Source organism: Rickettsia endosymbiont of Ixodes scapularis, assembly GCF_000160735.1.
GTDB lineage: Bacteria > Pseudomonadota > Alphaproteobacteria > Rickettsiales > Rickettsiaceae > Rickettsia > Rickettsia tamurae.
In genome coordinates this window covers 570,276-685,618 of record NZ_CM000770.1, presented here as the reverse complement: position 1 = coordinate 685,618, position 115,343 = coordinate 570,276, and the positions used below count along the sequence as shown (strand labels likewise).

The window sequence follows — 115,343 nt, the reverse complement described above, 5'->3', positions numbered from 1 at the left end:
TTTGATTTAGAGGAGTTATTTAGCGATTTACTTGATCATGCTAAAAGTAAAATGCATAAGAATTTTCCGCAGCAACTAAAAAACCAGATGACTATAATGCAACAATAAAGGTTTAATAATAATCATACTGATTCAAATTTATCCTATTAAAATGATGAAGTGGCTGGTAAACATAACAAATAAATCATTACTAGCCATTACATTACTAGTAATTAATTTATTGTTATTAATCAATGATTGGTCAAATCATGCATTTGCTGGTACTATGGAGTTAGATAGTAGTAATAAAAATGAAATGATCAGGTTTAATGTAAATAATCACTTTTGGCAACAACCTCAAGGGTTTTGTGGTATAACGAGGATCATGCTTACAAGCCAGAAATATTAAAATTTTCTCAAGATAAAAAAAAGCAAGAGCCAGAACTTGAGCCTTATGATGAAAGGATAGACGCTTTAAAGAAGGAATTTAATAGAGCACAGCACAAAGCCTTAGATGATCCTACTCTTGAAAATGTTATTATTGCTCAAAGGTTACATAAACAAATTTTAGAAAAATCACATAAATTTGCTACCATGTGGTAACTAGCAACGATATTAGATTACAAGCTAGTAAACATGGATGAACCAGTAAATTCCTTACATAAAAAATTATATGAAGTAAGGCAAGAAGAAGAAAACAGCAAAAAACTAAGATTGTTAGCTAAGGATTGGGGATTAATTCTGCAAGTAAATCAAGGATATGAGTATTGTCATGCATTTACTCCCATTGTACTAGAATTTGCCAATAAATATAAATTTCAGCTGTTATTGGTCTCCAATGATGGAAAAAATTTTGAACATATAAAAACTACTAGGGATACTGGGTTGCTCAGTCGTCTTAATCCTACAAATCTTGTTCCGGTATTGTATTTAGTGGATAGCAGTGGCAAACAAATATATCCAGTTGCAAGAGGAATTATTAATGAAGATAAAATTGCTGAAAATATTTTATTGATAGTGCAGTACTATAATGGACTAAAGGTTAATGATTATGATCAGTAACAATAAGTTTAGAAAAGTGATCTACATAAAGCATGTGATGTATATTCTCATGATAGTTTTATTGTTACAAGCAATAACATCTTATGCTTGGGATTTACAGGATGTATTTCAAGGCATGAGCGTTAATGTCACTAAACCTGGTGCGTATCAGACTCAAGCTGCTGGCTATTATGCGGCAGGAGGGTTATCTATCAGAACTAATAAAACATCTTTCAATCCGATTTCTATTACTCCTCCCTCGTTAAACATGAGCTGTAGCGGTATTGATTCTTATCTTGGTAGTTTTTCAATTATCTCAGGAGATGAGCTAGTCCAGCTGATGAAAAATATAGGCTCGCAAGCAAAAGCTTATGCATTTTCATTGGGCCTTAAGACCTTTGCTCCACAAATAGAAAATGCCTTAAAAGATTTAAGAAATCTTGCTATGGAAATGAATCAATTTGCTAAGGGCGATTGTGAAATGACTAAAGCTATTTTCGCTTCCATTTTGCCTAAAGATTCAGCAGTGAGAGAATCAGTTTGCAAGGATTTACAATCCAGCTCTGGCTTTGATTATTTTGCTGCCGGTAAAAAATGTCGTAGTGATTTAGAGCAGAAACAAGCTTTAGCGAATATCCAAAATAAAGATCCAGAGCTAATGCTAGATAATTATAATATTTTTATCAAGGCAGCAGAAAAAGCAGGGATTCCTGAAAATATGAGAAATGCCATTATGTCAATGACAGGAACTATTATAGTTCGAGATAATAATGTCTATTTTCTTGCGTCACTTGCTCAAGATGAAAAGAGCTGGATTGCTCATTTAAAAGGCGGTGAATCTGCCTCAATTTATAATTGTGACAATATTCATTGTTTAAATCCAGCAATAAGACGCAATATTAGTATTGCTCCAGAGCAATCATATCAAGGCAAGGCTAAAACCAAGCTGGATGAATTAAAGAGTAAACTTGCTAGTAATAACGAGTTTAGTAATGCTGATATTAGTTTTTTATCATCTATCGGGGAAGCATTTCCAGTATATGACTATATTACTTTAGAAGCAATATCAGGAGTTACTATTTTAGATAGTTCTTCAGAATTAGTTGCTAGTTACAGTTTACTGCAGCATTTAAAGGAGGTAATCTTAGAAGTACGTAAAGCAGTTACCATGCTAAAACAAAAACGAGTAGCAGATCATCATTTAACTACCTACTTAAAAGCTTTAGATCGAGTACAACTTTTTGCTCAAGAGAAATGGCGTAATATGCTAACTAGTAGCGATCAGATTGATAGAAGAGCAAGATTAATAGAACAACATTTGATCGCTAAAGAGAGGACTTAAAAGTTAATTATAAATTAAAATTAGATAAGCAAGTAGATAAGTAGGTATAAAATAAGCAAAAAAGATAAAAAAATAAAAAGAATATGACAGATTACGTAATACATACATTTGGTGGAGGAGACATATTATGGCAAGTTTTTAATGGCATAGGAAGAGTCTTTGCCTCAAATAGTGAGTATTTTACTCCGGTAGGTCAGTTTGCTTTGACAATTGGTGGAATTTGGGCAGCAACAAGAGCTATTTTTAGAGGCAATATTGGTATTTTTGCTATGGAGTGGTTTTTTCCATCCTTATTTATTTTTATCTTTTTATTTGCTCCAAAAGCAAATGTATGGCTTAAGGATGAAATATCAATGCAGGCTCCTGTTAAAATTGATAATATTCCAGTAGGTGTTGCTTTTTTTGCTTCTATATCATCAAAAATAAGTTACTCTTTATCAGAGACGTTAGAAAAGCATTTACTTCCACCTGATGAAGGGTTATCAAGCAGGAAGAACGGTATTATGTTTGGGGCAAAAGCTATTGGTAAAATCAAGGATATTCAAATAGAAGATCCAGTAACTTTAACCAACGCAAAAGAATTCTTAAGGCAATGCTTTATGAAACCATACATTATTGGCAATATTTTAGGTAAAAAAGCAGAAGCACAAAGAGCAAGTGATGTAATTGCCTTTATTGAGCAGAATATGCCTAATAATTTTGGCATTTATTATAAAGATCCAGTGAGCTCTGCTATTTCTTTTAAAACCTGTAAGCAGGTAACGCCTTTAATTAAAGCAGCTATTAATAAAGAATTAAATGATGGGTTACTAACTAAATTTGCTCATAGCATAGGATTTCAGTCTAATAGGCAAGAAATATTAGCAACTAGATTAAAAGCCATGACTGCTGATACTTTAAAATATCTGCAAAAAGAGCAAACGGATATTCATCAGTGGATGAGGCAAGCAATGCTACTAAATGCTAATCGCGAGGCTTATGATGATTTAAGAGAGAAGTTTTCGCTATCTAGAATATATCCTCAATTAGTTAGTATGAACGCAACAAGAGGATTATTTCAACAATCTTTTTCTTATCTGGTTGCAGGAGAGATGGCAGCAAATATAATGCCTATCTTACAATCAGTATTTTTTGCCTTGGTGATTTGTCTCATTTTCGTAGTATTTCCAATGTCGTTGCTGCCAGGCGGTTATACTATCTTTAAGACCTGGATAACCTTGATTATCTGGGTAACTAGCTGGTCGGTATTTTTTACTGTGATTCACTGTTTAGGAATGATTAGCCTAGCCGGTAAAGGCGTGAGTCACCTTACTGGTTTAAATATCTTATCGCAGGGAAGTTTTTCAGAAATTCTGTTGCATTAGTTTGCAACATTTCAGATGTTAGCTGCCTCAGTTCCGATGTTATCTTGGGCAGTATTAAAGGCGTGTGCCCATGCAACTACTACTTTGGTCAATCAATTTTCTCCAGTACCAGTTGCAAGTAATATTGGTACTAATATTGCTGATAATAACCTCTCTATGGATAATTACAACATCGGTAATAGAACAATTACCCAGCAAAATCTTACCCCAACTTTGCAATTAGCAGGAGGAATTATTGATGATGGGGGAATGAGAGTGATCAGTACTGATAGTGGTAGACAAGTACTGACTCAAGCAGTTGACTCACTAGTTAATAATTATCGTTCTTCTAAATTATTACAGGATAGTTATCAATCTCAGTTTATGAGCTCACAAAGTTATCTTGACTCACTCAATGATCGATACAGTGACTTAACTACTACAGGAAATTCTATGGCAACTGAAATAGGCAAAAGGTTAAGCTACGAAGAAGCAAAATCCATAGGTATTACTGATAGTGAGTATTTGGCATTGCAACAGATAAATTCAGATAGCACCTCTACTACTGAGCATACGGGCAGTAGCAATAAGAAGGGTACTAGTACTAATTCTGAGGGCAGTATAGGATTGAACACTATTTTTGGTAGTGCAAGATCAAGCGTTATATCATCTAATGATCAAGGCAAAGAGCGAGGACAATCAGTAAATCAACAACAATCATATAATGAAGCATTGTCTAAGATTCAGAGTGCTACCAAAGATGGAAGATTAGGTCATACAAATAGCGATCTGCATTCACTTAGCAATAATTTAAATAATAATTTTTCTGAGCAACAATCTGTGGGACAAGAAATAGCAAAAACCAAACAAAATATGAAGCAATTAAGCTATAATATGAATTATATATCACAAAACTCTACTGCTATCGATCGCAATTTAAACGAGCCAGTATTGAATAGCATAATTGACAAAAATATTCCTGGAGTAAGCAGTAAAGAGCAAGCAGCTATGTGGGCAAGTACTCACAACAAGAAGCAGAACAAATCGCTTTAGATATAGCCAAAATTAATAATACTATACCACAAAACTTAAATTCTAAAAGTAGCTACTATATTCCAACTAAAGAAAATTTACGTTCAGATTTTGATAAAAATACTCAAATATTAAATGACCAAGCAACTGACATAAATTATAGAAATCATGATATTGATAATCAAAGTGTAGAACAAGTGCTAATGAATAATTCAGATAATCATACAGCAGAAAAAGTCAAGACTCTTGAGCAATTATCTGATAAAGTAAAAAATAAGAGGGAACAGCTTGAAGATGAATTTAATAAAACTCCTGAATCAACGATTGTAAGAACTGGTCAAAAAATAGCAGATAATCTTGGGATTAGCGATAAGGCAAGAAAAAAAAGAAACATTAAACTACAAGGCTATAAAAATGAAAATAATTAAGAAGAAATTTATACAAAATAAAAAAAATAGCATTCATATTTATCTTACCATTAATATTTTTTAGCAGTGCTTTTGCCACTAGTATTGTTAATGAAAAACCACAACCAATAGATCCACAAAGCAAGATTCAAGATCTAAACATTTTAGCAGAAGAATATTTTAATATTGGTAGTTCTCTTTATAAATTAGGTAAATATGAAGAAGCAATAAAAAACTATGACTTAGCTATTAAACATAACCCAAATTGTGCTAAGTGCTATAACAATAAAGGAATGGTTTTAGATGATTTAAAAAAATATCAAGAAGCAATAGAAAATTATAATTTAGCAATCAAATATGATTCTAGTTTTGCAGAAGCGTATAGTAATAAAGGAAATTCTTTAAAAAAATTAAGCAAATACCGAGTAGCAATAGAAAATTATGATCTAGCTCTAAAGTATAAGCCATATTTTGCAGCAGCTTATAATAATAAAGGCAGTGTATTAAATGACTTAGGAAAATATCAGGAAGCAATAGAAAATTTTAATCTTGCTCTAAAATATAACTCAAGATATCCAGAAGCTTATTATAATAAAGGGATATCTTTAATAAACTTAGGGCAGTATCAGGAAGCAATAGAAAACTGTGATTTAGCGATTAAGTATAAACCTGATTATGCAAACGCTTATTATAATAAAGCTACGTCTTTAATGCATTTAGGAAAATATCAAGAATCAATTGAAAGTTTTGACTTAGCTATCAAATATAAGCTTGATGATGAAGCAACATACAATTTGAAAGGCTATACATTAAGTATATTAGGTAAGCACCAAGAAGCTATTGAAAATTATGATTTAGCCATTAATCATAAACCAAATTATGCAGCGGCATATTGTAACAAAGGTACATCTTTGAGAAAATTAGGTAAACATAAAGATGCAATGAGCAATTATGACCTAGCTATTAAGCATCAAGCTGATTATGCTGAAAGTTATTTTGAAAAAGGTATTGTTTTAGTTAATTTAGGTAAACACAAAGAAGCTACAAAGAACTTTAACTTGGCTCTTAAATATAGACCTAATCTTATAGAGGAATATGAAAGAGCAATTAAAGGTCTAAGGAAATTAGGTAATGATCTGATGGCTAATGAGTTTGAGAAAAAATTAAAGATAATGCAAGATAATTTGTAATTCTATGCAACCACAAAATCAAAATAATTTTACTCGTGGTTCACAAATCTTTGCTCATCAGCTACGAATGTTTAGTCAAGGAAGTATCAATGCTTTAACAGTTGCTTTGGTATTTACCATAGTTTGGTTAATGTGGCGTACATATCAGAAATTATCCTTAGTAAGCTTATATTATTTTATTATAGAGAGATATGCGGAGTTAAAACTTGCTATAGGAGAACATTTTTATCCTATAGATCAAATAGGTATTAAATTCTATTATTTAGAGCAAAAAGCTTGGGTTTACCGTAATGCTGAAGAATTTGTTCATAAATTTTGGCATGTTACACCGCATTCACATAATATCAATCAATTTGGGCAATTTTTATTGCATTCAGCTTGGCAAGAAGGTATTATTACTTTTACTATTGGTCTGTTTACTGCTATCATCTTTTTTATGTATCGAGGTAAAAAAGCTGTTATCCAAGATAAGATTAGGGGAGCAGATTTTGTGGAAGCTAAAACTTTAGCAAAAATGCTTTATAAAAACAAACAAGCTGCTAACATTTGCTTTTCTGGATTACCATTAGTTAAAGATAGTGAAAGGAGACATATTCTTATTACCGGTACTACAGGTAGTGGTAAAACTAACATGTTAAATGAGCTGTTACCTCAGATTAGAAAAGAGTATGGTAAAGCAATTATTGTTGATTTAACAGGTAGCTTTACTGATCGATTTTTTGATCCAAAATGTGATAAGATACTTAATCCTTTGCAAGAGGGTACAGAGCATTGGTTACCGTGGAATGATTGTCATGAAATTTGGGATTATAATGATATAGCAAGTAGTTTTAGCAATTATAATCCAAAATTAGATGATTTTTTTGCTAAAAGTGCTGAGTTAGTATTAGCTGAAGGATTAAGATTATATCAGGATAGTAAAGACATCAAAAAGCTTGTAAATACTATTCTTTATGCAAATAATAAAGAATTTGTTAGGATCTTTAAAAACAGTGCAGTAGCCGGTATAATTAGCAGTAGTGCACCTGAGACTTCCTCAGGTATTCAAGCAACTATTAGTAAAAATATTGAAGTGTTGCAATATTTAAAGCCTAAAGGTAATTTTAGTATTAGAAAGTGGTTTATTGCGGACAAAGGTTGGTTATTTATAACTAGTACTCCTAACCAAAGAGTAATGCTACGACCACTTATTGCTGCATGGATTAGCATAGCAATAAAAGCATTAATGCATAGGAATATCAATAATACTCATAGTAATATGTGGTTTGTAATTGATGAGCTGCCAGCTTTACAAAAGATATCTTCACTCCCTACAGCTTTAGCTGAAAGCAGGAAATATGGTGGCTGCGTTGTTGCAGGCATGCAGAATATTAATCAATTAGAGGAGATATATGGCCATGCAGGAGCAGCTTCAATGCTTGATTTATTTGGCAGTAAATTTATTTTTCGAGTGAGTGATCAGCAGACAGCACATAAATCAGCTTTAATGCTTGGTGAGCAAGAAATTATTGAAACTCAAGAGAATCTCTCTTATGGTGCTAACTCCATGCGTGATGGAGTAAATATGCATAACTTAGAGAAAAGGAAATTATTAGTAATGCCATCTGAAATTATGAATCTACCAGATCTTACCTGTTTCTCCATTTGCCCAATTTTGTAAATTAGTATCACAAAGTATAGCAAATTGATTTAAAGCCATGGCCCAATTCTTAATAGGCATTGTCCATTTTTTAGAAGCATTTGTCAATGCTAAAAAGATTATTTTCTGAATCGATTTATCATCTGGAAATACCCCCTTATTTTTTATAATTTTACGAATTTGACGGTTAGTTGATTCAATAGCATTAGTAGTGTAAATCGCCTTTCTAATGTCTTCCGGAAAGCTAAAGAACGGAGCTATTCCAGACCAATTTCTCTGCCATATATCAAAAATAACTGGATATTTTTCATCCCATTTTTTAGCAAAATTTTGTAATTCTCTTAATCCCTCTGCTTCATTTATTGCAGAATAAACTGCCTTTAAATCAGCTGTTACCAATTTTAAATCTTTATATGATACGTATTTTACAGAGTTTCTTACCATATGAACAATACACAGTTGTACTGTGGTTTTTGGGAAAATGCTATTTATTGCTTCTGGAAAACCTTTAAGACCATCAACACACGCAACATATATTTGTTCTACACCACGATTCTTCAGTTCTGTTACTACTTGCATCCAAAATTTAGATCCTTCATTCTTGCCTATCCAAATACCTAATAGTTCCTTCTTGCCTTCTATATTCACGCCAATAGCTAGATAAACTGCTTTATTTATTATTATATGATTGTCTCTTGCCTTAACATGAATACAATCTACATTATAGGATATACACTATCAAGTGCTCTATTCTGCCACGCAGTAACTTCCTCTAAAATGCCATCAGTTACCTTTGATATTAACTCAGATGATACTTTGGTGGCATATAGTTCTTCTAAGTGCCCTTGTATTTCTCGAATAGTCATTCCCCTAGCATATAAAGATATTACTTTATCATCAAATCCTTCAAATCTCCTTACTCCTTTTGGAATTAGTTGAGGTTCAAATTCTCCTTCCCGATCCCTTGGCACTTCTACTATCAATTTACGACCCTCGGAATCTATTAGAGTCTTTTCATAATTGCCATTACGTCTATTATCTGACTCCTTGGTATTCTTAGAATGCTTCTCATAACCTATATGAGATTCCATTTCTTTTTCTAAAATCTTATTTACTATCTGCTTTTTAATTTCCTGAAATATTCCTTCTTTGCCAAATATCTCAGATGGATCACTTTGTGATAGTATTTCTGATACTACTTTTTCTATAGTCGGATTTGATACTTTACTCTTATTCTTCATATTAGCCTCATGTAAGTTGTTTTAATTAATTTTATTCTTAACTATTTTTATAACTTACACAAACTTTCTGACACCCCCGTAAAAAACTTTTTCACCATAACATCTTTCTCCTTTTGGGCTCCAGCCATGTTCTCGACACGCATTATCTTCTATTCCTGATTCATCCAAAAACACTAGTTTATCTTTGTCTATGGTGGTTATCTTTTCTATAAACTCATTTCTTAATTTATGATTTCTTTTGGGATGAAGAAAAGTTTTTTTATAGCTGTAACCAACTTTTCTAATCATGTTTATTATAGTTCTTGCTGACACTTTACTAGGATACAAGATGGCTAGCTCTCGACTGCTTTTATCTTTATTAGATTCCAAAAATTTTTTAAATCCTTCCATATCTGTTATTTTATGACTATGCCCTTTTTGATAGCCAGTTTTTAATTGAACATCTCCTGTTTCTTTCTTTAATTTCTTCCAATCATATATTACTTTACGGCTGATATTAAATACTTGACTTGCTTCTATTATTCTTTTCCCTGACTCAATATATTGAATCACTCCCTTTCTTAAATCATATGAATATGGACTTGGCATAACTATTTTCTAATTACTTTACCATATCCTTTTATTAATATCACTATCTTAATTGCCTATGCTATATATCAGCTATAACCTGTAACCATTTAGGTAAAAGCCCTAAATAATATGATTGATCTATAGAACGGCTTTTATAATCATATTATAGCCGTAATGCTGAACTCTATTTTAGTCCCGAAACAATTATTTGGTCATCAAAAAGACTAAGTTGACTCATAATTTAAATCCCCAAGTAGCAAATTTAGAATAGTTCTCAATTGCACTTTCATTTTAATTAGAGCTTTGTTGCATGGATTATTCAAGGTGTTTGATATCATTCCGTGCGTAAAGGTAAGAGAATAAAATACACTGATGGGGAAATAGGGGAAGTAAAAATAGTAAAAGATTTCTTACCACATCCTAGAGAACTGTTATTAAAAGATGATTCTGTAAAAGTAACCATTTCTTTAAGTAAAGAGAGCGTAGAATTTTTTAAATCAGAAGCAGCAACTGCACATGTTCCTTATCAAAAAATGATTAGGATTTTACTAGATAAATATACTAAGCACTATAAAGAAAATAAAAGGGCATAATACTATAAACTGAGCTGGCGGATAGGGTGGGATTCGAACCCACGGTACGGTTGCCCGTACGCCAGTTTTCAAGACTAGTGCCTTAAACCGCTCGGCCACCTATCCAAGAAGATTCATACCAAATAATCCTATATATTTCAAGGGAAATCTTGCAATATATAAATTTAAATTACAAATCCGAATTGTTCTTTCACTTCGTTAACCGTTTCAGAAGCTCTAATTCTTGCTTTTTCTGCTCCTTTGTGCAGTATTTTTAATAAATATTCTTTATCATTCATTAATTCTAAATATTTATCACGTATCGGTTGTAGATTTGTAATAATAATTTCTGCCAAATCTTCTTTAAATTTTGCAAAACCTTGGTTTTGATAATTATCGATTATTTTTTCTAAGCTTTCTTCGGATAAACTTCTATAAATATCTAATAAATTACTAATTTCCGGTCTTGTTTCTTTATCATAGCTAACAAAGCTTAAATGATCGGTTTTAGCTTTTTTTATTTTTTGATGAATAAGATCATTATCGTCTTTTAAATTGATACGGGAAAAATCCGAAATATCAGATTTACTCATTTTCTTTAATCCATCCCGTAAACTCATGATTCTTGTACCTGTTTCACTAATTAAAATATCCGGGACTTTTAGAATTTCTTTATCAAATCTCCTATTTATCACACCTGCAATATCTCTTGTTAGCTCTAAATGCTGCTTCTGATCCTCGCCTACAGGCACCATATCGGCTTTATATATTAAGATATCCGCTGCCATAAGTACCGGATAGGAAAATAGCCCAAGGCAAACCTTTTCTTGATCGCTACCTGCTTTATCTTTAAATTGCATCATTCGCTTTAACCATCCAAGTGGTGTAACACAATTTAGTAGCCAAGCAAGTTCAGTATGCTCTTTCACCATACTTTGGGCAAAAATCGTTACTTTGTCGGGGTTAAGCCCTGCTGCTAAATAAACAGCAAGACCCCCCATAATTGAATTATTAAGTTCTGATGGCTTAATATTAACAGTGATAGCATGCAAATCTGCTAAGAAGAAAAAACAATTATATTCTTCCTGTATTTTAACCCAGTTTCTAATTGAACCTAAATAGTTACCGAGATGTAAAGAACCGGTTGCTTGCACACCGGAAAGAACAGTTTTTTTCATTTAATACCTTTTTATTTTACTCATTGTAAAATTATGTTATAAATACCATTTTAATTAATATAATTATCTTAATAATTATGCTCTGGCGTTTAAGAATTTTATCATTTTACGGATTATTATCGTTATTTACATTTATTTTTTTTCTTATATGTTACATACCCGTAACATTTTTCAATGTCAACTATCAAATAAGATATAGAATTGCCATTATCTTTTCTTATGCTTTTGTATGGCTTGCAAAAATTTGTTGCGGTTTAAAATATGAAGTAGAGGGGCTTGAGAAATTACCGGAAACAATCTCAATAGTCGTATCTAATCACCAATCCTTTTGGGATCAAATGTTTATGCAGTTGATTATTCCTAAACATTCTTGGGTATTAAAGCGTGAATTATTTAATATACCCTTGCTTGGTTGGGGACTTCGGATGGTTAAACCTATTGCGGTTGACCGTGGTACTAATAGCTCGGTTGCTCAGATTTTAAGAGAAGGTCAGGAAAAAATAAAAGAAGGATTATGGTTAATAATATTTCCGGAATCAACTAAAGTTCCGCCTGATAGAACGGTGAAATTTAAGCCAAGTGCCGTAAAGCTTGCTTCAATTACTAAAGTTCCAATTGTAATGATGGCTCATAATGCCGGTTTATTTTGGCCTAGAGGGTTTTGGTTTAAGCAGCCTGGAACTATAAAGGTAAAGATTATAGGTGTAATAGAAAAAGAAGAAATAGAACAAACTGACGTACGTATACTTAATGACAAGGTTGAGCAAATTATTAACAGTGAAAAGCAAAAATTATTAAATTAATATTAGGTTTTAAAAATAATTAGTATTATCATAAAATTACAACTTAGTTCTTATGGAGGTATTTATGGTAAGTACAGCACCGTTAAAATTAATTGCGGTTATCGATAGTAAACAAATAATGCTTTATGACGCTCAAGGAGTTAAAATTACTACTAATAAACCTTTAAAATTATCTTTAGATTTAGAGGAACATCACCACCATAGAGAAAAAAGACAAAGCCCTTACCAAAATAAATCTACCCCAGGATCACTTTTTGAGCCGCATACTTCGCTAAAAGATATAGAACATAAAGAAGCAGCAAGGAGCGTTATTAAACATTTAGAGAAAGTAACTACTGCTGATCAAGCTAAATATAAGGAGTTGATTATTGTAGCAGAACCGCAAATGCTTGGATGTGTTAGACAAGAACTTAAAAACGGTCTAAAAAAGATGATTACTAAAGAAATTGCTAAGGATTTAGTGCAACATAGCGTAGATGCATAGTTCAAAAGAAAATTTTTCTTATGTCGAACGAGCAGTATTTTCTTAGATCATCTTTATATGTCATTCCCGCGAAAGCGGGAATCCAGCAAAACCTATAAAAAACTTGTTTTTTATAGGTTTATTTTGTCAATTGATGTGTAATTTTTGTACTAGTATTAAGGTTATTTTTTTGGATTCCCGCTTTCGCAGGAATGACATAGAAGTCGTACAACAAGGTTTTTAGTCGCTTGCAATGATGATACAAATTAGATACCTAACTTATTAAACATTTCTTTTATATTATTTGAGATAGTTAAACCAATTTGCTTATCTGTATCCTCAAAAGTTTTTATAGTCTTTTCATTAAGAATCTTAATATGTGGTTTAAAAGGCAAACTGCCGCTATTTATACATTGATTTAGGAATATCCTCTTAGGATATATGGCAGTATGCGTCAATACAATCATATTTTAATTAAGAATAGTTGCACTAATAAGAAAAAGTGGTAAAATATCATATCGAACAAATTAAATATTATGAATAATTATGCCGCAAATTTATTTTAACGGTCCGGAAGGACGAATTGAAGGAAGATATGCAAAAGCTACCTCACCTAATGCTCCTATTGCATTAGTTCTTCATCCTCATCCTTTATATGAGGGTAATATGAATAATAAAGTAGTTTATAATGCCTATAAGATTTTAGCAGATAACGGTTATACCGTCTTACGTATTAATTTTAGAGGAGTAGGGGGATCGCAAGGTAAATTTGATAACGGAGTCGGTGAAGTTGTTGATGCGGGGGCAGCTCTCGACTGGTTACAGCAGAATAACCCAAATGCTCAGTCTAATCTGATATTAGGATTTTCGTTCGGAGCATGGATAGCTATGCAACTTGTAATGCGACGTCCGGAAATAAATCATTTTATTGCTATTTCGCCACCGATTAATACAATTCATAAATATGATTTTTCATTCCTTTCACCTTGTCCTATCCCAGGATTTATATTACAGGGAGATAATGATAGTATAGTATCGGCAGATGATGTAAAAGACCTAGCAAATAGATTATCTAAGCAACAATCCCATATTAAAGTTGATTATAAAATTATCAATGGGGCTGACCATTTCTTTCGTTATAAAACTGAAGAATTTTCTAAAGCAATAAATGATTATTTAATAACAATCCAATCTAATTATCATCACCATAATAATAATGTAAATGAAGAAATTAGTAAGAGCCAAAAGAAACTATTTTTATATTAGTTTTTGTTGTGTGGTTCGGCTTATCTGTCATTGCGAGCAGCCGTAGGCTGCACGGCAATCTCATGAAATAATAACAAACTCCTGAGATTGTTTCATCAAAATTTTTAATATCCCCCTTCGGGGATAAGAAATCCCTCGCCTTCAGGCGAAGGGAAGATATAATGAAATTGCTTTAGCAATGAATTTATATCAAGAAACATGAGAAGTTATAGAAAGAATAGTCATAGTCAGTATGATTTAAAAGTACATCTTATATGGATACCAAAATATAGGAAGAGAGTATTGATAGGCAAAGTAGCGGAAAGGGCTAGAGATTTACTAAGGCAGATTTGTATGGAACATGAAGTATATATAATTTCAGGGAAAATATCATGTGATCACGTGCATATGTTTATCTCATATAAATCACAAATATCTCTTAGCAAGTTAGTACAGTATTTAAAAGGTAGTAGCTCAAGAATTTTATTGCAAGAATTTGCTCATTTAAGAAAACAATTTTGGGGCAATCATTTGTGGGCTAGGGGCTATATGGCAGTCAGTTCAGGTAATATAACTGATGAAATGATACAGCACTATATTGATGAACAGGAAGGCGAACCTGTGAATGATGATCGATTTCTAATCGATTCCACTTTATAACCCCTCAGCTTATAGCTGAGGGTTCTTTAGTTTTTCCTCGCAATGACGCTAAAACTGATCCATATCACAACGTCTACAATTCTAATTTTTTAGCATCTAACTCTTGAGTTAATTCTTCGTAAATTTGTCTATCTGATAGAGAAGTGAATTTTTTAAATAGCTGCACTAATTTTAAAGATGGGATAATACAAAAAGCATCTTTTAATATTTTGATCTTTTTATTAACATTAAGCTTATCATTTAAATTAAAGTAAAATTCTAGTAATTCGTCGTTATAAAAATTTAAATCTACAGCCGTTTCCAAATAATCTATAGCATTAGCCGTATTATTACCTTCTACTTCCTGCTTCGCTGCTAATAAATAATACTCAGCAATTTCCGGCATAGACTCATGTTTATGAAATTTTGCAAGCTTGTTCGTTATAAAAATAAATTTCGTCCATAGAGAAAGTTTAGCATAACAACGCATTAAAGTAATTAAATTGTCACTATCAAGTTCATTGAAATTATAAGCCTTTGTTGCGTAATTTTCTGCTTTCTCATACAAAGATTTATCATAATAAAGTTTTGCTAGGTTTTTGCTACCGTAAAAAACAAATTCTTTAGATGTAATAAGTTTTTGAAAATAGGAAATTTTTCTATCTACATCCTCTTCAGTTATGGCTAAGATTAAATTATGGAATTCTTGTGAATCTTTTAGATCTTCAGAAGATAAATTTTTGCGGACAATAGAAGCAGATTTAGCTTTATTATTCATAATATATTCGGCAAAAGCTAAAATTAAAGCATATCTATCATGATTAATTTTTCGTTTATTAAAAATATTATGTATTTTAGACGGTAAATCGATAATTAATATTAGAAATCTAATGATAATAAAACAAGAAATTAGTAATAATAATCCTAAAATAAGACTAAAGAACAAAGTAATCTCAATATTATAATCGTATAAACTAATAAAAACTTTTGAATCAAAGCTCTCTATTAAAGTAAACCCGAAATAAAGCAGTAAAAAAGTAGCACATATTAATAATAACCTAAACATCTTTATTTACAAACTCCTGCATAAATTTTTCTGAATAAAGAAAATCGATTAAATAGTTTAATTTCTCTAAAATTAGAGCTTTATCTTGTTCTTTTACCATCATAGCAGAAGGTTTTTTCTCAATTTTGATAAACTTCTCCAGCCACTTATGGTTGGTAGGAAAAATTACTTCCGTACTACTTGATTTAGAAAAAAGATAATTATTATTATATGCTTCTAAGTTATTTAAAATATTCCTTATATATTGAGGCAGCAGGCGGGATTTTACTAGTCTTAGTTCTTTACTATAATCCTTATCCTGCATGAAATTATATACTAATAGATTTACATTTAATAAGTAATTAATATAGTCAATTGATCCCCATCCGCCTACATCGTCACTCGTCGCTCTCCTATTAGTTATAGGCTTCGCTCCTTGTTCCTTGTATCCGAATGAAGCTGAATTGACTACAGTTTCTAATTTTGGTTCTACTAAATTAGTCGGTGCTTCAGGAAACTTTAAAGAACTTACGTAATTTAAAAGCGACTTGGTAGATAATAGAGGGGCTGCTTCCTTTTCTTCCAGGGTAGTATTTTCTTTATTTTCTACTGCTTGATCAGAAATTTGGCTTAAATCTTTATTTTCACTTTTAAACAGTTTTAAAATATCGGATCTATTATGATAAAGAGTAAAAGAAGATAAGATAAATATTACTATTGCTATAAAAAAGATATTTTTGTTTTTAAATAAACTATCGAATTTTTGCATTTTCGGATAATAACTTGATTACATCGTTAGGGTTCTGATCATCACAATAAACCACATTTTTTATAAAAGGTCTAACTATATTTGCGACTTTCAAACTTATAGCTACAACTAAACTATCTTGTAAGTATTCTAGTAAATTATTTTGAAGTAATAATCTTACAAAAGTCTTAGCACTATTCTGAGAATAAAGAAGTATAAAGTCAATATTGCTTTTAAATTCTTTTATAATAGATAAGGGCAGCTCATTCAAATATTCTACATTATAAATGATATGTCTAGCTATTTTATTAGGCAAATCTTTAGTAATTTCATTTGAAGATAAATATATAGTCTGCTCATATAAATCAGGAGGAAAATGCTTAATCAAATCTTCCACGTTTTTAGCAGTATAAATTACTTTCTTGCCTAATAATCGTTTTGACTTACTACCTACTACCCAAACATCTTGTTTTAAGTTATGACCGGCTAAGATATTTGCCGCATATTTACTAGTTATTATTATATTTGAGTAATTATCTAAAATATCGATATTAAAATCTAGAGTTTTATATTTAATTAAAGGACAATGAATATAACGTAAATCTAAATTAGATTTACTTATTTCCTTTATAGGTTCATTATTTTCTTCAATATTTCTAGTTAATAAAACCGATTTCATACAATATTTGTACTCCAATATAAAAAGCAACTGCCCCAATAATAATAGCAGCTATTTTATTAATTATGGTTAAAATCGTACTACTTTTATTTAGCTTTCTGATATTATAACCTGCAACTGCTAAAGAAAAAAACCATATCCAAGATATAAGTATGCAAGTTAAGGTAAATATAATTTTTGCAATACCGTTATACTTTAAAGCACTAGTACCTATTACTATAATCGTATCCATAATTGCATGCGGATTTAATATTGACACCGATATAGCAAATAAAATTTGTTTTTTAGCTGAAAAAGCCCCGGAATTCATTGTAAGATCAATAGGAGGCTGATTCCAAGTATTATATCCCATATAAATTAAGAAAATAAATCCAACAATAAATATAGATAATTTTAACCAAGAAATTTCAAGAATTAATAAAGATATCCCAAGAACTGCCATACATATAAGAATAGTATCACATATTGAGGCTGCAATTATGCTAGGTAAAGCCTTGCTAAATTTTGGCTGTTTTGCTCCTTGATTAAATATAAAAATATTCTGTACTCCAAGCGGCACTATTAAACCGAGAGCTAAAACGATGCCATGTAAAAAAGCACTTAATATATCATTCATTATTGTAATTTAGTTTTTATTTTTAATAATATTAATAAAGACGGGATAGTTATAATAGTAGTAACTAAAAAGAAATTTTGCCAACCAAAATTTACTACCATATAGCCTGAAATTATAGGAAAAATTGAGCGTGAAATTCCCATCATCGATGAAAGAAAAGAATATTGAGTAGCTCGAAATTTACCTTGACAGAGTGAAGAAATAAAAGCGATATAAGCAGTCATCGTCATACCACCGGTAATACTTTCTATTCCTATCGTAATAAATAATAATAAAGAATTTTTACCGTTTATTTCAAGAAAAATAAATAAAATATGTCCTAAAGCATGAATAATACCAAATAAAAATATACTATTTAATATATTTTTATGTTTCATAATAACACCGCCGACAAGTCCACCGATTATAGCTCCTACAACGCCCCAAAACTTTCCAACGCTTGCTATTTTAAAAGCATCATACTCAAGATGAAGCAAAAACGGATTAATCATAACATTAATTAAGTTATCCGGTAATCTATATAATACTAGGAAAATTAATATAAGAATAATGAAATAAACAGAACCTATAGGTTTTAACGCATTATATATAAAATTTATTATGTTTTTTTTATTTTGATTATTTTTTATATCATTCTTGATTATCTGTATATGTATATTCTCGTTTAAATAACAATACTTAATTCCTACTATCAATAAAATTAAATAAATAAATACTAAACCGGCAAAGATTTTATATATTTCATTAAATGTTAAATAAATAGATAAATAAATAGCTCCAGAACCGGCTAAAAGCATACCGGCTCGATAACCGAATATATATATTCCTGAAGTAAACCCAAGCGATTCTTTAGGTACTATTTCCGTTCTTAAAGCACTTAATATAGTATCTTGGGCGGCACTAAAAAAAGAAATAATTAAAGCCGTGAAAGCAAATAATAATAGATTAGTACTAGGATATAGAAAGCTGAAAATATATATAAAAAATATCAATGCACTACTAGTTAAGCAAATCCAAGATAATCTATGACCGAATATTTTGTTTAAATATTTAATTTGCACTGCATCAAAAATCGGTGCTAACAAGAAATTAATAGAGTAGGGAAGCGTTATAAATGATAATATACCGATTGTTTGCAATGCTATATCTTCTTTAGCAAGCCAATAATTTAAAGTATTACCGGTAATCATTAGATTAAAACCGCTAACAAGTCCAAACAACCAAATAATACATAAACGAGAGTTATTTAACATGAATTTATATACTTCGAGTAAATGAAGAATTGATAGACGAAGATCAACTTCAAAAAGAGCAAGGAGTCTATAAGGCGAGGAGCGGAGCGTATACTTAATACGTGAGCACCACAGAACTTATGAGGCGACTTAGCCAATTTTTGAAGTTGATCGAGTATATATGCCTTTAGCTCTAAGTTCCTATAGGCTTAATATGCAAAAATGTGAGTATTCTGTTTATTTGCGGCATGTAATGTAATTATGTTATTTTAATTTCTCAATATCTTTCTTATCTAATTTTGTTATTTTCATAATAGCTTCTAAAGAAAGTCCTTCTTTTTTCATTTCTTTAGCCATAGTAATTTTCTCTTTTTTTCTACCTTCTTCAATACCTTCTTGTTTCCAGCTATGAGCTAAGCTATTCATAAGTTTTCCTCCTAATTCAGGATTTAAATGCGATTTAAGCATTTTTTCTATTTCTATTTTATCATTTTCCTTAATCTTATTCAAGGTGTAGGACAAAATTAGCTCTATATAATCTATACTCAGGAGTGCTTTGGTTTTCCAAAAGTAATTACAGAATGCATAAAAATACAAGTTGTATTATGGATATTGGAACTTAAATATTACTGGCGATATAGAGAAATAACACCTTGGAGTAGTATAAATTAATTATTTTAATTGACTTTAGCACTTAAGAGATTTAAAAGTTAACTTTAATATGTAAGGTTACAATAAAAATGTTACCGCCTAAAATTTTCTTTGAAAAAGTTAAAGAAATAATTTGGCCTATAGAAAGGAAAGAATTAAAGCTATTTATACCTATGGCTTTAATGATGTCATGTATCCTTTTTAATTTTGGGGCTTTAAGATCTATCAAAGATAGTTTAGTAGTACCCTCTATGGGGGCTGAAATTATTAGTTTCTTAAAATTATGGTTAGTATTACCCTCGTGCGTAATTTTTACCGTACTTTATGTTAAGCTTAGTAATAAATTAAATTTTGAATATATTTTCTACATTATAGTCGGCAGCTTTTTACTATTTTTCTTATTATTTGCCTATATTATTTATCCAAATCAAGATATTTATCATCCTAATGATGAAATGATAAATAATTTAATTGCTTCATACCCTAATTTTAAATGGTTCATTAAAATAGGTAGTAAATGGAGTTATGCGCTGATGTATATTTTCTCAGAATTATGGAGTGCAGTAGTCATAAACTTAATGTTTTGGCAGTTTGCCAATCACATCTTTGATACTTCTAAAGCTAAAAGATTCTATCCAGTTCTTGGAATGGTCGGCAATATCGGTCTTATAATAGCAGGCAGCGTACTTGTCTTTTTCTCAAGCGGGCAGAACGTCATTGATTCAGAATTGTTACCGGATTCTTTTAATTCATCTGCCGGAAATGCTATAATGCTTCAGCCAATCATGTCAATTATTGTTACTGCAGGAATAATTGCTATGCTTCTATTTAGAATAATAAATAGATTTATTTTAACGGATTCCATAAATGTTTTAGATACAAAAAAAGTTACGGCTAAAACGAAAACAAAACTTTCGGTAATTGAAAGTATCAAATTAGTAATTCACTCAAAATATATAGGTCGTATTGCTTTACTAATAATTTGTTATGGATTATTAATAAATATAGTCGAAGGACCTTGGAAAGCAAAAATAAAAGAATTACATCCGAACACTATAGACTATGTTAACTTTATGGGCAGGTTTAATATTTGGATGGGAATATCATGCGTTACTTTCATGGTAATAGGCAGCAATATTCTTAGAAGACTCGGTTGGCTCATTTCTACATTATTAACTCCTATTATGTTGTCTATTACCAGCCTGGTGTTTTTTATCTTTATAATTTTTATTGAAGAAATAGGAGCATGTTTCGGTGATTTTAATCTTCTATATGCAGCGATTATTGTTGGAGCAATTCAGAACATACTTAGTAAATCGTCCAAATATTCATTATTCGATTCAACAAAAGAAATGGCGTATATTCCTTTATCTTTAGAACTTAGAACTAAGGGAAAAGCTGCCGTAGAGGTAATAGGTACTAAATTCGGTAAATCGCTTGGAGCATTTATACAGTCTTTGATATTTATTATTATTCCAACTGCTACCTTTGATTCTATTATAATATATTTATTAGTAATTTTTATAGTTATGATGAGTTTATGGATTTGGAACGTTATAAAATTGAATAAGGAATATATAGAGCTGTGTAAGTAGCTATAGAGCTGTGTAAGTAGCTAAAGTGTCATACCGTGGCTTGACACGGTATCTATAACAAATTAAAAAAACTGGATCCCGCGATCAAGTTGCGGGATGACACTGGAAAAACCGATCCACGCAACAAAGCCGATTTAAAGATGAAAAAAATTCTTAAAATAATATTATTTATAACTATCTTTATTATACTCGCATATAGTGGGCTGTGGTTTACCATTATGTTCTCTTTATCACATTCTATAAATCAAAAATATGCCGGTACCAACCTTAATATAGAAGAGGCTGATAATAATCCTAATCAGCAATATCTTATTAAATTTTCCAAAGTTCAGCCCTATGGTTTTCCTTTTAAATTAGGTATTTCGGTAATTAATTGGCAAGAAGAGAGTATTAATAGAGCAATTGAATTTACCACACCGATAAATATCGGTTATGATCTACTTAAGCAGAAATTATTTATAAATTTTTCCGGAGAAGCATTCGGGCAATTTAAGCCGGTTGAACGAGGGTTTGGAGTAAGGTTTTATAATGATAACTGCATATTATCAGCAAAGATACCGTTAAATTTTAAATTATTTGAAATAGTACGATCAAAAAAAGATTTATTTGAAGTTATAAATTTAATAGAAAATATTAAATTTACTTCCGGTAAAACAGAAATTTTTGACTTAGTCGATAATCAAAAATTATATGAAGAAGATCATACTATACTTACTATGTTATTTGACAAAAGTAAGTATTATACAAGTAAACAGGATTTCCTTGATAATATACCGCAAAAATTAGAAATTTATTATGAAACCGAAATAGTAAAAAGTGACCTTGAAGATAGAATAATACCTGCCGGCTTATTATTATATAGACCCGCTTGGAATAATAATTTCAAATTTTCTGGTAATCTCTTGATTAGTACTAGTAGTTTGCATTTTAAAGATATTGCTAAAGATTTAACAATTGAAGTTACTAATGCAAAAATAAATAGTAATAACTTTGAAAATAATATTAATTTATTATATAAAGGTAAGTTAAACGATTTCGGCAATAATAATATTGATCTTTTGGTAGATTCGCAATTTAAGCTAAAACCGGGTTTTATAATAGGTTCATTAGAATTTATAAAGAAATATTACGATATGCAAACCTATCTGTTTAAACATCTGTTTAAACTTTTCGATAATAAGCTATATAAAGATTTTAATAATGAACTAAGCTATATTTTAAATAATAATAATTTTAGTATTTTTGAAGATAGGCAATATAATTTTAATTTAAATATTAATTTAGTTACTGAATTAAATAAATTAACTAGAGCACAGATAAATGCTTTAAGTCTATATTCAAACGCATCGGGATTTAATATAACAAATGAAACTATAGTAAATGCTCTTAAAGATTCTTACAGTAAAGGTACGATAGTAATTAATGATTACTCTAGAATAATAGAGGTTTTAAGTCTATATGTATATGGGGTAGGGGATTTTAAAAACTTATCCAAAGAGAGCAAAGAAGTATACGGAGATGCTCTAAAATCATTTTTAAAAACCATTTCCGATCACCCGAATTCATCTAATTTAATTGACGTTAGTATTGAGTATGTATTTGATTTATCCGATTTAAACAAAGCTAAAATAGGTAATATAGATGATATAAATAAACTTATACCTTTATATTATTTATCTTTATATCAAGCAGCAGTAAAAAAAGTGAAACCGGGAGAAAACGTAAAAGAAAAAATTATGGAATTAATTCCTAATGTTAATCAAAAAATATTAGAGGAATGTATACTCGATGAACTTAGTTAATCGTCATTATTGCTTAGTCAAAATTTTCAATTTTTTCTCGCAATGACGGAAAAATTTATAAAAATACCATGAATATTATAGTAAAAATACAGCAAGATTTAGATGAAGTAACTAAGTTAAACGATTTAATCATTAGCTGTTTAAAAAGTGATGAAGAGTTAATAGAAAAGGTCGGTAAATATTTACTAGAGGCAGGCGGTAAAAGAATTCGTCCGCTTTTAACTATAATAACCGCTAAAATGTTTGATTATAAAGGCGATAATCATATAAAGCTCGCAAGTGCCGTTGAATTCATTCACACCGCCACATTGCTTCATGATGATGTGGTAGACGACAGCACTTTAAGAAGATTCAAACCTACGGCTAACATTATTTGGGGAAGTAAAACAAGTATTTTAGTGGGTGATTTCCTCTTTAGTCAGTCTTTTAAGTTAATGATAGCTTCCGGTTCTATTAAAGCTATGAATGTTCTAGCTAAAGCTTCAGCGATTATTTCCGAAGGGGAGGTAGTACAGCTAGTTAAGCTAAATGAGCGACGCATTATAACTATCGAAGAATATCAGCAAATAGTTAAATCTAAAACCGCCGAACTATTTGGAGCTTCTTGTGAAGTTGGAGCTATTATAGCAGAGCAGTTAGACCATGTTTCTAAAGATATGCAGGACTTTGGGAAATTACTCGGTACGATATTTCAGGTTATAGATGATCTACTTGATTATTGGGGTAATGATAAACAGGTAGGCAAAAATATCGGTGATGATTTCTTAGAAGGAAAAGTTACGTTACCGCTGATTTTTTTATATAATAAGCTAGAGCAAGACACACAGCTTTGGCTCGAAAATATAATTAAATGTGATAAGCGTACTAATGATGAGTTTATGCAAATACGTGACTTAATGGTAAAGCATGAAATCTACAATGAAACAATTAATTATTTGAGTAACTTAGAAAATGAAACAAATAAGTTATTAAATAAAATTCCGGTTCAGAATATTTATAAAGATTATTTGTTTTCGATTATTAGATTTATTTTGGATCGCTCTTATTAAATTAATATTAAATTAAGGCGATAAATCGTCTGCATTCGTAGCTCAGCTGGATAGAGCGTTGCCCTCCGAAGGCAAAGGTCATTGGTTCAAATCCAATCGAATGCACCAATCCAATCGAATGCACCAATCATTAGTTTATGCAAATAAAGATTATTTTAACTCTAAAGATTATTTTAACTCTAACTCCATTTTCCATAATATATATTATAGAATTCTTAATTCTTAATTCTTAATTGTAAAATGGCTGGGACGGGAGGATTCGAACCTCCGAATGACGATACCAAAAACCGTTGCCTTACCACTTGGCGACGTCCCAATAATGTACAGACTTTATACCAATAAATAACGGAAACGTCAATTACAATATCACTAAATGGCACTATTTTCCTGAAATCCACAAATAGCAGGAAAACTATCCGAAACATATCCCTCTTGTTTAGCTCGATACTCTGTAAGCCTTAAACCAAGGGTGTGTTCGGTTATAGTCTTTGTCATCCCGTGGCTTGACCACGGGAACCAGTTGGATTTTACCGGTCCACACAACAATGCCTCCTCGCAATGACGAATACTTCTATCCAAAACTGCATCTTTAAAATGATTTTATTTCATTATTAAGCCAATTCCTCGCTTGCGGAGATAATAAATCATAATAAATTTTAGCTCTAATTTTGTTATAATATTCCTTGATATAGTTTATTTCATCAATATTAAGTAGTTTCATATCAATCAATTTACTAGCATAAGGCACTAGACTTAAGGTCTCAAACTCAAGCCATCCATTATTTTCTTTTACATACATTAAATTTTCGATTCTAATTCCGTATTTTCCTGGAATATAAAATCCAGGCTCATTAGATAAGATCATACCTGCTTTAAGTATTGTTTTATTACGAAGATTTATGCTTTGCGGTCCTTCATGAACGCTTAAGAAGCTCCCTACCCCATGACCCGTACCGTGCGGATAATCTAGCATTTCTTGCCATAAATATTGCCGAGCTAGTATATCAAGATTAGCTCCTGTAACGATATTTTTAGGGAATTTGGTTTTAGCTAAAGCAATATGTCCTTTAAGTACTTGCGTATAACGCTTTTTCTGCTCATCATTCGGCGTACCTATCACTATTGTTCGAGTTATATCGGTAGTAGCACCTTGGTACTGACCCCCGGAATCTATTAGTAATATCCCCTGCCCTATAATTTTTTTAGCAGTTTTTTGATCAGCTCTATAATGAATAATGGCACTATTTTCCTGAAATCCACAAATAGCAGGAAAACTATCCGAAACATATCCCTCTTGTTTAGCTCGATACTCTGTAAGCCTTAAACCAAGGGTGTGTTCGGTTATAGTCTTTGTCATACCGTGGCTTGACCACGGGAACCAGTTGGATTTTACCGGTCCACACAACAATGCCTCCTCGCAATAACGAATACTTCTATCCAAATCAGCAAAAAACTCACATAAAGCTACTGCATCTTTAATATGAAAATCGATTGCATGCTCAATTTCTACATCGTTCTTACAAGCTTTAAGCATTAAGCACGGATCGGTAATTTTTTGTACTTTTTTATCAGCTACTAAGTCCATTATATGAACAGAGGCTATAGTATCATCAATAAAAATATTTTCGCTATCTCTTAAAACATTTTCAAATTCTTCTTCCGGTAAAATCGTTATTTCAGGACGAGCATTAATAATTTCGGCATCGATTCTTGTAGGATTTATAAACAAATATAATTGTGTAGAAGTGAGTATAACTTTTGCAAACATTAAAGGCGTATAACTAACGTCACTAGCCCGCAAATTTAGTAACCAACATATGGAGGAGCTATCGAGAATAACTAAGGCAGATTGCTCGGTGTCATCCCGCGGCTTGACCGCGGGATCCAAAAAACAATTATTTTTATTAGATCCCGCGGTCAAGCCGTGGGATGACAATGCAATTTCACGACATTTACTTATTTTATCAGTATGACTAACGCCCGCAAACTTAATATCATGCAAATAAACTTTAGAGTTTGGCTCTAGCAGCTGATTTTGCCAAATCTTATCAACTAAATTTCCGTTAATTTTCTGAAAGTTGAACTTTAAATTTGATATAGCGGAATAAGTAAATAATTCAGAATCGTATCCTATTTTTGCATCTTTACCAAACTTAGATATATCTTTTAAGTCAAAAATCTTAAAAAGCTCTAAATCCAGCTCTTTACTTGCTTGCTCTAAATAACGTCCGTCAGTAAAAAATAATGCTGTATCTTTATATATAATAGCTATACCGTTTGAACCAGTAAAACCTGTTATATATTCAAGTCTCTTTGCGTAGCTTGGAACATATTCACTCATATATTTATCGTTAGACGGAATTATATAACCGTCTATATCATATTCTGTGAATAAATTTCTAAGTAGATTAATACGGATTTTTGTCATGTTTATATCTCTTATGTCGTTCTCTTGCCCGCTTGGAGGCTGAGCCATCATAATGAAAAATTGGTAGACGAAGGTTAATTTCAAAAAGAGTAATCGGTCTGCAAGGCGAGGAACGGAAGTCGTTACTTAAGAGTACCGCAGAACTTGTTAGACGACAACGCCAATTTTTGAAATTCACCGAGTATACCATCCATAATATAAAGGAATACCGAGAATAGCAAAGGAGCTAGCTATAATTAGAGTTTTAACAGGTGTTTCATAGATAACCCAAGCACAAAAGATAACCGATATTATTGCTATAAGTAAATAATAATAAGAAAAATTTTCTTTTGAACTAAGAATTACTTTTAAAAATGCTAAGCTACAAATTAAATAGACGAATAAGAATGTTATTGCCGAGAAATCTATTATTTGTGTAATCTGTTTGGAAAAATTATCATTTGCCGTAAAGATTAATAACGGCACAATGCCAAGGCAGCTTACAATAATTCCATGAGTTGGAGCATTATTGCTATTTTTCTTAGCAAAAAATTTCGGTAATAACCCGTCTTCTGCAAGTCCTAGAGCAATTTGTCCGCTAGTTAGTACCCAAGCATTGAGTGTACCTATACATATAATCGAGGCTATAACCGTAATTACACTTGACCATTTACCCCCGAATAATAATGAAGCGGCATCGGTATAAGGAGCTTTAGAACTAATAAGTTCAGAAGCAGGGATTAATCCCATTATACCTACGCTATTGATAATATATAAAACTGCTACGCAGAAAGTTCCAACTATTATGGCTCTTGGAATGGTTTTTGCCGGATCTTTTACCACTCCTGCTGTAGTAGTTGCACATTCTACTCCGATAAATCCCCAAAAAGTAAGAAGTGCAACTCTTCCCATAATACTCGGAATGCTTAAACTTTCGACTTCTTCAGCTATAGTTATATTATCTATATTAAAATGAGATAATGCACATAAACCTACTACAAGCAGCGGAACAAATTTTAAGAGAGTCAAATAAAACTCTGCTTTTCCTGCTACTTCAGGACCTTTTAAATTTAAAACCGTAATAGCAGCTAATAATATTAGCTGTAATATTAAATCCAAAATCGCTTGTGATTTAAAAAAAGGTGTTAGATAACCTATTGCAGAGATAACAACTATACTTGTACTGACGAAGGATATAACCCAGTAAGTCCAGCCGGTGAAGAAAGCTATCTTATCCCCGAAACTTTCCCGCACATAAACGTGCGGACCGCCTGTTTTAGGAAATTTTGCACAAAGTGTAGAAAATACAAGTGCTATACTCATAGCACCGAATAATGAAAGTACCCAGCCCCAAATGCTGTATATACCGAATGGTGCTAAACTTAACGGCAATATAAAAACGCTAGTACCGATTTGACTGCCGGTTACTAAGGCAAAAACCGCCCAGAAACCTAATTTTTGTGACATATTAATCTAATTTAAAGAAACAGCTTTAAAATAGCTGAAATAATGATTTTTAGCAATAGTTAAAACTACTATAATTAATTGATAGCTTTTTTAAGCTATCAAAAATAATCTTAGAAGTTAATATGCCAAATCGTACCGCTAAAGTTTATACAGTGAAATCAGGAGACACTTTATCAAAAATTTTCTTACTACATGACAATTTTTAGAGATGTAAGGACTAAAGGATTGAATTTTGCTGATAATTCATGATGATAACGGGAAAAGAACTTGGTTTACATATGAAAGATCATTCCGCCCCTCTAGTCGAATTATTACAAAAACATATTTCGCTTAATTTATCAAGAGCAAAATGTTTAGGATTATTTATCATTTCAATGCTTAACAGCAGGACAGTAAACATGTCATTGTTATGCAATAGAATGCCGTCTGGGATTAAAGCAGCTTCATGGTATAGAAGGATGCAAAGATTTATCTCTGAAATCTCAATATCATGGAGAGTATTACCTGTTATGTTAGTCATGATGACTGGGTTTGAGCAGGAGCAAAAATGGGTATTGTGTTTAGATAGAACGAATTGGAAATTTGGTAAACGACATATAAATATTTTATATTTAGCTGTCAGTTTTCATGGTATAGCGATCCCCCTTTTTGGAATTTTCCAAGTGATAAAAAGTGTGGTAACTCTGATTATATTGAATTGATGCCAATATTGTCTATTGCATTTTGCCTAGCTTATCAAACTGGAGAGATTATAGTTTTAGATAAACCAATAGTTATTAAAAAACATGGTTATAGGCAAAATAGTATATTTCGTGTTGGATTAGATACATTGGTTAATATCTTGTATAATATTTCTACTCAATTAGTACGTTTAGTACGTTGGATACAGCTGTTGTCCTTGATATTCCAATATCCAAAGATGATAAAATGAAAAATTGTCATGTAGTAAGAAAAATTTCACAAAATTACGGTACTTCTGTTCAGGTTGTTTGGTCCATAATGCCAAAAAATTCTATAAGCAGCAGGAGTATTATTTTCAGCATAAGCTTCAAATATTTCTTCTCAGTTATGTCCTTTAACAGATTTATATTTATGGGTATTTAAACTAGGATGACGAGGATTTGCTTGTAAATATACTAATGTTTTTCTTACTGCTTTTAAGCGTTTTTCTAATCCTTTATTATTTTCGAGTTCTTCCAAATCTTTACTAGCTTGAATAGTAAAAAGAATTTTAAAAGTCATCATCTAAATATTTACTAAAATCTTCTATAAATTTAACTTGCCCTTTAGCGGAATCTTTAATACCGTTATTTAATTGCGTTTTTTACTATCAACAACAACGTGAAAGCTACTTACCCCTTTAGCTAATTTACCAAGTTTTATTCTTCCTTTCGTATCCGGTTTTAATATACATGCTTGAGTCATACAAATTACTTTTTATATCATAGCTTATAGAATAATACATAGTGGGTAATTAATCAAGTGGGATTTGTAATCTACCCCTATCATGAATCCATCAATTTACCTAATATATCCAGCTGATTACCTAAAAAACAATTACCATTAACCTCAATTCTGGATTAGATAATTTTTAGATATAGCTGGTTTGTTAGATTTCATACAGTAAGCAACAAGAGTAGATAAGATATGGACGAAGGCATTCCAAATTGATCTATGTCTTGTATGTTCAAGTTCAAAAGACCCCTTTAGTACACTAAAAACTGTTTCAATAATTGAGCGTTTGCGTAGTAAAAATTTTTCAATCAATGGTATAAGTTTATTCTTCTCAGAATGGCTTATCTTAGACTCTCTTGTAGGTTTTTTATTGCTAATTGGTAAAAAAGACCGACTAATCCAATATTCAGCAACTTTACAAAAATCATCGACAAAACAAAATAATGCGGTAATATCTTTCTTCAAGGGGATACTCTTGTTTTTTTGCTAAAAACTTATATAACGCGAGTTTCGTATTAAGATGCCTAAATTATGGTTAATGAATATGCTATAATCCTTATCCTTTCAAGGTTTGTAAGAGGTGTGACAAGTTTTACAATTTAATAGTTATAGTCAAAAAAGACAATTTACTAAAAATTTATGCAGTTTTAAGTACATTTTATAACAAAAACAATATTACTAATATCCTCGTAACCCAGTTACTATCAGCTATTCAGTTCCTCTATTAATACGAAACTCGCGTTATTTAGAATATCTTCTATCCCTTGTAAATACTTCCATTCCTACCTCTTTTAATCCAGAATTCGGGTCATTAGGGTTTTCATAGAATACAATTTCATTATCCTGAAACTTGTCTAAATGTCCGGTTGTGTTTGTATTATTAACATATTCATAATGCCCACTAGTATCTTTTCCTCCTACAATATGACTATTTTTCAAATCATATATTTTCATAGAAAAACAAAAGTATGAAAACATTTTTGCGAATATCTCTTGAAAAATATCCATACTCTTGCTCAATCTTTATCCCCTCTATATTATCAAGGTCCTGTACTTTATTACCTTGAATTATTTTGATTCCATGCTCATTTTTATTAAATAATATAAACCGTTCTTGGTGAAATTTGGACAAGATTAAAAACATCCACAGTACCGAATCAGAAGAAAAGAAGGACAAGAGAATATTTTATTATAAATCCAGTTAAATATATTTTAAAACCTTTATTGATTTTAAAGTGTTATACGCTAAAAGATTTGCCGCAGCCGCAATTAGCTTTTTCGTTGGGATTGGTGAAAGTGAATTGGGATTTGAATTTAGTCTCTACATAGTCCATTTCAGAACCTAGAATATACATTAATGCTTTAGGGTCGATTAGTATCCGTACGCCCTTTTCTTCAACTATTTCATCGAATTGATTTTTACTATCGGCATATTCAACGTAATAAGTCTGACCAGCACAACCGCCTGACTTAACCCCTACCCTAATACCAAAGGTAGGCTTGGCTCGTTTTTCTATTAGCAATTTTACTTGCTTTGCAGCAGAATCGGTTAATGAAATAACATTTTTCATGTTTTTTAAGAGTCTTTTTTCTGTTTGTAATTGGCTATAGCTGCCTTTATTGCATCTTCAGCAAGTAGTGAGCAATGTAATTTTACCGGTGGAAGTGACAATTCTTTTGCTATTTCGGTATTTTTAATAGTCTCAGCATCTTCTACCGATCTTCCTTTAACCCACTCCGTTACTAAAGAACTTGAAGCAATAGCTGAACCGCAGCCGAATGTTTTAAATTTAGCATCTGTAATAATCCCGTCATCATCAACTTCGATTTGTAACTTCATAACGTCACCGCAAGCAGGAGCTCCAACTAGTCCCGTCCCGACATTTTTATTTTCTTTATCAAGCGATCCAACATTACGAGGATTTTCATAATGATCTATCACTTTTTTACTATAAGCCATTGTTATTCTCTAAAATTTGGTTTTGTATGTTATACTTGCGTGAATACCCGAGCCGTCATTGCGAGGAGAAACTGCAAGTTTTGACGAAGCAATCTCAGGATATTTGACGAGATTGCCACGCAGCCTACGGCTGCTTGCAATGACGATATTCTCAATGTACAGCCCATTTAATCTTTTTCAAATCAATCCCCTCTTGTATCATTTCCCAAAGAGGGCTTAATTCCCTTAGTTTATCGATTTTTGAGCATATTAAATTTACTGCGTAGTCAACTTCCTGCTCGGTAGTAAATCTACCTATGCCGAACCTGATTGAAGTATGGGAAAGTTCTTCACCGATTCCCATGGAACGTAAAACATATGACGGCTCTAAAGAGGCAGAAGTACAAGCAGAACCGGAGGAAACCGCTAAATCTTTAATGGCAAGGATAATTGATTCTCCTTCAACTCCGGTAAAGCTTAAATTTAAATTACCTTTATATCTTTGATTTTTATCACCGTTTAAATAAACTTCTGAAATTCGGCTATGTATATTATTTAAAAATCTGTCGAATAAGTAATTTACATGCTTAGTATCTTTTTCCATTTCACTATACGCTATTTCAGCAGCCATGCCAAGCCCTACGATTAAAGGAGTCGGTAACGTACCCGAACGCATACCTCTCTCCTGCCCGCCACCGTTTATAAGCGGCGTAACACGCACACGAGGTTTTTTCCTTACATATAAGGCCCCTATTCCTTTCGGACCGTAAATTTTATGTCCTGAGATACTGGCAAGATCAATATTAAACTCGTTAACGTCAATTGGAATTTTACCAAAACCTTGAGCAATATCGGAATGAAAGAAAACGCCTCTTTCACGACAAATTTTCCCGATTTCCTTTAAAGGCTGAACAACACCTATTTCATTATTAACTGCCATAACTGAAACTAACATAGTCTGATCGGTAATAGCTTCTTTTAATATTTCTAAATCGATTATTCCATTTGGTTTAATCGGTAAGTATGTGATTTTTATACCTTCTTGCTCTAAATGCCTGCAAGCGTCAAGTACGCATTTATGTTCACTAACTATAGTAATAATGTGATTCTTTTTATTGCCGTAAAATTTTGCTATTCCCTTTATTGCAAGGTTATTAGATTCGGTTGCACCAGAGGTAAAAATAATTTCTTTAGTATCCGCTCCTATTAACCTTGCTACCCTACTTCTTGCCTCTTCAACGGCGTTTTCTGCTTCCCAGCCGAAAGAATGGCTACGTGAATGAGGATTCCCGAACTTGGTAGTAAAATAGGGCAACATTGCTTCCATTACCCTTGGATCTAGTGGCGTTGTTGCCTGATAATCCATATATATCGGTAAGGTTAAATCTAATTGTGGGTTCATATGGTTACATGTTAAATAGTTTGTTTTTCGTCACCCCGTGGCTTGACCACGGGGTTCAGTCTTTTTTTATTTTTTATGGATTCCCGCCTATGCGGGAATGACATCGTAAATCTCCCCAAAAGCTTCTATAAAAGTTTCTATATCACTTACCGTATTAGTATGACTTAAAGATATCCTAATCGAAGATTTTGCTTCTTCTTCATTCATACCCATATTGGTTAATACGTGTGATTTAGATATTTTTCCCGATGAACAAGCAGAGCCGGAACTTACGCAAATATTACGTAAATCAAACCCGATTAATTTCACTTGTGCATCCGTATTCGGTATAGTAATTAAGGTAGTATTAGGTAATCTCGCTACGCTATTACTAACAATATTTACGTTTGGATATTCTTTTAATTTTTTCTCTAAAACTTCCTGTAAGCTTTTGATTTTTATATATTTTTCTGAGATATCTTTTGTTGTTAATTCAGCTGCCAAACCAAGCCCTGCAATAGCTAAAACATTTTCAGTGCCTGAGCGTACTGATTTTTCCTGCCCTCCTCCTATAATCATTGGAGTAACTTGAAAGTTAGAGTTAGAGATTAAAGCAGCACCACCCTGCCCCCCTCCTATTTTATGCCCTGAAATCGTCACAAAATCTAAACCTAACTCCTTGATATTTATGGGTATTCTGCCAAAACTTTGCACTAAATCGCTATGAAATCTTGCATCATACTTTTTAGTTATTTCACTTATTTTGGTTATATCTTGCAAAACCCCACTTTCATTATTAGCCATCATTACGGAAACTAGTTTTTTACTAGTATTACTCTGAGATAACAACTCTTCTAGATGTTCTAAATCAACTAGCCCTTGCGTATTAACTCTTATAACTTTAATATTTGGAGCGTAGTTTATACGACTATAGATCGATAAATGTTCAATAGCTGAAATAAAAATATCGCCGTCATAAAAATTTTTCATTATTAAATTATTACTTTCAGTTCCCGATGACGTAAAGGTAATATCATATTTTCTAGATGATAAGGTTATACCAAGAGCCGCCGCTATTTGCGAACGTGCCGTTTCTATGATATTCTTAGCAAATCTACCTAAACTATGTGCTGATGAAGGGTTAAGCTCCTTGTCCATCAAACTTATTATGAATTCCTTAACTTTAGGGTCGATAGAAGTAGTAGCATTATGGTCTAAATATATCATATATTTAAATAATACTTAGCTCTAAAGCATCCTTAATGGATATATTTTCAAAATAATCTCTAAATATGCTTCCCAAGACCTTTCCATAATTTATGCGAATTACATTTTATTGTATYAGGTACGCAAGTTTTAACTGATTTCTTATAGCAGGTAGTCATTATAAAATTTTCGTTAACGGCGTCCATAATATCAGAAATTTTTATTTCTTCTAAGTTACCTATTAAAATATACCCACCTTTCAATCCTCTAATAGCCTTAACTAGATCAGCTTTTTTAAGTTTAGAAAATATCTGCTCTAAATAGTTAAGCGATATATTTTGTTTTACGGAAATTTTATTCAAACAAAGTGACCGGTTCAGCACTTGATTTTGAAGCCATTTCAAGTATTGCCATTACGGCATATCTTCCTTTCGTCGTCAGCATCATATAACCTTAAAACTTAAAATTGTTTTATATCTACAATACCCAAGTAATTTAGTCAAGTATATAATTATATTATTTAATAAAAAATTAGCTTGTTAACACGAGTTTCGAATTAATATAGCATAGGATTTAGCATATCAAGAGAGATGTAATAGAAGGTTTATTATCAGACATTTGATAATTTATCAGTGCTGCAACCATATGCACAAAGGCATTTGTAACTGATCTATGCCTTGAATGCTCAAACTTCCCCAATAGTTTAATTTTACTAAACACAGATTCTATTAATGCTTTTTTAAGCAATAATATTTTATCCAACATAGACATAAGTTTATTTTTCATATTTTTCTTTACCTTAGTTACCATAAAAATTCCTTGCTCTAAAAGTTGTAGAAATAATTGTTGCGAAATATAACCACGATCTCCGAATACTTTACCAAAAAGATTTTTGATCATCAGTTCCAGCTGTTTTCTATCATCCTTATTGCCAGGGCTAAAAGATGCTTTAACTATACCACCGGCTCTATTAATTATTAGATGTAGTTTAAGTCCATAGAACCAACCTTTTGTTGTCTTACTGCTTGCTGCTATGCCGGCGAACACTTTATTCATTGAAATACGGTATCTCTTACATACCTCTATACTACTTGAATCTACAAAAGAGAGTCCGTCACACTGATCCAAAATAGAATTGAATATTAGTACTAATAGTGGTAAATGTGGACCTATTATTTTTATAAATTGACTATAGCTTACTAATTGAAAATCTCTTTGATGATGAATTCATATTTGCTTCAGATAATAATTCTTAAAACAATCATAAGATGACTGCCAGTAGCCTATTATAATTGTTATTACCTCACTTCTGTTCAGTCGACTTTTAGGACCAGATTTGTTGTTATACGCGAGTTTCGTATTAATAGAGGAACTGAATAGCTGATAGTAACTGGGTTACGAGGATATTAGTAATATTGTTTTTGTTATTAAATGTACTTAAAACTGCATAAATTTTTAGTAAATTGTCTTTTTTGACTATAACTATTAAATTGTAAAACTTGTCACACCTCTTACAAACCTTGAAAGGATAAGCATTATAGCATATTCATTAACCATAATTTAGGCATCTTAATACGAAACTCGCGTTAATAAGTAATCATGGAATATAAAAAATTATCAATAAAGTAACAATAAATTTTATGCAAATTTTGAAACATTTACTGATTCTATAAGGTTATTTTTTGAGAATATTGAAAAATATAGAAATAAAATTTCTTCATTGGTAAATGACAATTTCCAAACTATTGTTCCTAATCACTTTAACAACTCTTCATGTTAAAGAAGTATATAATAACTCCTGAATCTCCTCGCTATCATCCAACAGTAATAAGTTTTACACCAGCAAGCGTAGTTATAACTTACTCTTTAAATGATTTACAAGAAGCTACAAACCTTGCTCAGCAATTTTGTAGCACAATAAATAAAGATGCACAATATACAGGACACAATATATAAAGATTGCTGAAGCTGGATTTTTTTCAAATGAGATTCAAGCTCGTCATGCTTTCTTTAATTGTGTAGGGTCTAGAGAAGTAGAAAAGATGATCAAAGCATCATAAATAATTTTAAATAAATTCTTCCTTATATATAACTCGACAGGCTCTTGTTAATTTGCCAAATAGCGACAAATACTAAACAAGTTGTAAACATTTGTAGTAGCTGTAATAATATGCTTAATTCCGGTATTAATATAATAATAACCGGTTGTAATATTATCAGGACTCCGCTTGAAAACATTACTAACCTTATAGAAGTTTGTATTGAAGTTTTAGTAGTAAGTAAATTAGCTAAGCTATATACTAACAAAACTATAATACTTCTCTCTAATAAGAATGTTACAAACCAAAATAATATAATAGCCGGCATACCGAAATAAATAAATAAATTTGGTGCATATAATAAATTATCAGCAAAATATTTTTTTATTATTTCAGGAGTTAAAATTACTTCATTTTGTTTGAATATCTCAGAATAGTTAACAGTACTTGGGAAATTTTTCTTAGTATTGGCTACAATTAAATTTATCTTCAGCTTATTCTCTTCAAGTACAAACGGTATTTTGCTTTTTTCTTTATTAGAAACTTGATTTTTTGTATCAATGACGACTATTTTATTGTTATTTTTACTATATAAATATATAGGCTCTACTTCTTCAACTGAAATTTTTGAATTATTATATTTAATTTCCGGTAATTGATTGATAATATATTCAATGTTGTCTGTAACTTTTGATGATTGTATTCCGTTAAAATAATCTTTTAAAGTTATTATGTAATTTAATATAAAAATACAATAAATTATTGACGAAATAAAAGACACGGTAAATAAATATCTTATTCCGTATCCTTGATAGTTTATATATACGTCTTTATAAAACTCTATAGAGCTAATTGATAAACGTAATTGACGGAGTAATGCATTTAATCCTCCTAATATAAATGATAATAAATACATGTATGAGTAATTTATTTAAGTTTCTCACCCTCTTCCTTCTTAATCCGGTTGAGGTAGCTATTAAGTCAGTTTTTTACCGGCTTTGATTAAATTTTTGGCTATATTAATTGTGATTTAAGTATTTTTTCTATTTCTATTATCATTTTGACCAAATTTGGTCAAAATGTAGAATAAAATTAACTCTATTTTGTATGCCATTATAAAACACTAAAGGATATATGAAAGGAAATTTTTTGTTTTTTATTACTTTCATATGATATTCATCAATATTTAACATATACCTAAATAACCAAAAAGCCATATAATAGTGTATGACACGAGGTTGTATCAAAGAGTTATTTCCGCTAGGCAGGAAACCATCTATGTCACTAGATGAATCTAAGGGTATGAAAAAGAGCTACCCTGACAATGTGACGAAATACTCTTAAGCATAGGGAAAATCTCGTGAAAGCAATTTCTTTCTAATAATCACAATCAGATAAGTTGCTAGATAGCCAATATGATAAAGATATCTGATCCTTAATGAAAGAAGCCCAAGAAGTTATCAAGATGAATATCACATCAACAACTTTTGCATTTATTGGGTGTCAAAAGAGATTAACATTAGACAATATTACTATTTTCACCCTTTTCATCCTACACGTAAAAATCGTTTTTTTCATTCAATATATCATCACGGTTTGTATATAAAGATTCGAAAATAAAATAGAGTCCTTTAAAGCTAGTTGCACGGCTATATTATCCTTATCATGTCTTTCTATAGCTTTAGGAAGCCCCAATTCTTTAACTACATTACCTAATTTTTTTATATTAGCTCGAAATTTAGTGGAATAAGAATTTGATACAGGTATTTTGGAGGGATTTATTATTTCCTCTCTACGTTCTTGTGTTTTAACATGATAATAGCTATTTTCTTTAAGTTATCGTATAAATCTTCCATTCCAATTGTATTGCGAATAATATCGTTTATACTAATTATTTTATTTTCCTATTTTCTCTTACGCCTTGCTTCGATTATGTTGTAAACCCCATCTAACTTTTTACAAATATTTTAATTATAGCTTCTTCCTCTATAGTATTATTTTTAAATATCTTAGCCTCAGCAATTTGAAAATCTAGTATAATAGTTCTTGTAGTACAATAGAAAGTGTAATAATAATTGTAAAATAAGATGTTTTCCTGTTTTAATTTTTCAATTTCTCTAAAGATTTCTGCTTTTTGTATTGTTCCACTATCTTTTAGTGTTTTATTGTGGCTATCTATCTTAATTTCATGGGTATCTAATCTTTTATTTGCTCCGACATCTAGTAATTTAAAATTACTGGTTTCCAACCTTATTTTCGCATCTTGAATTATTTCGGTTGCAAACTTCAGCTTACTACTATGTTTAAATATTTGTTTTTCTTCTTTAGGATTAAGCTTTTCATTCTTAATAAAGCAATCAAATTGTTCTTGGGATTCTAATTCGTTAAATATACTTCTTTAACATGAAGAGTTGTTAAAGTGATTAGGAACAATAGTTTGGAAATTGTCATTTACCAATGAAGAAATTTTATTTCTATATTTTTCAATATTCTCAAAAAATAACCTTATAGAATCAGTAAATGTTTCAAAATTTGCATAAAATTTATTGTTACTTATAATAGAATGCATAAATTTCCACAGTCGTTCAATGGGATTCAGATTGGGACTATACGGTGGCAAAAAGACTAGCTCTATTTTACTATTTTGTAGATATTCTCTAACCTTTTTTGACCTACGATATCCCGCATTATCACATATCAGATAAATCTTACTTTTATCTTGATTATTTTCTTCCAATTTCTTTAAAAATTCAATGATATAATCGCCATTAACCTTAGGATTATCAGTTGTTACTACATTTAGACTTTTTAGATTAATTGCACCTATAATATGCTTACGTTTCCATCCACTAAAGCTTGGTAATGTTTTTACTGCATTCTTTCTAATCCAACCAAATCGAGCCCTAGTTTGATATTGTGGATGAACACTATCCATAAAATAAATACACTCATCACTTGCTAAATTATTTCTTAACAAACTATATTGAAGCTTAAATTCCTCTTGTTTATCTAAATCTATTTTTCCAGGAATTAACTTAGGTTTTTTATAACTAAAACCTAATCTGTGTAATAACTTTATTACACCAGCTAATGTATAGATTACTCCATATTGATTTTCTATATACAAACCTATATCTCTAGCATACACATAATTATTAGTTTCAAGGTGCTCTATTAATTCTTCTTCTTGATTTCTAGTAAGTTTACTACAACTACCACCATTTTCCGGCTTCAGCTTCTGATCATTATGATAATCTATTAAATGGTTCCTTATCCCTTCATCACTCAGTATTAACACTTTTGATATCTCACCAATACTATAGCCATCATCATACATAAGAACAGCTTTGATCCTCTGATCCTACCGTCTCTCTCCTGCTTATGACGACTCTTTAATTCTTGCTTTTCTATTATTGATAATTTTTTATATTCCATGATTACTTATTAGCATATTATCTCACTATAAGCAATGTTTCATTTACTAGAGGTATATATATAACAAACGGTTTTTATAAAGAATTTTTAAATAAACTAGATAAAGAAGAAAAATTAGAGCAGGAACAGGTGAAGAGATTATTGTAGCTACAATCAATCGTCATTGCGAGGAGGCATTGTTACGTGGACCGGTAAAACCCACTGTGTCACCCCGTGGCTTGACCACGGGGTCCATAAAAACAATAAAAAATACTAATAATTTAGTATTTTTAACTGGATCCCATGGTGGTATGACAGAAGTGAAATTGATCCACGCAACAATGCCTTGCGAGGACGATTTATGCAACAATACTTATGCAAGGATAATATAATGAAAAATATGTAGACGAAGTTTAATTTGGAAAAGAGCAAGGACTTAATACGTGAGCACCGCAGTACTTATAGGACGACGTAGCCAATTTTTCGGGGGTGTCAGAAAGTTTGTGTAAGTTATAAAAATAGTTAAGAATAAAATTAACTAAAGAACCCTCAGCTATAAGCTGAGGGGTTATAAAGTGGAATCGATTAGAAATCGATCATCATTCACAGGTTCACCTTCCTGTTCATCAATATAGCGCTGTATCATTTCATCAGTTATATTACCTGAACTGACCGCCATATAGCCCCTAGCCCACAAATGATTGCCCCAAAATTGTTTTCTTAAATGAGCAAATTCTTGCAATAAAATTCTTGAGCTACTACCTTTTAAATACTATACTAACTTGCTAAGAGATATTTGTGATTTATATGAGATAAACATATGCACGTGATCACATGATATTTTCCCTGAAATTATATATACTTCATGTTCCATACAAATCTGCCTTAGTAAATCTCTAGCCCTTTCCGCTACTTTGCCTATCAATACTCTCTTCCTATATTTTGGTATCCATATAAGATGTACTTTTAAATCATACTGACTATGACTATTCTTTCTATAACTTCTCATGTTTCTTGATATAAATTCATTGCTAAAGCAATTTCATTATATCTTCCCTTCGCCTGAAGGCGAGGGATTTCTTATCCCCGAAGGGGGACATTAAAACAACTTACATGAGGCTAATATGAAGAATAAGAGTAAAGTATCAAATCCGACTATAGAAAAAGTAGTATCAGAAATACTATCACAAAGTGATCCATCTGAGATATTTGGCAAAGAAGGAATATTTCAGGAAATTAAAAAGCAGATAGTAAATAAGATTTTAGAAAAAGAAATGGAATCTCATATAGGTTATGAGAAGCATTCTAAGAATACCAAGGAGTCAGATAATAGACGTAATGGCAATTATGAAAAGACTCTAATAGATTCCGAGGGTCGTAAATTGATAGTAGAAGTGCCAAGGGATCGGGAAGGAGAATTTGAACCTCAACTAATTCCAAAAGGAGTAAGGAGATTTGAAGGATTTGATGATAAAGTAATATCTTTATATGCTAGGGGAATGACTATTCGAGAAATACAAGGGCACTTAGAAGAACTATATGCCACCAAAGTATCATCTGAGTTAATATCAAAGGTAACTGATGGCATTTTAGAGGAAGTTACTGCGTGGCAGAATAGAGCACTTGATAGTGTATATCCTATAATGTAGATTGTATTCATGTTAAGGCAAGAGACAATCATATAATAATAAATAAAGCAGTTTATCTAGATATTGGCGTGAATATAGAAGGCAAGAAGGAACTATTAGGTATTTGGATAGGCAAGAATGAAGGATCTAAATTTTGGATGCAAGTAGTAACAGAACTGAAGAATCGTGGTGTAGAACAAATATATGTTGCGTGTGTTGATGGTCTTAAAGGTTTTCCAGAAGCAATAAATAGCATTTTCCCAAAAACCACAGTACAACTGTGTATTGTTCATATGGTAAGAAACTCTGTAAAATACGTATCATATAAAGATTTAAAATTGGTAACAGCTGATTTAAAGGCAGTTTATTCTGCAATAAATGAAGCAGAGGGATTAAGAGAATTACAAAATTTTGCTAAAAAATGGGATGAAAAATATCCAGTTATTTTTGATATATGGCAGAGAAATTGGTCTGGAATAGCTCCGTTCTTTAGCTTTCCGGAAGACATTAGAAAGGCGATTTACACTACTAATGCTATTGAATCAACTAACCGTCAAATTCGTAAAATTATAAAAAATAAGGGGGTATTTCCAGATGATAAATCGATTCAGAAAATAATCTTTTTAGCATTGACAAATGCTTCTAAAAAATGGACAATGCCTATTAAGAATTGGGCCATGGCTTTAAATCAATTTGCTATACTTTGTGATACTAATTTACAAAATTGGGCAAATGGAGAAATCGTACTTACATAAAAAATCTGACAGACCCATCGATTAGAAATCGATCATCATTCACAGGTTCACCTTCCTGTTCATCAATATAGTGCTGTATCATTTCATCAGTTATATTACCTGAACTGACCGCCATATAGCCCCTAGCCCACAAATGATTGCCCCAAAATTGTTTTCTTAAATGAGCAAATTCTTGCAATAAAATTCTTGAGCTACTACCTTTTAAATACTGTACTAACTTGCTAAGAGATATTTGTGATTTATATGAGATAAACATATGCACGTGATCACATGATATTTTCCCTGAAATTATATATACTTCATGTTCCATACAAATCTGCCTTAGTAAATCTCTAGCCCTTTCCGCTACTTTGCCTATCAATACTCTCTTCCTATATTTTGGTATCCATATAAGATGTACTTTTAAATCATACTGACTATGACTATTCTTTCTATAACTTCTCATGTTTCTTGATATAAATTCATTGCTAAAGCAATTTCATTATATCTTCCCTTCACCTGAAGGCGAGGGATTTCTTATCCCCGAAGGGGGACATTAAGAAATGAGTTTATAGAAAAACGCGAGTTTCGTATTAATAGAGGAACTGAATAGCTGATAGTAACTGGGTTACGAGGATATTAGTAATATTGTTTTTGTTATAAAATGTACTTAAAACTGCATAAATTTTTAGTAAATTGTCTTTTTTGACTATAACTATTAAATTGTAAAACTTGTCACACCTCTTACAAACCTTGAAAGGATAAGCATTATAGCATATTCATTAACCATAATTTAGGCATCTTAATACGAAACTCGCGTAAATTAGAAAAGATACTAGTAACTTTACATATTTTTTTGATGCTGTTTATCACGTATTACAAAAAGTAACTACCTTACCTGCTTAAGCTATACTACTTTTTTTGGGTTAGTATGGTGGTAATGCAATAAAAGTATGCTAGGTGTCATACTGCGGCTTGACCACGGTATCTAAAAACAACTTAAAGTACTAAATTTAGTATTTTAGCTGGATACCATGGAAGGACCATGGTATGACATTCTGACTAGTTTTTAATCCCCACAATCTTTCACTTCAAACAATAATATTCACAATTTTACGAGGAACGAGGATAATCTTCTTCAGTTCTTTTCCCTCTAAGAACTTTTGTACCTTTGGCAGACTGACGGTAATTTGCTTTATTTCATCTTCACTTACGGAAGTTTTAAACTCATAGGTATCACGGAGTTTGCCGTTAACCTGCACTGCCATAATATATGTATCTAACTCTAGCATTGATTCATCAAATGCAGGAAAAGACGAATTATATAATCGCTCTTTATTGCCAAGCTTCTGCCAAATTTCTTCCGTAATATGCGGGATAAAAGGATTTAGTAGCTGTACTAAAACATTAAAGCCATGCCTTACGGTTTTAACATCAATTTTATCTTTGGATATTTCAGCAGATATAGCATTAGAAAGCTCACGCATACGTGCTATTGCTCTGTTTAGGGCAAAATGCTTTATATCTTCGGCGACATGCTTTATTGTAAAATATACTAATCTATTTAACTCTTTACTAATTTCAGTTATATCATCTTTTAAAGAATCTATCGCCTCAAACATATGCTCAAGCCTATTAATAAAACGTGAGCAGCCTTCAATACCGCTTGCCGACCATTCTAGATCTTTCTCAGGCGGACTATCGGACAGCACAAAAAACCTAATCGCATCTGCCCCGTATTGCTCTTGCATTGTCTCAAGATCGATGAGGTTCTTTTTAGATTTACTCATCTTCTCAATGCGTCCCTGCACTACTCTATTATTGCTTTCTTTATGAAAAAATTTATTACCTTTTTTAACTACTTCTTCAGGATATAACCAATTATTATGCTCGTCTTTATAAGTAGCATGTAGCACCATCCCTTGAGTAAATAATCCTTTAAAAGGCTCACGAACGCTTACGTAATTCTGTTCGTTCATTACCTTAGTGAAAAACCTTGCATATAATAAATGCATTACCGCATGCTCTATGCCGCCTATATATTTATCGACCGGTAGCCAATAATCACAAGCTTTTTTATCGGTCATATCTGTAGCATTGCTATTGCAATATCTCGTAAAATACCAAGATGATTCAAAAAATGTATCAAAAGTATCGGTTTCACGAACAGCTGGCTTATCGCATTTCGGACAATTAACATGTTTCCAACTAGGATGATGATCAAGCGGATTACCGTGACCGTCAAAATTTACGTCATCAGGTAACGTAACGGGTAAGTCTTTGTAAGGTACGGGGACTATGCCGCAAGCTTCGCAGTGAATCATAGGAATAGGACATCCCCAAAAGCGTTGACGAGAAATCCCCCAATCTTTTAGACGATAATTTACGCTGCGTTTACCTATACCTAGTTTCTCAAATTCCCCAATGATTTTTTGTTTTGCTTCATTACTAGTTAAGCCGTTTAGAAAATCTGAGTTAACCAAAATTCCATCTTCCGTGTAAGCGGTCTTTTGTACATCAATATCTGCTTTTATTACTTGTTTAATAGGTAAATTCATTTTAACGGCTAATTCATGGTCACGTTCGTCATGAGCAGGACAACCGAAAACAGCACCAGTGCCGTAATCCATTAACACGAAATTCGTAATAATAACCGGCAATATTATATTAGAGTCAAAAGGATGAATGACATAAAGACCGGTAAACACTCCCTCTTTTTCAGCCTTTTCTAGTTCGCTAATTCCTGTAATATGTGAACATTTAGTTATAAAAGCTAGTATCTCAGGTGTTTTGGAAACTAACCGTTCTATTATCGGATGATTAAAGGCAATTCCTATAAAGCCAGCTCCGAAAATAGTTTCAGGTTTGGTTGAGAATACTTCTATAGTAGTATCTTCATTATCCTTAATTTTGAAATGAAAGTTAGCACCTATCGATTTACCTATCCATTTCTCTTGCATAAACCGAATAGCTTCAGGCCACTCTTTTAAATTCTGAATTTCGTTTAATAATTCTTCAGCATAATCGGTGATTTTTAAGAACCATTGCTTTAAATAGCGTTTCTCAACAATTGCACCTGAACGCCAACCACGCCCGTCTACAACTTGCTCATTCGCAAGAACGGTATTATCAACCGGATCCCAATTAACAAGTGATTCTTTTTGGTAAGCAAGATTTCGTTCATAAAGCTCTAAAAAGAATTTCTGCTCATGTTTATAATACTCAGGATCACAACTATTTATCTCTCTAGACCAATCATAAGAAAAACCCATAGATTTTAGCTGCTTTTTCATATTCTCGATATTAGAATAAGTCCAATCTTTCGGATGAGAATTATTTTTTATTGCGGCATTTTCGGCAGGTAGCCCAAAAGCATCCCAGCCCATCGGATGAAGCACGTTAAAACCTTGCATAGTCATAAACCTTGCAATAACATCACCTATAGAATAGTTGCGTACATGACCTACATGGATTTTACCGGAAGGATAAGGCAACATTTCAAGTACGTAATATTTTGGCTTGCTACTCTCGTTTGATACTTCAAAAGCTTTTTCTTCTTGCCAAATTTGCTGCCATTTTTGTTCTATTTGGTTCATATTTTTTTATAATTTATATGCTGCATCGTCATTGCGAGCAGTCGTAGACTACGCGGCAATCTCATCAAATATCCTGAGATTGCTTAGTCAATTGCTATGCAATTTCCTCGCAATGACGGAAATACTGTTATTACCTCGCACTATTAATATATATATCTCTAGCTTTTCTTAAAATTTTATCTTCAAGCGTGATAGCAAGATTTGAGGTGTTTTCATTAAGTACCCATTGTTTATTTTTAAGCATTTCTTCAAATACTTTCACTTCAATTGAATCAGGGCTTATTACATCGTCTTTAATAAATATATTTATTTTAAATCGAAAATTAGGATTAGAGCGTGGGCTATACCATTCTGTAATAATCACGCCGCCGTTTGAGTCAGCTGATGCAAGAGGAGCAAAACTTATAGTCTCTAATGCTGCTTGCCAAAGATATTTATTAACCGAGCCTCCTACAGCTTTAGTAGATTCGTTTTTTACCCTGCCCGGTCTAAAAACTAATCCTTCTTCACCTGCTATAGAACCTACTTCGTCCCATTTCTGCTCTCGTTCTGTTTTTGGATAATCATCTGCTAAGATACTAGTACTTATTGCACTAAGTATAATTACAAAAAATAATCCGATAATTTTCTTCATAACCAATATTTAATTAGTGTGCTTGAGGGAAATAATAGAGAAGCTTTGGCTATTAGTCAAAAATTATTTGAACATAACTAATATGTCATTCTTGCGTGGACCGGTAAAACCCACTGTGTCATACCGTGGCTCGACCACGGGATGACAGAGGTGAAATTGATCCACGCAACAATGCCTTCTCACAATGACGGGAAAACTGATCCATGTAACAAGACTACACCTTAACAGGCATGACGACAAAAATATCTTTAGGATTCTCAGGAAATTTAATAAGTACCGGTGCTGAAATATCTGAAAAATATAGTTCTACTAAATCCGATTTCACTGCTTTTAAGACATCTTCCAAATATTGCGGATTAAAGCCTATAGCTAAAGACTCATCACTATTATATTCATAAAAACTTTCCTTATCTTGTGAAGAATTAATAACCTCTTTTGCGTTACCTCTTGCTTCACCGACGGCACTAATCTCTAAGGTTTCACGAGATAACGATAATTTTACCGCTCTAAATTTTTCAACGGTTATTATCGCTATCCTTTCTATACTATCTGCAAATATTTTTCGATTAATTACTAATTTTGAGCTACTGCTTTCCGGAATAAAAGCACTATAATCAGGAAAAATACCGTCTATAAGCTTTGATAGCATAATAGTATTTTCGTTACATATAAACTTAATCTTATTGCTACTTAATAAAATTTCTATATCTTCATTTATATTTTTAGGATCTTTAACTATTTTTAAAATTTCCTCTGCACTTTTTTGCGGTAATATAACTCCAAAATTCTTTATTTGTTTTTCTAATGTTACCCATGAAATCGAAAGTCTATGCCCATCGGTACTTGCTGAACAAAACTCTTTGTCTTTTATGTGTAAATAAACACCGTTTAAATTATAACGAGTTTCATCTAAAGAAATCGAAAATTTTGTCGATTCGATTATTTTAGCAAAATCCGTGCAGGAAATTTTAAAACTTGCTTCAGGATTAATACTATCCATTGCAGGAAAAGAACTAACCGGCAAAGTAAATAAATTAAATTTACAATTTTTTCCTTTGATCTCAAGTCCCGTTGTACCGAGATCTGTTAATGTAAGTTCGGAATCCGGAAGTTTTCGGACTATATCATTTAGAGTTTTCGTAGAAACGGTAAGTTCGCCTTCACTTACTACCTGTACTGCTATTTTTTGACTTAAGTACAAATCCATATTAGTAGAACTAAGTTCCAGATTGCCGTCTTTTGCCGATAATTTAATGTTTGCATATTCAGGTATTACATTACGTTTTTCAACAACGGAACTTGCAAACCCTAGGGACTGAACTAACGTTTTTGTTTCAACTATTAATTTTAACATATTGTTATTCTCTTAATGTTCCTTGAAATTTTTGCGAGATGGCAGCAATTAAATCTTTACTGAACGAATTTAAATCAGTATCAGATAACGTCCGATCATCCGCTTGTAGCTCTATTTTAACCGCTATAGATTTTTTACCTTCAGGTAATTTATCACCGCTATAAATATCAAATAATATAACTGATTTGACAAGCTTTTTATTAAAATTATTTATATATGATATTATTTCACCGACTCTATGATCTTGATCAACAATAAATGCGTAATCTCTAAAATTAGATTGAAAATCCGATACTGCAAATTCGTCTCTTTTACCGAATTTAGCTTTTATCAACGGCAAATTTGTAATATTTAGCTCGAATGCGAATATTTCCTGATTAATATCGTAATATTTCAAGATTTTAGGGTGTATCTGCCCAAAATGACCTAATAAATTTTTACCAAGCCCTATATTTACTGCTCTGGTTGGATGATAATATTGTGGCAATGCTGCCCCATTTGTTGCTATACATTTATCTATAGATAGTCCTGCATAATCAACTACCAGCTCTAAATCGCCTTTAAGATCAAAAACATCATAGCCCCGTCCAAGCGAATGAGGATTTTTATTATTATATGAACCGCTTATAATTGCCGTCAAATAAGTTGCTTCCGTATTTAAATCTACAAAACTCGGCCCAACTTCAAAAAAAGCCATATCTTTTATAGAGCGTGCTAGATTTTTACTTACTATACTTAACAAATTTGGTAGTATAGTAGGACGCATATAATTGTCTCCTATGCTAATAGAATTAAGCAAAAATAACTCTTCTTTTAATTCAGCAAACAACTTTGCATCTTCGCTACTCATAAAAGAGTTAGTTACTACCTCATCATAGCCTTTGCTTGCTAATATCCTTTTAAAACTAGATATTCTTTTATGCTCTCTTAGCTTATTATTATCTTGGTCTAGTTCGGGTAATTTTATACTCTCTATTTTATCATAGCCGTAAATACGAGCGATTTCTTCAGCTATATCTTCTAAAATAGTTATATCGTGACGCCAAGAAGGAGCTATTACCTTTATAATCTCACCTTTAACATTCGTAATAAATCCTAGTTTATTTAACATAGCTTCTATCTCTTTGAGATTTAATTTAATTCCTGTAATTTTTTCTAAATAGCATGCTGAAAAATCTAAAGATTTTTTTTGTGACTCTTTTTCACCGACTTTCACTACTTCCGACACTTCACCGTTTCCGCATATTGACAAAATAAGATTAGTTGCTATGTCCAAAGCCTTTTCCGTAAAATTTCTATCGATATTACGCTCATTACGATATCTAGCATCCGTATCAATTTGGAATCTTCGCCCGCTAGTTGCAACCATTTTAGCATTAAAACAAGCAGCTTCGAGTATTATATTATTCGTACTATCAGTACAACTACTATCAGCCCCGCCAATGACACCAGCCAGACCTTGAATACCGCTTTCATCTTTTATAACTAAATCATTTTTGGTAAGTAAATATTCTTTGCCGTTTAGGGCGTGGAAAGTAACTGCATCATCCTTGTCATACCGTGGCTTGACTACGGTATCCATAGAACAACTTACAGTACTAGTAATTTCATTGGATCCCACAGTCAAGCCGCGGGATGACAATTGTTTTTCCTCGCAATGACGATTACAATGACGTGCTACAGTAATCTCTCCTTTTATCCTATCCGCATCGTAAGCATGCATAGGCTGCCCGAAGCTATAGGAAATATAATTTGTTATATCCACTAAGCTTGAAATAGTTTTTACCCCGACATTTTTTAATAATTTCCGTAACCAATCAGGGCTTGGTTTATTTTTTAAATTTCTTATTTCTCTAAAAGTAAATAACGGGCAGGCTTCTTTATCTTGCACGTTAAGCTTCATTTTAGAAATGAATGTACTCTTTATTTCCGAAATTTCTAGCTCTTTAAGTATTCCTATTCCTTTAGCTGCTAAATCTCTTGCAATGCCATAAACTCCAAGTGCATCACCTCGGTTAGGAGTAACGTTAATAATAAATACCGGATCATCTAAACCGTAATATTTAGTAAAATTCTCTCCAACCGCAGCATCTTCAGGTAGCTCTATAATCCCTTCAGACTCTGAAGCTAGCAGTAATTCCTCTTCAGAGCAAAGCATACCACAGCTTTTTTTGCCTCTAATAACAGATTCCTTAATCTTAAATTTACCGTTTGGTATTTCTATTCCGATATTTGCAAGTACTACTTTTATACCTGCTCTTGCATTACTCGCACCACAAACTATTTGTAGCATACCGCTTTTAGTCTCAACATCACAAAGCTTTAATTTATCAGCTGACGGGTGAGGTTTAGTACTTGCTATATATGCTACTTCAAATTTTTGTAACTCCCCTGCCTTATCTATCACCTCTTCTACTTCAAGGCCTATAGCTGTCAGGGCCTCGGCAATTTCAATAACCGAAGCCGATGTCTCTAAAAATTGTTTTAACCATGATAAAGTAAATTTCATTTTGTTAACCCCATTGCTAAATTCGGTATATCAAATGAGGTAAAGTTATAATGTCTAAGCCAACGCATATCACCTTCAAAAAATTGTCTTAAATCTTTAATATTATATTTTAGCATCGCAAAACGCTCTATTCCAAGCCCAAAAGCAAAGCCTTGATACTCACTGCTATCGATTCCAACATTCTTAAGTACGTTTGGATGAACCATCCCGCACCCTAGCACCTCAAGCCATTTATCATTTTTATTCATCCGAATATCAACTTCAGCAGAAGGTTCGGTAAATGGAAAAAAACTGGGTCTAAAACGTAATTCAATATTAGAATTTTCAAAAAAGCTTTTTATAAATTCCGTGATAACATATTTTAAATGTCCCATATTGATATTTTTATCAATAACAAGCCCTTCTATTTGGTGGAACATCGGCGTATGCGTCATATCCAAATCCGATCTATAAGTCCTACCCGGTGCTATAAACCTAAAAGGCGGTTTGCCGTTTTTCATAGCTCTAATCTGCACTGTTGAGGTATGAGTACGTAATAACAGCGGCTTATTATTTTCCTGACCTTTCAAATAAAAAGTATCATGCATTTGCCTTGCGGGATGATCATCTTCAAAATTGAGAGCGGTAAAATTATGAAAATCATTCTCGATATTCGGTCCGTTTTCTATAGTAAAACCAAACTGCGAAAATACTTGTATTAACTCCTCACTACATTGTGTTATTGGATGAATAGAACCTTGTTTATATCTTCTTGCAGGGATTGTTAAATCAATTTTATCGGCAGCAAGTTTAAAATTTAGTTCCTGCTCCTCTAAAATTTCTTCTTTTGCTTTTATTATATTCTGTATTTTATCTTTTAATTTATTGATTTTTAAGCCAAATTCTTTACGTTCCTGTTCATTTAAACTACCTAATTTTTCAAGCTCACCGGTCACTATACCGTTTTTGCCTAAAAATTCTACTTTATATTCTTGCAGATCTTTTAAGCTTTGTACTAATAAGATTTTTTCCTCAGCAAGCCTTAATATTGTTTCTATATTTTCCATGATTTTCTTTATTTTATGTTAAAACTGTTATCCCGTGGCTTGTCCACAGGATGACACTGAAAACGTTTTTTGATCGACGCAAGCAAACCTCATGAGGGAATGACAACGCACCTCATATACCCCTCTTCTATCCCCACCAACTTCGCTTTAAATATCTGCCCTATTTCTAAAGGTTTATCTAGCTTTACCGGAATAAAATTCTCGGTATGAGCAATATTATTATTCTCTACTAATAACTCCACTTTCTGCCCTATATGTTTTTTAAAGAATTCGGTCAACTGATTTTGCCCTTCTTGCCTTAAAATTTCCGCCCTTTCTTTTCTTATATTTTTAGGTACTTGCGGCATACGTGCTGCAGGCGTCCCTTCTCTTTCCGAATAAGGGAAAACATGTAAATATTGTAATTCCGCTTCTGAAATTAATTTTCTTGTATTTTCAAACATTTCAGGGGTTTCCGTCGGGAAACCGGCTATAATATCCGCACCAAACGATACTTCCGGTCTTATTGCCCGCAGCTTTCGACAAAACTCTATTACGTTTGCTCTATTATGGCGTCTTTTCATACGTTTTAATATCATATCGTCGCCTGCTTGCAAGCTAATATGAAAATGCGGCATTATCCTTTCACTATAAGCTATAAGCTCAAAAAGTTCATCATCTATTTCAGCCACATCTATCGAAGATAATCTAAGCCTCTTTAATTCAGGGACTAAATTCAAAACTCGTTTAATCATTTGTGCGAATGTTGGACTTCCCGGCAAATCACTACCGTAAGCCGTAACATCGACACCGGTAAAAACTACTTCTTTAAAGCCGTTTAATACTAAATGCTTTACCTGCTCTGCTATAGCTCCTATTGCTACTGATCTACTTTTACCTCTACCGTAAGGGATAATACAGAAAGTACAAAAATGATCACAACCGTTTTGTACCTGAATAAAAGCACGAGATTTACCGTCAAAGCTACTTACTAAATGACTTGCCGTCTCTTTCACCGACATTATATCGTTAACTGTTATTTTTTCATCGGTAATTTGGTAGTAATTAGGTAATAACTTCTCTTCATTACCTATAACTTTGTCAACTTCCGGCATATTACCGTACATTTGCGGACTTGTTTGAGCGCTACAGCCGGTAACAATAATTTTTAAATCAGGATTATTTTTTTTAGCCTTGCAGATAGCTTGTCTTGCTTGTTTCTCAGCTGCTTTAGTTACCGCACAAGTATTGAATATTGCCACATTATCGATACCCGACAATTCCAAGTTTTTTCGTATTATCTCACTTTCATAAATATTAAGTCTACAGCCAAATGTTACTACTTCTTGTCTTAAATTATTGCTCACAATAATATTCCCCACGTGCTACAAGCGTAGCTGCCCCTTGCATTATTATATTACCGTTTTCTTCTTTCATAGTAAGGTTACCGTGCTTAAATACTACCGTACTTGGTGAATGGATAAAACCGAGCTTTAAACCGGCAGCAAAACTACCACAAGCTCCGCTTCCGCAAGCAAGCGTTAACCCTACCCCCTGCTCCCAAACAGATAAATAGATTTTATTATCTTTTACTTCAGCAAAATTAACGTTTACCCCATCTGCGAATAATTCCTTAGCCTGCAATTTTTCACCGACAATTTTTTGATCTTGAGGTTCTAACTTACTAAAAATAACCAAATGCGGATTACCTATATCAACGCAAATAGTTTCCTTTAAATCAATCATATAACGCTCTGCAAATTCCCAAATTCTATCACGGCTTGGCATCCAAGCTTCATTAAAACTAACGCTTCCTACATTAACGCTAATATTATTTTCATCATTAACATTACATAGCAAATTTTTATTGCCTACCATTACGGTAATATCTTTCTTTCCCGTATCAAGATAAATTAACTTGGCTAAACATCTTGTAGCATTACCGCATAATTTAGCACTAGAGCCGTCTATATTATAGATAATCATCTCATAAAAATCATCATGCTCTTCATAAATAATAAACTGATCACAACCTATACCCGTATGACGATCAGCCATATTTTTTGCTAACTGCGATAAATCATGTGAACTTGATAAATCTCGTTTGTTAACAATAACAAAATCATTACCGAGACCATGCATTTTTACAAAATTAATTTTACTAATCATAATGTTTTACATATTAGGAAATTGTATTATAGCAAATTTCTTGGAATTTGCTATAATGTAAGTGGTGATATATAAAAATATAGACTATTATGCTAATTTACATTTCTTAGACCTTAAAAATAACTATGCATTTTTAAAAATTTTCGGTACGGGAAAAATAAGGATATACTTATTCATTTTCTAAATGACATTTTAGGTTATACGGGAAAAGAAGTAATTACCGAAGTTACTTTTTTAAAAACAATCCAAGATCCCGATATCGCTGCTTATAGACAATCTATAGTTGATGTATTATGTAGAGATAAATACGGTACTCAATTTATTGTAGAGATGCAGGTCAGCAAACATACAGGTTTTGAAAAACGAGCTCAGCTTTATGCAGCAAAGGCCTATTCAAGACAAATAATAAAAGAAGATGAAGATCATAAAAAATGGCAGTATATGCAAAACTTCGAGGAGTAATATTCTTAGCTATTGCCGATTTTATTTTATTTCTCGATAAAAAAGATTGGAGATCAGATCATAGATTACTTGATACTAAAACTTATGAGAACGACCTGCAAGATTTTTATTTTATCTTTTTAGAGCTTGAGAAATTTAATAAAGAATTAGATCAATTAGAGAACCTTCAAGAAAAATGGGCATATTTCTTTAAACATGCACATGAAAGCACTCTAGAAGAAATGGAGAATTTGATAGGTCATGATTTTATTATTAAAAAAGCTTTTTATGCTTTGGATCAAGCTAGTTGGTCTGAAGAAGAGTTAAATATTTATGAAAAAATGCTTACTACATGACAATTTTTAGAGATGTAAGGACTAAAGGATTGAATTTTGCTGATAATTCATGATGATAACGGGGAAAGAACTTGGTTTACATATGAAAGATCATTCCGCCCCTCTAGTCGAATTATTACAAAAACATATTTCGCTTAATTTATCAAGAGCAAAATGTTTAGGATTATTTATCATTTCAATGCTTAACAGCAGGACAGTAAACATGTCATTGTTATGCAATAGAATGCCGTCTGGGATTAAAGCAGCTTCATGGTATAGAAGGATGCAAAGATTTATCTCTGAAATCTCAATATCATGGAGAGTATTACCTGTTATGTTAGTCATGATGACTGGGTTTGAGCAGGAGCAAAAATGGGTATTGTGTTTAGATAGAACGAATTGGAAATTTGGTAAACGACATATAAATATTTTATATTTAGCTGTCAGTTTTCATGGTATAGCGATCCCCCTTTTTGGAATTTTCTAAGTGATAAAAAGTGTGGTAACTCTGATTATATTGAGCGTATTGATCTGATGGAGTGTTTTTTAGAAGTTTTTGACAAAAACCGCATTGAAGCATTAACCGCTGATAGAGAATTTATAGGTAAGGAATGGCTCTCTTGGCTTAGAACAAATCAAATAAGATACGTTTTTCGAGTTAGAGAAAATAGACAATATATCAGTAATGCAAGGGGAAAAATGGTTAAAATACAAGAGTTATTTCGCCCTCTAGCCATAGGATCGCATGTGAGTTTGTCACAACGTAGAATTGATACAAAAGGTGAAATATTTAATGTAGTAGGGATCAGAAATAAGAAGAGTGAACTTGCAGTCTTAATACATAGTGATGAGATCAAAAATCCTGCTGAGATATATGCTCAAAGATGGCAAATTGAAACAATGTTCAAAGCTTTTAAATCAGCAGGATTCAACTGTGAAGCAACTCATATTACTAATGATTTACGATTAGATACATTGATGCAAATATTGTCTATTGCATTTTGCCTAGCTTATCAAACTGGAGAGATTATAGTTTTAGATAAACCAATAGTTATTAAAAAACATGGTTATAGGCAAAATAGTATATTTCGTGTTGGATTAGATACATTGGTTAATATCTTGTATAATATTTCTACTCAATTAGTACGTTGGATACAGCTGTTGTCCTTGATATTCCAATATCCAAAGATGATAAAATGAAAAATTGTCATGTAGTAAGCAAATTTCCAATTCGTTCTATCTAAACACAATAACCATTTTTGCTCCTGCTCAAACCCAGTCATCATGACTAACATAACAGGTAATACTCTCCATGATATTGAGATTTCAGAGATAAATCTTTGCATCCTTCTATACCATGAAGCTGCTTTAATCCCAGACGGCATTCTATTGCATAACAATGACATGTTTACTGTCATGCTGTTAAGCATTGAAATGATAAATAATCCTAAACATTTTGCTCTTGATAAATTAAGCGAAATATGTTTTTGTAATAATTCGACTAGAGGGGCGGAATGATCTTTCATATGTAAACCAAGTTCTTTCCCCGTTATCATCATGAATTATCAGCAAAATTCAATCCTTTAGTCCTTACATCTCTAAAAATTGTCATGTAGTAAGGAAAAAATGATAAAAACCGAAATGGATAATCTAGCCGTAGAAGGGCAGAAAATTATGGATGCTGAAGCTAAAGGGGAAGCCAGAGGAGAAGCAAGACAAAAAATTTCTATAGCTAAAAAAATGCTAGCAAAAAATAAATCTTTAGATGAAATTATAGATTTTACCGGTTTAACAGAAAAAGAAATCGAACAATTAAAGTAATGAAGATCCTTAATATTATGCTAAGTCATGACCTTGGCGGCATTCAACAAGCATTTTTAGATTATAACACAGCTCTTGGGATGCAAAAAATTGAGGTTATAAATATCACTTCTTACAAGGCAAAAATAAATTCCTTTCTACACAAACAAAACTTAAAACTACCTAATATAGTACCGTTTGATTTACTCTCGGTACTTATTCTTAAATATATAATTCATAAGACTAAGCCCGATATAATTATAGCACACGGTAATAGAGCAATAAATTTTAGTAAATTTGCTAAATCACAAAATATAAAATTAATCGGTATCGCTCATAATTATAGTTTAAAAGGACTACGTAAATGTGATTTTGTTATTACCTTGACGCATCATATGAAAGAATTTTTACTAAAAAATAACTTTGCCGAATCTAGGATATGCATCCTACCGAATATGATAAATATTGCTAAAGACTTCACTCCAAATAAAACATATAGAAAACCTATCGTAATTGGTGTATTAGCAAGATTTGTAGCTAAAAAAGGTGTTGATGTTTTTATTAATGCTATAAAAATTTTAAAAGAAAAAAAATATGATATTCAAGCTGTTATAGGTGGAAGCGGCGAGGAAGAAGATAATTTAATTGCTTTAGCACGTAAACTTAATTTACAAGATCAAATATCATTTACGGGATGGGTTAACGATAGAGATAAATTCTTTAAACAAATAGATATTTTTTGTTTACCGTCTCTTCATGAACCGTTTGGAATTATAGTGCTTGAAGCAATGGAGGCAAGCGTGCCTATCGTTAGTACGGATACTGAAGGACCTGCAGAAATTCTAACACACCTACAAGACGGGCTTATTTGTAAAGCCGGCTCTAGCGAAGATTTAGCAGAAAAAATTGTCTATCTAATAGAGAACCCTATAAAAGCAAAAGAATTTTCTAAAAACGCCTACCTTACTCTCAAACAAAATTATGACATTAAAGTTGTTTCTGAAAAGTTACAGCATATTTTAGAAAGCTTCAATAAAATACTTGCCCCTACCGATTCAATTAATTCTTTTACCTTAGAGTTTTTATGAAAATTAATATTATCCATTACTACGACTTGTCCTGCCCTTAATTCTTTAATGAGTATATCCTTGACATACGTCTCAAAAATAGCTTTATTACAATTGCCTTCAAATATTAGAGGTGCTACAATATTGCTATTAAATAGGCCAGCAATCATACTAATTCTGTGTTTGTGCTGATAAACTTTTTCACCATAACATCTTTCTCCTTTTGGGCTCCAGCCATGTTCTCGACACGCATTATCTTCTATTCCTGATTCATCCAAAAACACTAGTTTATCTTTGTCTATGGTGGTTATCTTTTCTATAAACTCATTTCTTAATTTATGATTTCTTTTGGGATGAAGAAAAGTTTTTTTATAGCTGTAACCAACTTTTCTAATCATGTTTATTATAGTTCTTGCTGACACTTTACTAGGATACAAGATGGCTAGCTCTCGACTGCTTTTATCTTTATTAGATTCCAAAAATTTTTTAAATCCTTCCATATCTGTTATTTTATGACTATGCCCTTTTTGATAGCCAGTTTTTAATTGAACATCTCCTGTTTCTTTCTTTAATTTCTTCCAATCATATATTACTTTACGGCTGATATTAAATACTTGACTTGCTTCTATTATTCTTTTCCCTGACTCAATATATTGAATCACTCCCTTTCTTAAATCATATGAATATGGACTTGGCATAACTATTTTCTAATTACTTTACCATATCCTTTTATTAATATCACTATCTTAATTGCCTATGCTATATTACCTAAAACCACCTGCTCATGTTTATCTAATGAAGAGTCATAATGCTTCGTCTCATTTATAAAGTTACTGCAATTATTATGGTAAGTACCTAATGCAAGTTTCGTATTAATAGAGGAACTGAATAGCTGATAGTAACTGGGTTACGAGGATATTAGTAATATTGTTTTTGTTATAAAATGTACTTAAAACTGCATAAATTTTTAGTAAATTGTCTTTTTTGACTATAACTATTAAATTGTAAAACTTGTCACACCTCTTACAAACCTTGAAAGGATAAGCATTATAGCATATTCATTAACCATAATTTAGGCATCTTAATACGAAACTCGCGTTACCTATTTGAAGCACCCTTATAACTCTGATAAGATGAAGTTTCATAATGCCCTAGATCTTCTCTAAGGTAATAGTAAATATTGTCTGTTATTGGCATTAATATACTCAATTAACCTGAAGAGTTGCAGAAATGGTTAACGGTAATAGTTTGGAAATTATCGTTTATTAAGGTACGTAACCTATCTTTATAATCGGCGATGTTGCTGAAAAATTTGTTTATTGCTTCCGAAAATTGTTCAAAATTATGATAAAATTTATTATTAGTTGTAATACTGTATACTGTGCATAAACTTCCATAATCTCTCAATTGGGTTAAGATTTGGACTATATGGTGGCAAAAATACTAGCTCTATGTTACTATTTACTAGGTATTCCTTAACTTTCTTGGATTTGTGGTAACTAGCATTGTCACAGATTAAATATATTCTTTCCTTGTCACTATTCTCCTCTTCCAACCTTTGTAGAAAATTAACTATCTGCTCCCCATTTATTTTGGGGTTCTCTGTCCTTACTAACTGTAAATCAGCTAGGTTAATAGCACCAATCATGTGCTTTCTTCTCCAGCCACTGAATGTCGGTAAGGTCTTATTTTGGTTCTTTCTTATCCAACCACACCTTGCCCTTGCTTGATACTGAGGATGAACACCATCCATAAAATATATGGCTTCCTTATCTCTAAGATTCCCTTTTAGTAAACTGTAGTTTAACTTAAATAATTCTTGCTTGTCAAAATCCAGTTTAGCCGCTACTACTTTCGGCTTCTTGTACACAAATCCCAGTTTGTATAGTAATTTTGTTACTCCCGTTATCGTATATGTCACACCATATTTGTTCTCAATGTGATGCATGATATCTTTAGCATAAACATAATTATTTACTTCTAGGTGACTCACTAATTCTGCCCTCTCACCATCACTTAATTTGCTTGTGCTACCTCCATTATTGGTAAAGCTTATTGGCTTTTTGATAATCAACAATGTGTTTTCTTATCGCTTCATGGCTCAAGAGTAGTACCTTAGCAATCTCTACATTACTATACCCATCCATACATCAAAACTACCTTAATACGATCACGTATGCGTCCGTCTCGTTCTGTCTTATGACGTTCCTTCAACTTTTCTCTTTGTTCTTCTGTCAATACATTCTTACTCATCATGTCCTAAACTCTACAATATCTCTCCTATCTTTGCAACCCTTCATTTACGAACAGTATACTTTATCTATTATATAATTGGCTGCCCACCAAAATGCGGCAAAAACACCGCCATCAATACTTAAAGTATCTTCTTCTGTTTCACAAGTTATAACCCTAGGATAACAGAGGTTTGCTATACTATCTAGACTTAGATTTAAATTTAAATCTGACTCTGAATCTAGCACGTCTATTTTTTTCTATTAGTCATAAAGATCCCCTTTTTAGTTACTAATTAACTAAAGAACCCTCAGCTATAAGCTGAGGGGTTATAAAGTGGAATCGATTAGAAATCGATCATCATTCACAGGTTCACCTTCCTGTTCATCAATATAGTGCTGTATCATTTCATCAGTTATATTACCTGAACTGACCGCCATATAGCCCCTAGCCCACAAATGATTGCCCCAAAATTGTTTTCTTAAATGAGCAAATTCTTGCAATAAAATTCTTGAGCTACTACCTTTTAAATACTGTACTAACTTGCTAAGAGATATTTGTGATTTATATGAGATAAACATATGCACGTGATCACATGATATTTTCCCTGAAATTATATATACTTCATGTTCCATACAAATCTGCCTTAGTAAATCTCTAGCCCTTTCCGCTACTTTGCCTATCAATACTCTCTTCCTATATTTTGGTATCCATATAAGATGTACTTTTAAATCATACTGACTATGACTATTCTTTCTATAACTTCTCATGTTTCTTGATATAAATTCATTGCTAAAGCAATTTCATTATATCTTCCCTTCACCTGAAGGCGAGGGATTTCTTATCCCCGAAGGGGGACATTAAACTTTTTATATAACTTGCTTCTAAGGGTAAATTTGTATGTCAATCCGGTACTCGCATCCTCACGTACTTTTAGGTACACTGTGGCAGGTAAGCACTTCTGTGTTTCCTTCAAATTCTTCCTTATTAGCTACATTATGCAATAAGTCTATTGTAGGCTAAGTAATTTAAAAAAATCAATTAGCCTCTTAAATAGAGTGCAGGATTTTATACCTGAAGTCAATTATTATATTAATAATTTAATATTTTTATTAACTTATCTTAATTTAAATTAATGCATAAAAATATCGATTTCATTCCAACCGAGTAAATCTAAATTAGCTCTTGTCGGTAAAAAACGGAAAATATCTTGGGCAAGTTCATATCTATTTTCTTTAAGTAGCATTTTTTGTAAAATATCTTTTAACTGATGCAAATAAAGCACATCTTTTGCTGCATATTCTTTTTGTTCTGAAGATAAATTGTCAGCACCCCAATAGGAAGATTGTTGTTGTTTTGAAATATTTATATTAAGCAATTCTCGGCACAAATCGTTAAGCCCATGACTATCGGTATAAGTTCTAACTAGTTTTGAAGATATTTTAGTACAAAAGATATTTTCTAAATCTATACTTAAATATTTTTTTATGAATGCTAGATCAAATCTAGCAAAATGAAATATCTTGCATCTAGTTTTATCTAGTAATAATGCTTTTAAATTAGGAGCTATATAATCTTGATTTGTAAAATGAACAAAATGAGCTTCACCATTGCCGTTACTAAATTGTAGTAAACATAGTTTATCTCTATGTAGATTTAGCCCCATTGTCTCGGTGTCTATAGCTAGATCTCCTTCAAGTTCAAAATTATTAGGTAGGTCGTTTTGATAAATTTTTATAGTCATAAATGATTTTTAATTCCTTTTAATCAATAATGTTGTTATGTGGTTCGTTTTCCCGTCATTGCGAGGAAAAGCTGCAAGTTTTGACGAAGTAATCTCGGGAGTTTGTTATTATTTCATGAGATTGCCACGCAGCCTACGCCTGCTCGCAAGGCATTGTTGCGTGTATCAATTTTACCTCTGTCATACCGTGGCTTGACCACAGGGTGACACAGTGGATTTTATCGATCCACGCAACAACTCCTGCTTGCAATGACGATACCTACCTTTGACTAGGTGTGTCTTTTATTGTAAACACCTGCTCATTTGGAGCAGCTACTCCTAAAACTTTCTTTGCTTGTTCTTCTAACATATCTTTATTTAGCGATTCCGTTCGGAGTAATTTGACGTTATGTTCAAGTTCTACTCTTTCTGCTCGTAAGCCTTTTAGTTCATCATAAGCTTTTTCAAGCTGCCTATTTACTTTTAAATATGCAATAATCCCTTTGTTACCATATATGCAATGAAAAACAAAATATCCAAGCAGTAAAGCTAAAAAGATATTTAAAATTATTTTTTTAGAATGATTATTTAAATGTATTATCATAAATATATATTCATAAGAAATAATACCGGAGCAGTTAAAATAATACTATCAAATCTGTCTAGTATTCCTCCATGACCGGGTATTATATGACCGCTATCTTTAATATTAAATTTTCGCTTAAAATATGAAATAAATAAATCACTTAATTGAGCTATTAATGCTAATATACAACTAATTATAAACAAATAAATTTTATTTGAAAAATAGTAATTTTCAATATGAAAGTTTGGTATAAAACTAACTAATACCGCAACTAAACCTGCTGATAATACTCCCGTAACTAAACCGCTCCAAGTTTTTTTAGGACTGATTTTTGGAGCAAGTTTTGCTCCTTTAAAAGTTTTGCCGCCAATCATAGCGAAAGTATCTACCGACCAAATTATGCAAAAATAAAGCATAATAAGCCATCTATTGGTATCTTCCATAATTAAAAATATTAATAGGCTTATAGGAATCGGAATAATAATTAGCCCAATTAATAGAAAAGGAATAGAAGAATAGGTCATATTATACCATTCACTTAACATTCCCATACCTACTATTATCATTAGAATATAGAATAAAGGCTTAAACCATAATATAGCTATAACAAATAACGGAACTAAAACTATACCGGACAGGATTCTTAAATATATATTTTGTTTATCTTTTGCCAAATGTTCTTTTCCTTTTTGAGTAATCATTTATAGCTTCTAGTATATCATCTTTATTAAAATCAGGCCAATATTTGGATGAGAAATATAATTCAGCATAAGCTGCTTGCCAAAGCAAGAAATTACTGATGCGATAAACCTCGCCCGGTCTTATTAATAAATCTACATCCGGCATTTCAGGATCATATAAAGCGTGTTGTATATCGCTTTCACTTACTTCTTTTTTACCGCTTGCAATAATTTTTGTGTAGGCATCAACTATTTCTTGGCGACTTCCATAACTAAAAGCTATACAAAGCGTTATTTTATTATTATTTTTTGTTAATTCTATAGCATTATTTATTTGTTTTTGCAATGAGCTACTTAATAAATTAAGCCTACCTATTACTTTTATTTTAACGCCGTTTTTATGTAAATTGTTTAATTCATTTTTTAAATAAATACTTAATAATTTTATTAAGAAATCTACTTCCGTGCTTGAACGTTGCCAATTTTCGGAAGAGAAAGTATATAAAGTTACGTACGGCACGCCAAGATTAATAAACTCAGGGAGTAATTCACGAATTTTATCGGCTCCTGCTTTATGCCCTTCAGATTTTGTTAAGTTATGCCGATCTGCCCAACGAGCATTACCATCCATTATTATTGCTAAATGTTTTATGTTAGTCATTATTTTATATTTTAGATGTTGCTGCATGGATCGAAAAACGTACTTGATGTAATACCGTGGCTTGTCCACGGTATCCAGAATAACAACTTAATAATGTTATTTTTTTGTTTATTTTCCTGGATACCGTGAATAAATCACGGGATGACAGAGAAAACAAAAGCTATATTTTAGGTATTTCGATTCTTACCGATAGTCCGCCTAAATCCTTGCTATCTTCTAAATAAATAGAGCCTTTGTGATCGTTTATTATTTCTTTAGTAATAGCAAGCCCAAGTCCTACGTTACTTGCATTATCAAGCTGTCTTGCTTTATCCGATCTATAAAACGGTTTAAATACAAGGTGTTTTTCCGTATCATCTATACCGGGACCGTTATCCTCAATAATTATAGCTACGGTAGATGAATTATCTTTTGAAGATATCTTAATTTTAGTTCCATATTTTATAGCGTTACCGATTAAATTAGACAAGGCTCTTTCAAAAGAATTCGGCTTAATTCGTACTTCTAGTTTATCTAAGTTAATAGATTTTATAAATTCAATATCTACATGTGACCATTTGTTTAAAAGATGTTCCATCCAAGGTAATAATAAAATTTCTTCAAATTCTTCTGTACTTTCACCCTTAGCAAAATCTAAATAAGAATTTATCATTTGCTGCATAGTTAATATATCTTGTTTTAACCCTTTGATTTCTTCGCTTTTTTCCATCAATTCAAGTTGTAGCTTCATTCTTGTTAAAGGAGTTCTAAGATCATGCGAAATCATAGCAAGCATAGTGGTTCTTTTAGTAATTTGTTTTTCTATACGGGCTTTCATTTTTAAAAAAGCAAGCCCTGCTTTTCTTATTTCTAAGGCTCCTGAAGGTTTGAAATTTTTGCCTTTTAAAACACCTTGACCAAATTTATCCATGCTATCCGCAAGAGTGAGTATTGATTTAATTTGATTTTTGGAGAAAATAATAGAAACAGAAAGTAATATAACTGTTAAAGATATAATCCATAAAACAAATATATATACTGTAGGATTAAGTAGTAACTTTGCAGGAAAAGTAATATATAATATTCCATCTTTTAATTCTAAAAATACTTCAATTTTATTTTCTTTATTTAGTTTAACTATATTTTTTTCATGGATTTTTGTAGCTAAAATATTTTTAAATATAGTTAGAGGCTCACTTAATTTAGGTTGTTTTATAGATAACTTTTTACTAAGCTGAAATTGATAAGATAAATTAAGATAATTTTCCGATAAATGGGTTATCTCTCTTGAATTATTTCTATGTTCTTTAATCAGTGATTCTATTTCATTGATAATAATAGTACTAGTATAATATGAAACATTATACCAATGACGATCGTAAAACAAAAATATAGCAACGATTTGTCCTATTAAAATCGGAATGATTATAATAAACATAAACCGTACAAGTAATGTTCTCGGTAAAGCATATTTCAAAGAACTTGATACAAGCGAATTTTTCAAGACTCGCCTGTGTTCACGTATTTTTATACGCTGTGCAGGCTCGCTTTTAAATTCATCTTGTCTGAAGCTCTTTGAAATATGTTGTAATAATTTAGATATAAAGTGCATAGCCCTCATTACGCACGGTTTTTAAATATTTCGGTTCTTTTGGGTTGTCTTCTATTTTGCTTCTTATTCTTGTAATTTGTACGTCGATAGAACGCATACTAAGCCCTCCCATTATTTTTGAAAGTTCAAAACGACTAGTAGATTTACCAGAATTTTTTATTAATATCTCAAGTAATTTTTGTTCAGTAGAGCTAAGAGATACAATTTGATTATTCTTGGTAAATTCTTTTGTATCGGAATTATAAAAATTATTACCGAATTTAATTATATTCGTTTCTTTTTTAAAGTTATTATAATTATTGATTAAGTTATTTATCCGAAGTAATAATTCTCTCGGTTCAAAAGGTTTAGTTATATAATCAGAGGCACCGGCTTCAAGTCCTTTAACACGGTCATCGGCTTCCGATAAAGCAGTAAGCATAACTATAGGGATATTATTACCGGCATCCCTTATAGTAGTAGCAAAATCAAGCCCTGTTATTTCAGGTAACATAACATCTAAAATAATTAAATCGTAATTAGAAGTTTTTAATAGATTTTTAGCTTCTATGACTGAGCTTACCGTTGATACTAAAAACTCGTTTTTATTTAAAAACTGCTTTAAAAGTGCTAATATTCTGCTATCATCATCAACGATTAAAATATGTGCTTTGTATGTATGCATACTCGTTTAAAATTGGTATTAGCTTTTCTATCATTGTAAGCCGGTATTGCTTGCGTGGATCAATTCCACTGTTGTCATCCTGCGACTTGATCACGGGATCCAGTTAAAAATACTAATGATTTTAGTATTTTTTATTGTTTTTTGGATACCGTGGTCAAGCCACGGTATGACACCAAATGCGTTTTTCGATCCACGCAACAACGCTACTCGCAATGACGATTGACAATAATTGACAATACTTTAATATAAATATAGGTTAATGACAATGATAAAACTAGAGCAAATTTTTTGGCATGTTTGGATTAACGGTGATTTAGTTCCTTATCAATTTGCAAGGATTCATGTTTTAACTCATAGTCTGCATTATTCAGGATCGGTATTTGAGGGTGAGAGAGCTTATAACGGCAAAGTTTTTAAACTAAAAGAACATACGGAAAGATTAATAAAATCAGCAGAAGCATTAGGTTTGAAAGTACCGTATAATGTTGATGAGATTATGGAAGCTCATGAACTTGTAATAAAACAAAATAATATTAAGGATGCATATATAAGACCGCTTATTTGGAGTGGAGACGAGTCGCTAAATATCACTAATCAGTATTTATCTACTAATCTTTTGATTGCCGGTATTCCATCTATGCCGAGGTCTTTTGAGAAAGGTATAAATTTGCATGTAAGCCACTGGCGTAAAGCAATGCCTGATAGCACGCCGGTACAATCTAAATCCGCCGCTCAATATAATATGGCAATAACGAGTAAAAAAGAAGCTAAAGCTCTTGGCTATGATGATGCATTATTACTTGATTATGAAGGGTATATCGCTGAATGCACTACAACAAATATTTTCTTTGTTAAAGATAAAACATTATATACTCCAATTGCTGATAGGTTTTTAAACGGTATAACAAGACAGACTATTATTGAAATTGCAAAAGATTTAGGTCTAGAAGTAAAAGAAGAACGTTTAAAATTAGAGCAAATAGAGGATTTTACCGGATGCTTTGTTACAGGCACGGCAATCGAGGTACAAAATATTGATTCTATAGATTTAGGCAATAAAAAAATTACTTTCGATGATCATCAAATTGCAGATCGTTTGAAAGAAGAGTATGGGCGTGTTGTTAGGGAGTAGAAGAAACGTCATTGCGAGGAGGTATTGCCCGTGCGTGGATACCGAGTCGTCATTGCGAGCAGTCGTAGACTGCGTGGCAATCTCATCAAATAATAACAAACTCCTGAGATTGCTTCGTCGAATTACTACGTAATTCTTCTCGCAATGACGATTTAATAAGCTAAACAATTAAAATCAAAAAAATCATGCATAACATATTTAAAGGTTTAATTACCGCACTTATAACACCTTTTAAAGATAATAAGTTAGACTTATATGCTTTAGAGAGAATTTTAAAATATCAAATAAAGCATGAAGTCGATGCAGTATTAATTGCAGGCTCAACCGGAGAAGGTAGTAGTTTAAGCTTTGAAGAGTATAAATTATTACTGCAAACTAGCGTAGAAATCGTTAATAAGCGTATTCCTATAATAAGCGGGTGTTCATCAAATAATACTGCTTATGCACGAGAACTTGCAGCGGAATCTACAAAAATCGGTGTAGATGGTTTTATGGCTAGTCCGCCATCTTATGTAAAACCTACCCAACACGGGATTTATAAGCATTTTGAAGCATTGCATGAAGCGTGTAATCTACCTATTATGTTATATTCAGCTCCAACTAGAAGCGGAGTAGATTTTTCTGATGAGACAATATTGAAACTTAGCAAGCTACTGCGTATTTTAGCATTAAAAGATTGTGGCGTAGATTTAGAACGTCCATTGCGGATTAGAGCAATAGTTAAAGAGGATTTCAACATTTTAACCGGTAATGATGAAGTAGTCTTAGCTTTTAACGCTCAAGGTGGGGTAGGGTGGACTTCCGTAGCTTCTAATATTGCTCCCAATATATGTAAAGAGCTATTAGAGAAGTGGTATAAGAATGATACTAAAGGAGCATTAGGAATCCATCAGAAATTACTGCCTTTATATAAAGCATTATTTGTAGAATCTAATCCGATTCCAATAAAATATGCTGCACATTATTTAGGTTTATGTGAAAATGAAATTAGACTCCCATTAACTGAAGCAAGTGATAGTGCTAAAAAACAAATTGAAAACATCATAACATCACTATCCATAAAAATATGACCGAATATAAGAAAGTTATTGCACAAAATAAGAAAGCCCTTTTTAATTATTTTATTGAAGAAAGATTAGAAGCGGGTATTGTATTAAAGGGTAGTGAAGTACAGTCTCTGCGTCAAGGCAAAGCTTCTATAGAAGAAAGTCATGCGGCAGATACCGGACATGAGGTATTTTTGTATAACTGCCATATTACAGAATATGAAAAAGCGAATAGATTTAATCATTCTACTCGTAGACCGCGGAAATTATTGTTGCATACTAAAGAGATAAAGAAAATTATCGGTAGAATTAGAATAAAAGGCTATACGCTAGTAGCTCTTTCTATGTATTTTAATAAAAAAAATAAAGTGAAAGTTGAACTTGGTATTGCTAAAGGTAAGAAATTACATGATAAAAGAGAGTCAATTAAAGAAAAAGACTGGAAAAGAGATCAGAGCAGATTAATAAGACAGAAGTAATGGATTTTGTTGTGTGGGTTCGACGTATTCGGTGTCATCCCGTGGCTTGACCACGGGATCCAGAAAAATAAACTTTAATATCGATACGGAAAAACCTATCCATGATCCATGCAACAAATAACCGAACTAGATGACATTGAACCAGCTTTCTTGAAATAAAGTAAAAACAATCTAGAATTTTTAAAAAGGTATTTATGCAGCATATTATAGGTAAAATATTGGTTATATTTGTAGTTGTGATAGGAGTTTTATTTGTTTTCAAAACAATGAAAACTTATTCTACAAATCCGGTTTCCGTTGAGGTTAAACAAAGCGAGGATGCAAGGAAATGTGAAGAGGAAAGAGTCCAAGAAATAATCAAAGATTATTTGCTTAAAACTCCGGAAATAATAATAGAATCAATAGAAGGGTTGCAAAAACGTGAAGTACAGGAAAATGAGACTAAAGTTAATAACTATCTAAAAGATAATAAGTTAGGTATTGAGGATAGCACAAGCTTTCCTGTTATAGGAAATAAAGACGGTGATGTAACAATAATTGCTTTTTATGATTATAATTGTTCTTATTGTAAAAAAGGTGATGTTTCTATAAATGAATTATTGCAAAATGATCCAAAAGTTAAAGTTATATTACGACCGCTTCCTATCCTTGGAGATGCTTCCGAATATCTTGCAAGAATAGTTTTAGCCGTTTATAAGGTCAATCCAAGTAAATTTAAAGTCGTTCATGATGAATTAATAAAAATAAGAGATGTTTCTAAGGAATCTATAAAAGAATTATTAACCGAGAATGGCTTAAATGCTACGGAAATTGAAGAAATTACCGATAGCAATGAGATTAAAGATTTAATTACTCAAAATATGAAAATAGCTAGAAGCCTTAGAATCCAAGGAGTACCTGCGTATATAATTGATTCAAAATTAATACCTGGGTTAATAGATTTCCCACAATTACTAAATATAGTTAAAAAAATTAGGGATAATAAGAGTTCTTAAGAATTGTTGCGTAGATCGGTTTTTCTGTCATTGCGAGGAAAAACTGTAAGTTTTAACGAAGCAATCCAGTATAAAATTCTGTAAATCAGAATTTTATTATTTTTTCTAGATTGCCACGCTCCTTGCGAGCGACTGCAAGGAGCGTGGCAATCTTGTCAAGCATCCTGAGATTGCTTCATCAATTACTTACGTACTTTCCTTGCAATGACGAATTTAGCCTTTATTCAGTAAATCCAGCATAGTTTTACCGATATCGGCAGGGGATCTAGTAATAGTTACGCCGGCACTTTGTAGAGCTTCAAGCTTATCTTCGGCACTTCCTTTTCCTCCGGCAATAATAGCTCCGGCATGTCCCATTCTTTTACCTGGAGGTGCTGTAATACCTGCAATAAAGCTAACAATAGGCTTCTTGATTTTTGATTGTTTGATAAACTCAGCTGCATCTTCTTCCGCATTACCGCCAATTTCACCAATCATAATAATTGCTTTTGTCTCATCATCTTTCAAAAACATTTCAATACAATCAACAAAATTAGTATCGTTAACAGGATCGCCGCCTATACCGACACACGTAGATTGTCCAAGTCCTACTGCTGTTGTCTGTGCTACTGCTTCATAAGTTAGAGTACCTGATCTTGAAACAATACCTATCGTCCCTCTTTTATGAATATGCCCAGGCATAATACCGATTTTACATTCACCCGGTGTGATAACCCCAGGGCAGTTAGGACCGATTAATCTAGTTTTAGAGCCGACTAAAGCACGTTTTACTTTTACCATATCAAGTACCGGAATTCCTTCCGTTATACATACTACTACTTCAATTTCGGCATCGATTGCTTCTAATATCGAATCAGCGGCAAAGCCGGGCGGAACATATATAACGCTCGCATTTGCACCGGTTTTTGCTTTTGCTTCATGTACGGTATTATATACAGGTAAATCAAGGTGAGTATGACCGCCTTTGCCAGGTGTAACACCACCAACCATGTTAGTGCCATAAGCTATCGCTTGTTCAGAGTGAAAAGTTCCTTGTGAACCAGTAAAACCCTGACAGATAACTTTTGTTTTTTTATTTATTAATATTGCCATTTTTAATACGCTATTTTAAAAATTTGTTGTATTTAATACTGCTTGTATTTCAAGAATTGAATTTTATTTTGATAGGCGAGTGAGCGGAGCGTACATATAGTACGTGAGCATCACGAGTCCTTGATAAAATGAAATTCAATTCTTGAAATACAAGCAGTATTACTTTATCGCTTCAACTATCTTGCTTGCAGCATCTGCTAAATCATGTGCCGGTATTATTTCTAAACCGGAATTTGATAAAATTTCTTTGCCTTTTTCAACGTTTGTACCGGCTAAACGAACCACTAACGGTACTTTTATGCCTATTTCTTTTGCAGCTGCAATAATTCCTTCGGCTATAATATCACAACGCATGATACCGCCGAAAATATTAACTAAAATCCCTTGTACTTCTTTATCGGATAGAATTATTTTTAAAGCTTCTTTTACACGCTCACGATCGGCCCCGCCACCGACATCCAAGAAATTAGCAGGCGAAGCACCGTAAAGTTTAATAATATCCATAGTAGCCATGGCAAGACCGGCCCCGTTAACCATACAGCCGATATTACCGTCCATTTTTACATAGCTAAGTCCTGCATTTGCTGCTCTAGTTTCTAAAGGATCTTCCTCATCGTGATCACGCATTGCCGTAATATTCGGATGCTTAAATAAGCCATTATCGTCAAAAGTAATTTTTGCATCTAAAGCTAATAAGTTCCCGTCACTATTTACAATTAACGGGTTGATTTCAATTTGTGCTGCATCGGTTTCAATAAAAGCATTATAGACTGATTTTACTATTTCTTTCATCTGTTTGACTTGGTTATCCTTTAAGCCTAACTCATAAGCTATGCCTCGCATATGAAAATCTTGTAAACCGGTTGCAGGATCAACGGAAAATTTAATAATTTTTTCCGGAGTTTTTTCTGCTACTTCTTCAATATCAACTCCTCCTTCAGTAGAAGCTATGAAAGTAATACAGCTAGCCGATCTATCAAATACTATACTGAAATAATATTCTTTTAAAATATCACAACCTGATTCGATATAAAGACGGTTTACTTTTTGTCCTTGAGGCCCTGTTTGATGCGTTACTAAATTAATACCAAACATGTCATGAGCAACTTTTTTGGCTTCTTCTTTACTCTTAACAACCTTAACACCGCCTGCTTTACCTCTACCGCCGGCATGTATTTGTGCTTTAACCACATATACTTCCGTATTTAATTTATCTATGGTTTCATTAATCCTTTCGGTTTTCGTAACAACTAGCCCGGTGGAAGTAGGTACGCCGTATTTTCTTAAAATTTCTTTTGCTTGATATTCATGAATATTCATTTTAAATAATTTATTTAAATAATAAAAGCACAGTATAATAACTAATCTTTAAGCTGTAAAGAAGAGAGTTCTTTGTTATTTAATGTCATACTGTGGCTTGACCACGGTATCTTGTATCACAGGCTGTATCCTGAGACCCCGTGGTCAAGCCACGGGGTGACATTGTGCTACTCATTCAACATCCTCTTAAGTACGTTATCTTTCCTAATAAACGCGAGTTTCGTATTAAAATGCCTAAATTATGGTTAATGAATATGCTATAATGCTTATCCTTTCAAGGTTTGTAAGAGGTGTGACAAGTTTTACAATTTAATAGTTATAGTCAAAAAAGACAATTTACTAAAAATTTATGCAGTTTTAAGTACATTTTATAACAAAAACAATATTACTAATATCCTCGTAACCCAGTTACTATCAGCTATTCAGTTCCTCTATTAATACGAAACTCGCGTTAATAAAGTGATGATATAACGCAGCTAGTATATGCAAAATAATTAAAGCAGTAAATAACAAAGCAGCCTTTTTATGGATTTTTTTAAAGATTTTGGCAAATTGTAAATCTTGAGCAAAAGAATTTATAGTAAACAAACCATAAAAATCAATATGATGGTTTGATAAAATAGTCATTAGAAAGCCGCTTATCAGCATTAATAACATTAATTTATATTAATATTAGCGGTTTTTTCTGCCAATTCGGCATATTTTCCGGTAGCAAAACTTAGCTTATAGAATTTCCATAAAAGCCTTTATTACTAAAGATAAAACAACTATGCCGGTTGCTTCATGTATCCCGTATAGTTGCCATTTTAAAGGAGGCTCTACGAAATTATCCATTGAGAAACCGACAACGAGCATTACTATAACTATAATACTCATGATCCAGTGAAAAAGTTTTGCAATTAAGCCGTAAGAATTTTCAGTGTTTGTAAGTAGCATGATACCCCCAAAATTGGTTGCATTGTCATACCGTGGCTTGTCCACGGTATCTAGAAAACAACTTGTGAACATGTTAGTATTTTTACTAGATCCCGTGGTCAAGCCACGGTATGACACCGAATGCGTTTTTTGATCCACGTACAACAATCCCCGCTCGCAATGACGTAGTATATCAATTCCCAACCACCTTATCTATAATCTTTTCTGCCTCTTCACCGGTAATTTTTTCTTTATCATTCAGGATGAGATTAGCATTCTTTAAGTCATCTCCTATATGCTCTGCTCTTCCTTTTAAAATCTTGGCTAAAAATTGTTCGGCAAGAGCGTAATATGAGATTCTGTTACTTGGTTTTGCAAAGCCGTGTCCTTCATCTTTGTAAAGTGCATAAACTACCGGTATATGCTTTGCTTTCATGCTATTTACAATTTGATCGGATTCTGTTTGTTTTACACGAGGATCGTTAGCTCCTTGAGCAATAAAAAGTGGTTTTTTAATATTATCAACAAATGTTAAAGGAGAGCGTTCGTTTAAAAATTCTATATCTTTTTTGTTGTCCCAAGGTCCAATTCTTTTTTTAAATTCATTTAAAGCCGGTTCCCAATAAGGCGGCACACTTTTAATTAAGGTTAATAAATTTGAAGGTCCTACCACATCAACACCGCAAGCAAATACGTCCGGCGTCATAGTAAGACCGACTAAAGTTGCATAACCACCGTAACTACCGCCCATAATACAAATTTTATCAGGATCAGTAATATTATTCTTAACTGCCCAGTTGACTCCATCAAGTAAATCATAATGCATCTTTCTTCCCCATTCGAGGTTACTAGCATTAACAAAATCCTTACCAAAGCCTGTAGAACCACGGTAATTAACAGTTAAAACTGCGTAGCCACGGTTTGCAAGCCATTGATGCTCAGGATCATATCCCCAACTATCACGTACCCACGGACCACCATGAATATTTAAGATTAGAGGTACTTTTCTATCGGGTATATTATTTTCATCAAGCTTTACATCATTTGGGAAAGTTATATAGCTAACTAAATTAAGTCCGTCACGTGACTTGATAATTACCGGAATCATCTTAGCAAGATTATATTGCTCAAGTTCTTTACGGTTAGTAAATAAAAATTCGGCTTTTTTATTTGCCCTATCATATTTATAATATTTCACCGGTGCATTATCACTATCATAAGCTACAATCCAAGTTTTATCATCTAGTGTTCTGCTATTAATAATTAAATCCCCACGATCAAGAGCTTGCAAATATTTAACATCATCTTCAATGTCTGTATCTAATATTTTGTATGATACTCTATCACAATCTATAGATACCGCTTGAGGAGTTTGTTTGGTAGGATGCACGGTAAATAAGCCTATATCGGCTTTTGCATCTTCGGCTAATATTTCTTCTTTACCGTTTATAAGTGTTATAGCTTTAAGTGCAGAAGTATTGCGATTGCGTCCATCAACCATATAAAGAATTTCATTACTAGCATCAAAGCCTAAAATAGAAGTATTCGCTGAATCTTCCATTGATATTTTAGTAAATAATTCCCACTTATCATTTTTTAGTTCATAGTATTCCGTACCTCCGTCTTTATCAGGTGCAGCAGCGTATCTTATTTGTAAATTATTATCTATGATAAAACCTGTAAATTTCTCATTTTTTAATACTAGCTCTTTTTCTAAAGTATCTAGATTTAATTTATAAACATCAAAATATTTAGGATCACGCTCATTTAAATCTATTAATATTTCATTAGAGCTTTTATAACTTATCGCAACTATACCAGCTCTAACATCACGCTCAGGAGTGAGTAACTTTGTTTCTTTAGTCTCTAGGTTATAGCTATAAAGCCTAAAATTTTCATCACCCTTATGATCTTGAGAATATATAATATTCTTATTATTATAAGCTATCATATAGCCTCTTATTCCCCGATCTTTATCATGAGTTATAGATTCTGCTTTACTAATATCGTCTGATGGTGCTAGCCAAATATTCAAGACGCCGTCTTTGGGTGCAACATATAGAATATATTTGCCGTCGTGGGTTAGAGAAACCCTTGCTTTATCAGGGTTACCGAATAAAACTTTTCTTGGGATTATTTGATTGTTATCCATTATCGTTTGCTTTTGAAACATAAAAATACCGACACTTATTATTAATATAGTAGCTATAATACAGAAAATTTTGCTCATTACTAATGGTTTGTTATGTTATTTATAAGTGTCATGCTGTGGATCTAGAGTTGTCATTGCGAGCAGGCATTGTTGCGTGTATCAATTCCACCGCTGTCATCCTGAGACTTGATCGCGGGATCCAGTTTAAAATACTAAATATTTTTTATTGTTTTTTGGATACCGTGGTCAAGCCACGGTATGACACCAAATGCGTTTTTCGATTCACGCAACAATGCCTTGCGAGCAGCCGTAGGCTGCGTGGCAATCTCGTCAAATATCCTGAGATTACTTCGTAATTTCCTCGCAATGACGACTTGGTGTTCACGCAAGTAGCATCTCCTCGTAGTGACCTAGAATTTTATTTACACTCTCTCAATATTGCTTAAAAACCAATCAACTTCTTTGGCATTAGCATTACGTGTAAATGTCCATTCTTCTTTTAAATCTTCAATTTTGTCAACTACATTTTTACCTTGAAATAGTAATTTAATAAATATGTTATTACCGAACATGTAAATTTCTGAATATTTTGCACTTAAAGCCGATGAGTCAAAAAAATCACCGTAAGACGGCGTTATTTTTTCAAATTCTTCCAAGTATCTTTTATCTATTAGCTCAGATAATTCTTGAGTGTCTTTTTTATAAGCAGCTTCTATAATCATTTGAAAAGCAGTTTTAGCATTATTTATAAATTTAACCGGATCAAAGGAATAAAGGCGGTTATGGACTTGTTCCATTCCATCTACGACCGCAGTTATATTGTGTTCCACTATTATATCTTTAAAAGCTTTAATATCTTGGGCTGTTGGAATATTTTTTTCTTCTTTATTAGATTTAACTGTACTGTAAGTTACGTCCTTAATAACCGGTTCGCCAAAATAAGATTTTTGCTTTGTCTGTTCCTCTTCTGAAGTAGAACCGAGAGTCGTAATTAATTTGTTAATAATAAAAAAGGCAATAACGGCAAAAATTAATAACTCTATTATTTGAGGAGACATTTTCTATTTATTTTTATTATCAAAGATTATTCTTATATCTTAATATAAAAAAATAATCTTTTAAAGTTATTTAATAAAAATAAGGATTTATTTTTATTTTAGTTATACTTAAAGTTTAAAAAATAGCTAAAATATCTTGATTATTTCAATTATTATGATATTATCATTTTGTAAATGATGTTTAAACTCCATCATTGCAAAACATTTATAGCCTTTAGTCCATTTATGCTAGGGGGTTGTTGTACTAAAGCTTAATTTTTAAGCGTTTTTAGTATAACGGATAATTATTGTTTTCAATGATTGAGTTTATCCCCTAGCACCTATATATTTTTAGTAACTCTTCCACTTTTATAGCATTATCAAATCCGTAATCGTAATGAAATCTTATATCAGGCGAGAATTTTATATTTATTTTATTAGTAATAAAATTTCTAATAGCATTTTTAGAATTATTTAATGCATCCATAATTTCATCTATTGTTAGTTTAGTATTAAAAGGCAAGAAATAACAATTAGCTATTTTTAGGTCGGCAGTAACTATAACTTTCGTAATAGTAAGAGGACAATCAAAAAGTCTGCTATCCAGCATTTTACCACGTCTTAGAATTTCGATTAATGCTTCATTTATAATGCTTGCTAATTTTTGTTGTCTATAAGAATTAGTTTTGGTTAATTTTTTCATGAGTTAAAATATATACAATTCTAGAGCATAATAGCATGCTTTTGCCAAACAACCAATACCTAAAAATTTTAGAAATTTTGTTTTAAAAAAACCGAAAAATAAGGAAATAAAGCATTCCCAAAAAGGAAAGGCCATTAAGAAAATTATAAATATCTCATATTTATAATATAATTTTGTTAAATTTTTATGTCTTAAGATATTTTGTTCATTTTTGGAAGCATAAAAGATATTTAAAACTATTCTTCCAAAAATATAATTGACTGCATTACCGCTAAGAGAAGCACAAATAGCTACTAGCAGCATTATTAAACTATTATAACCCCCAAACATTTTCATAGAATGAAATATTAATTCATTCTGAAAACCGATAATAAGATTTGAGACAAAACTATCAACAAATAGTAAACTATATGCTTCAAATTGATTCATAAATGTAATATATTGAATTTTAATTAGGGGCATTAATCGTCATTGCGAGCGACTGAAAGGAGCGTGGCAATCTCATGAAGTAATATAAAATTCCTGAGATTGCCATGTCGATGCTACGCATCTCCTCGCAATGACGATTTCGGCAACCCTTACTATCTAACACCAAAATAAAGTAACCGGCAATGAAAAAGCAAATTATTTATCCTGATTTTATAGCACGAATTTTTTCTACGGCACTTGATTTATCATTATTTGCCTTTATAGCAATCCCAATATCACAATTTTGTTCTTTTAATTTATTATGGTTGTTCTTTAATGATTATTTTCTTAGCAATAACATTAATCTTCATAATCCCAATGAAATGTTTAACTCTGTTATGAGTCAGGAATTTTATGAATATCTTAAAGCAGGAAATTTTAATAAATATATTTTGTTTAATATTTCAATTTTTGCTACTAATATATTAGTAATAGGCTCATATTTCATAACACTTTGGTATTATAAAGGTGCAACGCTTAGTAAAATGTTTTTACGTATGAAAATCGTAGATGCTGTAACATTAAATCGTCCGACTTTAAAGCAGTTAATTAAAAGATTTTTAGGATATATGACTTTTCCTATAGGTATTTTTTTCATACTTTTTTCTTCTAAAAAACAAGCATTACATGATAAAATAGCCGGAACCGTCGTTATTAAGTCTTAAATATACTCCTAAGTAATAGACGAAGTTTAATTTGGAAAAGAGCAAGGAGTTTATAAGGCGAGGAGCGGAGCGTATACTTAATACGTGGCTACCTGCGAACTTATTAGACGACGTAGCCAATTTTTCAAATTAAACAAGTATATTTATGAATGAAACAAATGATAATGATATAGATCAGCTAATTTATCTTTTTTCAAAATTACCCGGTCTTGGTAGTAGGTCGGCAAGACGTATAGTATTATACTTACTGCAAGATAAAGATATAAGGTTAAAAAGCCTGATTAATAATCTTGTAGAGATAGATAAGAAAATAGTAAAATGCAAGATTTGCGGTAATATGGATACGGAAAATATTTGCCATATTTGTTCTTCTGAATATAGAGATAAATCAATTATTGCTATTGTCGAAACTGTGGCTGAATTATGGGCAATGGAGCGTAGCGGTAATTTTAGAGGTTTATATCATGTACTCGGTCATAATTTATCGGCAGCTAGTAGACAAAACCCTAGCATACTTCGGTTACCTGAACTACTTAAAAGATGTTTTGCAGAAAATATTAAAGAAGTTATTATTGCTACTAATTCTACTTTAGAAGGTCAGACTACTGCTTATTTTATTACAGAATATTTAAAAGAGCATCCTGCTAAAATTTCTCGCCTTGCTAGTGGTATACCTATCGGAGGTGAACTTGATTATTTAGACGAAGGTACTTTATCTGCCGCTATTAACCTACGCCAACCTTTTGAGTAAAATATTAATAAAAATTGACAATTTTATTGAAAAATGTTTAATCTGAAGCTTCTATATCACAAAAGAGGTTTTATGCAGAATTTTAAAATTAATTCAAAATCGGTTGCTAATATGGTAGCACAGATTAGAGTAAAACAATTAGCTATTAGAGATTCACAAAATAAAATTCAAAAAATTATAGTTGAAGAAATAGGAAAGAAGTTTAATAAAAGCAACGAAGAGTTAGTGCAAGAAATAGAGGACAAAATACAGCAATATTTAGAAACTAGTAAAGCAATAAATAATTACTTAAAAGATCAAAGTATAGATGATGTAGAATATCCTATAAAATACAATAAAACTGATATACAGCTCAAAATGATTTATGAATATGTGAAACACAACAAAAAGGTAATTTAATAGACCAAATAATAAAAAAGAAATTTTATCATGGTCTATCAAATGGCATATCTCCTAATGAATTACCTGTTTTACAATCGGATAGTAGGATCTCGTATTGGGGTAATGAAAATTCTTCTGTTAGTTCAGTATTATTAAAGAGTATTGCTAAAATACTTAAAGCTGAAACACCTACTATGATAGGTGCTGCTACATTTTATCTATTTTATAATCCTAAATATAAATTACCAAAAGATTTAGTACCAAAACATTATCCTTTTGCTAATGAAGAAGGAATATTACTTTTTGGAGATTACCAATTTGGCGGTCATAACTACTTTGAAAATTGGTCAGTATTCGCTCCAGAGGATTGCTCAAGTTCAGTAGGTAAAGCGACTTATGTAAAGGCTGAACAAATAAAAGATATATCAACTCAAAAAATGAAAGAAGACTGGAGTCAATATGGTTATGAGTTAGTTGTCGAATTAGATGGTAGTATAAATGATAGTAAACTAGAATTAGTAAAGCCAGGAGATATTTGCCTTTATAAAGATAAGCCTCATGTAGGAATAATTGCAAATATCTTAGAAAAAAGTATAACCACATTACAATTTGCTAGAGATATAGATAGAGAAAGAGAAAAAATATTGGGTGGTGGAATTTATTATGATAATTTGAGTGATGATAAATATGCTGCTTATATTTTACGTTCAAATTTAGAACCATTAAGTGAGTCTATATCCTTAAGTAATCTTTTAAATAAGATAGATGCAAAATATGTAGAGCTATAGTAAACTGAGATGTATAATACAAGTCTACTTTTTTAAAATAATTTTAAGTAAAATTAATATTTTATTAATACAATATTTAAAAATTGTTAATTTCTGACCTCTTAATTCTAAAGAGGTGTCTTGTATTTAAGGAATATTGCGAGTTTCGAGCGGTAACCATAAAATATGGTTATTTTCAAAAAAGTTAATAGAAGACTTTTTTGATTTCATATATAATGCCTAGTTATTTTTAACAAGGCATCATACATTAATTTAATTCTTAGTCAAAAAATTATTAATATTTTTTAATAATTACCACCGAATTGCTCTTTAATAATTCTATCTTCCAGCGTATGGTTTTTATTAAAGAGCAGTTTGATAGGCTTATCCTTAGTAGATTTAACGGTAACATTTGTGATATTATTAAACTCCTGAAAGTCGGCAGTAGCATTTACTGGTCGTTTATTTATATTAAGTATTTCAAATTTAATCGTAGCAGATGAAAGCAGTAAAGCGCCGTGCCATCTACGCGGTCTAAACGAGCAGATAGGGGTTAGGCATAACATGTTTGACTCAAGCGGTAAAATAGGACCACCGGCAGATAAATTATAAGCACTACTTCCGGCAGGTGTTGCAACTAAAGCTCCGTCTGCTACTAATTCGCTCATTCTCTCTATCCCGTTTACGTCTATTCTAAATTTAGCAGCTTGATTAGTTTTACGAAATATCGATACTTCGTTAATAGCAAGTGCCGTATATATTTGACCGCTCGTATCTTCGACTTCCATAAGAAGAGGATTTAGGATAGAAACCGTACTTTCATGTATATTTTGTAATAAATTCTTGGTATCTAAAGGATTCATTAAAAAGCCGAGTTTCCCTAAATTAACTCCATAAAAAGGGATATTAAGATGCATATAGCGGTGAATATTATGTAGTAATTCTCCATCGCCGCCTATTACGATAATTGCTTCTGCTTCCTCTATTTTACAATAATTATAGAGTTTTCTTATTTCCTCTATAATAGCTAGATGTTTGGAATTTTGGTTATAAATCAATGCTATTTTATTTATATTCATTATATGAATTTCTTTTTTAATCATATAGACGCTTAGCTAATAATAAGTTATAAGAATATAAGTAATAAAATAAATATTAAGTTAAATTATGTCATCATTCAACATCAAAAATCATAAAAATGATCTGCTATTTGTACCACTAGGAGGATCTAATGAAATAGGTATGAATCTTAATCTTTACCATTATAAAGGTAAATGGTTAATGATTGATTGCGGTAGCGGTTTTGCTGATGATTATTTACCCGGTGTTGATATGATAATTGCCGATAGCAGCTTTATCGAGAAATATAAAAAAGATATAGTAGGTCTGATTTTAACTCATGCTCACGAGGATCATTTAGGCGGGGTACAATATTTATGGAATAGTCTTAAATGTCCTATTTATACTACTACTTTCACGGCAAATTTTTTAAAGATTCGTTTAAATGAATATGATTTTGCTAAAAATATAAAAATTCATGAAGTAAAACCCGGTAGTAAAATAAATCTAGATCCTTTTTCCTTAGAGATGGTGCCGCTGACTCACTCGGCTCCTGAAATGCAAGCAATTATGATCCGTACGGATGCAGGTAATATTTTACACACGGGAGATTGGAAATTTGATAATGACCCGGTACTTGGGAAAAAAGCCGATGAGGAGCTTTTAGAATCTTACGGAGATGAAGGGGTTCTTGCACTTGTTTGTGATTCAACTAACGTGTTTAATAAAGGAAGCTCGGGTTCTGAGGGGGATGCTAGAAAAAGTTTAGTAGATATTATAGCCGGCTGTCCTCAAATGGTAGTAGTTTCAACCTTTGCCTCTAATTTAGCACGGCTTGATACAATAATTCATGCAGCAGGGCTTGCTGGTAGAAAAGTAGTTTTAACTGGTAGAAGTTTGCATCGTATGATGCTTGCTGCTCAGGAAAGCGGCTATTTTAAAGATATTGCTCCTCTAATTAGTGAACGTGATGTTAGCAGATTTAGAAGAGAAGAATTATTAGTAATTGCTACCGGTTGTCAAGGTGAGCCTATGGCTGCCACCGCAAAACTGGCTAGTAATTCTCACCCGTCTATAAAGCTTGCTCCTAAGGATACAATGATTTTTTCTTCAAAAATTATTCCGGGTAATGAAAAGAAAATATTCAGGCTATTTAATATATTTGTTAAAGCCAGTGTAGAAGTTATTACCGAGCGAGACCATTTTGTGCATGTTTCAGGACATCCATCGATTGACGAGCTACAAAAAATGTATTCTCTAATTAGACCGAATATTTGTATACCTGTTCACGGCGAGCCGGTACATATTCATGAACATGTTAAGCTTGCTAAGAAAAACGGCATAAAACAGGCAGTAGAGGTTGAAAACGGTAGTGTAGTACTGCTTGAACCTAATAATGCAAAAGTAATTTCAAAGGTTGAAAACGGTTATTTAGCTGTAGACGGTAATTATTTACTGCCCGTTGAATCCCCGATTTTCAAAGCTAGAAGACATATGCGTGAGTCGGGTATCGTGGTAGCATCAGTAGTAATTAATAAAAAAGGGCTGCTTGCTGCAAACCCAATGCTGTCAATGCCTGGGCTGCTTGATCCGAAAGAGGATATGGCATTAGTTAACCTCATTAAAAACGACATTAAAGAACTTGTTACCATTCAAAATAAACAGGCTAAAAAAGCATTGTCGGATGAACAAGTAATCGAGGCAATAAAAGGAACAATCCGTAAAACCTTAAAACAAGAAATTAATAAGTCACCCGTTATAATAGTAAATCTTGAGAAAGCTATGGAGTAGTGTTATTTTTTCTTGACCGTCATCCTGTGGCTTGACCACGGGATCTAGTCTTTTTAATTTTTTTATGGACCCCGTGGTCAAGCCACGGGGTGACACCGAAGAATCTGAGCCAAGCAACGATACCTACAAGCTTGCAAGTGCCAAAGAAAAAATAAGCACATGAATAAATTTAAAAATATTGCGGTTTATGGGGGAGGGAGTTTCGGTACTAGCCTTGCTTCTTTAGCAGCACAAAACTGTAATAACGTTACTTTATTTTTACGTGACGAGGAAATAGCAAAAGAAATTTTACATAACAAAACTAACGTAAAATATTTAGGGGATATTAAATTACCTGCTCATTTACAGGCTACTACAAACTTAGATATAATTAAGAATTTTGAACTAATTATTATTGCAGTGCCGTCTTACGCTTTTGATTACTCAATAAAATTATTAAAAACTCACGGTATTTCTACAGCTAATACTCTTCTAATTGCAACAAAAGGCTTTGCCCGTAATCCTACTGAACTATTTTCTGATAGACTTAAAACTCTATTACCGCATAGCCCTACAGCGTTTTTTGCAGGTCCGAATCTAGCAAGAGAACTTGCTAAAAATTTACCGGCTTCAGCAAGTATTGCAAGTTTAGATATAGATATAGTAAATAAAATAGCTTATAACCTAAGTTCAAAAATTTTTACTACTAATGTGACAAGCGATATTGTGACATTACAGGTAGCAGGAGCATTAAAAAATATTTTTGCTATTAAAAGCGGGATTGATTTAGCAAGAGAGCAGGACGGAAATGCAAGAGCAATGCTTATAGTAGCTGCCTTAAAAGAAATTGCTACTTTATCGAAAGCTTTAAGCTGTATGCAAGAGGGGGGAATATATTATTAGAGGCGGGAGTAGTAGGTGATTTAGTTCTTACTTGCTATTCTTTAGGATCACGTAATACAAAATTCGGTTATGAGCTTGGAATTAGTAAAGATAAAAAGAAATTTTTACAAGAATATAAAGAGTTAGTAGAGGGAAAAGAGGCATTAAAATTAGTTTTGGATTGGGGGTGTCAGAAAGTTTGTGTAAGTTATAAAAATAGTTAAGAATAAAATTAATTAAAACAACTTACATGAGGCTAATATGAAGAATAAGAGTAAAGTATCAAATCCGACTATAGAAAAAGTAGTATCAGAAATACTATCACAAAGTGATCCATCTGAGATATTTGGCAAAGAAGGAATATTTCAGGAAATTAAAAAGCAGATAGTAAATAAGATTTTAGAAAAAGAAATGGAATCTCATATAGGTTATGAGAAGCATTCTAAGAATACCAAGGAGTCAGATAATAGACGTAATGGCAATTATGAAAAGACTCTAATAGATTCCGAGGGTCGTAAATTGATAGTAGAAGTGCCAAGGGATCGGGAAGGAGAATTTGAACCTCAACTAATTCCAAAAGGAGTAAGGAGATTTGAAGGATTTGATGATAAAGTAATATCTTTATATGCTAGGGGAATGACTATTCGAGAAATACAAGGGCACTTAGAAGAACTATATGCCACCAAAGTATCATCTGAGTTAATATCAAAGGTAACTGATGGCATTTTAGAGGAAGTTACTGCGTGGCAGAATAGAGCACTTGATAGTGTATATCCTATAATGTAGATTGTATTCATGTTAAGGCAAGAGACAATCATATAATAATAAATAAAGCAGTTTATCTAGMTATTGGCGTGAATATAGAAGGCAAGAAGGAACTATTAGGTATTTGGATAGGCAAGAATGAAGGATCTAAATTTTGGATGCAAGTAGTAACAGAACTGAAGAATCGTGGTGTAGAACAAATATATGTTGCGTGTGTTGATGGTCTTAAAGGTTTTCCAGAAGCAATAAATAGCATTTTCCCAAAAACCACAGTACAACTGTGTATTGTTCATATGGTAAGAAACTCTGTAAAATACGTATCATATAAAGATTTAAAATTGGTAACAGCTGATTTAAAGGCAGTTTATTCTGCAATAAATGAAGCAGAGGGATTAAGAGAATTACAAAATTTTGCTAAAAAATGGGATGAAAAATATCCAGTTATTTTTGATATATGGCAGAGAAATTGGTCTGGAATAGCTCCGTTCTTTAGCTTTCCGGAAGACATTAGAAAGGCGATTTACACTACTAATGCTATTGAATCAACTAACCGTCAAATTCGTAAAATTATAAAAAATAAGGGGGTATTTCCAGATGATAAATCGATTCAGAAAATAATCTTTTTAGCATTGACAAATGCTTCTAAAAAATGGACAATGCCTATTAAGAATTGGGCCATGGCTTTAAATCAATTTGCTATACTTTGTGATACTAATTTACAAAATTGGGCAAATGGAGAAATCGTACTTACACAAAAAATCTGACAGACCTCGCGTCTATTAATAAAAAGTAAATTATTGTTATACCATGGCTTGACTATTTCATCCCGTGGTCAAGCCACGAGATGACAGCAAAGAAGTCTGAATTTCTGCGATCAACGGAATAATATATATTATATCGAACAAGCATTACTGCCGTTATCATCATCTTCACGGATAAATTTTTGCTTTACCTTAGAATTATTATTATACGGCTTACTATTTTTTACCGGTGGATAATTTACAGGCTCATAATTTGTAACGGGCGGTGCATAATTTTGGTTTACCGTAGCATTTGGACAAGTATATTTTGATATATCACGCTTAGTTTCTCTAAGCATTGCTTTTATTTGATTTAATTCCTCTTGCATCTTTTTTTCTTTATCGCTATCGTCTTTTCTAACCTTTTTATTCGCTCTACTTAAAGTCATATCATCATCGGATTCAGCGAAGCCGGCTTCTGCTTTTTGCCTTGCTATATCCCTTTTAATCATCTTAAGATACATTTCACGATTTCTCTTTACAGGATCGATTCTTTCTCCTCTTAAAGGACTATCATAGTCATCATCATCGTCGTTATCATAATCAAGATTATCTTCTACTATATTCTTTTTAGCCAAAGTAATATATTTATTATTATATACAGGTTTTCTCTTGCCGCCTTTAGCACCTTTACTATCAACCAATCTATTATTTGCGGATCTTTGAAAATAGCTTCTAAAATTATCTGTACAAGCTGAAAGTAAAAACATTCCTAAAAATAATATTATAATTTTTTTTAACATATATTTATATTCCAAAACTTTTATTAGACTTCCTGTATAACGTAGCTAATAAGGAGGAATTTGTAGGAGACACGGAACGCAGTACCGCAGCAGCGTACGCTTTGGTACGTGAGGATACGAGTACCGGATCGACGCACAAATTACCCTTAGAAACAAGTTATGCAGGAAGTCTATTATGATTAATGCTACATAATAGCCAAACTTGCAAGAATAAAGAGCCGGACTGCTATGTACTTAATTAAATTATTGTTATTCTGAGGTATTTTTGGTCTTGTTGTATGTCTCCCACCCCATCATTGCGAGCGACTAAAAGGAGCGTGGCAATCTCAGGACTTTAGCACGAGATTGCTTCGTCAAAACTTACAGTTTTTCCTTGCAATGACGGAAAACAAAACTTAAATCACCTCTTCTATTAGGTTACTTAATAGCTTATGCCCTTCTTTTCTTCTTTTTAATAAATTTTGTGAAGCATCCTCTAATATCTTAGGATTACTTATCAAATCGAGTATTTTATCTGCTAATTTTCCTGCAGAAATATTATTCTGCTCTAAACACCATCCTGCTTTTTTATCTTCCAATAATTTTGCATTGTAGTATTGATGATTATCCGCAGCACTAGGCAGTGGAATAAAGATTGCCGGCAACCCTATATAGGTCAATTCTTCTATAGTAGATGCTCCTGCTCTTGAAATCACTAAATCGGCTTCTTTATATTGCAATGCCATATTCTCAAAAAATTCGGCAAATTCATAATTAATGTTTAATTTCGAGTATATATCTTTTATTTTTACTTGATCATCTAATGCTGCTTGCTGGATTATATTTAATTCAAGACCTGGCTGTTTTTGCATTAAAATTTGGATACTTGCAGGTATCAGCTCTGAAAATAACTTAGCTCCTTGACTACCGCCAAAGATGAATATAGTAAAGATATTATCAGTGGAAGGCTTGTCACCCCGTGGCTTGACCATGGGGTCCAAAAAGTCTTTAATAAAACCACTGGACCACGTGGTCAAGCCACGGGGTGACATTATATCCCTAATATTCTCTCTAACTACCCCACCGGTAACTACTATTTTACTTTTTGCAAATTCCGGTAAATTCTTTATTTTTTCATAAGAAATAGCTATCTTTTTAGTAAAGCTTGCAAAAAATTTATTAACTTTTCCAAGGTAAGAATTCTGTTCATGAATTATAATCGGTACTCTTAAAAAAATTGCCGCAAACATTGGAGCTATAACAGGATAACCGCCAAATCCTATAATAGCTGAAGACCTGATATTATATAATAATCTAATAGCCTTTAAAACTGCAATTGATAACCTAGGTAAAAACAAGAAAATATTACCTGAGCGTTTTAAATCTAGGATATGAAAAATTACTTTCATATCCTGTTTTATATATTTTTTGCATCTTAAATCAGTAATAAAATGAACTTCATACCCACGTTTCACTAACTCTTCCCCAAGAGCGACTGCCGAAAAAAAATGTCCCCCCGTCCCTCCTGCTACCAAAATGATTTTTTTCATATTTCAATATTACGAATTTTGTACGAATTTAACGGCGTTCGGTGTCTTGTAAAACCAAGAAGCATACCGGTAGCGATAGCTATTGCAAGCGTTGAAGAACCACCGTAACTAATAAACGGCAATGTCATACCTTTAGTAGGAAGTAAATGTAAAGTCACACCCATATTAATTATTGCCTGAAGCCCTAATTGTGCAATTATACCGCTAGCAGCGAATTGTACAAATTTATCTGTTTCATTTAATAACTTAATAAGACTTCTTAATACTATAAAAGCAAATATACCTATAACAATCAGGCAAATAATAGCCCCAAACTCCTCACCAGCTACGGCAAAAATAAAGTCCGTATGGGAATCGGGTAGCACCTGCTTTACTGCTCCCTCCCCTGGACCGCGTCCATATAAACCGCCATGCTCAAAAGCCTTAAGAGACTTACTAACTTGATAATTCTCGCTACTATCGTGATCTAAAAATGAATTAATTCTTTGCGTTACGTGAGGTAACCAAAAATAAGCAATAGTTACTCCTATCATTCCTAAAAAACCCGCTAGAACAATCCAAAATATCGGCATACCTGCAATAAACAGCTGAATACCAAAAACTGCCGTAATCATTACAAGCATTCCAAAATCCGGCTGAATAATTAAGAGAATAGCAACAATAGAATAAAGTATTACACAAATCGTAAAACTTGGAAAATCATCATTAAATTTTAGCGATAATATCCAGCCCGTAACAACTGCAAAAAACGGTTTGATAAATTCCGAAGGTTGAATAGATAGACCTAGAATATTAATCCATCGCACTGCTCCTTTTACTTCATAGCCAAAAAATTTAACTGCTACTAATAAAACTATACTAGCAATAAACCCAACTATTGCAAAACGCCTTAACCATTTCTTATTAAGACATGAAAATAATAATATAAGCCCTGAAGCGGCAGCTAAATAAAATATTTGTCTAGATGCAAAATAACTTTCTTCAAGACCTATTCTACTTGCTACTGCTGAACCCGAGGTAGTAACAAGCATTAGACTAAAAGCAAATAAGATAATTAAAGAAATTATTATTTGCCTATCGGTACTCCGCCACCATAATTTTATAAAGTTATTAGATATTTCATTATTCAAATTTTCCCTATTCTTTTATGGCTATATTGATGATGTTATTGCATGGATCAGAAAACACACTCGATGTCATACCGTGGCTTGACCACGGTATCCAGAAAAACAATAAAAAATACTAATATTATTAGTATTTTTAACTAGACCCCGTGGTCAAGCCACGGGGTGACAGTATACTACACAATTTTATAAACAACTCTCCACGCTCTTCAAAATTTTTAAACTGATCATATGAACTACAACTAGGTGCTAACAAGATATTTTTTACCTCCGCATTATCACCTATTGCATCCTTATAAGCAAGATCGAAGGCTTGCTCAAGATCATCACATATTACAAAATCTACTATATTCTTAGCAGTATTTGCAAATATTTCTTTAGCTTGACCATAAAAATAAGCTTTCTTAATTTTACTGAAATAAGGCTTTATTTCCTCAATACCACCCCCTTTAGGGGTTCCTCCAGCAAGCCAGTAAATATTATCTAGTGCTTTAATTGATTGCACGGCAGATATGGCATTTGTTGCTTTACTATCATTGTAAAAACTTATATTATTTATACTACCGATATATTGCATTCTATGAGGTAAACTTTGAAAACTACTTATAGACTCAATTATTTTTTTAGGTTCTACTCCTATTATTTTAGCTACTGCATAACTTGCTGCAATATTCTCATAATTGTGAAGTCCCTGCAAATTTTTATTAAACGATAATTTATAACTTATATCATTATCTTTAATTTTATCATCAACTACCAAAATACCGTTTTCAAGAATTTTAGTAACCGAAAAAGGAATTAGTTTTATACGCTGCTCTTGCTGTAATAGCATAAAAATCTTACGACAATAATCATTATCGATATTAATTACTGCATAACTCTTTTTATCCATTCGATCGAAAATCTTAGATTTTGCTGCAATATAACCGGTCATGTCTTGATGTCTATCCAAATGGTCGGGAGTTATATTAAGAAGCACTGCTATTTTAGCTGTAAAGGTTTTTACTAGATCTAGCTGAAAAGAAGACAATTCAAGTACATACCCATCCTTACTTGCTTTAGCTCGCAAAGCAGAAACTCCAATATTACCGGCAACCGGATAGTCTAAACCGTTACTATTTAAAATATGGCTTATTAAAGCAGTAGTAGTACTTTTACCGTTTGTACCAGTTACTGCGATAAAGTTTAAAATTCTTGATTTTTCAAATAATAAGTCTATATCGGAAGTGATTGGAATATTAAAATTTTTTGCAATCTTGACTATCTCATGCGTTAAAGGAATTCCAGGACTTAAGACAATTTTATCTAAATTCTGCCATCTTGAATCAGATAAAGCAGCAATAGCGGTTTTACTATATAATTCTTCAAATATATCTCTATTTGCTTTTAAATCATCATAAACAATTACATCATATTTATTTTGCAATTCCTCGTAAACTGATATACCGGTTTTACCAAGCCCAAAAACACCTATTTTCTGTTTTTTATGAGAATTCATGAGTAACTTATATGTCATTCCCGCGAAAGCAGGAATCTAGAAAAAATAACCTTAATATTGATACAAAATTTATATATTTGATAAAATAAACCTATAAAAAATAAGTTTTTATAGGTTTTGCTGGATTCCCGCCTTCGCGGGAATGACATCGAGGTCTTTTTAAAAACTGTCCACTATAAACAAACCACAGGATGACATGACTCAGAACCTTAATCCATGTCCTGCATTAATGCTTGTTCACCTTCATTAAATTCACCTTGTCCTTTTATATTATTATAAGTTGGTTTACTATTCCCAGGATCAGGTAAATAATAATGAGGCGGAACTTCTAGTGCTTTAGCACGCTGTACTTGATACTCATTAGGTCCGGCTGTTGATATACCTACGGTTTCTTTTAACTTTTTACTACAAGCAGAAGTAATTAATAAAACAGTAAATAATAAAAAAATCTTTTTCACTTAAACACCTATAAATTAAAATTATATTATACTCCTTGCAAAATGAACTTCTAGAGGTAATTTATACGTCAATCCGGTATCGAATCCTCACTTAGGTCTACTACGCTACGGTTCTGCGTTCCGTGTTTCCTTCAAATTCCTATCTATAAGTTTAATTTTGCAAGGAGTCTATTTTATCGTTACCACCCTTATCGGTATTACGAATTTTTTAGCCATAGCTTCAATTTGAGCATTATCATAATTCCCTTTAGCCTTTTCTTCAATAACTTTTTTAGTATTATAATAATCTTCTATTAAGATAATTACTCCTATTGTAATAAAGCAATCAGCTAAATTAAATACGGGGAAGCTATAATTCTGATAATGAAAATGGATGAAGTCAAAAACTGCTCCTCTAAAAAATCTATCAATTAGATTACCAACAGATCCGCCGATTACAAAGCTATAACCGGCAAAGCTTCCGATCGTTTTTGAACGTATCATCAAATAATATAAATAACAGACAATAATCGTGTTCGTTATTAAGAAAATAGCATTACTATATTGATAATATTCACGCATTAGACCAAAGCTAATACCGTAATTCCAAGTATAAACCATATTTAAGAAAGAAGTAACCTTAAGCATTAAGCCCGGCTTCCATCTCAAATTATCAATAAACCACCATTTACTTAACTGATCAATAATCACTAAGGTTATTATTATACGACTACTACGAGCGAATGTTAGATATAATTTTTTTAGGAGTAGGGACATAGATGTTTTGTGAATATTTTTGCGTGGATACCTAATCGTCATTGCGAGGAAATTGCATAGCAATTGACGAAGCAATCTTAGGAGTTTGTTATTATTTCATGAGATTGCCACGCAGCCTACGGCTGCTCGCAATGACGACTATCCTACAATGAAACTGTGGCTGCTTTCTCTACTTGCAATTCCTTATCAAGCTTAACATTTAAAGTTTTTATTTCTTTTTTAAATTGTTTAAATTTCTCTAAATTTTTTCCGTTTAATTCTATACCCGGTGTTGTTTTAACTGACATAGGATTAACATGTTTACCGTCAATTTTAACTTCATAATGTAAATGTGGACCTGTAGCTCTGCCGGTACTTCCGACATATGCGATGATTTGTCCTTGTTTTACGATACTTCCCACTTTTAAATTTTTTGCAAAATTTGAAGCATGAGCATAAGCAGTAGATAGCGTACCGCTATGTTTTACCTGAATAAAATTTCCATAACCCGACTTCCAACCTATTTCCGTTATAACTCCGTTTCCTACGGAATATATAGGCGTACCGGTTGGCGCTGCAAAGTCAACTCCCTTATGCATTTTAGTATAACCGAGTATCGGATGCTTTCTATTACCGTAATGTGAAGAAACTTTTATAACTTTTAGCGGAGTTTTAAGTAAGCTTCTTTTTACGCTTTTACCGTCTTCGGAAAAAAATGCATGATTATTTGCGTTATTGTCATGGGAATAACGATATATATTATATTCTTTCCCTGAAAGATTTAATGAAACATATAGAATTTTACCGTGGTGGGAAAATTTACCGTCTTCCGTTACGTATTTTTCCGTTATTACGGTTGCGGTATCACCGCTTTTTATTTGACGCTGAAAATCGATTTGATAAGCATAAGCATTAATCAGCTCTATTATACTATTATTCGATAAGCCCAGTTTTTTAAGGGCTGACATAAAATTTGATTCAATACTTACCGACGATTTGGCAACTTTTTTACTTAAAGGTACTACAATTTCTTCAACTTTAAAATTATCACCTTCTCTAATTACTTCAATAGTTTTTAGCTTATCGATAATTATAACGATTTTATTTAAGAATGTTACCTCTGAGGTTAAATCTTCATCTTCGTTTTCGGTAATTTTTGTTTCATATTCAAAAGTAATTTGCTGCCCTATTTTAAGAGCAGAAGATAATTTACCTTCTTTTACTAAACTTACAATTTTTTCTATTTCATTTTTAGGGATATTTTGTTCTATCAAAATTGACTTTATAGTATCGCCTTTTTTTACTACTACTTCTTTAAAGGAAATTGTTTCTTCTTCACTACTATCAGGTTGTACTAAAGTTATGGATAAAGTGTCGTTAACATAATTATTAACAGCAAAAGAGACAAAAATAACTAATGCTATAAATAATAATAAGGAGGCAGAGGTGAGGATTTTCCTGAGACGTGCACTAATAAAAGATGATGGTAATATGCCATTAAAATCATAAGATAGTGCAGTATCATTCATTAAAATTGCTCTGAAGATTATTTGAATCAATTTTTCATTACTAATAATAATATGAACTATATACGAACAAATTACAATAGAAAATTGTAAAATTTTGTTTTATTTCTGTTTTATTAGTTTTTTATTGCTTAAAACTAAATTTTTTATATAAGTTAATTTTCGTTAACTTATATAGATGAAGATTATGCCTAGACTTTTCCTATTTTTATTAATTTTTATAAATCTTATGTCCTGCTCATCTAACCATAATGCTGTCAAATTACCCAAAATAGAATATTATGAGAATATTTCTTTAAATAAAAACTGTCCTATAAATAGTGAAATAGTTCTAGTAGGTGGTTGTTTTGATTTATTACATTACGGTCATATAGAATTTCTACGCAAAGCTAAAAAACACGGTAAATACTTAATCGTTGCTTTAGAGCCGGATGAAACAATTATTAAATATAAAAAACGTCAACCTATCCATAATCAATTACAACGAGCAAAAATTTTAAGTTCTTTCACATTTGTTGATAAAGTACTTATATTACCTAAACTAAAAGAGATTACGCTCGGTTAGTGCAAAATATTTGTCCTTCTGTAATCGCTGTAACAAAGCACGATCCTCAGTTAATAAATAAGCAAATTCAAGCATAAATGCGAAAGTAATAGTAAGTTATTGACTTACTGCAACATCCTAATATAGGCACACTTTCTAGCTCAAATATTATTAATTATTAAAAATATGCAGTTTTTACAAAAATTTATCGATTTTTACTTTAATAAAACTGTATATACATTTATATATATATAAATATATATAACTTTATATGTGCTATGAAAAATATTATTAGACATCTTTCCAAACGAGGATTTAGAGAGGAATTTAAAGAAGACACTTCACCTCGAACCGCAACGTACACAAGCGTACGTGAGGATTCGAGTACCGGATCGACGTATAAATTACCTCTAGAAGCGAAGTTTGGGAAGATATCTATTGCTTTAATTTATTTTTTGATTGTTAGTAGTAGCTGCTTTGCTTCCGAGCCGTTACCTTGGCAAGTAACGTTCCAGCCGCCGGCAAGTCCGATTATGGAGGAATTACATCATTTTCATAATTTTCTGCTTTATATCTCAACAGCTATTGTTTTATTCGTTGCCGGATTACTTGGCTTTGTATGCATTAGATTTAATGCAAAAAATAATCCCGTACCGGCAAAATTTTCACATAATGTTTTAATAGAAATAATTTGGACTGTAATACCTATAATAATTTTAGTTATTATTGCAGTGCCGTCTTTTAGAATATTGCGTCATGCCGAAAAAATACCCGAAACGGATTTAACTATTAAAGTAGTAGGTTATCAATGGTATTGGCATTATATATATCCTGATCATGATAATTTAGAATTTGATAGCGTAATGATCTCTGATGAGAATTTAAAACCTGACCAAAAAAGATTATTAGATGTTGATAATCGAATTGTTATCCCTGAAAATGCTACCGTAAGGTTTCTCATTACCGCAGGTGATGTAATACATAGTTTTGCCGTTCCGTCGCTTGGGTTTAAAATAGATGCAGTGCCTGGAAGAATTAATGAAACGTGGACAAGAGCTGCCAAGAAAGGTGTATATTACGGGCAATGCTCCGAACTATGCGGTATCAATCACGGCTTCATGCCGATTGTTATAGAAGTAGTAAGCAAAGAGGATTTTGACAATTGGGTTGCAAATAAAAATAAGGTTGCCGAGAATAACGGGAATCAGAAATTGGTTGCTAATTAATATATGATAATGAGTGAGGAAGAATATAGAAATCAACCGGATGTAATTGATCTACCTGAATGGGAAAAAACTTTTTATTATCTTATATATGTAGGGCATTATAAGGATTATGACGATGCACTAGACATTCTAACACAAAATTTAAGAAATCCGGAAGAATTAATACAATTAAAGAAGATTTAATATTGCCTTTATTGTTTGAAAATTTGAAAAACACCAGTGAAAAAATTTTAAATGCAACTAATTTAGCATTGTTATTTGTATACCAAGATTAGAAAGAAAAGTTTATTTAGAATATTTTAAAAATAATTTGAAATTTTTAAGCCATAAAAAATTAAAAGTATTTATAGATAAAACATTAATAAATTCTTTAAAAAATGAGAAAGAAAAAATAGAGTTTATTTTAGGCTTTTGTCAAAATTCTTTAAATTACCAAGAAGCTTTAGAAATTTGCTTATACTTTCTTAAGAAAAATGAAAGTACAGAAATAAACAGTGCTGCTTTTGTTGGGCTTACTTATATAATAGCAAGATTTCAAAAAATAGAACTTAAAGCTATATTACCTTTTATCACAAAATATTTAAAACATTCTTCTATAGGTTCTGATTTATGGATGGATGCACAATCTTTATTAGGGAACATTGTAACTATGATACCATTTTGAAAAAATACTATTCTGTTCACTTAAAGACTCCGTCAATTATAGAGTATATAATGACTAAAAATAAACCAAAGAATCAAATAAAGCTTGAGAAAATGCTAAAATTATATGTAAATAACCTTAAGAGACAAAAAATTAAACTTAATGTTTCTAGTTTTCAAAAATCAACGTAAATTTTAAGAATTTAAATAAAAATTACAATTGCTATGCACTTACTTACAAATACAGAAGACCTAAACCACGATGACCACCATACTCCACACGGTTGGAGGCGGTGGCTTTTTTCTACTAATCACAAAGATATTGGCATTATGTATATCATATTTGCCGTTTTTGCCGGAATTGTCGGTGGTTTGTTCTCACTGCTTTTTAGGTTAGAGCTTGCAATGCCCTGCGGCACTTTCTTAAATCATGATTTCCAGCTATATAACGTGCTTATCACGGCACATGCGGTTATTATGGTATTCTTTATGATTATGCCGGCTTTGTTCGGTGGCTTTGGTAACTATTTCGTACCTCTGTTAATAGGAGCTCCCGATATGGCATTTCCACGCCTTAACAATATCAGTTTTTGGCTACTAGTTCCTGCTTTCATCCTGCTTATGGGTTCGGCATTTGTTGACGACGGTCCCGGAACGGGCTGGACGTTCTACCCTCCTTTAAGTAATTTGAGCGGTCACCCGGGAGCAGCAGTCGATATGGCTATTTTCAGTTTACATTTAACCGGTCTATCGTCAATCCTCGGATCAATTAATTTAATTGTTACTATCTTTAATATGAGGGCTCCAGAGATGGGGCTTTTCAAAATGCCGTTATTCGTTTGGTCTATATTAGTAACTGCATTTTTAATAATTCTAGCTATGCCGGTACTTGGCGGAGCTATCACTATGCTACTTACCGATCGTAACTTTGGGACTAATTTCTTTAAACCGGACGGCGGCGGTGATCCTGTATTATTTCAGCATTTATTTTGGTTTTTCGGTCATCCTGAAGTATATATCGTAATACTTCCGGGCTTTGGTATAGTAAGTCAGGTTATTTCAACTTTTTCACGCAAACCTATATTTGGCTATCAAGGTATGGTCGGAGCTATGGTAATAATCGGTTTCGTCGGATTTATTGTATGGGCTCACCATATGTTTACTGTTGGACTTTCTTATAATGCACTTATATATTTCACTGCCGGAACAATGATTATAGCAGTTCCGACGGGTATTAAAATATTTAGCTGGATAGCAACTATGTGGGGTGGCTCAATTACCTTCCCAACTCCTATGCTGTTCTCTATAGGGTTTATTATATTATTCACGATCGGCGGCGTAACCGGCATAATCCTATCAAATTCGGCACTTGATAGAGTTCTACACGATACATATTATGTTGTTGCACATTTCCATTATACAATGTCGCTCGGTGCTTTATTTACAGCATTTGCAGGCTTTTATTATTGGTTCGGCAAAATATCCGGTAAACAATACCCGGAAATTTCAGGCAAAATCCATTTTTGGATTACCTTTATAGGCGTTAATTTAACTTTCTTCCCGCAGCATTTCTTAGGTCTTGCGGGCATGCCGAGAAGAATACCAGACTACCCTGATGCTTTCGCCGGCTGGAATATGGTTTCGTCGATAGGAGCAGGTATCTCTATGTTTGCTGCTCTTTATTTTGTATTTATCGTTTTCTATACTTTAAAGTACGGTAAAAATTGTCCAAACAATCCTTGGGGAGAAGGAGCAGACACATTAGAGTGGACACTTACCTCACCACCGCCGTTCCATACTTTTGAAACACCACCACATATTGAGGGGTAATAGTGGCTTTGCTACGTGGATGCCAAGTCGTCATTGCGAGGAGTTGCGTTAGCAACGACGCGGCAATCTCATAAAATATGCCACGCCAGCATAAATGCTGGCTCGCAATGACGGGACCTTTATGAACTGTCCGGTACTATGAGGAATGACATAGCTGAAAGAAAAATAGTAAAACGATAATAAAATGCATAAAAAACCGATAATAGGTGTTACACCTAATTTAGCTCAAAATTGTGAAAAATATACTTACGCTGCTTTTCCATGGTACGCCTTGCGAAGAAACTATACCGATGCGATTATTGCAGCCGGTGGTGTACCGCTATTATTACCTTATCAAAGTGATACAATAAATCAGCTTATGGAACTTGTTGACGGTGTTGTAATTCCAGGCGGTGACGAGGACATACATCCTAAATTTTATGAGCCGGAATACGCCGAAGATGTAGTAGTTTCCAATGAAGAACGTGATAATTTTGAGATATTAGTTTTAAAGAAAGCATTAGAGAAAGATATTCCGGTTTTAGGAATATGCCGAGGTATGCAGCTATTAAACGTTATTTTTAAGGGTACGCTTATTAAACATATTCCTGATTATATTGAAACTGTAATTAATCATACACAACCTTCGCCTAAAAACATAGTTTCGCATGCAATTAATATAGAAGCAAATACTAAACTTGTTAAAATGGCTAATAATCAGCTACAAACTATGGTTAATTCGATTCATCACCAGGCTGTTAAACAACTTGGTAACGATCTTATCGTATCTGCAAAAGCAGAAGACGGTATAATTGAAGCAATTGAATCAACGAAACATAAATTTGTTATCGGCGTTCAATGGCATCCTGAATATCTTAACGATAATGGAGTAGATTTAGAATTATTTAAAGAACTCGTAAAAGCTAGTACAGTATAACCGCCTAGCTTTTTACTTTAACTAAAACTCCATTCTATACCTATCTCGCCTAAAACTTTTTCAGCCTTATCAATATCAGACTTAAGAGTCTGATAGTTGTTATAATATTCTTCAAATACAGAGGCAATAGGAGAAATATTTAAAAAGTCTTTTACCTCCTTACATAATAAAGTAATATTTTTAACATTTTCTACCTCGGAACTATGTAAGCTTTCTTTCATTTTATCTGTTAATAGAGGTAATTTATCTACTAAATTTTGTTTGTCTAATGTTATATCTAAATCTGCTATTTCTAAACTTTTTAAATATTTCTGCCCATCTAAAATAACATTCAAACAAGCTCCCACTATCGATTTAGCTTTTATATAATGATTATTTAAAATATCTTTTATTTTAGAAAGCTTTACTTCATCATTTGCAGTTTTTAATAATACTAAATTCGGTACTAGAGCATCTTGGTTATTTTTATAATACGCAATAGAATTTTCAAATATTTCTTGATCTAATTCATTATATTCAGGAACTTGAAATGTACTTGAAGCAGTAAAGAATTTCAAATTATTCTTTAGTAACTTCTTATCATTTTTATTAATTTCTTCTTCTTTTTTATTATCAATGGACCTTAAAAACACATTTTTAGGTAATATATTTTCAAGATTTGGATTTAATAATTTTTCAATTTCATTAGTTAATAGATCTACATTATCTTCGAAATTTTTCCCCAATCTAAAAACTTAGATACTAATTTATCCTCAAATTTAATTATTTCCCTTATTTTATCACTAAAAGTATCTAATATTTTCTTAAAATTTTCATAAGTTTTACATTCTTCTACTAAGAATTTTTTTAAATTATTGTAAATATCATAATTGCTATTATTAAAACTAATAACCTTTAATAAAGCTTCTGCTTCTAATAATAAAGTTTCTGCTTCTGAGTCTTTAGATATTTCAAGCTTTTCATTATTTGCTACTAAAAAGCAAAATCTTTTTAATGCTAAATCTTTTACAGTTACTATATCTTCATCTTTATAACTTAATAATTCCGATGGGTTATGTGCCAAAATAGATAATATCTTACTACTTTTAATAATTTGTAATATTTTTTCTTTAGTAGATTCTAACATTGCAACACCGTGAGACACAGGTGGAGTAGAACTTATGTCCTTTAAGGATATTAAAGAATTAATAAAAGACTTGTACTTAATATAAACTAATTCCACTAACTATATATAATAATTCAGTAATTGGTGCATATACTTCCTCATTTAAAATAGTAATATGAGAATCATTAGGTAGCAAATATAAATCGTTATTAAAAATTTTAGCTACTAAACCTTTAATTTTACCTTTAGATAGCCTAGATAAGATTTCTTTATTTAAAACTAAATGTTGACCTTTTTCTCTTTTGTCCCTAATATATATGTTATATTAGATATATTACATATTCCTTAATTTATATTAATAATTTTTGTATAGAATAGTTAATAAAAATTAATAATCATGAATTATGATTTTTAACAAAATTTGTTTCATTTTACAAATGTGTTATACTAAGCATAAAACAAATATTTATGGCTTATTTAGAGATATTTGCTCAGTACATCATTGATAAATTAGGGAAAGGTACAGAAGTTCAAATAATATTGCCTAATAATTTCTCATGCCTAGAATTAAAGAAGATTTTAACCGATAAATATAAAATTAAATTACCTATCATTATTCCTTTTAATTCTCTTATTTCAAAAAAAACCGATTCGGATTATGTATCTAAAATAGAAGAACTTCTTATTATATCAAAAATAATTACAGAATATAAAGACTTACCATTTAATAAAAATGAATCGTTAAAAGCTGCAGAAATTCTAAGAAAATTGTTTAATGACCTTATAATAAATAATATCGATATAAAATTAATTGAAGTCTATAACAATTCTAACTATTGGCAAAAGATTTATAAATTTCTAGAATATTGCTTTTTAAGATGGCAAGAAGAAATATCGTTTACTCAAAAACAAACTAAAGCAGTTTATAAATTAAAGCTATTACAAGAAGAAATAATAAGGATAAAGAATAGGAATAAGCAAATAATACTCGCCGGAATATTCAAGCCTAATGTTTTTTTAAAAAGATTTGAAGAAGAATTAAAGGATTACATAATTTACTATAACCCCGCCTCCAAGCAGATTAGCAATGGTATATCTTATTTAGAACCCGCAAATATTTATGAAGAAGCTAGACAAATAGCTTATATATGTAGCCGTAATAAAGATAAACGGATTGCAATCATTACAAATAATAATAAGCTTAAGAGAGTATATTGTAATTTTTTAGATAAATATGAAGATCTACTAGGTAATGACTTAAGGCTTACTAATATCAGCGAATTACTAACTTCCATTATTAAAATATTATGTAATAATTTTGATTTAAAACTTCTATTTTTATTACTTAAAAATCCTTTAATTAATTGTCCTATAGGACAGCTAAATTCACAAAGCTTCAGACAGGATGAATTTAAGAGTAAGTCTGCACAGCGTACAATAGTACGTGAGCACAGACTTAACTCAAAAAATTCGCCTGTATCAAGCTTTGTGAATGACTCTGTGCAAAAGTTAGAGTTAATGCTCTCTAATAAAAACCGTTTTATATCCTCGCCGAAATATTTATTGCAATTACAATTTGATAACGAGGATACAAAGGAGTATTGCCGTAACTTAATAGATATTTTATTTACCGATAACCCGCATAATATACCAGATATTCTAATAGCGGCTAAAGGAATAGCTGAAAAACTTTTACCTACTATTTGGGAGGAAGAAGGAGGAGTAGAACTACTTGAATTTTTAACAAATTTAACCGCATATCTCTCTACGTCATTCCCGCAAAAGCGGGAATCCGATAAATATATAAATTTAACGAATAAAAAGGATTTTCCTAAAATTTTCTCTTTTCTACTTTCTAATATCAAATATTACAAAAATACCGACTCTGCTAGTATAATTATCGGTTCACCGGAAGATTTAGCATTATGCGGATTCGACTTAATTATATTACCGCATTTTAATAATGAAAACTGGACACTTACTGCTAAAGCTCACCCATGGCTTAGCAAAAAAGCCTTGCAGATACTAAATATAGATTACAATGAAATCGCCCCTACTCTATATTCAGATTACTTCAATTTATTTCTACAAAATAAACAAATAGTTATACTGAATGCTAAAAAATATGATGGAAAGTTGTTAGTGCCGAGTAATTTATTTTTGAAGCTGCAACTTAAACATGTCATACCGTGGCTTGACCACGGTATCCATACGATTAATAGAAGTAACAATATTTTTCTGGATCCCGCGATCAAGTCGCGGGATGACAAAGTAGCAAGCAGCACCTTTTTTCCAGCCGTCTTATCAGTAACCGACATAGAAACATTAATAAGAAACCCATACGGTTTTTATGCTAAGAAAATTCTTGGACTACGTAAAAAAGATAATATATGGGAAGAGCCTAAAATATCGGATTTCGGTAATTTTATTCATAAAGTTTTAGAGGAATATTCTAAAAATCACGACAAACAATATATTAATTTAAATTTGCTTGATAAACAAAATGCTTTAATAAATATCGGTAATCATATTTTATATAGCACTATTTTACCAAACTACACAAAAAAAACTTGGCAAATAAAACTCACGGCTTTCAGTAAAGCTTTTATTTTATTTGATATAGAACGCCGAAAAAACTGCAAAGAAATCTATTTTGAAACTAAAGGGGAATTACAGCTAAATATTGCAGGTCAAGATATAAAAATAATTGGTATAGCTGACCGAATTGAAATAAGTAAATCAAATAATATAACTATACTGGATTATAAAACCGGTACTATCCCAACTAGAAAAGAAATAGAACTAGGACTCTCTCCACAACTTATTATAGAAAGTTTAATGTTACTAGAAAACGGATTTTATACAGCTAGATTCAGAAAGCTTGATACAAGCGAATTTTCTGACATTCGCCTTTGCTCACGTACTTTTGTACGCTCCGCAGGCTCAGTCGTCAATTCATCTTGTCTAAAGCTTTCTGAATCTAGCTGTATAAATAAAGAAATCACTATTGCTTATGTAAAAATAACCAGTACCGAACCTTATGTGCAAATAACGGAAATAGCTTTAAGCATCGAGACTTTAAATAGACATAAAGCAGGATTAGTAAAATTACTTGAACATTATATTACAAACAAGTTCTTTTCTTATAATTTGAATTTATCAAAGTATAATGATTATTTGCATTTGATGAGGTAGAGTTAACTGTAAAAATCGTCATTGCGAGGAAATTGCATAGCAATTGACGAAGCAATCTCAGGAGTTTGTTATTATTTCATGAGATTGCCATGCAGCCTATGGCTGCTCGCAATGACGAGGTGGTATCCATGCAATAAACCTAGTCAAGCCACGGGGTAGCATAACGTTTATAGCCCCATCACTAACTTAAATCCTTTATTTTTAATAATCTTACTATTCGTATTATAAATAATCGGATCGTTAATTTTTTCATGACCGAATCTATTTGTTTTAAATACCGGTACATCTAAACTATCTGCAAAATTACGAAGCATTAACATTGTGCTTTCAGAATTTTTATTAAATGAACCAAATATTATGGCCTTAACATCCTCAAATAACCCTGCTTGCTTTAAGTGTAAAAGCTCACGATCTAATCTAAAAGCAACTATATTCACATCTTCTAAAAAAAGAATTTTGCCTTTAGTTCTTATCTGCCAATTTGTACCGATACTAGCCTGCACCATAGTTAAGTTACCGCCTGTTAGTTTGCCGTTAACAAGATCACTTGACTTTGCTATATCGTTAAGAGGCACTAAATTATCTATAGTAACCTGCTTTACTTTACCTTTTAATATTTCAGCAAGCTTGGTAAAATTACCTTGATCTTTTTCCGACTTTAAGAGATCGGCTATATTACTGCCGTGAATAGTTTTCCAGCCCCATTCTTGTGATAGAAAAAGATGTAAAGCCGTTACATCGCTATACCCTATAAAGAATTTCTCTTTATTTGGTTTTGGTAGCTTTAGTAAATCGGGAATTATTCTAGCAGAGCCGTAACCGCCTCGTAAACTCCATACTACATTATCAGACTTATCAAATAATGCATCCCGCAGGCAATTAAACCTTACTTCATCGCTACTTGCAAGAAAGGATAACTTACCTTTAGCAAAACACTTAGAAGGAATTTGTAAATTTAGTCCATTAATATTTTTTAAATCCGACAAGGTTTTATTATCCGCTCCTGTTGCCGGAGCGACAACAGTAATAGGGATATTTTTTAGACTATAACCAGCAGAAAAAGTTGATATTGAAAAGAATAATATTATTAGTAAAGATATATTTTTAAGAATCATGGAATTATATATTCAGTGTTATACCGTGGCCCCGCCACGGTATCCAGTTAAGCATACTAGAATTGTTAGTATTTTTTATTGTTTTTATGGACCCCGTAGTCAAGCCATGAGGTGACACAGTGGGTTTTATCGATCCACACAACAATGGCTACTCGCAATGACGACTTGATATCCACGCAGGCAATGCCTTACGAGAACGACATAAGAAACGAGAACAACATTAAAAAACTAGTCTAAATAAGAAGCGACGCCAGTAAGTTCTACTTCTTTAGCTTTTATTTCTTCAATATTAAGGTCGCTATATTCTACAAACCAACTTAATAAGGTTGGTGCATTACTAAAAGAATTAATTACCTTAACAGTACTTGACTTATCGACACGACCTTCCTGTATATTATTATATACAAGCTGTAATGCTATTTCTTTTTGTAACAGTGTTCACTAGTATTAGGTTCAACTCTTTTTAAAGCCATATTCACAAACTCTTTATCAGGTAGGTTTTTTAGAATAGCCTTAACTTCAATTTCAGTACCATTATTAAGCTTTACTTTTTCTCCAAGTTTATTCGCCGAAGCCTCTGATATTTCATCATCTTCAGATTCATCAGTTGAATTTTCGCTTATTCTAAGGTTTTCTATTTTAGTCCATAGCTGCTCAGCTGAATCACAACCACTATCAGCTAGATATTTGTTACTTTCCTCTCTAGGTTGTACAAAAGTATTATCAATAAATTCTTTAACTATCCACTTATTGTTAAATTTGTTATAAACAGCTTTTATGAATAGTTCTAAATTATTAGAACCTAACTCTAAGAATTTTTGCTTAAGTTCTAGAGGGATATGACTTTTTGTATCTAACCATATTTGCATTCCTGATAATATTTCTGATACTACCTTATTAGTGTCTTGCGTCGGTACAGTAATATTATGCTTCTTAATATTAACATCAAGTGCATTTTTAGTACTAGCATCCAAGTTAGATACTAAGTTTTCTACTGGGCTGGGTTACTTTTAGCTTCTTTTAAAGTTCTTACTATTTTCTTAAATATTTGTACTATTTCTGAATGACTCCCGTAGTGCTTGTCTTCCAATCCCATTTAAAATATTCAAACCCGCCGGTAGCATGATTTGGAACTTCAACATGTGCAGATTTATGGTCATATCTAATGCCGATTACATCAAGATCTTTTTTATATTTCTTTACTTGAGTATCGATATCATTACGCTGTTTCTTAAAGTGTTGCTCTAATTTTTTCATAATCTCCTCCTTAATTCATATTTTTAATTAGTGTCCATATCATACTTATTACTATATGTCAAAATAAAACACTAATAGAAATTAACTTTTTGCTATATCACAAGCATGTAAATCACGCTTAAAGTATAAGCTACTATTCTTATTTAAGATTACCCGATAAATCTGAACATTTTCAAGTACTCTTTGAACGTAATCTCTTGTTTCTCGATAAGGTATAAGTTCTATCCAGTCAATAACTTCTCTTGTATCTTTTATATCCCTTGGATCACCAAACCTATCTATCCATTTTACTACATTATGACTTCCGGCATTGTAAGAAGCAATGGATAGAATATAAGAACCTTTATGATCATCTAATAATTTTTTGAAATGATGCGAACCAAGTTTAATATTATATACCGGATTTCTAGTTAAGTCTGCTACATTACATTTAACATTTATAGATCTTGCGGTATCACAAGCAGTAACTTTAATAAGTTGCATGAGACCCATAGCATTTGCATAACTTACTGCTTTATGATCAAAAACCGATTCTTGTCTAATTATTCCATAAGTTAAATGAGGTGGGATAGGCAAACCTGCTAGATTATAAGGCGTTGGAAAAGCACAATCCGGAATAAAAGCATTATTTTGGGCGGCAATTTTTGCTACCTCAACCATATGATTAGTATTATTATTTGCTTTAATAATATTCACAATTATTTGAATTTCTGCAGGACTTTTAGTGTTTTTAATCACTGCTTTGGAATATATCATGGCTAAGTAGTTTTTATTATATTTAACCAATAACCTTATTGCTTTAATAATCTCTTTATTTTCTATAGTTTTCCTTTCTTCAGAAGTTATTACGGGAATAGGAGGTAAAACTAACTTTGTCCTATTTAATTCAATATTTGCTACCTGCCCATAAAAGGTAAAAGAATATTTGGCTGCCTGCTCATAAAATTTTCTAGCCGTTTGCTTATCGCCTTTTGCTTCATAAGTACGACCGAGCCAATAAAATCCACGTGCCAAACTAATCGGAGTCTTAACAACTTTAATAAATTTATTAAAATGCACTAATGCTTGATCAGGCTTTTTTAAAAAACTTAAAGAAAGCCAGCCCGCAAGCCACTCCTGCTCCCTTATAGTTTCAGGACAAGTAGCAAAAGGAAGCGTTGCCATTCTATAGCTATTAGCAAAATCTTTGTAATCGATGAATTCACGAGCATAATAGGATTGAATACGACACCATTTAGCAAAATGTTTACGGTTATTTTTAGCTTTCTTAAACAAAGTAATAACTTCCTTTGTCGGCTTTTGTATTTTTTTAGAATCTAAATAACGATATAATAAACCGGAAGTATAGTATTTTTCAGGAACGCTTCTAAAAAGCTTTTCGGCATTCGGTGATTTACCTATAATAGCAATTTGTGCTTTAAAAGAATTACGATAGCCTTGATCTACATATTTTAACGATTGCTCAGCAGACCTAATATCATTTTTCCATAAATGCTCTTCTATTCGCTCTAAATGATCATTTGCAGTTAAATATTTATGCCACTTATTGTAATATGCATTTTCTTCTTCAGGAGTGAAATTGGCATATACCCAAGCTTCCTTAATAATAGGTAGTAATATTTTCTGATCTTTGATTAAACTACTTGCAGCAATTGCATAAAATTTATAACCTTTGCCGGTAAGAGGCGGATGTTTATTAAACCAATCAAAAATTATTTTTTTGTTCGTACTATTACTTAGATACTCTTCCGCTCTTTCTTCAAGCAGCTTATTTTGAGGCCAATCCGGATTATTGCGTAAAAACCTTATTACCTGCTCAAAACTATTATCTGAATATTTATTATCTAAATATTTCTGAGAAAGCACAATTTTTGTTAAAACTTTACTATTTACTTCTAGAGCTAAATCTTCAGCTTGTGACCAATTTTTTTGATCGATATAGGTAAAAACTTGCTTAACATTATCTACAGGATCAGAATTAGCATTTACTTTTAAAGCTAATAACAGAAATATAGCAATTAATAATTTTATTTTCATAAGTTTTATGATTTGTTGCAGTTGTCATCCCGTGGCTTGACCACGGGATCCAGTACCTTTATGTCATACCGCAACTTGATTGTGGTATCCAGTCTTTTTTTTCTGGATCCCGTGGTCAAGCCACGGGATGACAACTGTCAAACACCCGTAGAACCAAAGCCGCCGCTACTACGCATTGTTTCCTCAAGCGTACTACTTTCTTCCCATAATATACGTTCGTACTTTGCGATTATCATTTGAGCAATTCGCATGCCTTTTTCTATAATGAAATCTTCTTTACCGAGATTAATAAGAATGACCTTTATTTCACCTCGATAATCTGCATCAATAGTACCGGGTGAATTAGCAACCGTAATACCGTATTTAACGGCAAGACCCGAACGAGGTCTTATCTGTGCTTCAAACGAATCCGGTAGTGCTATAGCGATGCCTGTTGGAATCAGCTGTATTTCGCCTGCTTTTATTGTTATAGGTTGCTCGTTTGCGGCTATTAAATCCATCCCCGCACTATGCTCTGTAGCATATTCCGGCAAACTGCCGGAAAAATTTTCTAGTTTTTTAATTTTAACTTGTGTTATTGTCATATTATTTCATATCAAATTTATCGTTAATAATTTTATTTTCAACTGCATCAATTAAAGAATTAGCAAAATTATCTGCCAATATTTTACTTGACATACCGAGTTTCTTTTTAAGCCAAGGCTGCTTAGCACACAGATATTGAAACTTTATGTTATCGCCGAATTTTTCTTTCATTACGCTATACATATCACCTATGCCGTCAATTAAACCGTAATCAAGAGCCGTTTGTCCTGCCCAAAATTCACCGTTAAATAAAATCTCGTCTTGCTGTGTTAACTTCCCTACCCTTCTTGTTTTTACATATTCTACAAAATGCTCGTAAACCTGCTTTTGCAAATCTTTAATAATTTTAAGGTCATCTTTATTAATAGGTTTAAACGGATCCAAAATTGCTTTATTCTTTCCTTCCGTATAAACTCTTCTCTCTATTCCAAGTTTATTAATCGCTTCATGAAAACCGAATCCGCTTGACACTACTCCGATACTACCTATAACTGAGCTATAAGAAGCATATATCCGGTCTCCACTGCAAGCAAGCCAATATCCGCCTGAAGCCGCCATATCTTCAATAAAACTATAAATTTTTATTTTATTTTCTTTAGCAAGATCACGAATACGTTTCGCAATAAGTTCAGATTGTACCGGAGATCCGCCGGGAGAATTAATAATTAAACATAACGCTTTTAATTTCTTTATTTTAAAAGCCTTTTCTATTAGTTCATTTAATGATTCTAACGTAAGTCCCGATTGCATAGTACTTACTTTACCAATAACGCCGCTAAGGCGTAAAACGGCAATCACCTCTTTAGAATCACCAAAAACCGAAGCAACTAATTGATCTAATTTACTTATCTGCCGTTTGGTTATTATCTGATCAAATTCTGCATTCGCCATAGTTGATTTATTCACTTCATTCATTAATTTTACTCATTTTTAATTTGTGCTGTACTTTCCTTAATTATATCCTTTTTTATCGGCAGCAAAGGCTTAGCCGGTTTATTCAGAGATTGCTCGTTATAACTATTTTTAGGTTCAGAATAATTTCCGGGAATGGCAGATAAAATAGTATCTCTAACTTTTTCGTCATACCAATTTGTATTGCCGACAAAGCTAGTTACTATTTTGCCGTTTGGGTCTATTAATATACTAGTCGGTAAACTAACAACCCCTAAAGCTTTAAATAATTCATTTCTATAATCATGATAAATCGGCAAATATCTTATTTGATAGCTTTTAAAATATTCTTTAACAACTTTTATGTCTTGATAATCTTCTAAAATCGGAATTACTGAAAAAGGTAATTTCCTAAAATCTTTTTGCAACATATCAAGGTCAGGCATTTCTTTGACACAAGGAGCACTCCAAGTAGCCCAAAACACTAACAATATAGTCTTTCCTTCAAACTGATCAAGAGAATATTGATTTTTTTCTTCATCAAAAAAAATTATATTATCAGGAACGCTTGAACCTCTTAAAAATTCTAATTTATCCTGATGCTTAGCATAAATTTTAGGAATAAAGATTGTTATAGATAATAAAAATACTATAATATATATAAGATATTTATTATAATTTCTTAAGGTCATATAATAATTTATAGTAATGAAGACATTTTATTTTTTCGTATTAGCACTTACATTATGTAGTTGTGGTATAAAAAAGCCTTTAGAAGCACTGCAGAAAGAGGCAAAACGTCATTGCGAGCAGTCGTAGACTGCGTGGCAATCTCCATAGTACCCTACAATTTTTGTAACAATGTAGAGAAGTAGCGATCAAAAACAGTAATTGAGTCATATTCCAAAATTCTTTTTAATACTGACTTTGCTATGCTACTTGCTTGTTTCAGGCAGTTTCTTAAATGATCTAATCCGTATGTAAAAAATGATACTAAACGTTTTGGATTAGTTTTAGCGGTTCTAATTTTTATGGGTTGTATCTCATGTTGTATTAGTCCATTTTTTATTATTAAAGCTGATGCAATAGCACAAACTGTAACTAATTTTACGAATCTATCTGGGTTTGTTATATGGCTTTTTTCAATATCAAAACCACCGCTTTTGAGATGTTTAAACAACCGTTCAATTGACCAACGAAATTTATATAAAGCAAAAATGCTGACATCAATATCACCACTAGCCGCAACAACCATAAGCTCATTTTTATCATTTCTATAAGCCGATAATGTTACTGCATGATCCCATAACATACCCTTAACTTCAATGTATTCAAGGGCTTTTACATAATCAAAACTTTTACCAACTGGTTTAGTTTGTAAAGCATTTGTAATACGAATTAGCATATCTTTTCTAACTGGAATCGCAAATTTAATTTGTTTTGTAGTCAAAAAATTAAGCCATTCTTTGCCCATAAATTCACGATCAGCCAACAAATATTTAATTTTATGTACTCCAAAATTATTAATAAATCTCTCTAACATTGCCTCCATCAACCAGCTAGAGCAAGCTCCCGAATGCTCTAGGGGATACCAATAAATTGGTACAGAAATTTTACCAAATACTATGGCCAAAAATAATATATTAATATCACTTTTGCCAAATTTCCAGCATGTTCTATCCAGAACAATAATGTATTTATCATTAGCAAAAATATTTAAAATAAACTTAGCAACTTGATCATAATTAAATATTTGATCCCTAAAAAACCTATATATTCTCTGGGTTCTAGAACTATGTTTAGCTTTACCCAAAATTCCAAGTGCCATGTTTTTACCGCTAACAGAGCAATTCTCAATTAGACTCATAATCATTCCAGCAAGACATTCTAGTCTTGATCTTTTCCAAAAAAAGTTTAGTATCAGCGACTGAAGTAGTATATTGTGCATGGTCAAAAAATACACTCTTATACTACTTCAAATACCCATATGCAATACCACTCCTAAGCTTTTATTACAAAAATTGTAGGGTACTATGGGCAATCTCGTCAAATATCCTGACATTGCTTAGTCAAATTACTTCGTAATTTTCCTCGCAATGACGTACTGTATCAATACCTCTTAAGCGTCGTACCTTGCAAAACTAAGTCAAAACAATAAGACGGCATATTTTCCTGCGGTTCGATTAATATCGGATTTACTTCACCGCATTCATTATCACACATATTTTTATCAGATAAATCTAAGCGTGTTTCGAGAGTCGTAAGGCTAGGATGCTCTATTCTTATATTTGCACTTCTTAAATAACGAGAAGATTTATAAGGTAACATACTAATGAAGTAATATTCTCCTTTATTATTAGTAGTAGCAATACCAGAACCGGTAAAGCTTGAATCGCTTTTACTTGTAAATCTTCTTTTATCAACTCTAGTTTTTAAAGGTTCATAAGGATATTTACCTCCGCTTCCTGCTTGCCATAAATAAACTTTAGCATCTGCAACCGGCACACAATTTTGATCCAATATTTTTCCTTTAATTAATATCCTTTCACCGTAAAATTTTGATAATCTTCCTGTTTTACGTAATAAATTATTAGTAGTCTCAAAAACTTTCGGTTCATAATCATTAAATATATTTCTAGTAATTTTACAACGATTAAGCTTATTAGGGTAAGTTTTAGAAGCAGCAAATATGTTTAATGTCCATAAACATAAAAAACAAAATATAAATTTTTTCACTTTTCACCACTATATTTATAAAATTCTGCATCTAAATTTAAATCAATTATTTTTATTAATCAAATTATTTTTATTCTCATTTGATTATTAAGTAATTGATTGTTATAGTAAACTTTGTTGTACTAAAACATATACTCCTGATAAATGACAGAGTAGATAGACGAAGTTTAATTTGGGAAAGAGCAAGGAGTATATAAGGCAAGGAGAGAAACGTAGATAAACTACGTGAGCACCGCAGACTTAGTAATACGACGTAGCCAATTTTTCAAATTAAACGAGTATATATGCAAAAATTTTTATCTTTAATAATTGTAATTCTAATACTTTACAATATAGTAAAGTTAAAAATATCTCCCGACAACAATAATCCTACAACTGTAGAGCAAACGGCTTCAAATAATTCATCTACCGATGAAAACCAAACTAGTATAAATAATGAACCCCCTATTTCATTAAACGGTAATTTATTTGAACGTACGGTTTCAAAAATAGTAATAAATGCTCTTAAAACCGAAGAAGGGAAAGCATTCTTTGAAAATATTTTACAACCGTTAAATGGACCTATCAATCCTAATGATTACACTATTGAAGTACGTAAGGATTTAATAAAAACACTGTTCAAAATTAATACGCTCGGTAGCGGTAATATCGGTCCCGCTTCTTGCGGACATGTAGTTACCGTATTTTATCAAATATCAGATATGAACAATACTTTAATATCTGAAGATACTAAGACTTTTACTTTAGGCTCTGCTCCTATAATGCTTGGCTTAGATAATGTAATAATCGGTATGATGGTAGGAGAAGCACGAGAAGCTATTATTCCGGCAAAATACGCCGTTAATAATAGTAATAACATTATCTTCGATGATGCTTATAATTATAAAGTTAATGTAATTTTAAAATCCACATTACCGCAAAATTTTGTTAAAAATAATGAAGTAAAAATTTATGATGATGAGATAGCTTATCGTGTTCCTTTATTATGTGGTGAAAAAGTAAGCTTTAATGCTAAAATTACTCGATTATCAAACGGTAAAATATTATATGATTCTAAAGAAAAAGGACAACGAATAGATATGAAAATCGGCGATATTACATATCCTTTAATTTTTTCTTATGCCTTGCAAGGTAAAGTAACGGTTGGAACACGCAGTGTTATTGCTGAAGGCAACACATTTAAAGCCTTAGGTTCTAATATAAATAAAATTATTTCTCATGAATCATTACCGATAAATGAATATCTTTTACTTGAAATTAACGATTTTAAATAAATATGAAACAAAATAAAATATCGGATATTAGCCCTATTTTCAAACTCGCTTATAGAGAGGAATTTAAAGGGAACACGGAACGCAGCACCGCAGCGTACAAAGAAGTACGTGAGGATGCGAGTACTGGATTGACGCATAAATTACCTCTAGAAGTAGAGTTTCAAAATAGGGCTAACAAAAAACAAAAAAATTATATTTTATTATCTATCCTTGTCATAATGATAATAATTGTATATCTTATAGCATTAATAAAAATTGCAGGATAAATTTTGTAATTATTAAAAATTTAAAACTCAAATTAAACGAGTATATAAGAATCTTACTTTAAACTTTAATTAAGCTAGGAGTTTAGTATGGAAATTATTAAAAAAACCAAAAATATTATTATAATAGTAGGTTTAATATTTCTAGCAACAATCATTTATATCTCTACAAATAAGAGTCCCGATAATAAAACAAATGATAATATATTAGAAGTAAAGATAGCTATAAAAGATCATAAATTTGTTCCGAATATAGTTGAAGTACCAAAATCTACTAAGATAAGGTTAATTGTTCATAATGAAGATGGTACGGTAGAAGAATTTGAAAGTCATGATTTACATCGTGAAAAAATAGTTATGCCAAATGAGTCAATAAATATTATACTTGCACCCCTCAAGTCCGGAAAATATGAATTTTTTGGAGATTTTCATCAAGATACGGCTCAGGGTTTTATAATTGTTAATGATTAGATAAAAAATATGTTTAAAATTGCTTTAGTAATGTTTCGTGAATGTTTAGAAATATCTTTATTACTTGGTGTAATACTCGCCGTAACAAAACAAATAGAAAAATCTCGTCTTTATATTATTGCCGGAGTAATGCTTGGAGTAGTATTTGCTTCAATTTTTGCATTTTTTACACGTAAATTATCTTTATCTTTTGGCGGAATAGGCGACGAGTTATTCAATTCCGGAATTATGATACTAATAACAATTCTGATTAGCTGGACAATAATATGGATGCAAGGTTACGGTATAAAAGTAAAGCAACATATAAACGACTTATCGGTAAAAATTCATGAAGGTAATGCCAGTTATTTCATGTTGGTTTTTTTAGTTGCCACTACCATATTACGAGAAGGTGCAGAAATTATTATTTTAGTATATAGCATATCTTCAGTTGAAACAATACCAAGCAGTATTTACTTGCAAGGAGTGATAATAGGTGCTACAAGTGGCTTCTTACTTGGTTTAGTAATATATTTCGGTTTAATTAAGATTGCTAATCAAAAATATATTTTTAAAATCTCTACCGTATTATTAATGCTAATAGCAGGCGGATTTGCAGCAAGTGCTGCAGGTATTTTAACCTCTTCCGGTCTAGTTATGTTTTTATCCGATCAACTTTGGGATAGTTCATGGTTAGTAGCAGATAGAAGTATGATAGGTAAAATCTTACATATTGTTACCGGTTATATTGCAAGACCTAACGGGCTACAAGTACTTGCCTATTTTACTATTATATTACTGATAAATATTTTCATACAAATAAAATTAAGATATTCAAAAAATACCTTAATATCAGTACAAAAAATGAATCAAATTAATTTTATCAAAAAGAACAATTAAATTAAATATGTTAAAACTTTTATCAGAAATTGGTCCGGTAATAGCATTTTTTGCGGGCTTTTTTTATGGAGGCGGTATACAAAACGCTACTCTTTATATGCTTATTACCTCTGTTATTTGTATTACCCTTTGTTATGTTATAGATAAGAAAGTATCCAAGCTTTCTATTATTTCTACGGCTGTTTTATTAGTTTCGGGAAGTATTACTTTAATTAGCGGCGATTCAATGTATATAAAAATCAAACCTACTATATTATATGTTATTTTTGGAATAATATTTCTCATGAGCGGTATAAGAAAAAATCCCTTTATCAAATATGCTTTAGAGAGTATAGTACGTCTTAAAGAAGAAAGCTGGATAACTTTAAGCTATAGAACAGCGACTTTTTTCTTTTTTATGGCTGTAGTTAATGAAATAGTTTGGCGTAATTTCTCAGATGAAACATGGGTAAAATTCAAAGTATTTGGCGTAATACCTATTACTTTTGTTTTTATTTTACTGCAATTACCTCTTTTATTAAAGAATAAATTACCGGATAGTGAGATATGATATATAATACCTTACCATTTTTACTCTATGTCATCCCCTATAGTACCGGGCCTTGTTGCATGGATCGAAAAACCTACTCGATGTCATTCCCGCGTGGCACTGTTGCGTGGATCTAAAAACGCGTTCGGTGTCATACCGTGGCTTGGGACCACAGTATTCAGAAAAACAATTTAAAATACTAAAATTTTAGTATTTTAAGCTGGATCCTGCGATCAAGTCGCGGGATGATAGAAAAACTGATCCACGCAAAAGTGCCACGCGGGAATGACATCGAGTAGGTTTTTCGATCCATGCAACAAGGCCCGGTACTATAGGGGATAACATAAACAAACAGTTAATTCTTGAACAAATACAATCTTTTTAAAAATCGTATGGTACTATTGTTATGATATTACGAGTTCTAATTTTTATAGCTCTTTCTTTTAGTCTATCTGCTTGTTTACCTGCCATTTTTACCGCAGCAATCACTACCGGCATTGTTGCTTCAAAAGATCAACCAATGTCTGAAACATTAAATGATTCAAGGACTTCTGCCGGTATTAAAGCTAATTTAGTAAAAAATAATTTTAGAGATTTAGGTACTAAAATAAAGGTCGAAGTATCACAAGGAAGAGTATTATTAACAGGAAATATTCAAAAAGAATCTGATGCGTTAAAAGCCGTAGAAATTGCTTGGAATCAAAAAGGCGTAAAAGAAGTTGTTAATGAGTTAAAAGTAAATAAAAACAGTAATCATTTTGACTTAGCCCAATATACTAAAGATAGTATGATAACCACGCAAATTAAAGCTAAAAACTTAGTCAGAAAAGACATTAAATTTGCTAATTATACTATTCTAACTATAGATAATATTGTTTATTTATTTGGAGTTGCAAGATCAGAAGAAGAGCTAGAAAAGCTTGCTTCTATTGCATCAAAAATAAAAGGTGTTGAAAAAGTTGTGTGTTACGCTAAAATAATGAATAACTTTAACACAAATAATGATAATAGTGAAGAATCATAAATTCAAATTAGACCTCTTGCAGAACGAAGCTAATAAAGAGGAATTTGAAGGAAACCCAGTAAAATCCACTGTGTCATCCCGTGGTCAAGCCACGGGATGACAGAGGTGAAATTGATCCACGCAACAATGCCACGTGAGGATGCAAGTACCGGATTGACATACAAATTACCTTTAAGAGCAAGTTATGCAAGGGGTCTAATACTTTTGTTAATTTTTTGTTTTGGTCTAAGCGGTTGTAATACCTCAAAAAGATTACCTTATTCCCGTAAATATTCATACAAAGAATTATCAAAAGATGATCCTCATAATCTAACTTATAAAGGACATTATAAAGTTGGAAAAAATTATAAAATAAAAGGAAAGACTTACAAACCTCACAACCCTAAATCTTTTACCGAAACAGGTTATGCCTCATGGTACGGTGGACGTAAAGACGGTTTTCATGGTAAAAAAACAGCTAACGGTGATAGATTTAATAGAAATTTATTAACTGCCGCACACAAAACTCTCCCGCTTCCTTGCTTAGTTAAAGTTACCAACAAAGCCAATAATAAATCAGTAATTTTAATGGTTAATGATAGAGGTCCTTTTAAGAAAAATCGTATAATAGATGTTTCTCAAAAGGCGGCTGAAATTTTAGCATTTAAAAATCAAGGTATAACTAAAGTAAAAATAGAATATTTACCTAATGAAACTGAGAAATTTCTAAAAAATATTAATCTAAAAAAACCACAAAGTAAAACTTTAGCTAAAAAATCTTCATCTACTAAAATTACAAAAAACAATAAATGTAGCGTTAATTGTCATATAAAACTTGTAAATCTGAAATATAAGCTAGCCGTAAATCCTTAAAAACGCGAGTTTCGTATTAATAGAGGAACTGAATAGCTGATAGTAACTGGGTTACGAGGATATTAGTAATATTGTTTTTGTTATAAAATGTACTTAAAACTGCATAAATTTTTAGTAAATTGTCTTTTTTGACTATAACTATTAAATTGTAAAACTTGTCACACCTCTTACAAACCTTGAAAGGATAAGCATTATAGCATATTCATTAACCATAATTTAGGCATCTTAATACGAAACTCGCGTTTAAAAGATGAGTGAATATTAAATCGTCATTGTGAGTAGTCGTAGGCGTTGTTGCATGGCTCGGAAAGCACGTTTGGGTCATACCGTGGACAAGCCACG

General features: G+C 31.9%; 107 protein-coding genes, 3 tRNA genes and 14 pseudogenes. 50 read left to right on the top strand and 74 right to left on the bottom strand.

Annotation, left to right across the window (positions count from 1 at the left end):
• The first annotated feature begins 151 nt into the window (after positions 1 to 151).
• The 5 genes and pseudogenes from REIS_RS03550 (at position 152) to REIS_RS03530 (ending at position 7,994) form a co-directional block, all read left to right on the top strand.
• A pseudogene (locus REIS_RS03550) lies at positions 152 to 1,041 on the top strand (conjugal transfer protein TraF).
• Positions 1,031 to 2,362 (top strand): conjugal transfer protein TraH, encoded by a 1,332-nt coding sequence (locus REIS_RS03545; protein ID WP_008579889.1) that lies wholly within the window; start codon positions 1,031 to 1,033, stop codon positions 2,360 to 2,362. Before REIS_RS03550 ends, REIS_RS03545 begins: the two are co-directional and overlap by 11 nt.
• Before the next feature lie 83 nt (positions 2,363 to 2,445).
• Positions 2,446 to 5,165 (top strand): annotated as a pseudogene (locus tag REIS_RS17085) (conjugal transfer protein TraG N-terminal domain-containing protein).
• Between the two features lie 17 nt (positions 5,166 to 5,182).
• A complete protein-coding gene (locus tag REIS_RS03535) occupies positions 5,183 to 6,334 on the top strand; it encodes a tetratricopeptide repeat protein (protein ID WP_037213956.1) in 1,152 nt (383 codons plus the stop codon).
• A 4-nt stretch (positions 6,335 to 6,338) separates the two neighbouring features.
• On the top strand, positions 6,339 to 7,994 hold the full coding sequence (locus tag REIS_RS03530) for a type IV secretion system DNA-binding domain-containing protein (protein ID WP_008579887.1): 1,656 nt from the start codon (positions 6,339 to 6,341) through the stop codon (positions 7,992 to 7,994).
• On the opposite strand, the pseudogene REIS_RS11005 reads toward REIS_RS03530, so the two are convergent.
• Positions 7,953 to 9,214: pseudogene (locus REIS_RS11005) on the bottom strand (IS256 family transposase). The gene REIS_RS03530 and the pseudogene REIS_RS11005 sit on opposite strands and share 42 nt — an antisense overlap.
• A 54-nt stretch (positions 9,215 to 9,268) precedes the next feature.
• Positions 9,269 to 9,802, bottom strand: coding sequence for an IS630 transposase-related protein (locus tag REIS_RS03515; RefSeq protein ID WP_008579885.1), 534 nt, complete (start codon positions 9,800 to 9,802; stop codon positions 9,269 to 9,271).
• A gap of 323 nt (positions 9,803 to 10,125) precedes the next feature.
• Here REIS_RS03515 and REIS_RS03510 point away from each other — a divergent pair, with 323 nt between their 5' ends.
• Positions 10,126 to 10,377 carry a CopG family transcriptional regulator gene (locus REIS_RS03510; protein ID WP_008579884.1) on the top strand — a complete coding sequence of 84 codons (252 nt, stop codon included), beginning with the start codon at positions 10,126 to 10,128 and terminating at the stop codon, positions 10,375 to 10,377.
• Between the two features lie 15 nt (positions 10,378 to 10,392).
• Here REIS_RS03510 and REIS_RS03505 read toward each other — a convergent pair.
• Both REIS_RS03505 and trpS read right to left on the bottom strand, forming a co-directional pair.
• Positions 10,393 to 10,482 (bottom strand) — tRNA-Ser (locus REIS_RS03505).
• A gap of 59 nt (positions 10,483 to 10,541) precedes the next feature.
• On the bottom strand, positions 10,542 to 11,534 hold the full coding sequence (trpS, locus tag REIS_RS03500) for a tryptophan--tRNA ligase (RefSeq protein WP_008579883.1): 993 nt from the start codon (positions 11,532 to 11,534) through the stop codon (positions 10,542 to 10,544).
• A gap of 77 nt (positions 11,535 to 11,611) precedes the next feature.
• On the opposite strand from trpS, the gene REIS_RS03495 reads away from it, so the two are divergent.
• On the top strand, positions 11,612 to 12,337 hold the full coding sequence (locus REIS_RS03495; protein WP_008579882.1) for a lysophospholipid acyltransferase family protein: 726 nt from the start codon (positions 11,612 to 11,614) through the stop codon (positions 12,335 to 12,337).
• A gap of 64 nt (positions 12,338 to 12,401) precedes the next feature.
• The gene (locus REIS_RS03490; RefSeq protein ID WP_037213960.1) at positions 12,402 to 12,821 is read left to right on the top strand and encodes a host attachment protein; all 420 of its coding nucleotides are present in this window, start codon (positions 12,402 to 12,404) and stop codon (positions 12,819 to 12,821) included.
• 245 nt (positions 12,822 to 13,066) lie between these two features.
• Here REIS_RS03490 and REIS_RS17080 read toward each other — a convergent pair whose 3' ends face one another.
• Positions 13,067 to 13,195, bottom strand: coding sequence for a hypothetical protein (locus REIS_RS17080; RefSeq protein ID WP_037213961.1), 129 nt, complete (start codon positions 13,193 to 13,195; stop codon positions 13,067 to 13,069).
• A gap of 151 nt (positions 13,196 to 13,346) precedes the next feature.
• On the opposite strand from REIS_RS17080, the gene REIS_RS03480 reads away from it, so the two are divergent.
• Together REIS_RS03480 and tnpA (REIS_RS03475) are read left to right on the top strand one after the other, a co-directional pair.
• Positions 13,347 to 14,066: an alpha/beta hydrolase gene (locus tag REIS_RS03480; protein ID WP_008579879.1), complete on the top strand. Its 720-nt coding sequence runs from the start codon at positions 13,347 to 13,349 to the stop codon at positions 14,064 to 14,066.
• 198 nt (positions 14,067 to 14,264) lie between these two features.
• Positions 14,265 to 14,705: an IS200/IS605 family transposase gene (gene tnpA, locus REIS_RS03475; protein WP_008579210.1), complete on the top strand. Its 441-nt coding sequence runs from the start codon at positions 14,265 to 14,267 to the stop codon at positions 14,703 to 14,705.
• Between the two features lie 73 nt (positions 14,706 to 14,778).
• On the opposite strand, the gene REIS_RS03470 is transcribed toward tnpA (REIS_RS03475), so the two are convergent.
• The 6 genes from REIS_RS03470 to REIS_RS03445 all read right to left on the bottom strand — a co-directional run bounded on the left by REIS_RS03470 (position 14,779) and on the right by REIS_RS03445 (position 19,514).
• Positions 14,779 to 15,750 carry a tetratricopeptide repeat protein gene (locus tag REIS_RS03470; RefSeq protein ID WP_008579877.1) on the bottom strand — a complete coding sequence of 324 codons (972 nt, stop codon included), beginning with the start codon at positions 15,748 to 15,750 and terminating at the stop codon, positions 14,779 to 14,781.
• Positions 15,743 to 16,498 carry a palindromic element RPE2 domain-containing protein gene (locus REIS_RS03465; protein ID WP_008579876.1) on the bottom strand — a complete coding sequence of 252 codons (756 nt, stop codon included), beginning with the start codon at positions 16,496 to 16,498 and terminating at the stop codon, positions 15,743 to 15,745. Before REIS_RS03465 ends, REIS_RS03470 begins: the two co-directional genes overlap by 8 nt.
• Positions 16,482 to 17,156 carry a uroporphyrinogen-III synthase gene (locus tag REIS_RS03460; protein ID WP_008579875.1) on the bottom strand — a complete coding sequence of 225 codons (675 nt, stop codon included), beginning with the start codon at positions 17,154 to 17,156 and terminating at the stop codon, positions 16,482 to 16,484. Before REIS_RS03460 ends, REIS_RS03465 begins: the two co-directional genes overlap by 17 nt.
• Positions 17,134 to 17,775 carry a LysE/ArgO family amino acid transporter gene (locus tag REIS_RS03455; RefSeq protein WP_172643960.1) on the bottom strand — a complete coding sequence of 214 codons (642 nt, stop codon included), beginning with the start codon at positions 17,773 to 17,775 and terminating at the stop codon, positions 17,134 to 17,136. The genes REIS_RS03460 and REIS_RS03455 overlap by 23 nt, the downstream gene beginning before the upstream one ends.
• Positions 17,772 to 19,025: an AmpG family muropeptide MFS transporter gene (locus REIS_RS03450; RefSeq protein WP_008579873.1), complete on the bottom strand. Its 1,254-nt coding sequence runs from the start codon at positions 19,023 to 19,025 to the stop codon at positions 17,772 to 17,774. The genes REIS_RS03455 and REIS_RS03450 overlap by 4 nt, the downstream gene beginning before the upstream one ends.
• A 243-nt stretch (positions 19,026 to 19,268) precedes the next feature.
• Positions 19,269 to 19,514, bottom strand: a complete 246-nt coding sequence (locus tag REIS_RS03445; RefSeq protein WP_008579872.1) for a hypothetical protein — start codon at positions 19,512 to 19,514, stop codon at positions 19,269 to 19,271.
• A 230-nt stretch (positions 19,515 to 19,744) separates the two neighbouring features.
• Between REIS_RS03445 and tlc3 the strand changes: the two genes are divergently transcribed.
• The 4 genes from tlc3 to REIS_RS03425 all read left to right on the top strand — a co-directional run bounded on the left by tlc3 (position 19,745) and on the right by REIS_RS03425 (position 24,209).
• Complete coding sequence (tlc3, locus tag REIS_RS03440) at positions 19,745 to 21,250, top strand: nucleotide exchange transporter Tlc3 (protein ID WP_008579871.1); 1,506 nt, start codon at positions 19,745 to 19,747, stop codon at positions 21,248 to 21,250.
• A gap of 140 nt (positions 21,251 to 21,390) precedes the next feature.
• On the top strand, positions 21,391 to 23,052 hold the full coding sequence (locus REIS_RS03435; RefSeq protein WP_037213963.1) for a hypothetical protein: 1,662 nt from the start codon (positions 21,391 to 21,393) through the stop codon (positions 23,050 to 23,052).
• A gap of 68 nt (positions 23,053 to 23,120) precedes the next feature.
• The gene (locus tag REIS_RS03430) at positions 23,121 to 24,101 is read left to right on the top strand and encodes a polyprenyl synthetase family protein (RefSeq protein ID WP_008579869.1); all 981 of its coding nucleotides are present in this window, start codon (positions 23,121 to 23,123) and stop codon (positions 24,099 to 24,101) included.
• Positions 24,102 to 24,132: 31 nt separating this feature from the next.
• Positions 24,133 to 24,209: transfer RNA gene (locus REIS_RS03425), tRNA-Arg, on the top strand.
• 133 nt (positions 24,210 to 24,342) lie between these two features.
• On the opposite strand, the gene REIS_RS03420 is transcribed toward REIS_RS03425, so the two are convergent.
• From REIS_RS03420 to REIS_RS03410, 3 genes are all read right to left on the bottom strand, one after another.
• Positions 24,343 to 24,417 (bottom strand) — tRNA-Gln (locus REIS_RS03420).
• Between the two features lie 273 nt (positions 24,418 to 24,690).
• Complete coding sequence (locus REIS_RS03415; RefSeq protein WP_037213967.1) at positions 24,691 to 26,580, bottom strand: aminopeptidase P family protein; 1,890 nt, start codon at positions 26,578 to 26,580, stop codon at positions 24,691 to 24,693.
• A gap of 123 nt (positions 26,581 to 26,703) precedes the next feature.
• Positions 26,704 to 27,975 (bottom strand): APC family permease, encoded by a 1,272-nt coding sequence (locus REIS_RS03410; protein ID WP_008579865.1) that lies wholly within the window; start codon positions 27,973 to 27,975, stop codon positions 26,704 to 26,706.
• Between the two features lie 245 nt (positions 27,976 to 28,220).
• On the opposite strand from REIS_RS03410, the gene REIS_RS03405 reads away from it, so the two are divergent.
• Both REIS_RS03405 and REIS_RS03400 read left to right on the top strand, forming a co-directional pair.
• The gene (locus REIS_RS03405) at positions 28,221 to 28,676 is read left to right on the top strand and encodes a hypothetical protein (RefSeq protein WP_008579864.1); all 456 of its coding nucleotides are present in this window, start codon (positions 28,221 to 28,223) and stop codon (positions 28,674 to 28,676) included.
• Positions 28,673 to 28,906, top strand: coding sequence for a hypothetical protein (locus REIS_RS03400; RefSeq protein ID WP_371256133.1), 234 nt, complete (start codon positions 28,673 to 28,675; stop codon positions 28,904 to 28,906). Before REIS_RS03405 ends, REIS_RS03400 begins: the two co-directional genes overlap by 4 nt.
• A gap of 131 nt (positions 28,907 to 29,037) precedes the next feature.
• On the opposite strand, the gene REIS_RS14865 is transcribed toward REIS_RS03400, so the two are convergent.
• From REIS_RS14865 to REIS_RS03320, 13 genes and pseudogenes are all read right to left on the bottom strand, one after another.
• Complete coding sequence (locus tag REIS_RS14865; protein WP_179943705.1) at positions 29,038 to 29,217, bottom strand: hypothetical protein; 180 nt, start codon at positions 29,215 to 29,217, stop codon at positions 29,038 to 29,040.
• Between the two features lie 327 nt (positions 29,218 to 29,544).
• The gene (locus REIS_RS17075) at positions 29,545 to 29,895 is read right to left on the bottom strand and encodes a transposase (RefSeq protein WP_008579859.1); all 351 of its coding nucleotides are present in this window, start codon (positions 29,893 to 29,895) and stop codon (positions 29,545 to 29,547) included.
• 276 nt (positions 29,896 to 30,171) lie between these two features.
• On the bottom strand, positions 30,172 to 30,438 hold the full coding sequence (locus tag REIS_RS03380; RefSeq protein ID WP_160142962.1) for a hypothetical protein: 267 nt from the start codon (positions 30,436 to 30,438) through the stop codon (positions 30,172 to 30,174).
• Between the two features lie 230 nt (positions 30,439 to 30,668).
• Positions 30,669 to 31,001, bottom strand: a complete 333-nt coding sequence (locus REIS_RS03370; protein ID WP_008579856.1) for an iron-sulfur cluster assembly accessory protein — start codon at positions 30,999 to 31,001, stop codon at positions 30,669 to 30,671.
• A 5-nt stretch (positions 31,002 to 31,006) separates the two neighbouring features.
• Positions 31,007 to 31,390, bottom strand: coding sequence for a Fe-S cluster assembly scaffold IscU (gene iscU, locus REIS_RS03365; protein WP_008579855.1), 384 nt, complete (start codon positions 31,388 to 31,390; stop codon positions 31,007 to 31,009).
• Positions 31,391 to 31,541: 151 nt separating this feature from the next.
• The gene (locus tag REIS_RS03360; RefSeq protein ID WP_008579854.1) at positions 31,542 to 32,771 is read right to left on the bottom strand and encodes an IscS subfamily cysteine desulfurase; all 1,230 of its coding nucleotides are present in this window, start codon (positions 32,769 to 32,771) and stop codon (positions 31,542 to 31,544) included.
• Positions 32,772 to 32,858: 87 nt separating this feature from the next.
• Positions 32,859 to 33,977: a cysteine desulfurase family protein gene (locus tag REIS_RS03355; RefSeq protein WP_008579853.1), complete on the bottom strand. Its 1,119-nt coding sequence runs from the start codon at positions 33,975 to 33,977 to the stop codon at positions 32,859 to 32,861.
• A 4-nt stretch (positions 33,978 to 33,981) separates the two neighbouring features.
• Positions 33,982 to 34,403 (bottom strand): annotated as a pseudogene (locus REIS_RS03350) (Rrf2 family transcriptional regulator).
• A gap of 126 nt (positions 34,404 to 34,529) precedes the next feature.
• Positions 34,530 to 35,183 carry an IS982 family transposase gene (locus REIS_RS11000; RefSeq protein ID WP_083787754.1) on the bottom strand — a complete coding sequence of 218 codons (654 nt, stop codon included), beginning with the start codon at positions 35,181 to 35,183 and terminating at the stop codon, positions 34,530 to 34,532.
• A gap of 855 nt (positions 35,184 to 36,038) precedes the next feature.
• Positions 36,039 to 36,911 (bottom strand): DUF1189 family protein, encoded by an 873-nt coding sequence (locus REIS_RS03335; RefSeq protein WP_008579848.1) that lies wholly within the window; start codon positions 36,909 to 36,911, stop codon positions 36,039 to 36,041.
• Between the two features lie 139 nt (positions 36,912 to 37,050).
• On the bottom strand, positions 37,051 to 37,212 hold the full coding sequence (locus REIS_RS03330) for an Rpn family recombination-promoting nuclease/putative transposase (protein WP_256377137.1): 162 nt from the start codon (positions 37,210 to 37,212) through the stop codon (positions 37,051 to 37,053).
• 731 nt (positions 37,213 to 37,943) lie between these two features.
• On the bottom strand, positions 37,944 to 38,243 hold the full coding sequence (locus tag REIS_RS03325) for a hypothetical protein (protein ID WP_008579845.1): 300 nt from the start codon (positions 38,241 to 38,243) through the stop codon (positions 37,944 to 37,946).
• Positions 38,244 to 38,393: 150 nt separating this feature from the next.
• The gene (locus REIS_RS03320; RefSeq protein WP_256377136.1) at positions 38,394 to 39,347 is read right to left on the bottom strand and encodes an IS630 family transposase; all 954 of its coding nucleotides are present in this window, start codon (positions 39,345 to 39,347) and stop codon (positions 38,394 to 38,396) included.
• A gap of 250 nt (positions 39,348 to 39,597) precedes the next feature.
• Between REIS_RS03320 and REIS_RS17745 the strand changes: the two are divergent.
• A pseudogene (locus REIS_RS17745) lies at positions 39,598 to 39,765 on the top strand (tRNA(Ile)-lysidine synthetase); the annotation flags it as partial.
• Between the two features lie 212 nt (positions 39,766 to 39,977).
• Here the strand turns inward: REIS_RS17745 and tnpA (REIS_RS12365) are convergent.
• Positions 39,978 to 40,418: pseudogene (tnpA, locus tag REIS_RS12365) on the bottom strand (IS200/IS605 family transposase).
• A 115-nt stretch (positions 40,419 to 40,533) separates the two neighbouring features.
• On the opposite strand from tnpA (REIS_RS12365), the pseudogene REIS_RS10995 reads away from it, so the two are divergent.
• Positions 40,534 to 41,792, top strand: a pseudogene (locus REIS_RS10995) (IS256 family transposase).
• Here the strand turns inward: REIS_RS10995 and tnpA (REIS_RS03295) are convergent.
• The 8 genes from tnpA (REIS_RS03295) to dapF form a co-directional block, all read right to left on the bottom strand.
• The gene (gene tnpA, locus REIS_RS03295; protein ID WP_008579840.1) at positions 41,785 to 42,237 is read right to left on the bottom strand and encodes an IS200/IS605 family transposase; all 453 of its coding nucleotides are present in this window, start codon (positions 42,235 to 42,237) and stop codon (positions 41,785 to 41,787) included. The pseudogene REIS_RS10995 and the gene tnpA (REIS_RS03295) sit on opposite strands and share 8 nt — an antisense overlap.
• 625 nt (positions 42,238 to 42,862) lie before the next feature.
• Positions 42,863 to 45,367, bottom strand: coding sequence for a leucine--tRNA ligase (leuS, locus tag REIS_RS03290; protein ID WP_008579839.1), 2,505 nt, complete (start codon positions 45,365 to 45,367; stop codon positions 42,863 to 42,865).
• Between the two features lie 130 nt (positions 45,368 to 45,497).
• On the bottom strand, positions 45,498 to 46,001 hold the full coding sequence (locus REIS_RS03285) for a DUF3576 domain-containing protein (RefSeq protein ID WP_008579838.1): 504 nt from the start codon (positions 45,999 to 46,001) through the stop codon (positions 45,498 to 45,500).
• A 214-nt stretch (positions 46,002 to 46,215) separates the two neighbouring features.
• Complete coding sequence (gene dnaN, locus REIS_RS03280) at positions 46,216 to 47,355, bottom strand: DNA polymerase III subunit beta (protein ID WP_008579837.1); 1,140 nt, start codon at positions 47,353 to 47,355, stop codon at positions 46,216 to 46,218.
• A gap of 4 nt (positions 47,356 to 47,359) precedes the next feature.
• Complete coding sequence (pheT, locus tag REIS_RS03275) at positions 47,360 to 49,864, bottom strand: phenylalanine--tRNA ligase subunit beta (protein WP_008579836.1); 2,505 nt, start codon at positions 49,862 to 49,864, stop codon at positions 47,360 to 47,362.
• Positions 49,861 to 50,910: a phenylalanine--tRNA ligase subunit alpha gene (pheS, locus tag REIS_RS03270; RefSeq protein ID WP_008579835.1), complete on the bottom strand. Its 1,050-nt coding sequence runs from the start codon at positions 50,908 to 50,910 to the stop codon at positions 49,861 to 49,863. The genes pheT and pheS overlap by 4 nt, the downstream gene beginning before the upstream one ends.
• Before the next feature lie 89 nt (positions 50,911 to 50,999).
• Complete coding sequence (mtaB, locus tag REIS_RS03265) at positions 51,000 to 52,271, bottom strand: tRNA (N(6)-L-threonylcarbamoyladenosine(37)-C(2))-methylthiotransferase MtaB (protein ID WP_008579834.1); 1,272 nt, start codon at positions 52,269 to 52,271, stop codon at positions 51,000 to 51,002.
• Positions 52,246 to 53,058 (bottom strand): diaminopimelate epimerase, encoded by an 813-nt coding sequence (gene dapF, locus REIS_RS03260; protein ID WP_008579833.1) that lies wholly within the window; start codon positions 53,056 to 53,058, stop codon positions 52,246 to 52,248. The genes mtaB and dapF overlap by 26 nt, the downstream gene beginning before the upstream one ends.
• A gap of 129 nt (positions 53,059 to 53,187) precedes the next feature.
• Between dapF and REIS_RS17070 the strand changes: the two genes are divergently transcribed.
• The 4 genes from REIS_RS17070 to REIS_RS10990 are packed head-to-tail and all read left to right on the top strand — an operon-like array spanning position 53,188 to position 55,034.
• Positions 53,188 to 53,520: a PD-(D/E)XK nuclease family transposase gene (locus tag REIS_RS17070; protein ID WP_081819078.1), complete on the top strand. Its 333-nt coding sequence runs from the start codon at positions 53,188 to 53,190 to the stop codon at positions 53,518 to 53,520.
• Positions 53,490 to 53,855, top strand: coding sequence for a PD-(D/E)XK nuclease family transposase (locus REIS_RS17065; protein ID WP_008579831.1), 366 nt, complete (start codon positions 53,490 to 53,492; stop codon positions 53,853 to 53,855). Before REIS_RS17070 ends, REIS_RS17065 begins: the two co-directional genes overlap by 31 nt.
• A 49-nt stretch (positions 53,856 to 53,904) precedes the next feature.
• On the top strand, positions 53,905 to 54,321 hold the full coding sequence (locus REIS_RS03250) for a hypothetical protein (protein WP_008579269.1): 417 nt from the start codon (positions 53,905 to 53,907) through the stop codon (positions 54,319 to 54,321).
• Positions 54,267 to 55,034: an IS4 family transposase gene (locus REIS_RS10990; protein ID WP_338109794.1), complete on the top strand. Its 768-nt coding sequence runs from the start codon at positions 54,267 to 54,269 to the stop codon at positions 55,032 to 55,034. Before REIS_RS03250 ends, REIS_RS10990 begins: the two co-directional genes overlap by 55 nt.
• Here the strand turns inward: REIS_RS10990 and REIS_RS12355 are convergent.
• The gene (locus REIS_RS12355) at positions 54,971 to 55,393 is read right to left on the bottom strand and encodes a hypothetical protein (protein ID WP_040614706.1); all 423 of its coding nucleotides are present in this window, start codon (positions 55,391 to 55,393) and stop codon (positions 54,971 to 54,973) included. The two genes, REIS_RS10990 and REIS_RS12355, sit on opposite strands and share 64 nt — an antisense overlap.
• A gap of 61 nt (positions 55,394 to 55,454) precedes the next feature.
• Between REIS_RS12355 and REIS_RS03240 the strand changes: the two are divergent.
• Positions 55,455 to 55,655: pseudogene (locus REIS_RS03240) on the top strand (hypothetical protein); the annotation flags it as partial.
• A complete protein-coding gene (locus REIS_RS03235) occupies positions 55,655 to 56,722 on the top strand; it encodes a glycosyltransferase family 4 protein (protein WP_008579827.1) in 1,068 nt (355 codons plus the stop codon). The pseudogene REIS_RS03240 and the gene REIS_RS03235, both read left to right, overlap by 1 nt.
• On the opposite strand, the gene REIS_RS12350 is transcribed toward REIS_RS03235, so the two are convergent.
• The 11 genes and pseudogenes from REIS_RS12350 to REIS_RS03185 form a co-directional block, all read right to left on the bottom strand.
• Positions 56,614 to 57,399: an IS630 family transposase gene (locus REIS_RS12350; protein WP_008579826.1), complete on the bottom strand. Its 786-nt coding sequence runs from the start codon at positions 57,397 to 57,399 to the stop codon at positions 56,614 to 56,616. The two genes, REIS_RS03235 and REIS_RS12350, sit on opposite strands and share 109 nt — an antisense overlap.
• Positions 57,400 to 58,061: 662 nt before the next feature.
• Positions 58,062 to 58,778, bottom strand: a complete 717-nt coding sequence (locus tag REIS_RS03225) for an IS630 family transposase (RefSeq protein WP_008579825.1) — start codon at positions 58,776 to 58,778, stop codon at positions 58,062 to 58,064.
• A gap of 223 nt (positions 58,779 to 59,001) precedes the next feature.
• The gene (locus REIS_RS03220; RefSeq protein WP_338109805.1) at positions 59,002 to 59,187 is read right to left on the bottom strand and encodes a hypothetical protein; all 186 of its coding nucleotides are present in this window, start codon (positions 59,185 to 59,187) and stop codon (positions 59,002 to 59,004) included.
• A gap of 75 nt (positions 59,188 to 59,262) precedes the next feature.
• Positions 59,263 to 59,703 (bottom strand): IS200/IS605 family transposase, encoded by a 441-nt coding sequence (gene tnpA, locus REIS_RS03215; protein ID WP_008579210.1) that lies wholly within the window; start codon positions 59,701 to 59,703, stop codon positions 59,263 to 59,265.
• 88 nt (positions 59,704 to 59,791) lie between these two features.
• Positions 59,792 to 59,946, bottom strand: a pseudogene (locus tag REIS_RS15515) (palindromic element RPE1 domain-containing protein); the annotation flags it as partial.
• 119 nt (positions 59,947 to 60,065) lie between these two features.
• Positions 60,066 to 60,677 (bottom strand): ribonuclease D, encoded by a 612-nt coding sequence (locus REIS_RS03210; protein WP_008579822.1) that lies wholly within the window; start codon positions 60,675 to 60,677, stop codon positions 60,066 to 60,068.
• A 259-nt stretch (positions 60,678 to 60,936) separates the two neighbouring features.
• Positions 60,937 to 61,260 carry an FtsB family cell division protein gene (locus REIS_RS03205; protein ID WP_008579820.1) on the bottom strand — a complete coding sequence of 108 codons (324 nt, stop codon included), beginning with the start codon at positions 61,258 to 61,260 and terminating at the stop codon, positions 60,937 to 60,939.
• A complete protein-coding gene (locus tag REIS_RS03200; RefSeq protein WP_008579819.1) occupies positions 61,257 to 61,943 on the bottom strand; it encodes a phosphatidate cytidylyltransferase in 687 nt (228 codons plus the stop codon). Before REIS_RS03200 ends, REIS_RS03205 begins: the two co-directional genes overlap by 4 nt.
• Positions 61,903 to 62,610, bottom strand: a complete 708-nt coding sequence (gene uppS / locus REIS_RS03195; RefSeq protein ID WP_173400484.1) for a polyprenyl diphosphate synthase — start codon at positions 62,608 to 62,610, stop codon at positions 61,903 to 61,905. Before uppS ends, REIS_RS03200 begins: the two co-directional genes overlap by 41 nt.
• A 133-nt stretch (positions 62,611 to 62,743) precedes the next feature.
• Positions 62,744 to 64,174 carry a palindromic element RPE3 domain-containing protein gene (locus tag REIS_RS03190; protein WP_173400485.1) on the bottom strand — a complete coding sequence of 477 codons (1,431 nt, stop codon included), beginning with the start codon at positions 64,172 to 64,174 and terminating at the stop codon, positions 62,744 to 62,746.
• Positions 64,158 to 64,838 (bottom strand): response regulator transcription factor, encoded by a 681-nt coding sequence (locus REIS_RS03185; RefSeq protein ID WP_008579816.1) that lies wholly within the window; start codon positions 64,836 to 64,838, stop codon positions 64,158 to 64,160. The genes REIS_RS03190 and REIS_RS03185 overlap by 17 nt, the downstream gene beginning before the upstream one ends.
• A gap of 259 nt (positions 64,839 to 65,097) precedes the next feature.
• Between REIS_RS03185 and REIS_RS03180 the strand changes: the two genes are divergently transcribed.
• The 4 genes from REIS_RS03180 to REIS_RS03165 all read left to right on the top strand — a co-directional run bounded on the left by REIS_RS03180 (position 65,098) and on the right by REIS_RS03165 (position 68,490).
• The gene (locus REIS_RS03180; protein ID WP_008579815.1) at positions 65,098 to 65,970 is read left to right on the top strand and encodes a branched-chain amino acid transaminase; all 873 of its coding nucleotides are present in this window, start codon (positions 65,098 to 65,100) and stop codon (positions 65,968 to 65,970) included.
• 185 nt (positions 65,971 to 66,155) lie between these two features.
• Entirely contained in the window at positions 66,156 to 67,040 is an 885-nt protein-coding gene (gene dapA, locus REIS_RS03175) for a 4-hydroxy-tetrahydrodipicolinate synthase (RefSeq protein WP_008579814.1), read from the top strand.
• A complete protein-coding gene (gene smpB / locus REIS_RS03170; protein WP_008579813.1) occupies positions 67,037 to 67,495 on the top strand; it encodes an SsrA-binding protein SmpB in 459 nt (152 codons plus the stop codon). Before dapA ends, smpB begins: the two co-directional genes overlap by 4 nt.
• Before the next feature lie 194 nt (positions 67,496 to 67,689).
• On the top strand, positions 67,690 to 68,490 hold the full coding sequence (locus REIS_RS03165; protein WP_008579811.1) for a DsbA family protein: 801 nt from the start codon (positions 67,690 to 67,692) through the stop codon (positions 68,488 to 68,490).
• A gap of 213 nt (positions 68,491 to 68,703) precedes the next feature.
• Here the strand turns inward: REIS_RS03165 and sucD are convergent, their stop codons facing one another.
• The 8 genes from sucD to REIS_RS03125 form a co-directional block, all read right to left on the bottom strand.
• Entirely contained in the window at positions 68,704 to 69,582 is an 879-nt protein-coding gene (sucD, locus tag REIS_RS03160; RefSeq protein ID WP_008579810.1) for a succinate--CoA ligase subunit alpha, read from the bottom strand.
• A 159-nt stretch (positions 69,583 to 69,741) separates the two neighbouring features.
• Positions 69,742 to 70,902, bottom strand: a complete 1,161-nt coding sequence (sucC, locus tag REIS_RS03155) for an ADP-forming succinate--CoA ligase subunit beta (protein ID WP_008579809.1) — start codon at positions 70,900 to 70,902, stop codon at positions 69,742 to 69,744.
• Positions 70,903 to 71,316: 414 nt separating this feature from the next.
• Entirely contained in the window at positions 71,317 to 71,559 is a 243-nt protein-coding gene (locus REIS_RS10970) for a cytochrome b (RefSeq protein WP_008579808.1), read from the bottom strand.
• Between the two features lie 66 nt (positions 71,560 to 71,625).
• Positions 71,626 to 71,940: a palindromic element RPE4 domain-containing protein gene (locus REIS_RS15065; protein ID WP_193784380.1), complete on the bottom strand. Its 315-nt coding sequence runs from the start codon at positions 71,938 to 71,940 to the stop codon at positions 71,626 to 71,628.
• Positions 71,941 to 72,010: 70 nt separating this feature from the next.
• Entirely contained in the window at positions 72,011 to 74,047 is a 2,037-nt protein-coding gene (locus tag REIS_RS03140) for a S9 family peptidase (RefSeq protein ID WP_008579806.1), read from the bottom strand.
• A 344-nt stretch (positions 74,048 to 74,391) separates the two neighbouring features.
• On the bottom strand, positions 74,392 to 75,027 hold the full coding sequence (locus REIS_RS03135; RefSeq protein WP_008579805.1) for a Tim44 domain-containing protein: 636 nt from the start codon (positions 75,025 to 75,027) through the stop codon (positions 74,392 to 74,394).
• Positions 75,028 to 75,340: 313 nt separating this feature from the next.
• Entirely contained in the window at positions 75,341 to 75,709 is a 369-nt protein-coding gene (gene rbfA / locus REIS_RS03130) for a 30S ribosome-binding factor RbfA (RefSeq protein ID WP_008579804.1), read from the bottom strand.
• A gap of 3 nt (positions 75,710 to 75,712) precedes the next feature.
• Positions 75,713 to 76,138 (bottom strand): YqaA family protein, encoded by a 426-nt coding sequence (locus REIS_RS03125; RefSeq protein ID WP_037213901.1) that lies wholly within the window; start codon positions 76,136 to 76,138, stop codon positions 75,713 to 75,715.
• A 182-nt stretch (positions 76,139 to 76,320) separates the two neighbouring features.
• Here REIS_RS03125 and REIS_RS03120 point away from each other — a divergent pair, with 182 nt between their 5' ends.
• The 4 genes from REIS_RS03120 (at position 76,321) to REIS_RS10960 (ending at position 78,762) form a co-directional block, all read left to right on the top strand.
• Positions 76,321 to 76,842, top strand: a complete 522-nt coding sequence (locus REIS_RS03120) for an RDD family protein (protein ID WP_008579802.1) — start codon at positions 76,321 to 76,323, stop codon at positions 76,840 to 76,842.
• Between the two features lie 145 nt (positions 76,843 to 76,987).
• Entirely contained in the window at positions 76,988 to 77,593 is a 606-nt protein-coding gene (gene recR / locus REIS_RS03115; protein WP_008579801.1) for a recombination mediator RecR, read from the top strand.
• Between the two features lie 72 nt (positions 77,594 to 77,665).
• Positions 77,666 to 77,992 carry a hypothetical protein gene (locus REIS_RS10965; RefSeq protein ID WP_152540708.1) on the top strand — a complete coding sequence of 109 codons (327 nt, stop codon included), beginning with the start codon at positions 77,666 to 77,668 and terminating at the stop codon, positions 77,990 to 77,992.
• 176 nt (positions 77,993 to 78,168) lie between these two features.
• On the top strand, positions 78,169 to 78,762 hold the full coding sequence (locus REIS_RS10960; protein ID WP_008579798.1) for a hypothetical protein: 594 nt from the start codon (positions 78,169 to 78,171) through the stop codon (positions 78,760 to 78,762).
• Positions 78,763 to 79,046: 284 nt separating this feature from the next.
• Here the strand turns inward: REIS_RS10960 and REIS_RS03105 are convergent, their stop codons facing one another.
• Positions 79,047 to 79,820 (bottom strand): NAD kinase, encoded by a 774-nt coding sequence (locus REIS_RS03105; protein ID WP_037213904.1) that lies wholly within the window; start codon positions 79,818 to 79,820, stop codon positions 79,047 to 79,049.
• A gap of 88 nt (positions 79,821 to 79,908) precedes the next feature.
• Between REIS_RS03105 and REIS_RS03100 the strand changes: the two genes are divergently transcribed.
• The 3 genes and pseudogenes from REIS_RS03100 (at position 79,909) to REIS_RS10955 (ending at position 83,981) form a co-directional block, all read left to right on the top strand.
• Positions 79,909 to 81,591, top strand: coding sequence for a ribonuclease J (locus REIS_RS03100; RefSeq protein WP_008579796.1), 1,683 nt, complete (start codon positions 79,909 to 79,911; stop codon positions 81,589 to 81,591).
• 159 nt (positions 81,592 to 81,750) lie between these two features.
• A pseudogene (locus tag REIS_RS03095) lies at positions 81,751 to 82,676 on the top strand (NAD(P)H-dependent glycerol-3-phosphate dehydrogenase).
• A gap of 37 nt (positions 82,677 to 82,713) precedes the next feature.
• A pseudogene (locus tag REIS_RS10955) lies at positions 82,714 to 83,981 on the top strand (IS256 family transposase).
• 128 nt (positions 83,982 to 84,109) lie between these two features.
• Here REIS_RS10955 and REIS_RS03080 read toward each other — a convergent pair.
• Positions 84,110 to 84,760 (bottom strand): hypothetical protein, encoded by a 651-nt coding sequence (locus REIS_RS03080; RefSeq protein ID WP_008579795.1) that lies wholly within the window; start codon positions 84,758 to 84,760, stop codon positions 84,110 to 84,112.
• A gap of 8 nt (positions 84,761 to 84,768) precedes the next feature.
• Here REIS_RS03080 and REIS_RS12325 point away from each other — a divergent pair.
• Positions 84,769 to 84,936 (top strand): annotated as a pseudogene (locus tag REIS_RS12325) (palindromic element RPE1 domain-containing protein); the annotation flags it as partial.
• 219 nt (positions 84,937 to 85,155) lie between these two features.
• On the opposite strand, the gene murG reads toward REIS_RS12325, so the two are convergent.
• From murG to REIS_RS03050, 6 genes are all read right to left on the bottom strand, one after another.
• Positions 85,156 to 86,289 (bottom strand): undecaprenyldiphospho-muramoylpentapeptide beta-N-acetylglucosaminyltransferase, encoded by a 1,134-nt coding sequence (murG, locus tag REIS_RS03075; protein WP_008579794.1) that lies wholly within the window; start codon positions 86,287 to 86,289, stop codon positions 85,156 to 85,158.
• Positions 86,286 to 87,419: a putative lipid II flippase FtsW gene (gene ftsW, locus REIS_RS03070; protein WP_008579793.1), complete on the bottom strand. Its 1,134-nt coding sequence runs from the start codon at positions 87,417 to 87,419 to the stop codon at positions 86,286 to 86,288. Before ftsW ends, murG begins: the two co-directional genes overlap by 4 nt.
• Before the next feature lie 130 nt (positions 87,420 to 87,549).
• On the bottom strand, positions 87,550 to 88,911 hold the full coding sequence (murD, locus tag REIS_RS03065) for a UDP-N-acetylmuramoyl-L-alanine--D-glutamate ligase (RefSeq protein ID WP_008579792.1): 1,362 nt from the start codon (positions 88,909 to 88,911) through the stop codon (positions 87,550 to 87,552).
• Positions 88,912 to 89,120: 209 nt separating this feature from the next.
• Positions 89,121 to 89,369 carry a DUF3035 domain-containing protein gene (locus REIS_RS03060; RefSeq protein WP_008579791.1) on the bottom strand — a complete coding sequence of 83 codons (249 nt, stop codon included), beginning with the start codon at positions 89,367 to 89,369 and terminating at the stop codon, positions 89,121 to 89,123.
• A 168-nt stretch (positions 89,370 to 89,537) separates the two neighbouring features.
• The gene (gene lspA, locus REIS_RS03055; RefSeq protein ID WP_152540710.1) at positions 89,538 to 90,125 is read right to left on the bottom strand and encodes a signal peptidase II; all 588 of its coding nucleotides are present in this window, start codon (positions 90,123 to 90,125) and stop codon (positions 89,538 to 89,540) included.
• A gap of 143 nt (positions 90,126 to 90,268) precedes the next feature.
• Positions 90,269 to 91,633, bottom strand: a complete 1,365-nt coding sequence (locus REIS_RS03050) for a M23 family metallopeptidase (RefSeq protein ID WP_008579789.1) — start codon at positions 91,631 to 91,633, stop codon at positions 90,269 to 90,271.
• A 226-nt stretch (positions 91,634 to 91,859) separates the two neighbouring features.
• Between REIS_RS03050 and REIS_RS03045 the strand changes: the two are divergent.
• The 6 genes and pseudogenes from REIS_RS03045 to REIS_RS03020 all read left to right on the top strand — a co-directional run bounded on the left by REIS_RS03045 (position 91,860) and on the right by REIS_RS03020 (position 96,788).
• Positions 91,860 to 92,272 (top strand): annotated as a pseudogene (locus REIS_RS03045) (adenylyltransferase/cytidyltransferase family protein).
• 180 nt (positions 92,273 to 92,452) lie between these two features.
• Entirely contained in the window at positions 92,453 to 93,400 is a 948-nt protein-coding gene (gene coxB / locus REIS_RS03040; protein WP_008579786.1) for a cytochrome c oxidase subunit II, read from the top strand.
• A gap of 9 nt (positions 93,401 to 93,409) precedes the next feature.
• The gene (locus REIS_RS15505; RefSeq protein ID WP_008579785.1) at positions 93,410 to 93,583 is read left to right on the top strand and encodes a hypothetical protein; all 174 of its coding nucleotides are present in this window, start codon (positions 93,410 to 93,412) and stop codon (positions 93,581 to 93,583) included.
• A 127-nt stretch (positions 93,584 to 93,710) separates the two neighbouring features.
• Positions 93,711 to 94,064 (top strand): hypothetical protein, encoded by a 354-nt coding sequence (locus REIS_RS15500; RefSeq protein WP_233466293.1) that lies wholly within the window; start codon positions 93,711 to 93,713, stop codon positions 94,062 to 94,064.
• A gap of 203 nt (positions 94,065 to 94,267) precedes the next feature.
• Positions 94,268 to 95,872 (top strand): cytochrome c oxidase subunit I, encoded by a 1,605-nt coding sequence (gene ctaD / locus REIS_RS03025; protein WP_008579784.1) that lies wholly within the window; start codon positions 94,268 to 94,270, stop codon positions 95,870 to 95,872.
• 184 nt (positions 95,873 to 96,056) lie between these two features.
• Positions 96,057 to 96,788, top strand: coding sequence for a gamma-glutamyl-gamma-aminobutyrate hydrolase family protein (locus REIS_RS03020; RefSeq protein ID WP_008579783.1), 732 nt, complete (start codon positions 96,057 to 96,059; stop codon positions 96,786 to 96,788).
• Between the two features lie 17 nt (positions 96,789 to 96,805).
• Here REIS_RS03020 and REIS_RS10950 read toward each other — a convergent pair whose 3' ends face one another.
• Together REIS_RS10950 and REIS_RS10945 are read right to left on the bottom strand one after the other, a co-directional pair.
• Entirely contained in the window at positions 96,806 to 97,513 is a 708-nt protein-coding gene (locus REIS_RS10950) for a hypothetical protein (protein WP_050755357.1), read from the bottom strand.
• On the bottom strand, positions 97,486 to 97,914 hold the full coding sequence (locus REIS_RS10945) for a hypothetical protein (protein WP_050755356.1): 429 nt from the start codon (positions 97,912 to 97,914) through the stop codon (positions 97,486 to 97,488). The genes REIS_RS10950 and REIS_RS10945 overlap by 28 nt, the downstream gene beginning before the upstream one ends.
• A 447-nt stretch (positions 97,915 to 98,361) precedes the next feature.
• Between REIS_RS10945 and REIS_RS17740 the strand changes: the two genes are divergently transcribed.
• A complete protein-coding gene (locus REIS_RS17740; protein ID WP_008579782.1) occupies positions 98,362 to 101,088 on the top strand; it encodes a PD-(D/E)XK nuclease family protein in 2,727 nt (908 codons plus the stop codon).
• A 167-nt stretch (positions 101,089 to 101,255) separates the two neighbouring features.
• Here REIS_RS17740 and REIS_RS03005 read toward each other — a convergent pair whose 3' ends face one another.
• From REIS_RS03005 to REIS_RS02970, 8 genes and pseudogenes are all read right to left on the bottom strand, one after another.
• Complete coding sequence (locus REIS_RS03005) at positions 101,256 to 102,203, bottom strand: LD-carboxypeptidase (protein ID WP_008579781.1); 948 nt, start codon at positions 102,201 to 102,203, stop codon at positions 101,256 to 101,258.
• A 228-nt stretch (positions 102,204 to 102,431) separates the two neighbouring features.
• A pseudogene (locus tag REIS_RS03000) lies at positions 102,432 to 103,460 on the bottom strand (hypothetical protein).
• An 81-nt stretch (positions 103,461 to 103,541) separates the two neighbouring features.
• Positions 103,542 to 105,497, bottom strand: coding sequence for a lytic transglycosylase domain-containing protein (locus REIS_RS02995; protein WP_008579780.1), 1,956 nt, complete (start codon positions 105,495 to 105,497; stop codon positions 103,542 to 103,544).
• Between the two features lie 137 nt (positions 105,498 to 105,634).
• Positions 105,635 to 106,081 (bottom strand): dUTP diphosphatase, encoded by a 447-nt coding sequence (gene dut, locus REIS_RS02990; protein ID WP_008579779.1) that lies wholly within the window; start codon positions 106,079 to 106,081, stop codon positions 105,635 to 105,637.
• 1 nt (position 106,082) lies between these two features.
• Positions 106,083 to 106,997, bottom strand: a complete 915-nt coding sequence (locus tag REIS_RS02985; protein WP_008579778.1) for a S49 family peptidase — start codon at positions 106,995 to 106,997, stop codon at positions 106,083 to 106,085.
• A gap of 5 nt (positions 106,998 to 107,002) precedes the next feature.
• Positions 107,003 to 107,665 carry a TlpA disulfide reductase family protein gene (locus tag REIS_RS02980; RefSeq protein ID WP_008579777.1) on the bottom strand — a complete coding sequence of 221 codons (663 nt, stop codon included), beginning with the start codon at positions 107,663 to 107,665 and terminating at the stop codon, positions 107,003 to 107,005.
• 152 nt (positions 107,666 to 107,817) lie between these two features.
• On the bottom strand, positions 107,818 to 108,801 hold the full coding sequence (locus tag REIS_RS02975) for an IS4 family transposase (protein ID WP_206740594.1): 984 nt from the start codon (positions 108,799 to 108,801) through the stop codon (positions 107,818 to 107,820).
• A gap of 281 nt (positions 108,802 to 109,082) precedes the next feature.
• Positions 109,083 to 109,709 carry a dioxygenase gene (locus REIS_RS02970; protein ID WP_008579775.1) on the bottom strand — a complete coding sequence of 209 codons (627 nt, stop codon included), beginning with the start codon at positions 109,707 to 109,709 and terminating at the stop codon, positions 109,083 to 109,085.
• Positions 109,710 to 109,993: 284 nt separating this feature from the next.
• On the opposite strand from REIS_RS02970, the gene REIS_RS02965 reads away from it, so the two are divergent.
• The 7 genes from REIS_RS02965 to REIS_RS02935 all read left to right on the top strand — a co-directional run bounded on the left by REIS_RS02965 (position 109,994) and on the right by REIS_RS02935 (position 115,001).
• A complete protein-coding gene (locus REIS_RS02965) occupies positions 109,994 to 110,983 on the top strand; it encodes an FKBP-type peptidyl-prolyl cis-trans isomerase (RefSeq protein ID WP_008579774.1) in 990 nt (329 codons plus the stop codon).
• A gap of 2 nt (positions 110,984 to 110,985) precedes the next feature.
• Complete coding sequence (locus tag REIS_RS02960; protein ID WP_008579773.1) at positions 110,986 to 111,249, top strand: palindromic element RPE1 domain-containing protein; 264 nt, start codon at positions 110,986 to 110,988, stop codon at positions 111,247 to 111,249.
• Positions 111,250 to 111,336: 87 nt separating this feature from the next.
• Positions 111,337 to 111,717 (top strand): cupredoxin domain-containing protein, encoded by a 381-nt coding sequence (locus tag REIS_RS02955; protein WP_008579772.1) that lies wholly within the window; start codon positions 111,337 to 111,339, stop codon positions 111,715 to 111,717.
• A 9-nt stretch (positions 111,718 to 111,726) separates the two neighbouring features.
• Positions 111,727 to 112,596, top strand: a complete 870-nt coding sequence (locus REIS_RS02950) for an FTR1 family protein (RefSeq protein ID WP_008579771.1) — start codon at positions 111,727 to 111,729, stop codon at positions 112,594 to 112,596.
• Between the two features lie 7 nt (positions 112,597 to 112,603).
• Positions 112,604 to 113,146: a septation protein A gene (locus tag REIS_RS02945; protein ID WP_008579770.1), complete on the top strand. Its 543-nt coding sequence runs from the start codon at positions 112,604 to 112,606 to the stop codon at positions 113,144 to 113,146.
• A 448-nt stretch (positions 113,147 to 113,594) separates the two neighbouring features.
• On the top strand, positions 113,595 to 114,149 hold the full coding sequence (locus tag REIS_RS02940) for a BON domain-containing protein (protein ID WP_241760943.1): 555 nt from the start codon (positions 113,595 to 113,597) through the stop codon (positions 114,147 to 114,149).
• Between the two features lie 96 nt (positions 114,150 to 114,245).
• Complete coding sequence (locus REIS_RS02935) at positions 114,246 to 115,001, top strand: septal ring lytic transglycosylase RlpA family protein (protein ID WP_371256131.1); 756 nt, start codon at positions 114,246 to 114,248, stop codon at positions 114,999 to 115,001.
• Positions 115,002 to 115,343 lie beyond the last annotated feature (342 nt).

Bases quoted from the DNA above. Each gene is read 5' to 3' on its own strand.
- dnaN (WP_008579837.1), bottom strand. From the start codon at position 47,355: ATGTTAAAATTAATAGTTGAAACAAAAACGTTAGTTCAGTCCCTAGGG.
- REIS_RS03100 (WP_008579796.1), top strand. From the start codon at position 79,909: ATGTCATCATTCAACATCAAAAATCATAAAAATGATCTGCTATTTGTA.
- REIS_RS03105 (WP_037213904.1), bottom strand. From the start codon at position 79,820: ATGAATATAAATAAAATAGCATTGATTTATAACCAAAATTCCAAACAT.
- REIS_RS03125 (WP_037213901.1), bottom strand. From the start codon at position 76,138: ATGAATCAATTTGAAGCATATAGTTTACTATTTGTTGATAGTTTTGTC.
- REIS_RS03335 (WP_008579848.1), bottom strand. From the start codon at position 36,911: ATGTATTTATTATCATTTATATTAGGAGGATTAAATGCATTACTCCGT.
- REIS_RS03530 (WP_008579887.1), top strand. From the start codon at position 6,339: ATGCAACCACAAAATCAAAATAATTTTACTCGTGGTTCACAAATCTTT.
- REIS_RS02985 (WP_008579778.1), bottom strand. From the start codon at position 106,997: ATGAATGAAGTGAATAAATCAACTATGGCGAATGCAGAATTTGATCAG.
- REIS_RS03410 (WP_008579865.1), bottom strand. From the start codon at position 27,975: ATGTCACAAAAATTAGGTTTCTGGGCGGTTTTTGCCTTAGTAACCGGC.
- REIS_RS02955 (WP_008579772.1), top strand. From the start codon at position 111,337: ATGGAAATTATTAAAAAAACCAAAAATATTATTATAATAGTAGGTTTA.
- REIS_RS02950 (WP_008579771.1), top strand. From the start codon at position 111,727: ATGTTTAAAATTGCTTTAGTAATGTTTCGTGAATGTTTAGAAATATCT.
- REIS_RS10960 (WP_008579798.1), top strand. From the start codon at position 78,169: ATGATAGGTGCTGCTACATTTTATCTATTTTATAATCCTAAATATAAA.
- REIS_RS03355 (WP_008579853.1), bottom strand. From the start codon at position 33,977: ATGATATATTTAGACCATAATGCTACTACTTCTATCGACCCTAAAGTT.
- rbfA (WP_008579804.1), bottom strand. From the start codon at position 75,709: ATGAAAAAATTAACCAAAACTAATTCTTATAGACAACAAAAATTAGCA.
- tlc3 (WP_008579871.1), top strand. From the start codon at position 19,745: ATGTTACCGCCTAAAATTTTCTTTGAAAAAGTTAAAGAAATAATTTGG.
- tnpA (WP_008579210.1), bottom strand. From the start codon at position 59,703: ATGAGAAGTTATAGAAAGAATAGTCATAGTCAGTATGATTTAAAAGTA.
- REIS_RS03285 (WP_008579838.1), bottom strand. From the start codon at position 46,001: ATGAAGAAAATTATCGGATTATTTTTTGTAATTATACTTAGTGCAATA.
- recR (WP_008579801.1), top strand. From the start codon at position 76,988: ATGAATGAAACAAATGATAATGATATAGATCAGCTAATTTATCTTTTT.
- REIS_RS03415 (WP_037213967.1), bottom strand. From the start codon at position 26,580: ATGATGGCTCAGCCTCCAAGCGGGCAAGAGAACGACATAAGAGATATA.
- pheT (WP_008579836.1), bottom strand. From the start codon at position 49,864: ATGAAATTTACTTTATCATGGTTAAAACAATTTTTAGAGACATCGGCT.
- REIS_RS03165 (WP_008579811.1), top strand. From the start codon at position 67,690: ATGCAGCATATTATAGGTAAAATATTGGTTATATTTGTAGTTGTGATA.
- smpB (WP_008579813.1), top strand. From the start codon at position 67,037: ATGACCGAATATAAGAAAGTTATTGCACAAAATAAGAAAGCCCTTTTT.
- REIS_RS02935 (WP_371256131.1), top strand. From the start codon at position 114,246: ATGACAGAGGTGAAATTGATCCACGCAACAATGCCACGTGAGGATGCA.
- REIS_RS03050 (WP_008579789.1), bottom strand. From the start codon at position 91,633: ATGAATGATACTGCACTATCTTATGATTTTAATGGCATATTACCATCA.
- tnpA (WP_008579210.1), top strand. From the start codon at position 14,265: ATGAGAAGTTATAGAAAGAATAGTCATAGTCAGTATGATTTAAAAGTA.
- leuS (WP_008579839.1), bottom strand. From the start codon at position 45,367: ATGAACCAAATAGAACAAAAATGGCAGCAAATTTGGCAAGAAGAAAAA.
- REIS_RS03545 (WP_008579889.1), top strand. From the start codon at position 1,031: ATGATCAGTAACAATAAGTTTAGAAAAGTGATCTACATAAAGCATGTG.
- REIS_RS03020 (WP_008579783.1), top strand. From the start codon at position 96,057: ATGCATAAAAAACCGATAATAGGTGTTACACCTAATTTAGCTCAAAAT.
- REIS_RS03330 (WP_256377137.1), bottom strand. From the start codon at position 37,212: ATGGCTTTTTGGTTATTTAGGTATATGTTAAATATTGATGAATATCAT.
- REIS_RS10945 (WP_050755356.1), bottom strand. From the start codon at position 97,914: ATGTTAGAATCTACTAAAGAAAAAATATTACAAATTATTAAAAGTAGT.
- sucD (WP_008579810.1), bottom strand. From the start codon at position 69,582: ATGGCAATATTAATAAATAAAAAAACAAAAGTTATCTGTCAGGGTTTT.
- REIS_RS03465 (WP_008579876.1), bottom strand. From the start codon at position 16,498: ATGCAAAAATTCGATAGTTTATTTAAAAACAAAAATATCTTTTTTATA.
- REIS_RS03200 (WP_008579819.1), bottom strand. From the start codon at position 61,943: ATGATTACTCAAAAAGGAAAAGAACATTTGGCAAAAGATAAACAAAAT.
- REIS_RS03450 (WP_008579873.1), bottom strand. From the start codon at position 19,025: ATGTTAAATAACTCTCGTTTATGTATTATTTGGTTGTTTGGACTTGTT.
- REIS_RS03430 (WP_008579869.1), top strand. From the start codon at position 23,121: ATGAATATTATAGTAAAAATACAGCAAGATTTAGATGAAGTAACTAAG.
- REIS_RS03185 (WP_008579816.1), bottom strand. From the start codon at position 64,838: ATGCATACATACAAAGCACATATTTTAATCGTTGATGATGATAGCAGA.
- coxB (WP_008579786.1), top strand. From the start codon at position 92,453: ATGAAAAATATTATTAGACATCTTTCCAAACGAGGATTTAGAGAGGAA.
- REIS_RS02975 (WP_206740594.1), bottom strand. From the start codon at position 108,801: ATGGCACTTGGAATTTTGGGTAAAGCTAAACATAGTTCTAGAACCCAG.
- REIS_RS12355 (WP_040614706.1), bottom strand. From the start codon at position 55,393: ATGATGATAACGGGGAAAGAACTTGGTTTACATATGAAAGATCATTCC.
- REIS_RS03460 (WP_008579875.1), bottom strand. From the start codon at position 17,156: ATGAAATCGGTTTTATTAACTAGAAATATTGAAGAAAATAATGAACCT.
- tnpA (WP_008579840.1), bottom strand. From the start codon at position 42,237: ATGAGAAGTTATAGAAAGAATAGTCATAGTCAGTATGATTTAAAAGTA.
- REIS_RS02945 (WP_008579770.1), top strand. From the start codon at position 112,604: ATGTTAAAACTTTTATCAGAAATTGGTCCGGTAATAGCATTTTTTGCG.
- iscU (WP_008579855.1), bottom strand. From the start codon at position 31,390: ATGGCTTATAGTAAAAAAGTGATAGATCATTATGAAAATCCTCGTAAT.
- murG (WP_008579794.1), bottom strand. From the start codon at position 86,289: ATGAAAAAAATCATTTTGGTAGCAGGAGGGACGGGGGGACATTTTTTT.
- REIS_RS02965 (WP_008579774.1), top strand. From the start codon at position 109,994: ATGCAAAAATTTTTATCTTTAATAATTGTAATTCTAATACTTTACAAT.
- REIS_RS02995 (WP_008579780.1), bottom strand. From the start codon at position 105,497: ATGAAAATAAAATTATTAATTGCTATATTTCTGTTATTAGCTTTAAAA.
- ctaD (WP_008579784.1), top strand. From the start codon at position 94,268: ATGCACTTACTTACAAATACAGAAGACCTAAACCACGATGACCACCAT.
- REIS_RS03480 (WP_008579879.1), top strand. From the start codon at position 13,347: ATGCCGCAAATTTATTTTAACGGTCCGGAAGGACGAATTGAAGGAAGA.
- REIS_RS03205 (WP_008579820.1), bottom strand. From the start codon at position 61,260: ATGATAATACATTTAAATAATCATTCTAAAAAAATAATTTTAAATATC.
- dapA (WP_008579814.1), top strand. From the start codon at position 66,156: ATGCATAACATATTTAAAGGTTTAATTACCGCACTTATAACACCTTTT.
- REIS_RS02980 (WP_008579777.1), bottom strand. From the start codon at position 107,665: ATGACCTTAAGAAATTATAATAAATATCTTATATATATTATAGTATTT.
- sucC (WP_008579809.1), bottom strand. From the start codon at position 70,902: ATGAATATTCATGAATATCAAGCAAAAGAAATTTTAAGAAAATACGGC.
- REIS_RS03490 (WP_037213960.1), top strand. From the start codon at position 12,402: ATGGTAAGTACAGCACCGTTAAAATTAATTGCGGTTATCGATAGTAAA.
- REIS_RS03135 (WP_008579805.1), bottom strand. From the start codon at position 75,027: ATGTCTCCTCAAATAATAGAGTTATTAATTTTTGCCGTTATTGCCTTT.
- REIS_RS14865 (WP_179943705.1), bottom strand. From the start codon at position 29,217: ATGACTTTTAAAATTCTTTTTACTATTCAAGCTAGTAAAGATTTGGAA.
- pheS (WP_008579835.1), bottom strand. From the start codon at position 50,910: ATGGAAAATATAGAAACAATATTAAGGCTTGCTGAGGAAAAAATCTTA.
- REIS_RS03360 (WP_008579854.1), bottom strand. From the start codon at position 32,771: ATGAACCCACAATTAGATTTAACCTTACCGATATATATGGATTATCAG.
- REIS_RS12350 (WP_008579826.1), bottom strand. From the start codon at position 57,399: ATGCCAAGTCCATATTCATATGATTTAAGAAAGGGAGTGATTCAATAT.
- REIS_RS03080 (WP_008579795.1), bottom strand. From the start codon at position 84,760: ATGTTAAAAAAAATTATAATATTATTTTTAGGAATGTTTTTACTTTCA.
- REIS_RS17740 (WP_008579782.1), top strand. From the start codon at position 98,362: ATGGCTTATTTAGAGATATTTGCTCAGTACATCATTGATAAATTAGGG.
- REIS_RS03120 (WP_008579802.1), top strand. From the start codon at position 76,321: ATGAAAAAGCAAATTATTTATCCTGATTTTATAGCACGAATTTTTTCT.
- REIS_RS03380 (WP_160142962.1), bottom strand. From the start codon at position 30,438: ATGGATATTTTTCAAGAGATATTCGCAAAAATGTTTTCATACTTTTGT.
- murD (WP_008579792.1), bottom strand. From the start codon at position 88,911: ATGAATTCTCATAAAAAACAGAAAATAGGTGTTTTTGGGCTTGGTAAA.
- REIS_RS10965 (WP_152540708.1), top strand. From the start codon at position 77,666: ATGCAGAATTTTAAAATTAATTCAAAATCGGTTGCTAATATGGTAGCA.
- REIS_RS03470 (WP_008579877.1), bottom strand. From the start codon at position 15,750: ATGTTTAGGTTATTATTAATATGTGCTACTTTTTTACTGCTTTATTTC.
- REIS_RS03140 (WP_008579806.1), bottom strand. From the start codon at position 74,047: ATGAGCAAAATTTTCTGTATTATAGCTACTATATTAATAATAAGTGTC.
- REIS_RS02960 (WP_008579773.1), top strand. From the start codon at position 110,986: ATGAAACAAAATAAAATATCGGATATTAGCCCTATTTTCAAACTCGCT.
- REIS_RS03235 (WP_008579827.1), top strand. From the start codon at position 55,655: ATGAAGATCCTTAATATTATGCTAAGTCATGACCTTGGCGGCATTCAA.
- REIS_RS10970 (WP_008579808.1), bottom strand. From the start codon at position 71,559: ATGTTATTAATGCTGATAAGCGGCTTTCTAATGACTATTTTATCAAAC.
- REIS_RS03495 (WP_008579882.1), top strand. From the start codon at position 11,612: ATGCTCTGGCGTTTAAGAATTTTATCATTTTACGGATTATTATCGTTA.
- trpS (WP_008579883.1), bottom strand. From the start codon at position 11,534: ATGAAAAAAACTGTTCTTTCCGGTGTGCAAGCAACCGGTTCTTTACAT.
- lspA (WP_152540710.1), bottom strand. From the start codon at position 90,125: ATGTCCCTACTCCTAAAAAAATTATATCTAACATTCGCTCGTAGTAGT.
- REIS_RS03210 (WP_008579822.1), bottom strand. From the start codon at position 60,677: ATGACTATAAAAATTTATCAAAACGACCTACCTAATAATTTTGAACTT.
- REIS_RS03370 (WP_008579856.1), bottom strand. From the start codon at position 31,001: ATGAAAAATGTTATTTCATTAACCGATTCTGCTGCAAAGCAAGTAAAA.
- dapF (WP_008579833.1), bottom strand. From the start codon at position 53,058: ATGATTAGTAAAATTAATTTTGTAAAAATGCATGGTCTCGGTAATGAT.
- REIS_RS17065 (WP_008579831.1), top strand. From the start codon at position 53,490: ATGGCAGTATATGCAAAACTTCGAGGAGTAATATTCTTAGCTATTGCC.
- REIS_RS03190 (WP_173400485.1), bottom strand. From the start codon at position 64,174: ATGCACTTTATATCTAAATTATTACAACATATTTCAAAGAGCTTCAGA.
- REIS_RS03435 (WP_037213963.1), top strand. From the start codon at position 21,391: ATGAAAAAAATTCTTAAAATAATATTATTTATAACTATCTTTATTATA.
- REIS_RS03005 (WP_008579781.1), bottom strand. From the start codon at position 102,203: ATGATTCTTAAAAATATATCTTTACTAATAATATTATTCTTTTCAATA.
- REIS_RS03405 (WP_008579864.1), top strand. From the start codon at position 28,221: ATGATGATAACGGGAAAAGAACTTGGTTTACATATGAAAGATCATTCC.
- REIS_RS03515 (WP_008579885.1), bottom strand. From the start codon at position 9,802: ATGCCAAGTCCATATTCATATGATTTAAGAAAGGGAGTGATTCAATAT.
- REIS_RS15505 (WP_008579785.1), top strand. From the start codon at position 93,410: ATGAGTGAGGAAGAATATAGAAATCAACCGGATGTAATTGATCTACCT.
- REIS_RS03250 (WP_008579269.1), top strand. From the start codon at position 53,905: ATGATGATAACGGGGAAAGAACTTGGTTTACATATGAAAGATCATTCC.
- dut (WP_008579779.1), bottom strand. From the start codon at position 106,081: ATGACAATAACACAAGTTAAAATTAAAAAACTAGAAAATTTTTCCGGC.
- uppS (WP_173400484.1), bottom strand. From the start codon at position 62,610: ATGCAGCAACATCTAAAATATAAAATAATGACTAACATAAAACATTTA.
- REIS_RS03180 (WP_008579815.1), top strand. From the start codon at position 65,098: ATGACAATGATAAAACTAGAGCAAATTTTTTGGCATGTTTGGATTAAC.